Source organism: Borrelia nietonii YOR, assembly GCF_023035795.1.
GTDB classification, from domain to species: domain Bacteria; phylum Spirochaetota; class Spirochaetia; order Borreliales; family Borreliaceae; genus Borrelia; species Borrelia hermsii.
Genome location: NZ_CP073148.1, coordinates 115,343 through 230,685, shown reverse-complemented (window position 1 = coordinate 230,685; position 115,343 = coordinate 115,343). Strand labels below are relative to the sequence as shown.

The following is a 115,343-nucleotide window of genomic DNA, read 5'->3' as shown; positions in this document are numbered from 1 at the left end:
TTAGGTATTTTAATTTTGTATTTAAAGAATTTGTTTTCTTCTTCTGCTAAAATTGATTGAATTACTATTTCATCTTTTTCATTGTAGAGTGTGTCAATGTCATTAAAGCTTATCTTTTTTGTTTTTTTTGTACACCCTATAAAGGTTACCAGTAATGATATTAAAATAAAAATTTTTTGAGCTGTTGATGATTTTACCATAAAGACAATTTTTCTCCGTATATTAAGTTTATACTATTATTAGTATCAAATATTATATAATATTTTTTATATTAATTAATATAATTTATTTTTCATTTTGTTTAACTTTAATTATTTTTAGTTAAATCGATTTTGGGAGTTCTGTGATGCTTGATTTGAAGTTTATAAGAGATAATTTAGAGCTTATTCAGAAAAATATTAAAGATAGAGGATTGAAATTAAATCTTGATTTGTTAATTTCGTTTGATGATGAGCGCAGAAAACTTATTACTAAGATAGGCGAGTTGAATGCGGCAAGGAATGAAAACGCTAATGCTATGAAAGAAAAAATGGATGATTATCGTAGGAATTATTTAATAGAGACTGGCAAGGCTTTAAAGTCTGAAATAGCAGTTTTAGAAGAGAAATTGAATTATATAGTATCTAAACTTTTAATTGAACATAAGCAAATTCCAAACATTTCTGCTCCTGATGTTCCTGTTGGTGAGGGTGAAGATGGAAATGTTGTGTTAAAGTTATCAGGAAATATTCCAAAATTTGATTTTAAACCAAAGGATCACTTAGCCATTGGAATTGATTTGGATCTTTTTGATTTTGAAAGGGCACGTGAGGTTAGCGGTAATAAGTTTTATTATCTTAAAAATGAAGCTGTCTTCTTAGAGCTTGCATTGATTAATTTTGCTTTAAATAAACTTAAACTCAAGGGTTTTGATTTATTTGTAACACCTGATGTTGCAAGGGAATTTATAGTTGATGGGATTGGATTTAATCCGCGTGGCACTGAGAGTAATATTTATAAGATTGAAGATACAGATAAATATCTTGTGGGTACAGCTGAGATTACTCTTGGTGGATATTATTATAATACTATATTGGATCTTAAGTCCCCACTAAGAATGGCAGGACTTTCTCATTGTTTTCGTAAAGAGGCTGGAGCAGCTGGGCAATTTTCTAAGGGACTTTATAGAGTGCATCAGTTTAGTAAGGTTGAAATGTTTTGTCTTTGTAAAAGTGAAGACTCTGAGCGTATTCACAATGAGTTTTTAGCATTAGAAGAAGAGATTTTTACCGAACTTGAGATCCCGTATAGGGTTTTAAATGTTTGCTCTTTTGATCTTGGTGCACCAGCTTATAAGAAATATGATATTGAAGCTTGGATGCCGGGTAGGGGGGATAATGGCGAGTATGGGGAGGTTACTTCAACCTCAAATTGTACAGATTATCAGTCAAGACGCCTTAAGATTAGATATAAGGATGATGGCCAGAGTAAGTTTGTACATATGATAAATGGAACAGCAATAGCTTCAACAAGAACTATTATTGCCATACTTGAAAACTTCCAGGATGAAAGAGGCGGGGTTAGAATACCTAAGAGTTTGGTTAAATATACAGGTTTTGATTATATATCCCCTAAAAATTAGATTTTAAAGTATCTTCTCTTAAGTGTTCAATTGCACTTAAGAGTATTTCGTGATTTTTAAGATTTTTAGGAAAAGGTGCACTTAAAACTTGTCTAAATTTGCGGGCATTTTCTTTAGCAAATACTATGCTCATTATGTGTTTTAATATAGTGCTAATTGAAAGGTGTTCATTGTACTCTTTGATATATTCTACCATTTTTAATAATGTTTCTTCTCTTGTTGGAATTTTTTCCTTTTCTTCTAGGAATTCTCTTGAAATTTTTGCAATTAAATATGGATCCTTTGCTACAGCTCTTCCAATCATGACAGAATCTACATAAGATAGATGTGTTTTTATGTGATCGCTACTATTAATTCCTCCATTTACTTCAATAAATATATTTTTATGCTCTTGCTTCAATCGATATACAAAATCATGTCTAAGTTTTGGGATATTTTGATTATCTTTAGGAGAGTATCCATTTAATATGGCTAATCGTGCATGAACAGTAAAATTTTTTATTTCATATTCCATAATTTTTTCTACGAATTGTTGAAGTTCTGTGTAGTTCTCTTCATGATATTCTCTTTTGTTATTTCTTATACCTATTCTGTGTTTGATTGAGACAGGTTTATTTGTGTTTTTTTTCATGGCTTTCAAGATCTTGCCTACTTGAGTTGGGGTTTGCATTAGACAGGCTCCATAGTTTGCGTTTTGGACTTTAGATGATGGGCAGCCAACGTTAAGATTATATTCATCAAAATTAAATTTATTTTCAAGAATTTCTATAGCTTTTGCAGCATCATTCTCACAGCTTGTTGCTATTTGAATTGCAATTGGAGAATCAGTGGGAGTTTGTTTTACAACTTTATTTAAATTACCCATGATAATTGATTTTGCAGAAATCATTGGAGTGTATAAAGTGACTTTTTTTGATAATAATCTTATCATATATCTAAAGTGTTCATCGGTAATTGCTACCATTGGTGCTACCGATATTTTTCGGTTTATTAACATAGCATAATATGCTAAAATAAATTGTTTAATTTGACAATATTATAATTTTTTTAAAAAATTTATAAAAACCGGGAGGTAAGGATTTATTTTGGTAAAAAGGTTATTAATTTTATTATCGTCTTTAGTTTTTGTGGTAGCATCAGTTATCATATCTAGTGGCATAAAGAATATTGGAATTAAAAATGGAAATTATGTTACTGTTAAGGGCTTGAGTGAAAAAGAGGTGCTCTCAACTTCTGCAAGTTGGAATTTGCAGTATGAGTTGGGTGGAAATACTGTAGATGAGATTAATAAGTTAAATAATGCAAATTTTTTGACGATAAAGAATTTTTTTGTTAGCTATGGGTTTCATGAAGATGATATAACTATGAGAGGTATGGATTTTAATATTTCAAATCATCGTAATGCTCTTTATAAGTATAATGCGTATGTATCCTTAGGTGTTTATACTAAAGATGTTGATAAAATGGAGCAGGCAAGCAAAAACATTATTGAACTTTACAATAAAGGGGTACTCTTTAGTGGTAATGATGGACCAAGTTATTATTTTGACAAGATCAATGAGGTTAAACCTGAAATGCTAGCAGATTCTGTTAAAAATGCATTGTGGGCAGCTTTGGAGTTTGCACAAAATTCAGGTGCTGTTTTAGGAAAAATTAAGACTGCAAATCAAGGATACTTTGAGTTTCTTCCATCTGATAGAAGTTCAGGAAGGCATGAACGTTATTCAAAGAAGATATTAAGGGTAGTTACAACAGTTTCTTATTATTTAGATTAAATTTATTGAAAGGAATAGTGATGCAATTTTTGTGTTCTAATACAGAGAGTGATTTGAAGGAAAAGTTTTTTGATTTTTTTTTAAACAATATTAGTCAAGATGATTTTACTAGTATTGGGGTTTGCGGTGGCCGCAATATTATTTCTTTTCTCAATGTTTTTGATGAGCAGAATTATCCTCTTAAGAAATCCCATTTTTTTTTGGTAGATGAGCGTTGTGTTGAATTAAATAGTGATTATAGTAATTTTAGACTTTTAAGTGAAGGATTTTTTTCTAAAATGGTGGAAAAGAATTTAATCTGTGGTTCTAATTTGCATCCATTTATTTACAGTGGGTTTGATGAGGCGTCATCTATTTATAATTATAATGTTGAATTCAGTTCTAGGTTCACAAGATTAGATCTAAGCATTGTGTCTGTTGGTGAGGATGGGCATGTTGCTTCTCTTTTTCCTTCGAAAAAACTTTTGTTTTCTGAAATGGAAGGATATCAATATGAGTATGATTCACCAAAGCTACCAAGTAAGCGAATTAGCTTAACCCCTAAATCTTTACTTGCTTCTAAGGCTTCTGTTTTGCTCTTTATTGGCCCTGAAAAAAAAGGTGCTTTAGAAAATTTTTTAAATTCAGGAGTTTCTTTAAGGGAATGTCCAGCTAAAATTTTTAAAGATCACCCGCATTTATTAGTTCTTACAAATATTGAGGGGGTCTATGCAGGATCCTAGGCTTTCCAAGTATCAGAGTGCAAAAAATTTGGGAATTAAGGATTTTAAAGATATTGAAAAAGACAAGTTGAATGATGAGTTGTCCGATTCTGAGATACAAGGCTCTCTGCTTAAGTCTTGGGTCAATCTGGTTAAGAGGGGAGGGAGGGGGATTTCTAGTAAATCAAGTTCTACTAATAGAGGAGTTGAGAAGCCGGGGTTTATTCGCAAAGAGAGTAAGGTATCAAAGATAGCAAAGTATTTTTTAGCTATTGGTCTTGAAAAATCAGCAGAAATTATGGCTGAGCTTGATGATGCTGATATAATTGCGATTACTAGAGAAATTACTAAAATTAAGTATATTACTCCTGATGATAAAAAACGCATTATTCAAGAATTTGAAGAATTAGTAAGAAATGAAAAAAAATATTTAAAAATTGATGATAAGTTTACTTATGAGTTATTGAATAAATCTTTAAGTAAGGCAAAGGCGAAAGAGATTTATAAAAAAGTTACAGGAAATGATCCATTTTTGCCTTTTGATTACTTGTCTGGTATTGAGAATGAGCAACTTTGGGCTTTAATTCGAAATGAAAATGTTCAAACACTTTTGGTAATATATAATTATTTAACAAAAATCCAGAAAAAATATGTTTTTTCTATGTTGGAAAAAGATATTAAGAAACAGTTTATTAAAGAGCTTGCTAAGCCAAGACAGATAAATATGGATATGGTTGAGGTTATTTCTGATAGACTTAAGAGCAGATTTGAGATGCAGGGTAAATTTAAGACAGAAAAACTTGATGGTTCTAAGATACTAGTTGATATTTTAAGCTACATGGATTCTGAGGATGAAAAAAATCTTTTGAATAATATTGATATGAAAGCTTTAAATCCCGTTAAAGATAGTGAGATTAAAGAAAAAATATTTGATATTAATGTAATACTTAGAATTACAGATAATGACATGCATAATATTTTAAGGGAATTTACAGATAACGATATTGCGATTATTATTAAAGATAAAAGCAATGAAATTAGAGATAAGATTCTTTTCAATGTTTCAAGAAGACGTAAAGATCTTATCTTAGAAGAAGAGTCTTTTTTGAAAAAGTTAAGAAAGAGAGATATAAAGGCAAGAACTACATCCTTTGTTAATTATATTAAAGAGTTGACACTAAAGGGTGAGTTAATGATATATAGAAAGAATGAGGAGTTTGTTTAGTGAAACTTGATGAACTACGTAAAAAGTATATAGAATTTTTTAAAAGTAAGGGACATTGTGAAATTGCAGGCAAATCTTTAATTCCTGATAATGATTCTACAGTCCTTTTTAATACAGCTGGCATGCAACCCCTTGTACCTTATCTTCTTGGAGAAATGCATCCATCTGGAGATATGTTAGTTGATGTTCAGAAATGTTTAAGAACAGGAGATATTGATGAAGTGGGGGATCTGAGTCATTTAACTTTTTTTGAAATGCTTGGCAATTGGTCTCTTGGTGCTTATTTTAAAGAACTTTCTGTAAAATATAGTTTTGAGTTTTTAACTTCACCTAATTACTTAAATATTTCGAAAGATAAACTTTATGTTAGTGTTTTTGCAGGTGATGAGAGTATTCCTAGGGATGCAGAGACTGCTAATGTTTGGGAAAGTCTTGGAATTCCTAAAGATAGAATATTTTATCTCTCAAGAGAGCATAATTTTTGGGGACCTGTTGGGAATACAGGACCTTGTGGGCCAGATACTGAAATATTTGTGGATACGGGTAAGGAGAAATGCTCAAGTAAATGTGATATTACCTGTTATTGTGGTAAATATTTTGAGATTTGGAATAATGTTTTTATGCAATATAAAAGGGATGAGAATGGAAATTATGAGGAACTAAAGCGAAAATGTGTGGATACAGGCATGGGCATTGAGAGAACAATTACATTTTTACAAGGAAAATCTTCAGTTTATGACACGGATGCATTTAAACCAATAATTGATAAGATCGAAAAAATTTCTGGTAAGATTTATGGACAGAATTTAGAGGATGATAGATCTATTCGGATAATTGCTGATCATGTTAAAGCCAGTTGTTTTATTTTAGCTGATAATTTTGCAGTCCTTCCTTCTAATATAGGGCAAGGTTATGTTTTAAGAAGAATAATTAGGAGAGCTATTAGATATGCCAAAAAACTTGGGATGGAATCTTATGTTTTAGCAGATCTTGTTGATTCTGTTGAAGAGATTTATAAATCTTTTTATAAGGAATTAACAGAAAAGAAAGATTTTATTAAGGCCGAGTTAAATGTAGAGGAAGAGAAATTTTTTAAAACTTTGCGGCATGGTGAGCAAGAATTTATTAAATTAATTCAGCAATTATCATCAAAATCAATTCCTGGTGATATTTCTTTTAAACTTTATGATACTTATGGTTTTCCTTATGAAATAACGGAAGAACTTGCAACTGAATATGGATTTAGTATAGATAAAGCTGGATTTGAAGAGCATTTTAAAAAGCATCAAGAGGTTTCTAAGAAGGGGGGTGATAAGGTCTTTAAAGGAGGTCTTGCAGATTGTACGTATGAGACTACTAAGTTGCATACAGCCACTCATTTGCTTCATAAGGCACTTCAATTAATCTTAGGTGAGCATGTAAGACAGAAGGGTAGTAATATTACTGCTGAGAGACTAAGATTTGATTTTAGTCATCCTTATAAAATGACGGATGATGAGATAAAACAAGTTGAAGATATGGTTAATTTACAGATAAAAAATAAGTTATCTGTAAAACGATCTGTAATGAATCTGGATGATGCTTTGGCTAAGGGTGCAATGGCTTTATTTGGTGAGAAATATGAAGATATTGTAAGTGTGTATGAAATAGATGGTTTTTCAATTGAAGTTTGTGGTGGTCCCCATGTTAAGAATACTGGTGAGCTTGGTACTTTTAAGATACAAAAGGAACAAGCCTCATCCTCAGGTGTAAGAAGAATAAGGGCCATTTTGATTGATTAATACTTAAGGATATTTTTAAGAGTGTTGGAGGATACTTTATGTTTAAACATTTATGCGATTATTTATTGACTCTACATCCTATTTTTTTAGGATTTTTAGGTTCTACTTTTACTTGGTTTACTACAGCCTTTGGGGCAGCTGCAGTTTTTTGTTTCAGAAGAGTAAACAATAAAATAATGGATGCTATGCTTGGATTTTCAGCAGGAATTATGATTGCTGCTAGTTTTTTTTCACTTATTAAACCAGCAATAGAGATGGCAGAAGGACTTGGTTATATTGCATGGATACCGGCAGTTTTTGGTTTTCTTGTAGGAGCATTTTTTATATACATAGTAGATGTATTTGTGCCAGATCTTGATAAACTGGCATTTATTGATGAAGATTTAACAAGACATGGAAAGAAGGACTTTTTGCTTTTTACAGCTGTTACGTTGCATAATTTTCCGGAAGGACTTGCTGTTGGTGTTGCTTTTGGTGCTATAGCTTCTTCTCCTGACCTTCATACTTTAGTTGGAGCTATGATTCTTACATTAGGAATTGGTATTCAAAATATGCCAGAAGGTGCAGCTATTTCTTTGCCTTTAAGACGAGGTAATGTTCCTTTATGGAAGTGTTTTAATTATGGTCAGATGTCAGGTTTAGTAGAAATTGTTGGAGGATTGTTAGGAGCTTATGCAGTTTATACTTTTACTAGAATTTTACCATTTGCTTTATCTTTTTCTGCAGGAGCAATGATTTATGTTTCAATTGAGCAGTTAATACCTGAAGCTAAAAGGAAAGATATTGACAATAAGATTCCAACCATATTTGGAGTTATTGGGTTTGCTTTAATGATGTTTCTTGATGTTTCTTTGGGTTAATTATTCAAAATTATCCAAATTTACCAGTGATGTATTCTTCGGTCTTAGTATTCTTAGGATTGAAGAATAACTCATCTGTTTGGCTTTCTTCTTCAATTTGGCCGTTTAGAAAGAATGCAGTTCTGTCAGATATTCGGCCGGCTTGTTGCATATTATGAGTTACAATTATGATTGTATAACTTTCTTTTAAATTTATTATTAATTCTTCAATTTTGCCCGTTGAGATTGGATCAAGAGCAGAAGTAGGTTCATCCATTAATATTACATTTGGTTCAATCGCAAGAGTTCTTGCAATACAAAGTCTTTGTTGTTGTCCTCCTGAAAGACTTAAGGCATTTCTATTAAGTTTATCTTTTACTTCATTCCATAGTGCAGATTTTATTAGGGATTTTTCAACTATTTCATCAAGTTTTTTTTTGTCTTTAATTCCGTGGATTTTAGGCCCGTAACTTATATTGTCATAAACTGACATTAAGAATGGGTTAGGGGTTTGAAAAACCATTCCAATTTTTCTTCTAAGTTCCAGAACATCAAAGTTATTTGAATAAATACTTTTACCTTCATATATAACTTTTCCTTCTATTTTAACGCCTTCCACAAGATCATTCATTCTGTTAAGTGTTCTAAGGAATGTTGATTTTCCACAACCTGATGGACCTATTAAGGCTGTGATGCTATTTCTTAGTATTGATATATTAATATTATTTAATGCTTTAAAATCTGTATAAAATAAGTTTAGATTTTCTGTTTTAATAATTGCTTTGTCTTGATTCATTTATTTGATCCTATATAGTCTATTGATTAGAAATTTTGATGTTAAATTTATTAAAAGTATCATCATTGTAAGTATTGATGCTGTTGCAAAACCTTTGTCTAAATACCCTTCTTGAAATAATAATAGTAGATGTACAGTTAAACTTCTTGAAGGTTCATTTAAAGCACTTGCAAGACCTAAATTTGTTCCCATTGTAAAAAGGAGTACGGCGGTTTCTCCAAGGGCACGTCCTATTGCAAGCACTATTCCTGTCAATATACCTGGGCTAGAAGCGGGTAGTAGGATTTTAATTATAGTTTCTGTTTTATTGGCGCCAAGAGCAAAAGAAGCGTATTTATATGATTTAGGAATTGATTTTAGTGTTTCCTCGGTTGTTTTAACAATCATTGGTAATATCATTAAAGAACTTGTTATTGCTCCTGAGAGTATTCCCATGCCAAAAATTGGAACAAAAAAGATAAGTCCAAAGAGTCCAAAAATAATAGCAGGAATTGATGATAAGATATCAACACTCATAGATACTGTTTTATAGAGTACTTTATTTGAAGTATATTCTGCAAGCATTATTCCTGTACCAATGCCTGTTGAAATTGAGATTATTGCTGTTAATAGTATGACGTAGAATGTGTTTAAGATTAAATAAGAAATACCTCCATATTTTCCAGAATTTCTTGGAGTAGATAATATAAAGTTTAAGTTTAAAGGCATGCTTTTTTTCATATAATATAATTTGAGAAAGGGTGCATCACTTTTATAGAAAGAATGCCAAGGTACAACCGCAATTGTGCCTTCATTTTCTTCTACTGCTTTTATTGCATTTTGATCATAACTTGAGTATTTTATGATGTTCAATTTGATATTTTTAGATATTAAGTCATTCCAATCTGTCTTTTCTATGAGTAACTTTTTAATCTGATTAAGGCTTAGTATGTCAATAATTTCATTTTCACTTTTTTGTAGTGTTTTTTTGCCCACTAAAATAGACATAGATCTGATTTTTAGGGATTTAATCTCTGGATATTTTTTAAAATCTAATTTTTCAAGATCTTCTTTTGTTAAGTAACCAATAGTACCTGTTGTTTTATTGACAGTTTTTATCATCTCTTCATTAGATTCTATAATCTTTACATACCTGTTGTTAAATTTATTGTCATTAGTAAAAGTTTGTAGTATGACTGTACTTGCCAGGTTTGATTGTGAACTTGCAAGTGGAACTATGTCAATACTTTGATCTGATATGCTTCCCCAATGTGAAATTTTATTGTTGTATATATTATAGATATCTTGAGTAGTAATTTCTTCTGCTTTTATGCTTTTATTAATAATAAAGGCAATCTTAATGATTTTATTATTTAATGTGAATGGTAGAAAATGTTTTGTTTCATCTAAAAATAGTGTTTGTTTTTTACTGGTAAAAAATAGTGAATTGTATACTATATAAGATATTAAAAAAAATAATAGTGTTATTAAAGAATAAGCAATGAACTTGATTATGCAGAATGAAATTTTATTGAACAATTTATTTATTTGAATTGTATTCACTTGATTTTTAGCCTTTTAGATGAGGATAAAATAAAATGTTTAATTGAATTTATTATTATTACTAATAATAACAAGATCAAGGCTGTAGAGAATAAAGCTTCTTTGTGAGTTCCAGATGCGTATCCCATGTCTATTGCGATGTTTACTGTTAGTGTTCTAATAGGTGAGAATATATTCTTTATAAATAAAGGTGAGCCCCCACCAACCATTAAAACCGCTATTGTCTCGCCAATAGCTCTTCCAATTGCTAGTATTACTCCTGCTAAAATACCTTTTCCAGCTGAAGGGATCATTACTTTATATATTGTTTGCCAGTCTGTTGCAGCTAGTGCAAGAGATGCTAGTTTATATGATTTTGGAACAGATTTAAGTGATGTGTATGAGACGCTAATTATTGTTGGGAGTATCATTATGCTTAAAACTATTACTGAGGTTATTAGATTATGTCCTAAGTTATCTTCTCTTCTAAAAGTGTTCTTTACAAGTGTGGCTATAAATGTACTTCCAAAAAATCCATATACTACGCTTGGGATTCCTGCGAGGAGTTCTATTATGGTTTGTAATGTTTTCTGGTAAATGCCTTTGGTTTTCTCAGACAGGTAAATTGCAAATCCAAGTCCAATTGGTAATGCGATTAGAACAGAGAAAAATGTTGTTAAAGCTGAGTTTATAATGAAAGATAAAATTCCGTAAGATTTTTGTAACTTACTAGTAGGATTCCAGTTTGTACTAAATAGGAAATTAAAGATTTTAATTCTATTATGAAGAAAAGGTGCTAGTCCATTTTTGATTATAAATAAGATTAATAATAATATTGTCAAAGTACTAATTGTTGTGGATATAAAAATAAAACAGTTGAAAGCCAATTTAACAGTATTTCTTTTTGTCTTTAGAGTTAATTTCATCCTTTAAAAGAGTTCCCCTATAGAAATCGAACTTTGCTAAGTTTATATTTAAATTAACTTATTAGTCAAGTTTGTCACGATTTTAGTTATTTTCAGTTGTATGAACTTTTATGAACCCTTGTTCTTCAACAATATCTTGTCCAGTTGGACTTAGCATAAAATTGATAAAATCAAGTGTGTTCTGATTCTCAGAAATACTACTTGTGATTGCTATTAGCCTTCTCTTTATATTATATTTATCCTTTATTATTGTTTCTTTTGTAGGATATATGCTGTTTATTGAGAGTGTATGTAGACCTTTTTCTATTGCACCTCTTGCATATCCAAAACTAATGTAACCAATCGAGTGAGGTGTGAGACTTATCTTTTCAATTACTTCACCATTGGATTTTACCACAATACTATCCTGTCTGAATTGAGTCTCCTCGGGATTTTTTAATATTTTTTCAAGGACTAGTTCTGTAATAGATGAGTAAGAGCCTGATGATGAATCTCGGTTTATGAAGTTAATTTTAGCATCAGGTCCGCCGACTTGTTTCCAATTTCTAATACTTCCGTTAAGTATTTTTACTAAATCTTCTTCTGCAATATTTGTGATCTTGACGTCAGGACTTGTAATGAATATTAAAGCGTCATAAGCAATGACCGTGATTTTTGCTCCCTGAGCTATTTCTTCCTCAGTTGCGTCTCTTGAAGAAATTGCCATTTTATAAATACCATCAAATAATCCTTTAATGCCAACGCTGCTGCCTTGGGCATCATAAGTTACTTTAATTTGATCATTTATTTTTTGATATCGTAGGATCATCTCGTCCATAATAGAGGTTGTTGAAGTAGATCCACCAATTGCAATGACATTTTCTTTGCCTTTGTTTGTACAGTTGCTAAATAAAAAAGCTAGTGAAATAGCAAAGAGTATTTTGATAGCTTGCATTAAATTAACTCCTTTTATAACTATATATAATATCATTAATCTTAGATAAGTCAATGAATAGTAAATATTTTGATTTTTTGATATAAGTTATTATGCACATTAAAAATTTGAGGTATTAGATGGGTATAATTAAATCGGGAGAGATTGAAAAAGGTTCTTTTTTGCTTTTTAAAGGCATGCCACATATTGTTCTTGAGCGAGAATTTTCAAAAATGGGTAGGGGTGGTTCCATTGTAAGATTGAAGCTTAAAAATCTTAAAAATAAGTCTGTTGTTAAGGAGACTTTAAAGGGTGCTGATACAGTAGAAGAAATTGAAGTGTTAGAAGTTAGTTCTCAGTATCTTTATAGGGATAGTGATAATCTTATTTTTATGGATTTAGAAACTTATGATCAATTTAATGTTAACTTAAGAGAGGTTCCAAACATTGAGGATAAGGTTCTATTTTTTCAAGAGGCTGGGATTTATTCTCTTGTTAAATGGGATAATGAAGTTATTGACCTTAAATTGCCCCCAAAAGTTGCATTTGAAGTTGTAGATGCTGAGATTGCTGTTAAAGGTGATACTGTAACTAATGCGATGAAGAATGTTACACTGCATACAGGCTTAGTAGTAAAAGTACCCCTTTTTATTAATGTTGGAGATAAAATTTTAGTTAATTCTGAAACTAAAGAATATGTTGAGAGAGTTAAAGAATAACATATTGTTATTATTTTTTATTGTTTTCTGTTCTTGTGAGATGAACTATCCTGATATAAGGGAAATTGATTATGTAATTAATTATTATTTCACTAAGAATAAGCTTGATTATTTTATGACTTTTGATTTTGCAATTAAAGTTTTAAATCCTAGTGATGTGATCAAATTTGTTATTGAGAATATGGATAGTAAGGAATTTATTGAGGTAGTTAGGGATAAATATACTTCTTCTTTCATAGGTTCTGTGCTTGGGGTAGATGTTCTTTATTGTAAGGATTTAAGGTTTAATTTTGCTGATAAGATTTTTGATGATTTTGTGGCACAAGTTCATCTTGTTGATTCTGGAATGAGGGTATATAGTAAAGATATTGTCATAAATTTAAGCTTGTCCGAAGAAGAATTGACTTTAATTCATGATTATATGTATATATCGAAAGATATGGTTAAGTTAAATGAGATTAGTGGTAATAATTTATATTTAATTAAGACTTCTAAAGATGAAATTAATTTTTTATATTCAATTGCTAAGATCGAAGACTTAAAAAATATTCAGCTGGATGATGATAATTTGGATGCTTATATAGGATTTTATCATCTGGGTAAGAATTCTAATTTATTTTTTAAATTAAAATAGTTTGGGCCCACCAGGACTTGAACCTGGGACCACCCGATTATGAGTCGGGTGCTCTAACCAACTGAGCTATAGGCCCCATAGTAAAGACAAACTAAAAGGTCTTAAGAGTGATTAAACACATTTGATGCCCCTTAAAGCTTGAAATACCTTAGATCATTATATTGATTTTTTATTGATTGTCAAGTTCATCGATTTCGTTTTGTATGGTTTCTATTTTTGAATTTAGTTCGTTTAATTTGGTCTCGATTGATTCTTTATTTTTTATGAGTTGTTGCATTTTTGCTCGCACTTTTGCTATTTCTTCTATTTTTATTGCTTTTATTAGATCTTCGTTCAATTTGGATATTTGTTGATTTATATTTTTAATTGTTTCTAACAATGAATTAATTGTTCCGGTTTTATTTAATCCCTTTTCTGTCTTTGACATTTCAACAAATTCTTCGGCAATTTTTTTTAAAATTAATTCTTTATTTGTTTGAGCAATATTAATAGCGCGTTCTATTTTATTCTTAATATTAATGTTGTCTTTTATATTTTTATGTTTTATTGCATTATGTATTTTTACAATTTCTGCTTGAATTTCATTCATTAACTTGTATTCTTCAATAATTTCTTTGCTTAACTCTTTATTTCCTACAAATTCATCAACTAAATTTTCTAAATTTTCTGAGAATAAATGTTCTTTCAATATTTTTTTCTCGAATTCTTTTGCTATTTTTTTTATGTTTATTTTATTTATGATATTTTTTAGTATTAGTTTGGTGTTTATAATAAGCTTTTTGAAGAAATTGATTTTTTCATTGAATTTTATTATTTCTGTAATTTTGTATTTATGTTTTTGAAGTGCCGATTTGGTAAAATTCATTTTGTATTCTAAAATTGCTGAGAGATTATTCGGATATTTGTTTATTATTATTTCAGTAATTTTTTTAAGTTTTGTTTCGTATGCTTTTAGGATATGTTTTTTGCTTTCTTTGTAGTCTTTTCCCTTTTTATATAGTTCTCTTAGTTTATTCTCATCATCTTCTGCTTTGTTTAAATTTACTTTAAGTTGAGATATTTCTTTTTCAATTAGCTTTAAAGATGTATAAGATTCTAATTTTTTAAGCTCTATTACGTTACTGTTTTTAAGCGCCTTTCCAAGTTCAATTAATTTTTTATCTCTTTGTGGTATTAGTTTTTTAATTTTCGATTTAAGAGTTTTGATCATTATCGGCTTCCATGTTTATTTTATTTTCTGTTAACATTTTTTTCAAGCTCAAATTTAGAGATTTTATGGTAAATTTTTCTTCCATGTGGACAATGTTTTAGTTTGAGGTTGAAAAATTCATTTATTAAAAATTGACTAAATTCAGAACTTATTGTATCATTGCGCTTAATAGCTTGTCTACATGCAATAGTTGCATATAAGTCGGCTTCCAGAGAATCAATTGTTTTGCTTTTTCTTGTCTTTAGAAATTGAATGATAACACTTTCATACTTATTACAGATATTGGGAATTGATTCGAGTTGATAAGTTTGCTCCTTTATTTTGTTAACTGTAATATCTATTTTTTTATATTCTTCCAATTCGGTTGCTAGTATTTTATCTGTATCTTCACAGTCTACTTGAAACTCAATTGGTACTAGAAGTTTTTGAATAATTTTTTCTGATTTTATTAGGATTTGATATATAATTTTCTCGTGAAGTGCATGTTGATCTATGAAATAAACTTCATTATCGCTTTCTACTATTAAAAATTCCGCAAATAGTTGTCCCATATATCTAAATTCATGTTTTTCTATTGGTTTTTGGAAATCATTTAGCATTGTAGAAGTTTTTAGAAAAATGTTTTGGATGTAGTTTTTAAATGATGCTTTGTCTTTTTGCATTGGGGTTTGACTTTCAAATTTTACCTTGTCTTCTATTATGTTTGTTATTTTATTGTTTTGAGGTTTGTCTAGAGTCAATGATTCGTTTTGTGTGATTTCATAAGCTTGAAAATCTGAGTTTGTTGGATCATCCTCAGTGTGTAATAGATGAGCATCATTTGTTAGTTGTCTTTTGATTATTATGTTATGGTAGTCTTGTAAAATCTCTTTTTGTTCTCTGTCAAAGAATTCATTAATATTGCTTGCAATTTGTTTAGGAAGAAATGGTAAATTAAAAAATCTTACTTCTTTTTTTTGAGGATGTATATTAAAATCGATATGTTTGGGATCTATTTCTAAGAATAGATAACATATTGGGAAATTTTTATTAGTGAGTATTTTGTTATGTCCATCAATTATTGCTTCGGATAGATTTTTTTCCTCAACAGGTCTTCTATTGGCAAAGATTTTTATGTTTCGTTTGTCTTTCCTTGAGAAATTGGGTGGAGCAAAAAAGATTTTCATTTGTATATTTTCATATTCCGCTTCTATTTTTCCAAATTTATTGTTATCTATTATTTCCCCATATACACTTTGAACCCTATCTATTAAGCTTTCTTTAAAGTAAACTTTTCTCAATTCATTGTTTATATTTAATTTAAAGTCAATACCAGGATGAGTAACAGCTTTTTCTTCAAAAACTTTTAAACACATTTTTGTCTCGATAGAGTCTTTTTTTAAGAATCTTTTCCTTGCTGGAAAATTGTGAAATAAATTTGTAACATCTACTATTGTTCCATTTATTGCGGATTGTTTTTTAAAATACTTTTCAGTTCCATTTTCAACTTCAATTTGGTAGCTGTCTTCTCCCGTAGTTGAACTTGTTATTGTGAGATTTGAACAAATGGCAATGCTTGAGAGAGCTTCTCCTCTAAAGCCTAATGTTTGGATTTTTTCAAGGTCTTGTTCTTCATTTATTTTTGAAGTAGTGTGGGGTAGGTAGCATATCTTTAAGTCTTCTCTGCTTATTCCGCTACCATTATCTGTTATTAGTATTCTTCGAATACCACCTTCTTCAATAAAAACTTCGATTTTATCTGCCCCAGAATCTATTGCATTGTCAAGTAATTCTCTTAAAATAGAACAAGGCCTGTCTATGGCTTCTCCTGCTGCTATTTTTTGTACTAGACTTTTGTCTAAAAATTTTATTTTATTCATTTGCCTATTATTTTCATTATTGTTTGATTTTGTTTGTAATTAGGGAATTTGTTAATTACTTCTTTAAGTATTTTGTCATTTCCATTATCATTATATTCTATTGTACCTAATGCATGTAGAGCTTCTGGGTTATTTGGATTTATTTTGATATATTCTTTTAATTTTTCCATGGCCCTTTTATTATCTTTAAGAGCAAGAAAGGTAGTTGCAAGATTATATTTTGCTTCAAGACTTGAGAGAGCTTCTGCTTTTTGAAAAATTTTTATTGCTTTTTGATAGTTTTTTTGGTTTTTATAAAGTATTCCAAGATTGTTTAATGCTAGTAAATGATTTTTATTGCTAATTTTTTCAAGGATTTCAATTGCTTTTACTTCATTGCCTGATTTTTCATATGATCTTGCTAAATTGATATGAGCCGTAATATTATCAGGGTTTTTTAAAATTACAGCATTGTAGAGTGGTATTGCTTCATTATAATTTTCTTTAGTTAGATAAATGGATGCCTTTAAATATAGATATTCGGGTTTTTTTGGATTTATGACAAGAGCTTGATTGATGGTTTTTAGTGACTCATTAAGATTATTATTTTCAAATTTTGCTATTGCTAGATTATAAAACATAATATCGTTTTTTTCTTTTATTGAAGCACTTGCCTTGTCTAGGTATTTTTCACTGTTTTTAAAATCCCCAATATGATTTGCCATAATTCCTGCTTTTAAAGCGTAATGGGGATTTTTTGTAATTTCATAAGCTTTTTTGAAACTTAAGAAAGCGTTTTGTTTATCATTATTTTGTTCTTCTGCTATTCCTTTTTTGTAGTAGGCATTATCATAATTTTTGTCAATTATAATTGCTTTTTTGAAAGCTTCAATTGCTTGTTTTGGTGTATTTGATAATATTAAGCTTGTTCCTTTATTTGTATATGCTTTTTTGTGTTTTGGATTTAGTGATATTGTTTTATCAAATGCTTTTATTGCTTCTTCATATTTTTTAAGTTTAAATTTCATTATTCCAACTTTGTAGTGATCTTCTGCGTTATTTGTAATACTTGCAATTTTTTCATAAATTTCTTCAGCCTTTTTGAAGTCTTTCTGTTCTTCATTTGCTGATGCTAGCATTTTAAGAGATTGTAAATCTGTTGACTCTTGCTTAGAATGGTTTGCATATGTTTTAGGTTCTTCTTCCATTTTTATTTGATTATCTATTGACTGATCTTTTATGGGGGAAATTTTTTCTTTGGGGTGTTCTTGTTTTAAAAGCTCCTTTTTGAAAGGAGCTTTTTCTGTGCCAGCTGAATTTGGTTCGATATCTTGTTTTATTAATTTAATTAAGAGATTAGCTGCTTCTTGGTTTTTTAGTTTATCAATTAAGTCATTAACTTTATTGAATTTATGACTCAATCCTTTTTTAATAAGCTCATTAAGCCTTTCTTTCGCAAAAGAGGGATTGCCAGTATTAATGTTATCTAATATTTCGTAGAGTACTTTTTTTGTTACATAGCTATAAGGTCTCTCTATTTTTTCGATTATTTGATTTTTAGGAGAATTTTTTGTGTTTGTGCTTTCTATTTTAGTTTTTGGTTTTAAAGTAGGAGGGATTTTGTTAACTTTGTCAATTTGGTTTTTTTTATTTTCTTTAAAGTCTGTATTCTTTTCTATAAGTTTATCTTCGTTTTGTTTGTGTATTTTTATGATTTTGTTTGGAGTGTTTAACTGGGTGGTTTTGGTTTGATTTAGTTCTTTATTGAGATTTTCTTTTAGTTTTTTTAAGTTAAATAGATTTTTTTTATTCTCAATAGATTTATTGCTGTTTAGGTTTGATTCTTGTTGTTTTACTCTTTTACTTGTGTTGTTGTTTAGGTTTTCAGGTACTGTATTTTGATTGAATTCTAGAATGTCTTCGTTTTTAATTCCAATATCATCTTTTCTATCAGCATAATTTTCTATTTTTGTAGTGTCTTTGATATATCGATTATTAAAAGCAATTTCGGAATTTTCATTGTTAATAGGTATGAATTGTTCTTTTCCTTGTATTTTATCTAGTATTTGATTGGCAGCATCTCTTTGTAAATCTTTTGATTCAAAAGGACTGTTGTTTGCAAGTTCTGAGAGAGCATTCTCAAGCATTGCAATATCTGTGTTTTGTGGATATTTGTCTTTTAGAATTTTTGTTATTGAGTGTGCTTTTTTGTAATTTCTGTCCATAATACTATTTTTTACTTCGTTTAGCATTATTTCTTGATTGTTTTTATTTAGTCGTTCTTTATATACGTAATAACCAAGGCCTCCAAATGAAGCGATAAGTAATACTATCAAAATTATTAGTATGGGTAAATTTTTTCTTTTATTCATCTATATTTAACTCCTCTTGCCAATTAATTTTGTCTAATTCAATTAAAGAATTTGTTTTTAAATTATCTTTAAATTTGCCTTTGTCTGCAGGTTCTTTTTTATTTTCTTGTGATTTTTGGTTTTCAGGTTTGTTTTTGTCTGCAGGTTCTTTTTTATTTTCTTGTGATTTTTGGTTTTCAGGTTTGCCTTTGTCTGCAGGTTCTTTTTTATTTTCTTGTGATTTTTGGTTTTCAGGTTTGCCTTTGTCTGCAGGTTCTTTTTTATTTTCTTGTGATTTTTGGTTTTCAGGTTTGTTTTTGTCTGCAGGTTCTTTTTTATTTTCTTGTGATTTTTGGTTTTCAGGTTTGTTTTTGTCTGCAGGTTCTTTTTTATTTTCTTGTGATTTTTGGTTTTCAGGTTTGCCTTTGTCTGCAGGTTCTTTTTTATTTTCTTGTGATTTTTGGTTTTCAGGTTTGTTTTTGTCTGCAGGTTCTTTTTTATTTTCTTGTGATTTTTGGTTTTCAGGTTTGCCTTTGTCTGCAGGTTCTTTTTTATTTTCTTGTGATTTTTGGTTTTCAGGTTTGTTTTTGTCTGCAGGTTCTTTTTTATTTTCTTGTGATTTTTGGTTTTCAGGTTTGCCTTTGTCTGCAGGTTCTTTTTTATTTTCTTGTGATTTTTGGTTTTCAGGTTTGCCTTTGTCTGCAGGTTCTTTTTTATTTTCTTGTGATTTTTGGTTTTCAGGTTTGCCTTTGTCTGCAGGTTCTTTTTTATTTTCTTGTGATTTTTGGTTTTCAGGTTTGCCTTTGTCTGCAGGTTCTTTTTTATTTTCTTGTGATTTTTGGTTTTCAGGTTTGCCTTTGTCTGCAGGTTCTTTTTTATTTTCTTGTGATTCTTTGTTTTTATGATCTTGTTGCTGTCCTATGGTAATGTGTTCACTTCTATTCTTGAGACTTTTGTCAAGTTTTTCAAGAGCGGCCTTTTTATTTCTTAAAAGATCGATCATGTGGAGAATAGAATTTTTTTTTTCACTTTCATATCTTAGTGTAATAAATTGCGAATAATCATGGATTGCCATGCTGTATGAATCCCATGCATTTTTATAATCTTTTTCCTTAAAATTAATTTTTCCTTGTTCAACATAAGAATTTGCTCTGTTAAGAAGTGCTTTGTCATAATTGGGCATATTTTTAACTGAATTGGAATAATATTTGATCGCTAGATTATAATAACCCTCACCTCGTTTAAACATTATGTTTCCCAATTCAAAATATAACTTGTAATCAATGTCTCCTCCTATTGCAATTCCATCAAGCAGAGCTCCTTCTGCTTCTGTTAGTTGATTATTTTCTCTATAAGCTATTGCTAAAAAATAGTATCCGTTTTGTACTTTTGGGTATTTCTGAATAGCCTCACTGAGGATTTTTATTGCTTGTGGATAATTTTTATTTTTTATCTCTTCTTGTCCAATTTTAATTAATCTTTGAGAGTATACTAAATTTGCATTAAGCAGTAAAATAAGCAAGATGATCAAATTTTTAAGCAATAATAAGCATTTCTTCATATCTTTTATAAGTACTATTTTATTACTTTCAAGCAAATATTTCTATATTTCATAGTGTCTTAAAATCAAATTTATTTTGTTCTTTAGTGAAAAGTGTAATGAATTTTATTATTTCTTCTTTTTGTTTGGGTGAGATTGTTTGTTCTTCTTTGAGTGCATCTGGTTTGTAATAACAAATAATATAACATATGGCAGGTAGTAGTTTTTCAGTTTTAAATTCTTCTAATTTAAATAGCAGTTCTAGTTTAATATTTTTATGTAATATCTTAAATACTCTTGTTCTTAAAATTAATGATTGGATGAAAATGTATGATTTACGATAATTTAACCTGTTAGAACTTGTTTTTTGAATTTTTATTATTTCTTGAGGTATTGTGATTTTATCTTCATCAAGGTGTATCATTATTTCTGATATGAATTCAAAATGTTTTTTATCAATATTTGGATAAAAGGATAGAAAATATACCAATATTTGATTTTGAATTCCAAAATTTTTGCTCTTAAAAAAGTTTTTTATATCTTTTGAGAATTTTGTTTTAGTATCTTTATCTGCATAGATGTAAAATGCAATCCATCCGTATGTATCTATTTTTGTTGTATTGTCTTTTATGTAATTTATTATGTTTTGTAAAAATATTTTTTTTATGTATTTATTTTGAAATATTTTTGAACTTTCATATGGGTTGAAATTCATCTTTTCAAAAGATGCAAAGAAATCCTCTGCTTTAAATTTTGCTCTGATCATATTTTCTATATTTGCATTTAGGTTTAGCAGTTTATGTGTTTCAATATATTCAATTGCAAAGATAAAATCTTTCCATTCATTTGGTACTTTGTCTTTAAAAAACCATTCTAGGTATTGTTTTATTGCGGTTTTCTCAAGTGAAAATAAATAAGTTTTTAAAGTATTTTGAAAATCGTTTGGGGTATATTTTGTAAATTCACTGAAAAAGTAATTAAAATTAGAATTTTTATTTGATCCTTTGTAAAAGATTTCATTAAGACTTAAAGTTTTGATTGTTTGTAGGTATTTTAAAATCTCGTCATACTTTAAGGTTAAAACTTCGTCTATTATGTATCTGTAGTTTTTTGTTAAAATTTTATTGAAAAGTGATTTGGATAGACACCCTACTGGCCAGTAGATTAAAATAAGTAATTTTTTTAGTTTGATTACTCTACTTTGTTTTTTTCTTAAGCTTGATTTAAATAATCTTTGAAATGATTGATTGTATTTTATTATGCATCTAATTTTTTCCTTGTTCCTATGTTTTACAGCTATTAATATATCTATTGTTGGTTCTAGATTTGTTATTTTTAAGTTACTAGAGAAATTTAATATTAATTGTTTATATAATTCTTTTTTTTCTTGTGTGTATTTGTTGTTATTTTGCATTTCAATTATTTTTAGAAAGTTGGTGGAGTTTAATTTGTATGTTATTCCAGGTCTCTTACTAATAAGATTTGTTTCTTTCTTTATTTGTAATAAATTTTTTCCTCTAATTATTTCTAGAAGCCAGTTCTTTATTTTTTGATTCTGTGTTTCCTCATAATAATATTCTTCAAGTGTGATATTTATTTTATTTTTTTTAAGTTCATAATCTTGACTTATTTTGATAAGGTGTTTAATTGCTTCTTCGTTGAGTTTGTAGAGTTTTGATAAAATGCTGTATCTTAAAATTTTTTCTTCTATGTTTATATTTATGTATTTTTTTAATATGCTAAGAGCATCATAAAACCCTTGGCATTTTGTTGATATTTTCATTTAGTTCCTTAGTGAGTCTTTGATGATTTGTAGTAATTGATCATTGCGTTTTGCAATTTTGATTATTGCTTCTAAATAACCCCCAATATCACCTATATCAAGTCTTTCCCCTTCTATTTCTTTGTATAATACTTTGTTCTCAGACATGAGTTTTTTTAAAGCATAAATATGATGATATTCCCCTTTTTGATGAAGTTTAAACCCTTCTTCTAAAAATTTGAAAAATTCATGGGTATATAAGAATCTTCCAATAGATGCTTTATTGCTTGGTTCTTTTCCAATTTCTGGTTTTTCTACTATGTCTTTGACATGAATATTGTCTTTATTTAATTCTATTACTCCGTATCTGTTGATATCTTTGGGATTTTCAATGACAGATAATATGTTTTTCCCAGTTTTTTTATGCAATTCTATTAGTTGTGCTGTTAAGGGTGGGGATCCAACATGCAAATCATCAGGGTATGCAACTATTACACTTTCAGTTCCTATCCAGGGTTTCACCTGCAGTAAAGCATGACCTGTGCCCATCATTTCATTTTGCCTTATAAAGCTAATATTAATGTCTTTAAGTTTAATTTTTTTTAGCAAATCTTCTCTATATTTTTTAGTAAATTCAGTCTCAAGTTCAATTTCTCTATCAAAGTAATTATCCAAAGCCCCCTTTCTTCTTGAGGTTATTATTAGTATTTCTTTGATTCCAGAACTAGTAAATTCTTCAATAATGTAATCGATTGCTGGTTTGTTTAAAATTGGTAGCATTTCCTTTGGAATAGTTTTTGTAATGGGTAAGAATCTTGTTCCATACCCTGCAGCTAAGATAATACCTTTCATGTTTTGTCTCTCTTAAACAAGATTATATCAAAATTTGAATTATAAATATTTAATTTTTTTGAAAAATGATTTAAAATTTGTCCTTATGCATATAAGTGCAGGTAAGTATAAGGGATGGAAAGTTGCTTTTCCTAAAATAGGTGGTGTGCGTCCTGTGATGGCTATTGTTAGGGAAGCATTTTTTTCTATTATTTTTAATCAGATTGTAGGATCAAGTTTTCTTGATGTGTTTGCAGGTACGGGGATAATGTCTCTTGAGGCTCTAAGTAGGGGAGCTAGTCTTGCTCATCTTGTTGATTATAATAAATCTTCTAAGAATGTTTTGATTAAGAATTTTGAGGTGGTAAGTGAACCTTATAAGTTTTGTTTTAAAAAGGCTGAATTGTTTCTTAAAAAAAGTGATCTGTATTATGACCTTATTTATCTTGATCCGCCTTTTGGTTATTCTTTTAAAGAAAATTTACTTAAGATAATCTCAGCGAATGAAAGTTTAAATAAAGATGCAAAAATTATTATTCATTATCCTTCAAGGGAAAATTTGGACAGCAGTATTTTAAGGCTTTCTAAATATGATTCTAGAAAATATGGGGGCTCAAGACTTGATTTTTTTAAAGTTAGTCCCTATGTATAGGATTATTAATCTTGCATAGAAATTAAGAGTTGAAATTCATCACTTTTAAGTTCTTCAATGTTGTGTCTTAATTCAAATTTATCAGTGTTTTTAAAAGGACTCTTCTTAATGTCCCCATTTTGTCCCTTTATGATGATTTCTCTAGATTCAAGGTTTAGTAGTATATCTCCAATTTTGTAGGATCTGTCCTTTTGTTTTATGATGGACACAATAGGCAAAATACCTGTTGTGTACTTTATAACGACTGCTTTAAATAGAGGTTCCTCGTAATCCTTTGTATATGCATTTACTATTGTTCCATAATCAAATGGTGCAAGTATTTTTAAAAAATTTTTTAGCATTTCTATGTCAAATTTTTTGTTTTTTAAATATTCTTCTGGTTTGTCCTTTTCCCAATAGTATTTTTCACTGTTTTTAATTAAAAATTCAATGGCTTCTAGGGGATTAACGGATTCTTTGATTATTATTGGATTAACCATTTCATCATAAACATCTATTATACAAAAAATTCTAATGAGTTCATGGGTAAATTTTTTTGTTGTTGTCTCTGAACGATTTTTGATGTTAAGATAGCTTTTTTGTCCATTTATTATCATTTTTGTAATAGCAGAAATATCCTCTCTTAATCTGAATAGATTTTTAGAAACATTAATACTTTTCTCTAAAATCTCTATTTTAGACATATATTGTTCTTTTGTGTCTTTGTTTTTAAGACTAATCTTTTCTCTTAATTTTTGTAATATTGTGGTATGCATGAGTCCAATTGGGTGTAATAATACTCCAAGTGCAGCTTGTAGTATTATGTCATTATCGTAGAAGAATTCTGTGAATTCTGTGTAGTTCGATTTGTCAATGAAAAATTTTAATGTTGATCGTGGAGCATCTTTTGCTGCCCTTTCTTTATTTAACTGGGCAATAGTTATTAAAAAGTAGATCGTAGTATCAATTGCATGTAGTAATATAGAGTCGCCTTCTGTTTTGACTTGTTCCCTGAAAAATTCATAATCTCTTCTGATTGAGTGTAGATATAGTTTTTGTATTGTTTTTGTGTTATCAAGATTGTCTTTGTCTATAATTTTTTGGAAATCAAAATAATCATATATTTTGAGTAATATTTTTTGAATAGATATTATTTTGTGTTTTGGTAAAATCTTGAAACTGCCCTCAATTATTTCCTTGAAGTAAATAGGATCAGGTTCTCTTTCCATTAGCGTATTTAAATTAATTAATGTTTTCCTTCCAGTTATTGTAAACATTTTATCTTTTTCTGAAAATGGTTTATATATATCTCTTAAGGCTTCTATTAGTTCTTCTTTGAAAGAATCTATTTCATTGTTTAAAAGTTCTTCATTAACTGTATTTATTAGCTTTTCATGTGGAATATTTTCGTGATTATTTATTACTGGGATATGTGAAACATTACCTTTATTTAAGAGCTCGATTATTTTTTCATTTACTCTTGTACTGAGCTTAGCTAAATTTCCAATCTTTGAAAAAATTATGTCCTTTTCTGTTAAATCTTCTACTTTTTTTATTTCTTTGAGAATCATTAGGAGTCCTCTTAACACTTTAAGTATTGTTGTCTAAGATAATTGGATTTGTGAGACAAAGATTTTGTCCCATGCTTTACCAATTGAGATGCAGCTATACTTATTATATAATTTTTATATAGCCTCTTAACAGCTGAGACTTAAAGTTTATCTTTTCTCTTTTTAATTTTGGCTGCATTGTTATAGACAAAACTTTTTAACTTATATTGCCACCGAGGAGAATCGAACTCCTGACACAAGGATTTTCAGTCCTATGCTCTACCAACTGAGCTACAGTGGCTAGGTTTTCTTTTTAAGATCGTAATTTTTATTAACAAAAGTAATTCTTTCATAAACAAGGGTTTTTGTCAATAAAAATTGATTCAATTTTTGTAATTTTTCACTAAAGTTTAGTATTGGTGAAATTATTATTTTAAGTATTTATTAGAATGGGCTCAACAATATTAATTAAATATTGACCCATTCTTTGTAATTTACTTTTTGCTCATTTTAATGTGTTATTCTTTAAATATTTATTCATTTAATATTCTGTTTTAAATGAATTTTTCATATTAATTTTTTTATTTTTTATTATGTAAGTATTTAAAGAAATCCATATCTGTTGAAAATATTTTTCGTTTGTCTTTAAGAGTTGCCTTGTAACTCTCTAGTGCTTGCCAAAATTTGTAAAATTCAACATTTTTACTATAAGCACTTGCATAAATTTTTGCAGCCTCATGGTCTCCTTCAGCTTTAATTTTGGCTGCTTCAGCTTTTGCTTCACTTAATAACTTTAGCTTTTCTTTCTCAATGCTACCAAGAATTTCCGTTTTCTCAGCAATTCCTGTACTTCTTTGTTCTTCTGCAACTTGTTGCCTTTCTGAAATCATTCTATTATGTACAGAGTCGATTAAACTTGGATCATAGCCTATTTTTCTAATAAGAACATCGACAATTTCAATTCCATTGTCTTTTGTATTTTGATTGGAAACCTCGATTATTTCATTTTCAATTATTTTACGACCCTTTGTGATCTTGTAAGTTGTATTATCTGTAACGTCTTGTGGTGTTAAAATTCCATCAGATAGACGTTGAATTGGATCATTTGAACTTCTAATAATTTCAAGTAAAGGATACTTGGCAATAACACCTCTAACTGCAGGTTCAATAGCTGCATTGATTATTGTGGAGGCTCGGTTCATTGTTTTGATCGCTGTATAGAATTGATTAATATCTACAATTCTCCACCTAGCAGTTGTATCTATCCAAATTAATTGTTTTTCTTCTCCTCCTGTTGGAATTCTTTGAGGTTCTCCATCCCATCTAAGTATATTTTTGGGAAATATTTGTACATTTTCAATAAATGGGATTTTATATTTAAGTCCTGCCGTGTTTTCAGTTCTTTCAATTTTACCAAGTCTTGTAGTAATTGAAATTTCATTTTCTTTTAAAATATAGAGTGGTTGCATTATAGCTAACGATATTAATCCAAATGTTAATGTAAAAGCTAAGATCTTAGCTATAGAGAATAAAAATCTTAGTATGTATTTCATCTTACTTAACCTCCTTGAATGGAAGGAAATTATTTAAATTTTTGTCAATTATTTCAATGTTGTCTCTGCTCTCAAGAATTTCCCTCATTGTTTCGTTATAGATTCTCTCTATTGTAATTTCTGGATTTTGGATGTATGCATTTAGAATTGCATTAAAGATAGTAGTATCAGCTAGTGCATTATTTATTCTGCTTTCTTTATATCCCTTAGCTTCTTCTATTACTTTAAGTGCTTCTCCTCTAATTTTTGGGATAATTTGATTAAATTCTTTCCTTCCCTCATTAACAAATTTATTTTTATCTTGAATTGCAATATTAACATCTTCAAATGCCTCATAAACTTTTCCCCTTGGTGGCATAGCATTTCTGATTTGTACTTGCACAATATCAATTCCTAAATCATATGTTTTTATAATTTCATTCATAGAGGCTTTTACTCCTTCTGTAACACCAACCCTATTATCATTAATTATCTCAAAAATAGTATTGTCTCCAATTAATCTGTTCATTGATGATTTTGCAATATCTATTATGGTTTTTTCTGGATCTTCTACTTTAAATATGAAAGAATATGGATCACTGATTTTATATTGTACTAGCCATTCAACTTTAATTATATTCAAGTCACCAGTAATAATTATTCCTTCATTTTCATCCAAATTAGCTTCTATGTTATTGTTTGCATTAAACCCAAATTTAACTTCTTGTACGATCTTTACTGGTACAATTGCTTTTTCTTCAATTAATGGAATTTTTATATGTATTCCCGGCTCAAGTATTCTATTTAACTTGCCAAGACGCAGGACAATGGCTTCCTCAGATGGACCAACCACAAAAATATTTGCAATTGTTATTATCAATATTATTACTAGTATAATTAAAATTATCATGTATTCATATGTTTTATTGAAAAATTTTAAGATGTTATTTAACATTTTCCCTCCTTTTTGTTATTTATTTCCAAAAAATCATATATTTTTATTTTTAAGTCCTTTATATTTTAATTTTTCTTAAAGTGTATTTTGTGTTTAAGTTGGACTTTAAGTAATATAAGATCATGTTCCAAGTATTTTTATTCATTTTTATTCCTTTTCAAATTTTTTAAATGTTATTTTTTTGATTTTGTGGTTCTGTATTTCCTCTATTAAATATTCCCCATGTTCTGTATTAACCTGTTCTCCGCCCGTGGGTATTTTATCAAGTAAATCCATGATGTATCCTCCAATTGTGTTTATGTAATCTTTGTGTTGAATTTTTATACCAACTGTTTCCTCAATCTCATCAAATGTGGTCTCGCCTGATATTAGGTAGATGTTTTCATCTTTTTTAGTAATAAGTTGTTTTTTTTCTTCGAAATCATATTCATCAAATATTGCGCCAAAGATCTTCTCTACTATATCTTCTATTGTAAGTATTCCTGAAAATCCTCCATATTCGTCAATAACAATGGCCATTATTTTTTGTTTTTGTCTCATGATATCTAGTATATCTTTTATCCTCTTGTTTTGCTGTACAAAAACAGCAGGTTTTACAAATTTAATAATGTTTTTTTCAAGTTTTTTTTTACTTATTTCAATTAGGTCTTTAGTTATTAAAATTCCTATTATTTGTTCTCTATTTTGACCTTTATATACGGGAATTCTCGAATATCCTTCTTTTTTAATTAATTTAATTTTGTCTTTTAATTTTGATGTGCTTGATAGTGAGAATACTTCCGTTCGGTGTGTCATAACCTCAGAGGCTCTGACTTCTCCTATGTTTAACATTTTTTGCATGAATATTCTGTCGTCATTTTCTAATATCCCCAATTTTTCGGCTAAAAATAACATGTTTTTTATGCTATCTTTAGTCATTTTTTGATTTGATTTTATTTTGCATAGGCTTAGTAAAATTTTAACTATTCCATTAATTACGTATATTGCTGGTGTGAATATGATTGTTAATATCTTGAGTAAGATTGAGGTTGATAAAACTATGCTCTCGTTATTTAAAATTGCAACCTGTTTAGGGAATATTTCTGAGAATATAAGCACTATTATTGTTATGATTCCAGTTGATAATGCTAGTGCATTGTTTCCATATTTGTCTAGAACAAATTTTGTTGTAAGGGCACTTGCTGCTATATTTGCAATATTATTTCCAATGAGAATTGTTGTTACGAGTTTTGATGGATCTTGGGCTAAGTTGTATACCATTGTTCCTAGTTTGCCTTTTTTCTTTATGTCTTGAAGTTGGATTAGGCTTAATGATGTGTAGGCTGTCTCTGATGCTGAGAAAATTGCCGATAGCATTATAAATGTTAATATGATTATTAATTCTAACATAATTATTATTTTAGTTTATCTTTAAATCATTTTCTTTAATTTTGTTTGTCTTTGTAAAAAAAATTATGCTGGCTTTTATTTAAGGCTTACAAGGCGCCGACCGGAATCGAACCGGCGAATCAAAGTTTTGCAGACTTTTCCCTTAGCCACTTGGGTACAGCGCCACGCTAAACATTAGTTAGTTTATTAAAAAATATTTAAATTGTAAACAGTCCCTTTTAATCTTTTGTGGTTTAAGTATTTTCTTTTTACATTTTTCTATAAAAATAAGTTTTATTTTTGTAGAATTTATGAGTATGAATAGAAAAATGCTTAATAATGTTTTATCTAAGTTAGATAAGAATATGGTAAAAGAGGTTAGAGGATCTTGTGAGGTAGAAATATTGGGCCTTACGTATGATTCAAGATGTGTTTTATCGCGTTTTGTATTTTTTGCTCTTCCAGGGCTTCATTTTGATGGTCAAAAATTTATTGAGTCAGCAATTCAACAGGGTAGCAATGTTATTGTTCATACTAATGATATTGATTCTTATGAACCCAATGTAACATACATTAAAATTGATTCTTGTAATATAAAAAGATTTATGTCGAATTTCTCTCATATTTTTTATGATGAGCCTTCAAAAAAGCTGAAAATTATTGGCGTTACAGGAACTGATGGCAAGAGTTCTGTTTGTTTTTATATCTATACCCTATTAAAATCTATGGGTGTTAAGGTTGGTTTTATCTCAACGGTATTCTTTGAAGATGGAAGTGGAACTTTAGTTAAAAATCCTTATAGACAGTCAACCCCAGAGTCAACAGAAATTCATTTAGTTTTAAGTAAAATGGTAGAGAATAATGTTGAATATGCTATTGTTGAATCGACTTCGCATGGTCTTGATGCTAGGACGTCAAGACTTATTGATATTTCGTACTCTGTTGCTGTTTTAACTAATATTAGCCATGAACATCTTGAATTTCATGGTACGATGCAGCATTATTTGAATGCTAAACTTAATCTTTTCTCTTCTGCAGATGCTAATGGTGGTTTTGGTATTATCAATATGGATGATAGTAATTTTTCTGTTTTTTTAGATGCTATTAATAGGGCTTATACATATAGTTTAGAGAACAAAAATGCTGATTTTTTTGTAAGTAAGATTAATGAACAAATGGGTTTTATTGAGTTTGAGTTTTATCACAAAAACATTAAATATGATGCTAGGGTTAATTTGACCGGTAGTTTTAATGTTGAAAATGTTATGGCGGCTTTAATTGTTGTTAGTCAAGTTATGAATATTCATATTTCAGAACTTATTGATAAGCTTGTAAATATTGAGGGTCTTTGTGGACGGATGCAAGGTGTTGATTTTGGACAAGATTTTTCTTTAATTATTGATTATGCGCACACACCCGGGGCTTTTCTTAAAGTTTTTCCTATGTTTAAGAGACTTGCAAAGAATAGATTAATTTCGGTTTTTGGTTCTGCTGGGGAGAGGGATACTTTTAAGAGAAAGGTGCAAGGAGAAATTGCTGATAGGTATTCAGATATAATAATACTTTGTGATGAAGACCCAAGAAGTGAGGATGGTATGCAAATAATTAGAGACATTGCGGAAGGAATTTCAGGAAAAACTTTAAATAAAGATTTATTTTTCATTCCTGATCGGAGAAGAGCAATTGAAAAGGCAGTAGATATTGCATATGCTGGCGATTTGGTAGTTACTCTTGGCAAGGGTCATGAAAGCTCAATAATATATAAGGATCGCAGTATTTTTTGGGATGAGCAAGCTGTCATTAAAGATATTATTTTAAATCCGAGAAATAGGGGTTGATTTGATGAGGAAAAATCTTATGTTAATATTTGGGGGAGTTTCTTTTGAGCATGAAATTTCTCTTAGGTCTGCTTATGGGATTTATTCAGCTCTTATGAAGCTTGATAAATATAATGTGTATCCAAGTTTTATTGATAAAATTACTGGGATTTGGTATTTATTAGATTCCGTTCCTGATGTTCCTGAATTAATTAAAAGAGATAATTCTGCCATTATTAGTTTAATTCCTGGTTGTGGGATATTTGTAAATGATAAGGCTCTTGAAATTGATGTTGTGTTTCCTATTGTTCATGGGAGAACAGGTGAGGATGGTGCTATTCAGGGATTTTTAAAAATGATGGATATTCCTTGTGTTGGTGCTGGTATTTTAGGGAGTGCTATTTCTATTAATAAGTACTTCTGTAAGCTTTTACTTAAAAGTTTTGATATTCCTTTAGTACCCTTTATTGGGTTTAGAAAATATGATTATTTTTTAGATAAAGAAGGAATCAAAAAAGACATAAAACAGAGTTTAAATTACCCTGTAATTGTTAAGCCGGCTATGTTGGGTTCTTCAATTGGAATAAGTATTGCATATAATGATACTCAGATTGAAAAATGTATTGAAGATGCTTTTACGTATGATTTAACAGTTGTTGTAGAGAAGTTTATGAAGGTAAGGGAGATTGAATGTTCTGTTATTGGAAATGAGCAGATTAAAATATTTACTCCTGGTGAAATTGTTGTACAGGATTTTGTATTTTATGACTATGATGCTAAGTATTCTACAGTTCCTGGAAATTCAGTTGTCTTTAATATTCCTGCTCGTCTTGACATGAAATATTTGTTAGACATTAAAGAATATGCATTCTTAACTTATAAATGTTTGGAACTTAGGGGCATGGCAAGGATTGATTTTTTGATCGAAAAAGATACTGATTTAATTTATGTTAATGAAATAAATACAATCCCAGGATTTACAGATATTTCTATGTTTTCTAAGATGTGTGAACATGATGGACTTGATTATGAGTCTTTGGTTGATAAATTGGTAAGTTTGGCTTTTCAAAGTTATGCAAAGAGAAAGGAGAGAATTGATTTTAAACGGTTGGAGAACTAATTTAGCTTAAAATTTTTTAAATTTTCAATTTCCTTATCATTTTGGAGTTTAAAAAAGGGATCTTGATCATATTTTGCAGATTTTGGAAGTATTCCGGAATACTTTATTGCGTATGAATAATCTATGTTAATATTCTTAATTTCTTTTTTGGTTTTCTGATCATATATTTTTACGTGGTGTTCATTAATATCAAAGTAAGCAAAAGCATCATATTGAATTTTCTCTTGAGATTTAATCGTAAAAGTTATGTTTATTGTGTTTGATTTAATATTATTTACTGTAAATATTATATTGTTGGATGCTATTTTATATGGTGTGTTGCTTTGATATATGATAAGTTCGGATGCATTTTTTAGGAATAGATGAATGTGTTTTGCAATCTTATTCGTGGCAATTTTAATTTCATAGATAGTTCTCTCAGCAGCATCTATTTTTTGAAAAGATAAATCTATTAAGTCTTTTTGTATTTTAATTTCCTTTTTTGCATGTTTTTTATTTTTGTCTAAGTTTAAATTAAAATCTTTAGTTGAAATTTCAATTGTATTTCTATTGTCTTGTAGGTATTCTACGCTAATTTTGTTAGTTTTTTCTGGAAAGCTTATTATTTGATCTATTTTTATTGTTGAAATTTTTTCTATGTCGTGTGATATTATGGTAATGGCGATTATTAAAAAAAGAATGATAGATTCAATCTTTTCAGATTTGTTAAGTTCTTGTCTTATTGTTGCAGTTTTGTGTTTTAAATGTTCTACAATGTTGGTAAGTATTGCTGAGAAGAGTGAGATTGATATGAAATAACTTAGTGCAATCGGTCTTGATATCATTAAGGTTGTTTGTATTGATGTTATTAGCATAAGATTTGTTATCCACATAAGCATTATTACTATCTTTTTTAAAATTTTTCCTTTATTAGGAATAATGAATATTAATATGTTTTTTAAGATTATGGTTAAAATAAATTCTATTTTGATATATAACACTATAATAAGCTCAATTATGGAGATTGATATTGCTAAATATTTGAGTTCTTTAAGGGTTAAATGTATTTTAAAGTTATATGTGAAGTAAGATATAAGATTGAAGTTAAATAAGGTTAGAAAAAAATTTACTAGATATATTGGATTTATAATGTTATAGTCTATGAAATTTTCATATGCTTTTAGCATTTTATTTGTAAGTAAAGTAGAAATATATGTGCTTAGGAATAATATGAAAAATAGTTTTATGATTTTATGATAATTTTCTTTTGTTTTTCTAAATATGATACTAGTTTTTTTAAACCTTGTGATGAATATTAAGATAGTGAAATTGTAAATAGCATATATTATTATGATAAGTGTATTTTCATTTATTATCCATTTTTTAAACAGGGTATTTATAATAATATAGTGCAGTGCATTTTCGTTTTGGATATTTTTTTGAGATTTGATTGCCTCTTCAATTGATTTGTAAATGTCACAAAGATTATTATGATTTATATGTGTTAAGAATGGTTGTTTTTTATTGTTGCTTATTATTAAAATTGGAATTTCTTCCTTTAAATACAAGTTATATATTTCATTGATATTCTTATCATTTATTTTTGATACGTTAAAGTTTACTTTATTGTTTTCAAATGCTTTAATAAAATTTTCTAAAAAGCTTAGATTTGTTTTTGAGTTTATTATGTTTGATTGATTTTTAAAGTCTATTAAATTATTTTTTTTCTCTTCATTTAACATTAAATATATTGTATTTGTATCTTTTTCAAGAGTATTGTTATTTAATAATAACCTGCTGCTTATTGTTGATATTTGTTTGTGCGAATCGTCTTCTATAAAATAAATGTTTAGGCTGTTCTTGAGCCCTTTGTTTTTTAAGTTATTTATTAATGTAATTGCAATGGCAATTGCCAGATTATTTTTTAAATTGTATTGTATTTCGATTGGGATAATAATATTATAATTAGTTTTTTCTCTGCCTTTTATCTTTGCGTGAATTGTTTTTTGTGAGTATCCAATAAATCCAATTTCTTGGAGTGAGTGTTCTTTGTATTGAATCTGATTGTCTAGAAAGTATTGCTTTATGTAATTATAAATATTGCCTATTCGTTTTGTTTGTTCTAAGGAGTCATTTAATTCATTGATTTTTGTAATATGTTTTCTTATTTGTTTGCTACATTGTTCTCTCTCGTCAGCTTTTATTATTTTATGTGGAATTAATGTGTGTATTAAGATTAAGAGTAATATCTTAATTATCATAATTTTTTATGTCTTCTTCTACTTGCATTATTTGGAGTACATTGGGATTTTCTTTAAGTGAAGTGAGAATCATTGATATATTTTTTTCATTTGATGAGATGATTATGTTGATTATTCCATGTCCATTTCCACAGTCTTCTATTTTCTCACTAATAAGTCTTACGTCAAAGATTGTAAAAAGGTTATCTAGATAATTAAAAAGACCTTTGAAATTTTTTAGGAATATTATAATATGATATACTTTCCTTGTTGGTGTTGCTTCCCATTCTACTTCTACCAGATGGCTTTTTTTCTGATGTATTATTTCTTTACAATGTTCTTTGTGAACTACTATTGTGTCTTTTTGTATTATTCCGATGATATCTTCACCTGTTAATGGATTACACTCAGAAGCTATTGTAATACTTTTTAGTTTGTCTTTTGTTAAAGATTTGAACAGACTGAAGAGTCTTTTTTGTTCTTTATTCTCTCCAATAAGATATGCAATTATGTTATTATCTACAAATATTGTATTATCATTTTTATTAAGCCAAGATCGAATTTTTGAGCGTGCTTTTTTTGTTCTGACGCTATTGAGCCAAATTACATCAGGTTTTGCTTCTGGAGAGGTAAATATTTCAACAATTTGTTCATTTTTTAATGGTTTAGTTAGTGAGCTAATTTTACCATTGATTTTTGCATAAAGTGCTTGGTCCCCAATATCTGTATGTATTGTGTATGCAAAGTCAATTGAATTTGAGCCAAATGGAAGTTCTACTATTTCTCCTTCTGGTGTATAGACATATATAAATGTGTTTAAGAGTTCTTTGTGTATGTCATGCATTGAATATTGATTTTTGTTAACCGATTCTTGTTGCCATTTTTTGATTCGGTTGATAAATGATATATCATCTGCTTTTAATTCAACTTGTTCTTTGTAAAGCCAGTGAGCAGCAACACCATATTTAGCAATTCTATCCATTTCTTCTGTTCTGATTTGTATTTCAATTAATTGATTATCTTCAGGTATTCTGACGGTAGTATGTAGAGATTGATATTTATTCTCTTTAGGGATTGCTATGTAGTCTTTTAGTCTGCCAGGTATTGGTTTCCAAACCTTATGTACGATTTCTAGTATTTCATAGCATTCTTTTTGTTTTTTACAAATTATTCTGATTCCCAGAGTATCAAATATTTGAGCAATATTATTATTTCTTGTTTTCATTTTTCTAAATATTGAGTAGAAATGTTTGGAACGTACTGTGATTGCGACATCGATTCCAATTTTTTTAAGTTCTTTTTCTATAATTAATTTTCCTTTATATAATTTTTTTTCTCTCTCTATTTTTGTTGCGGATAGAAAATTTTTGATTTCTTTATATTCTTTTGGATAAAGATATTTTAATGATAAATCTTCAAGATATATTTTAAGGGATGAAATACCAAGTCTTTCTGCAATTGGTACGTAAGTGGCGAGACAGTCTCTTGCAATTCTTTCCCTTCTGTTTTTAGGTAAGTGAGAAAGTGTTGCCATATTATGTAATTTGTCTGCAAGTTTTATGATTATTATTCTAATATCATGAGTCATTGCAAAAAACATTTTTGAAATGGTATTTGCTTCTTTGATTGCTCTTGTTTTATTGTGTAGGTCATGAATTTTAGTTACACCATCAATTAGACTTAAAACTTCTTGATCAAATTCTTTAATTATTTCTTCCTTTTTAACACTCGTATCTTCAAGAACATCGTGCAGTAAACCAGCTATTATTGTTTTAAAGTCTAATTGAAATTTTATGAGAAATAATGAAACCATTATTGGATGGATTACATATGGCTCTTTACTCTCTCTATATTGCCCATAGTGTAATTGTTCTGATATTTCAAGAGCTTTAAATATTAGTTTTTTTTGAATCTCGTCTTGATAAGTATTATTGACAATTTTTCTAAAGATATTTTTTAGTTTATCAATATCATTGATTTTAAGTAAGTATGCAATTTCATAGACTTGTATCATGCTTTATCCTTAAGACCAATGCCCTTTCTCTGCTTTCAATGTCATATATGGTTTTCAAATGTTCAAAACCTTCCTGGATTGCAAACTTTTTTAGAGATTTTGTTTGCCATGGAGCCATTTCTATTATTAAGAGTCCATTTTTGGTGAGCTTGTATTTTGCCTGTTTTATTATTTTCTTTGGAATTTTAAGCCCATCTCTTCCAAATCCTAAAAGAGCTATTCTTGGTTCTTTTGCTAATTTTTCCTTTATTTTTAGTTCATCTTTATTTAAATAAGGGGGATTAGCAATTATTAGTTCAAACTCTTTATCTATGTATTTTAACAGATCTGAATGTTGTATTTCTATATAATTTTCTAATTTTAGTCTTTGTGTGTTTTTTAATGATACTCTCAAGGCTTTAGTCGAAATATCTGATAGTGTTACTTTGCGTTTAAGATAATGTGCAATTGTTAAGCCAATACACCCACTCCCGCAACATAAATCTAAGATTTTATTTAAGTTGTGCTTTTTAATTTGAATTAAAGCTTCTTCTACTAAGCATTCTGTATCTGCTCTAGGAATTAGTACATGTTTGTTTATGTAAAACTTGATTCCCATGAATTCCTTTGTTCCAAGTATGTAGTTTATGGGCGTGCCTGATTTTATGCTGTTTATTTGATGCAGTAATTGATATTCTTCTTGTTTTGTTAAATTTTTATTTATATTTGCAAGAATTAATTCTTTTCGATTCTTTAAGATTTTTTCAAGTAGTAATAGAATCTCAAGAGTATTTAAATTATGTTGTTTTGAACTTTTTATTGCTTCGTTTATTGTCATTAGAATAAATTAAATTGGATTATCTTTTAGTGCTTGTTCTTGAAATTTTAGAGCTAGTGTGTCGAGAAGAGAATCAAGTTCTCCTTGCATAATTTCTTCTAGTTTATAAAGACTAATGTTTGCTCTATGGTCTGTTACTCTGTTTTGTGGAAAATTATATGTTCTAATTCTTTCAGACCTATCACCTGAGCCTACTTGTTGCTTTCTGTCATTTGAGCGTTGTTCTTGTTTTTTGAGGTCTTCAAATTCATAAAGTCTGGCTCTTAATATTTTCATAGCCTGATCTTTATTTTTATGCTGACTTCTTTCATTTTGACATTGTGCCACGATCCCTGTAGGCAAATGTGTAATTCTAACAGCAGAGTCTGTTGTGTTTACATGTTGGCCCCCAGCACCAGAGGATCTGTAAACATCTATTCTTAAATCTTTTTCATTAATTTCAATATCGGTATCTTCAATTTCAGGAAGTACAGCAACGGTCGCTGCTGAGGTTTGAAGTCTTCCATTGGATTCTGTTATAGGAACTCTTTGAACTCTGTGTACCCCGCTTTCATGTTTTAGTTTTTTAAATACATCTTTACCCTTTATTTCAAAACTTACTTCTTTAAATCCACCAAGCTCCGTTTCATTAAAGTTAATGAGCTCTGTTTTCCATTTTTTTTTCTCAGAATATTTTGTATACATTTCATAAAGATTATGTGCAAAAAGCGCAGCTTCTTCTCCTCCTGTTCCAGCTCTAATTTCAATAATGATATTTTTACTGTCATTTTCATCTTGGTGTAATAGCAGTATTTTGATCATATGTTCAACTTCATCTTTTTTGAGGTTTAAATGTGTTAATTCTTGTTTTACGAGTTCTTTCATTTCTAAGTTTTCTTCTTCGGACAAAATTTTTAAATTCTCATTGATTTGGCTTAATATGTTTTCATATTCATCTTTTTTTTCTTTAATTTTTTCTAGATAGTTATATTCTTTTACTGCTTTTGCATATTCTTTTTGGTTTTTCACTAAATTTATGTCTTGTAATTTTGCTTCAAGTATTTTTATTTTGCTTTCAATGGGACTTAATTTTTCTAAAAACATCTTAATTTTCTCCTAGTAAAGTAGTAATATTTTATCCTACTTTTGATTTTTTTTGTTATAATTGCCCATGAATTTATCTACTAGGCTTTATATGCAATGCAAATAAATAAGTTTAAGTATGCAAAATTAAGTATATTTTTTTAATTTTTTATATAATATGTTTATTGAGATTGGATGTTAAAGATTTATTAATATCTTGATATGTTTATATATGAATATGACTTATATGTTTTTTAAATAGCATATATGAAGTGAATGTTATGTCTTTAATAAACCAGTTTAGAAGGGGTATTTATGTTAGACAAGAAACTTTTATGTGATTTTGGGGATATCTCACAAATTTCTGATAATGAGCTTCTTGATGTTACTGAAAAATCCAAAAGGGGATATCAGTTGATAAAAGAAGAGAGACTTTCTGAAGCAGAAGAATTGTTCGATGATATCTTACAAAAGGATGATGATAATAATTATGCTCTTGTTGGACTTGGAGACATTGAAAGGAAGAAGCGAAACTTTGATAAAGCTATAATTTATTATCAAAGATGTCTTGCTAAACATTCAAATAATAATTATGCGCTTTTTGGTTTGGGAGATTGTTATAGGAGTTTAGGTGATTATAAGAAGGCCACAGATGTATGGGAAGAATATTTAAAATATGATTCTGAAAATATTACGGTTCTTACAAGAGTTGCTTCTTCTTATAGAAAATTAAAAAATTTTCAAAAATCTAGGCAATCGTACTTAAGAGTATTAGAGCTTGTGCCTGATAATGATTATGCTCTTGTTGGTATTGGACATTTGTATTATGACTTTAAGGAATATAAAGAAGCGTTGAAATATTGGCTTAAGATGTATGAAATAAATCAGGTTAAGATTGATGTTCGTGTTTTAACTTCGATTGGGAATTGTTATAGGAAATTAAAGGAATTTAGTAAGGGAATTTATTTTTTTAAAAGAGCTTTGGAAATCTCACCAAATAATTTTTATGCTATTTTTGGACTTGCTGATTGCTATAGAGGAAATAAAGAGTATCATGAAGCCTTAAAATATTGGCTTACAATAATAGATCGGGATCCAAAGAATAATTTGGTTTTAACAAGAGTGGGGGATACGTATCGATACTTGAAAGAGTATGATAATGCACAAATTTATTATAAAAAAGCCCTTGATGTGGATTTCGATATGTTTGCCATACTTGGTCTTGCGCTTCTTCAAAAAGAACAGGGGCAGTATGAAGAGGCATTGTCAGCTATTAAAAATCTAATAAAAACCAATCCTAAAAATTCAATATTGTATGTAAATGCTGCTGAGTGTTATGAGGCATTAGGGCAGATTGGAGATGCTGTAGATATTTTGTCAAGTTTCTTGCAACTCGGAATGAAGAATGTTACCATTATTGACTACATTAATAACCTTAAAAAGAAGATGGATACATGAAGCTTGATTTTGAAAGATCTATTTTTTTGCAAAAGTTAATAGATACTCATGTTCATTTTAATGAACTTAATAAGAATTCTATCGATATTCATTATCTGATTGATGAATGTTTTAGAAATGGATTTGCTTATTTTCTTGATGTTGGATTGCATCCTAGTGATTTTTATGAGAGAAAACATCTCTTAGATACTTATCCTAATATTGCACTAACAGTTGGGATTCATCCTTTAAATAAGGCTTTAAGCGATGATTTTGCATTGATTGAAGAGATTTTAGCAAAGGAAAACGTTGTTGCTGTTGGTGAGATTGGCCTTGATTACCTTAAGGCAGGGAATAAGAGTTGCCAGATTGAAGCTTTAAGTATTCAATTAGATTTGGCTAGTAAATATAAAAAACCTGTTATTTTGCATGTCAGAGAGGCTTATGATGATATTTACAATATCATTAAATCTTCCAATTTCGTAAGTAGAGGAATATTACATTGCTATTCTGGTACCTATGAGTATGCTAAAAAATTTATTGATTTTGGATTTAAGATATCTTTTGCAGGTAATTTAACTTTTAAAAATTCAGAGCCTTTAAGGGAAGTTTTAAAAAAATTAAATATTAAAGATATCTTAATTGAAACAGACAGTCCATTTTTAGCTCCAGTTCCTTTAAGAGGTAAGATTAATGCCCCACTTTTTTTAGGATATACATGTCTTGAGATAGCAAAAATTAAAAATTGTGATGTAGATAGTGTTGTAAATGCGCTTTATGATAACTTTAAGGATTTATTTAAAGATTTGATTTGATAATTTTTTATTAGTAATTAATGTTTTTGTTTGTTAATTGTTACTTGTTAATTTACATAAATATATGTTGGTTTATGATCAGATTTATGATGTTTTGTTATAAATGTTGAATTCGTATTGAAAATTTTTATTAATGTTTTTTGTTATTTCGATTAAATCAAGTTCATTAATGCTGATTATGTATTTTGCATTAATTTCTTTGAAATCTCTTTTATTATTTCCAATCAATATAAATTCTATTTTTTTAAAAAAGGCTGATTCTGCTAATTTTTTTAAAAAAACGCGATTATTCTTCATTGAAAATAGAAGTACACTTGTTATTTTGGGAGTAATCAAATTTTTTAAGTACTGAATGTTTTTGTCATCTATTATAGTAATGTTTATATTTTGCTCTTTTGCACTTTTCTTCAAGTGTTCCGAATCTTCTTGATTTAGTGTGTTGTCTTTCATTATTAATGAGGTTGTTAAGTCTATTGATGGGTCATTGAATATAAAATCAATTGCTTTTTTTAATGAAAACTTTACTCCAGAGAGATAGAAGGTTTTTTTTTTAATTGTATTAACATTAATTATATCATTAAATATGTCATTACTTGATTTATGTGTTAGGAGTATTTTTTTTACATTATTTAGTTTGTCTTTAATAATTTCAATATCTTTTTCATTGATAAAGAGTGTTTCCTCTTGTATGAATGGAGTATTTTTAATTTTGAAAAAATATTCTGTTACATCGGAAAAAATTATGATATAACTAAAATCTTTATCTGTGATTTTACTGTTTTTACAACTAAAACATAAGGTAAAAATCATTACAATAATAAAAGTCTTTATTGTATGTGGCATTATTTTATATTTCCAATGGCTTTCTTATTCAAGATTATGATTCCTAGTAATATTATTGATGTTATTAGAGCATAGATTTGTGCGTTAATTAAAATTAATACTTTTAAAAGTGTGATGATTGCTTCTAAGATTAAGATAGGAACAAAAATCAATTGATACCCATTTATGTTTTGTGTTATATGAAGGCGTATTCCTTTTTCGCATATCATTGCTGTAAATATTAATTCTAATATATGTAAAAGCGGTATTTTGATATATTCATATGTGCCAAAAACTTTACTATTTGTTATGATGAGTGCTAAATTTTTTGAAAGTAGTAATCCAAATGCAAAGTATATTAAAAATATTGGATTTTTTTTAAGCAATGAGTTTGGATTGAATGTAAAAAAAAATGTGAATATAAATAATGGGAAGACATAGTAATAGATTTGTTCTTTAATGAATATTGAATATGCTAAATTGAATTTTGTTTGATAGCTTATGAGCAGGTTCTTATATAATATGAATTCTTCTGTTAGATATAGTAAGGAAAAAATGGTCATTGCAAGTAATATTGATGTTGAATTGATATAATTTTGTCTGATTGGCTTTAATTGAGGATGTTTTATTAGCATGTATATTTTAAAAACTAAAGGTAGGCTTGCTAGTAAAAATATATTCATAATAAATAAATTTTACTTTTAAATTATTCATTAATCAATGAAATTTTTACTTTTTAGAGTTTTGAGGAATTCTTTTTCTTATTGTGTTTAAGAGATATGTCTTTGAATTTACTTTTTAGAGAAGGTATATTAAAATTAGTTATTGATTAATGCTGTTTGAGGAGTGAGTATTTTTAAATGATAAATAGAAGTGCCGGTAAGGATAGGGATAGGTCAAGATCAGGTGATAAAGAGTTGCGAATTAATCATAAGATTAAGGCCCGTGAGGTAAGGGTTATTTTTGATGATGGGACTCAATCTGTTTTGCCAATTGAAGATGCTATGAGATGTGCTAGAGATGCTGAGCTTGATTTGGTTGAAGTTTCTCCAAATGTATTGCCCCCTGTTTGCAAGATAATTGATTATGGAAAATATAAATTTCATCAGGGAAAGCGTCAAAAAGAACAACGAAAAAATCAAAAAATAATTAAACTTAAAGAAGTTAGGATGCAGCCCAAAATAGATACTCATGATCTTGATTTTAAGTATAGAAATATTTTAGGGTTCCTTGAAGAAGGCAATAAGGTAAAAGTTACTATAAGATTTAGGGGACGTGAACTTGCTCATACTCATTTAGGCTATGGAATTTTAGAGAGTATTCTTGAAAGGATAGGTGATGCTAATTATATTTTAGAGTCGCCAGCTAAGATGGAAGGTAAGACAATGTTTTTAATTATTGCGCCTAAATCTAAGAAGTAAGTAATAAGGAGATGTGAATGTCAAAAATGAAAACATGTAAAAGTGCAAGAAAAAGGTATACTTTTACTTCAAAAGGTAAAGTTAAATATAAGAAGCAAAATTTGAGACATATTTTAACAAAAAAGTCTTCAAAAAGAAGAAGGAAGTTGGGTAAATCAGGTTTAGTTTCAAGTTCTGAAACTAAGAGAATCAAGACCTTATTGCCTTATGCTTAAAATATTGATTCTAAGGAGATTATATGGCTAGAGTTAAGAATGGGATAGTTCACGTTGCAAGACGAAAGAGGATCTTAAAGAAAACCAGGGGGTTTTGGGGTACTAAGAAAAGTAACTATAAAAAAGCTAAAGATACTCTTCGTAAAGGCATGATGTATGCTACAAGAGATAGAAAGGCTCGTAAGAGAGATTTTAGAAGTTTGTGGATTGTAAGGATTTCTGCTGCTTTAACGGGTATGGGCATCACTTATTCAAGATTTTTTGAAGGTTTGAAAAAGTCTAATATTAGACTTAATAGAAAAATTTTATCTAATTTAGCAATTGAAGATATTGAAACTTTTAAAAAAATTGTTTATGAAATAAAAAATTAAAAACTTCCTGAGAAGTTTAATTATAGGGATTAGAGTTATTTTTTGCGACATCTCACTAAATTTGGGGATTTAAATATTTTTTTAACGGATAGTTGCATAGGCGAACTAAAAGTTAAGAATGAAAGTCCCATCTTTGAAAATAGCGCTAAATGAAAATATTCCTATGTTGGCTTCTTGGGATTTATTTAAAGGGATACTGTTGTGAAATTTATTTCTCTTAATAATATTAGAAAGCAAGATAGTCATATATATTATAGGAGCGTATATTTTGCTGACGCTTTTTATGAATATAAGGGTTCTATCGAGACTAAGCAAGTGAAATTTACAATAGAAGTAACTCCTTTGGGTGAAAAACATATCACTATTGATTTTTTAGATCCTTTAAATTATCCTGTTCTTAGTTTAATGATTGCAATCAAGAGACATGTCATTGATCTCGATATCAAAGGTGAGCTTCCTTGACATTATCTTTTAAAACAGAAGATGAAATGATAGATTTTTCTAAATCTTTTTTTAATCCTTTACCTATTGGCAAGATATTTGGTCTTTGTGGTGATATGGGTGCTGGAAAAACAACCTTTTTAAAAGGTTTGGCTTTAAATCTTGGCATTTCTTATTTTACAAGTCCAACTTATAACATTATTAATGTCTATGAGTTTGTGGATTTTAAATTTTATCATATTGATTTGTATCGTTTAAATATTTTAGATGAATTTGAACTTATTGGTGGAATGGAGCTTCTCTTAGATATGTCATCCATAATAGCTATTGAGTGGCCAGAGATTATTATTGATGTTTTGCCAAAGAATAGATTGATGTTTTTAAAATTTAAAATAAAAGATACTAGTAGGATTGTAGAATTTAGCGATGAATACTCTTGCAATTGAATATTCATATAAAACTTTGTTGATTCATTTTGAAATTAATGGTGAGGTTTTTTCTATAGTTAAGAGTAAAGATGAGATTAATTATGCTATTAGTGTTCCAAAATTATTTAATGATCTTGTATTAGAAAGAGGTATTGATCTTAATAATATTGATTTACTTATTAATTCTTCTGGTCCTGGTTCTTTTACAGGTTTGAGAATTAGTTTAAGTTTTATTAAGGGACTCTCTTTAGGTCTTTCAATTCCTTTTGTTAATGTACCTACTTTTGATGTTTTTGCAAAATTAGTTAACCCAAGATCAAATACATTGACTTTAAGCTTTACAGCGGGTAAGTATTTTCTTGGATGTTATAGGAATGGTAAATTATGTAGCAAAATTTTTTGTTTTTCTGAATTAGAATTATTTAAGTATTTAAATAGTCTTGACTTAAAATTTGTTATTGTGGGTAATGGTATTGAATTTATTTATGAAAAACTTAAAAATAAATTCAAGATTATCAGTGATATGGGTTCTTTTGGTACTGTTTTAACAGAGCTTGGTAAGTTTAAGTATTTAAAAAGCAGGCAGGGTGATGATATTTTATCAGGACCCTTTTATGTAAGACTTAGTGATGCTGAGATTAATTCTTATTTATTAAAATAATCAAATAAATTTTTAATTTTATGTATGTTATTTTTGTCTTGTAAGATTGATTTTTTATTTTCTTCTTTGATGATATCATAAATTTCAGATCTAAGTATTTTAATATTTTCAGGAGCTTTTATAGCTATTTTAACACTGTCTTTTTTTATTTCTAATATTGAAATTTCAATGTTAGAGTCTATTTTGATGCTTTCGTTTGCTTTTCTTGATAATACTAGCATATTTATTCCTTAAAGACTCTATATCTAAGATAATGCTCTTCATTGGTAGATATGGCTTGTTTGCCAATTAATTTCTTTTTGTTTAATATGATTGGAGCTTTTAAATTAGCCGTTATTTCTTTATAGGTTTTTACATGCATATTTATTATACATAGTATGACTTTTTCATCTTCATTTTCTGCTTGAATATCTAACCAATCTTTTTCCTCTATATTTGGCAAATATTTTTCTAAAAAATTAAAGGGTGATGTTACTAAAAAATTTATTTCTCCGTTTATTGATTGCATGATAGAGAAAGGTCTGTATTCAGAATCTTTAATGATAAATTCTTTAATCTCTTCAAATCCCAGTATTCCTTCAGGAAAATTAAATTTTATACTAAATTCATTTTTCATTTTATTTTAGAAAATCTAACAATGTTGTTTGCATTATTCTTGCAGAAACCCCTAGAGATACCTGATAAGCTAAACTTGTCATGTTAAGATCTGTTATTGCTTTTGTTACATCAAGATCCGTATATTTAACCATATCATCTTTCATATCCATTATTTCTTTACTGATCCTCTCATAACTTAGATCAAGTCTGTTCTCTTTAGTTCCAAGATCAGCTAATGTTGCAGAAATTTTATTTAAACTTTCATCAATTTCTGCCAAACTTCTACTTCCAATAAGTTCCTCTCTATTTTCCTCTAGATTATCTCTTAGATCAATTAAACTATCAAAAATTGTTCTACTTCTAACTTCAGTATTGTTTGCAATATTGTAAGGGGGTTCTTTAGTATCATTATTTTGAGTCAGAATACCTAGATCTTGTAGTACTGTTGAACCCTCTTCTGTTATCCATATTTGATGGGGTGTCGTTGTTTTTATGGCTATTGAATTTAAAACACGATCAAGAGTAGCTTCAACAGGAGCATTTGATTCATTGATCTTAGCAATAATGTCAGCAGCTGTATCCCCTGCTGTTAATGCTATTTCAATATTATCAATATAGATTTTTGTGTTTTCTTTGACAATAAATTCATTAACATTTTTTGATGATGTTATGTAGTGATGTTGTGAAAAAAATATTTCGCTTCCAGGATAGCTGGTTGGGATATAAATTCCATTATATATTTCGGTTGTTTGTTTCGCTTGATTTCCATTGTAGTCTACTCTTATTATTTGAGTTTCTGCTCTATTTTGAGTTAGTCTGTTTATTCTGTTTTCTCTAGTTACTTTGAATGCTTCAGCATTGATTTTAGTTCCTGCAAATATGCTGTATCCGTTTGCCCCTTTTACATTTGCTATTGCAAGGACATCTTCAAGTATTGCATTTATTTCTTTTGCTATCATTTTTTTATCACCAGCTCCGTATGTACCGTTTGCTCCTTGGACAGTTATTTCTTTTGCACGAGTTAAAATATTTGTCAGGGATTGCAAATACCCTTCCATATATCTTAATTTTCCTTTTGCACTGTTGATATTCTTGGCATAGGTGTTAAGCTTAAATATATCACTGTCTAATCTTATTGCATGAGTGACGCCTGTTGGGTCATCTCGCAAGCTTGTAATTCTTTTGCCACCTTGGTATAGACTTTCCAAAAGTCTTGTTATTTTTACTTCTTTATCTGTTGAAGATGCTTTTAAATTATCATATGTTAAAGGATGACTTACTCTGTTTATCATATATTATACTCCCATTTTATTTATGATTGTATCTATTAATTCTGCAGAAACGGTGATGAATTTACTTGCGGCAATAAATGATTGTTGAAATTCTATCATGTTTGCTAGTTCTTCATCTTTATTTACACCAGATATTGATAGTCTTAAATCAGTTAAACTTTTAAGTATTTGTTCTTGACTATTTTTTGTAACTTCTGCTATTTGTCCTTTTATTGCAATATTGGAAGTTGTGTTTGCGAAGTAGTCGTTTAGTGTTACGTTCTTTCCAATCATGATTTGTGAGTTTACAAAAGCCGCAATACGTAATGCCGCCCCATTATCTCCAATAGGCGTATTGTTTGTTGGAGTTCTAATTCCTGATGCAATTTTTGATGGATCTTCTGAAATTTCTTTAGATACTTTAGTCCATGCGGCTGGATTTTTTAGAGGAGATATTGAGTAGCTAACTGTATTTGTTAGCTGGTTAGTAGTATTAACGTCTTGGTAGTTATAAGCACCCCCAGCCCCCGATGCATTTAAAATACCTGTGTAAGTTGTTAAAAATAATCCAGAATCCTCAATGTATCTAATTCTAAAGATAGCACTATCTCTCTCTTCTTCTTTAATTGCCTTAATTTCAAGTTTTCCTTTTGCATTAATTCTTGCAGTGACTTGTGAGTTGGAGTTATTTATTTTATTTATGACATCTTGAACGGTATCTGTTGTAAGGTAGGGTATTTCTATGAAATCATTTTTATTGATTGCTTGAAATCTTAGTGTTCCTGAAAATCCTAGTTTTGCTTCTGGGAAAATTTCATTTGTACTGTTTATTTTGAATATATGAACAGAATCAAACTGACCATTCCCATTGCTGTCATATCGTCCACGCTCATCGGTTAGCTTGTATTCTTGATCGAAGAAAATTCTTCCACTTTTTTGATCAAGACCGTGTCCTGATATATGAACTTCATTTACAAGCTCTGTGATATTAATTGCCATGTTATCTATTTCATTAATCTCGTTTTTAATTTCGTTGTCCCTTACATTAATAATAGCTCCTAGTTTTCCCGTATTAATATTAGCAGGTTCTCCATTATTCCATAAAACATTCCATTTGGTTCTTGTAGGCCCATTGGCTGCTTCCAATATGAATTCATTTGCGATTGTTCCTTGAATGAGATGTTTACCTTCTGTGTGAATTAAAAATTCATTGGGATCGCGCTTATTTTCTATGGAGATACTAATTAAATTGCTTAGTTTATCAACTATTAAATCTCGTTCATCCATTAAATCATTTGGCTGATCTTTCATGGCTATTGCTTTTGCAATTTGCCTATTGAGATCACTGATATTCCTAAGATAGTTATTTATCTCTTCAGTTGTAATTTTTACCTCGTCATTTGCCATTGTGTATATTCGATTAAGAGAGTGGAATCTGCTTTTTACTGCTTCTGCAAAAGATTGTCCGCGTTCTAGAATAATATTTCTTTCAGCCAATCCTTGAGGCTGTCTTGATAAATCCTGCCAGCTATCCCAAAAATCATTTAATCTTTTTCTGATTGATTGTTCTTCCGGTTCATTATATATATTCTCAAGCAGAGAAATAAATTTATCTTTCAAATTCCAATAGCCAAGGCGGTGTGATTCTTCAGCTATTCTTATGTCAAGCAAATCATCTCTTATTCGCTCTATGGATTGCACCATCATTCCTTGGCCCAGTTGACCGGTTTTGTTTGCTCTATTTAATTGAGGAGCATAAATTGGCATTTCAGTTTTCATTATAACTCTCTGTCTTGAATACCCAGGTTTTGAGGCGTTAGTTAGATTATGACCAATTGTATTCATAGCATCTTTGTGTGCAAATAAACTTTTCTTTCCAATTTCTATTCCTGAGAATGTTGAATCCATTTTAAACTCCTTGAGTAATTAAAGTTTTTTGTTTATTAAAACGGATGCTTCATTTAAGTTCCCGCTTTTTGGCCCATAAGGGTTTTTATAAGTGATATTTTCTACACTTTCTTGAGCATCTTTAAAAATTAGATCTAAAATATCAAGTGATGTTTCCGCGTAGCTTGATATTAAGTAATTTAAGTTTTGAATATTCAGTACCCCTATTCTTAATCGATGAAAATAATTATATATCTCTTTTTTATAGACCGAACACAGTTTTTCTATAGCCATATAAGTTGATTTAAATTTTTCATGATCTGTAAATTCTCTCCAAATTTCATCTCTCTTTTCCTCTATATCTTTAAATTTGTGAAGATAAATGTTTGTTTTATTTATTGTTTCTTTAAACATCGTTTCATTTTTTTCATCAAGATATTTTTTTATATTGAGGTACATATCATATATTTTTTCTACTAAAAGAACTTCTTCTTGTAGAGTATTTTTCAATTCAGTTTCTAATTCGGTTTTCATCTTTATAGAACAAATTATAAGTGAAATTTATAATATTTACAAATTAGTTATTTATCTTATGTATTGTGTTATGTGTTGTGTTTTTGAATTTTTCCTTTTATTGTTAGTCTTTGCCATTTATGCTATGTTATAATTTTTACAGTCTATGAGCAAGCTTTTTCAAAGAGAAGATGATATTGTTGCACTTGCTACACCTTTTTTTAGTAGTGCTTTGTGTGTGATTCGTAGTAGTGGAGTTTCTTCAATTGAGAAATTTTCTAAGATATTCTCAGATCCTAAGCGATTGCTTGAGGCACCTGGTCATACGATTCATTATGGGTATATAATAGATAAAGAAACTTGTGAAAAATTAGATGAAGTTGTTGTTTGCCTTTATAGAGCTCCCAAAAGTTTTACAGGCCAAGATTCAATAGAGGTTATGGCTCATGGCTCTCTTATTGGTATAAAGAGGATTATAGATTTCTTTTTGAAAGTGGGATTTAGAATGGCTGAGCCTGGTGAGTTTACTCTCCGTTCTTTTTTGGCTGGAAAACTTGATCTAACTAAAGCAGAGGCAGTAAATGAGTTAATTTCTGCTAAAACCAATAAAACCCATGCTCTTGCTGTTAATAACCTTTCAGGTTCTTTGTTTGCTAAGATTGATTTGATCAAAAAAAATATTTTAAATTTTCTCTCAGCGCTTAGTGTTCATCTTGATTATGAAACCGATGAATATGAGGTTGTTATTCCTTTTGATGCTATTTCAAAAAGTGGAGATGAACTTAAGAGGTTGATTGATTCTTATGATACTGCAAGGAAGTTAGATCATGGAATTACATTAGTGTTGGCAGGTTCTGTTAATGTTGGTAAATCTTCTCTTTTTAATTTGTTACTGAAAGAAGATAGGGCTATTGTTTCTTCTTATGCTGGTACTACAAGGGATTACATTCAAGCAAGTTTTGAACTTGATGGTATTTTATTTAACGTTTTTGATACAGCAGGACTTAGGGAGACTAGTGATTTTGTTGAGCAGTTGGGTATAGTTAGGAGTAATTCTTTAATTAAGGAAGCATCTTTAGTTCTTTATGTTATTGACTTAAGTGCAAGATTAACAAATGACGATTTAAAATTTATTGATTCTTATATGGGACATTCTAAAGTGCTTTTTGTTTTAAATAAGATGGATTTAGAACAAGATAGCCAGACAGTTGATTTTTTTAATTCAGGTAATATAAATTCATCAAATTTAGTCAAGATTAGCACCAAGACTTTATTTGGCATAGATTCTCTTTATGATAAGATAAGGTCATTGACATGTTTTGATTATATTGATATTAATGCTTATGATGTTATCGTATCATCAAGTCGTCAGGCAGAACTTTTAAAGAAGGCTTATACTTTAATTATTGAGTTGTTAGATAAAATAGAACAAGATATAAGCTATGATATGTTGGCATTTGATGTTTATGAGGTGATTAATCTTTTGGGCGAAATAACAGGTGAGGTTACTAGTGAGGATGTGCTTAACGATATGTTTAAGAATTTTTGTTTAGGAAAATAGATATGGATTTTGATGCTATTGTGATTGGAGGAGGACATGCTGGTATTGAGGCATCTCTAGCTCTTGCAAGATTAAATTTTAAGACTCTTTTGATTACTCAGAATTTAGATACAATTGGTAAACTTTCTTGTAATCCGGCTATTGGTGGACTTGCTAAGGGAAATATGGTGCGTGAAATTGATGCTCTTGGTGGAGAAATGGGATGCCTTATTGACTTTAGTATGATTCAATTTAGGATTTTAAATAAAAGTCGAGGACCTGCTGTTCAGGCACCGCGTGCTCAGGCTGATAAATTAGTATATCAAGTTAAGGCAAAAGAAACATTGGAGAGACAAGATAATCTTGATCTTTTTCAAGATACCGTTAGTGATTTTTTGCTTAATTCTATGAGAAATAAAATTGAAGGTGTTATTACAGAGAGAGGTAATAAATTTACATCTCGTGTTGTAGTTCTTACAACCGGAACTTTTCTTAGAGGTAAAATATTTATTGGTGAATATAGAGCTTGTATGGGGAGAATTTCTGAGCCTGCTGCTTGTGGTCTTGAAAAGATTTTGCTTAAGCTTGGATTTGATATGGGCAGACTTAAGACAGGTACTCCTGCAAGGGTTCACAGGAAGAGTATAAATTTTGCAAAAACAGAAATTCAATTTGGAGATTCTGATATTATTCCTTTTTCCTTTTCAAATACTAAGATAGATAAAGCCCAACTTTCTTGTTATATCACTTATACTAATAAGAAAACCCATAAGATAGTTAGTGATAATATGCATCTCTCTCCGCTTTATTCTGGTGAAATTGTTGGAAATGGCCCAAGATATTGTCCTTCAATTGAAGATAAGATAGTGAAATTCAAAGATAAAGATAAACATCAAATATTTATTGAACCTGAAGGATTAAGTACTGAGGAGATGTATCTTAATGGGTTAAGTTCATCTTTACCTGAGGATATTCAAAAAATATTGATTAATAGTATTGATGGACTTGAGAATGCAGTTATTACAAGACCTGGATATGCTGTTGAGTATGATTATATCAATCCTATTGAGTTATATGCAAGTCTTGAAACTAAAAGGGTTAAGGGACTTTTTGTTGCAGGACAAACTAATGGATCATCAGGATATGAGGAAGCTGCAGCTCAAGGGTTAATGGCTGGAATTAATGCAGCACTTAAGCTGCAAGGAAAAGATCCAATGATCCTTCCAAGAACTAGTTCTTATATTGGGGTTTTAATTGACGACCTTGTTACTAAGGGAACTAAGGAGCCTTATAGAATGTTTACCTCAAGGGCTGAACATAGACTTAATTTGCGACACGATACTAGTGATAAGAGGTTGATTAGGTGGGGATATGAGGTTGGACTTGTTAGTGAGGAAAAATATTCTAGATATTTTTGCAAGGAGAAGCAAGTAGAAGAAATTAAGGAACTTTTACGGCAGAGGCGCCTTAAGGAAAAGGAAGCTAGTACCTTACAGTTAAAGAAACATATAAATAAAGATTTTTATCATATTATAAAGGATCCGTATGTTAATTTAAGTGATCTTCTTAATATAGATCCTAAGTTGAATGCTTCAAAAGTGATTCTTGAACAGGTTGAGTTAGATATTAAGTATGAAGGTTATATTAATAGACAAAGAGATTTGATTAGGAAAATGAATAATCTTGAGCTTATTAAATTGCCCCTTGATTTTAATTATGAAATTGAAGGTTTATCTAGAGAGGCTAAGGAAAAATTTGTTAGAATTCAGCCAGCTAATCTTGCCCAGGCAAGTAGGATTTCTGGTGTTAGAAATACGGATATTCAAGTTTTACTTATATATTTTTCAAATCCTAAAAATAAGGTAGTGCTTGATTTGGCTTTATGATCAATTATTTTGAACTTTCTTTAAAAAATTTGGGAGTGCCCTTTACTTCAGAAAGTATTGATAAGTTAAAATTTTATATAAAGAGGGTTTTATTATTTGGTAGTAGGTTTAATTTGGTATCAAAGAATGATTTGAACTTTGATGCAGTTCTTTTACATGCTCTAGATTCTGTGGTTGGATTGCCTATTATTAAAGATAATAATCCACATCAAGTACTTGATGTGGGTAGTGGAGCAGGATTTCCAGGGATTATCTTGGCTATTTTTGATAATTCGAGGAAATATGTTCTTCTGGAACGTAGCAATAAAAAGGTCACTTTTTTAAGGATGATGGGTTTAGAACTTGGATTAGAGAATGTAGAGGTTTTAGAACGTGATGTTGCTGATGAGAAAGATAAATATGAATTTATTACAATCAGGGCTTTTAGGGATATAAGAGAATATGCAAGTATTTTGAGATTAATTTTAAAAGATGGGGGTTTGATTATGGCTTATAAGGGGAGATTTGATAAGATTAAGTTTGAAATTAGTCATATTGAAAGCTTGTTTAGCAAAATAGAAATAAAAGAATCAGCAATCAGTGACGCTAAAGAGAGGAATTTTCTCTTGCTTTATAAATAGTGATTTTATTTTTTTCGTTTTATCTTTTATATTATATTTTTGATGAGAAATTTAGTACGATAGGAGTGGTATGAAAAGTAGTTTTCAAATAGATTCTGAAGTAGAGAATGCATTAAGTTTAATAAATAAATTTAGAAGAGAAGTTGCAAGTAGGATTCTTGGTCAAAGAGAAATGATAGATGCTATTTTGATGGGAATTTTAACTGAAGGACATGTCTTGCTTGAAGGTGTACCAGGACTTGCCAAAACATTGACGATTCAAACGGTTTCAGATGTTCTTGATCTTGGATTTAAGAGAGTGCAATTTACCCCAGATCTTTTGCCTTCTGATCTTACGGGTAACATGGTATATAAGAGTACGACAGGAACTTTTAAGGTTAGAAAGGGGCCTGTATTTTCAAATATTATTTTAGCAGATGAAATTAATAGAGCGCCTGCAAAGGTTCAATCAGCACTTCTTGAGGCAATGAGTGAGCGTCAGGTGACTCTTGGTGATGAGACGCATAAGCTTCCCGATCCATTCTTTGTTCTTGCGACACAAAATCCAATTGAACAAGAGGGGACTTATAATTTGCCAGAAGCTCAACTTGATAGATTTTTGTTGAAAGTGAATGTGAAATATCCTTCTATTCAAGATGAAATTAAGCTTCTTAAAATATTTTCAGTTGATGGCGGGCTTGAGAATATTAAGGTTGCAAAGGTAATGAATGCTTATTCTTTAGCAGATCTCAAGCGTATAGTTGGTAAAGTTAAGGTAGATGATAAGATAATGCTTTATATTGTTACTTTAATAGCAGCTTCTCGTGAAAATGACAAAAAAACTTATCCATTTGCTAAATATATTGAGTTTGGAGCATCTCCTAGGGCATCACTTAGTTTGCTCAAATGTGCTCGTGTTAATGCTCTTTATGAGGGCCGATTGTTTGTTCTTCCTGAAGATGTTAAGGCTGTGGCTTATAATGTGTTAAGGCATAGAATTACTCCATCTTATGAGGCAGAGGTTGAAGAGATGAATACCGATGATATTATTAAGATACTTCTCTCAGCTGTTGCACTTCCTTAAGGGTTTAAATTTAATATGCAATATAGTGATGAATCAAATGCGAGCACTAAAACTAAAATAAAAGCTTTAAAATTTTTCTCCAGAAAAATGCTCTTGGAGCTTAATTTTGGTGGATATCGTTCTATTTTTAAGGGGCTTGGCCTTGAATTTCATGAGTTTAGACCGTATGAAGAGACGGATGATGCTAGATTAATTGATTGGAACGTTAGTTCAAAGACGGATAGCATATTTTCAAAGGTTTTTAAGGAAGATAAGGGAATGAATCTTCATCTGCTCGTTGATAATTCTCTTTCAATGAGTCTGGGAAGCTTGGTTAATAAAAAAGAAATTCAGGATTTGTTAGTTTCTATTTTTGCTCATATGGCATTTTTTAATAATGATAAGATAGGTATAACTTTTTTTTCAAGTGAGACGGATAAGTTTATTTCATCTAGAAAGGGACATTCGCATTTAGGACGAATTTTAAATGAGACAATAAATAGGCAGCTTAAAAGAGGGAGTAATTTAACTTATGTATTTAAAAATACAGCCGAATATTATAAGAAAAGATCTTTAATTATCATTATTTCAGATTTTAAGGCCAATGATTATTTTAAATCTTTAACTGTTCTTAGTAAACGTCATAATATTATTGCAATAAGACTTACAGATTTTTTTGATGAAAATCTTCCTCAATATGGAGTTTTAACCTATGAAGATATTGAAACCCGTGAGGATTTTTTGGCTTCAGGATTTAGTAAAACGATATTGAATAGTTATAAAAATTATTGGACACTAGATAAAATAAAATGGAGAAAAGAATGTATAAAGAGAGGTATTAATTTTATAGAAATTAGTACAAAAGATGATGTTTTTAGGAAATTAAAAGCTCTTTTAAAAAAGGAGAATAGTATTTGAGGAATACAATTGTCTTTGTTGTGTCTTTTTTGTCTTTTAATTTATTCTCTTATGAGCTCAAAAATGAGATATTTATTCCAACTCGTTATTATGTGGGAGATACTGTTGAGCTTAAATTTTCGTTAATTCTTGGCGAGAATGAGAAATTTGTTCCTGCGAAGTTTGAAGAAATTAAGAATGAGTTTGTTGAGGTTAATTCACTTCTCTACAGACCTGAGAGCGGGGAGATAATAATATATTTTGTTTCATTTTATGTCGGAAGCAATACTCTTCCACACATTTATGTTGGAGATATTGTAAGTGATGATAAATCTTTTAAATTAATTCTTAATAACATAAAAATAAATACTAGTAAGTTAATTGCAGATGATGATTCTCTTAAGATTCAAGATATAGAGGGAGTGCTTTTTCTTCCAGGAACAAGTACGTATTTTGTTATTTTTATTTTAGCTCTTATATTAGTTCCTTATTTTTTTATTAAATTTTTAAAGCTTATAAAGCAGTTATTAGTGTTTTTAATGATAAAGCATAATTTGAGAAAGCCTTATAGAATTTTTCAGAAACAATTGATTATTTTATCTAATTATATTAAGAGTGATGAAGAACAGGTTGTCTTTTATAATTTATTAAATTCGTCTTTAAGAGTTTATTTATCTAAAAAAACAGGTTTTGATTTTAATGCAATTACTACGACAGAAATTTCTGAAATTTTGCAAAATCTTAACGTTCCTTATGAAATTCGTTCAACTTTTGTTAATATGCTTAGACTTTCTGATTTTAGCAAGTTTAGTGGGATTAATTTATCAGGTGGAAATCTGTCGCTTGTTTTAGATGATTTAAGGAAAGCGGCTTTTAATTTTGAAGAATTTAATAGAGGTGATAATGTTAACATTCAATGAGCCTTTATATTTATTTTTACTTGTAATTCTTCCAGTAATAATTTATTTTAGCCATTTTTTTAAGCGTAGAGGAGGAAAAGTTAAATTTCCAATATCTATTTATGGAAACTTTGGTTCTATAAAATTAAGGGATTATGGATTGAATTTATTATATTTCGTAACTTATACTTTCTTCTATTTAGCAATAACAGTTATGATCTTAACCTTGGCAGGTCCTTCTATTTCGAAGAAAAAAATGACTTATCTTAGTAGCGGAGCTGATATTGTTATTGTGTTGGATATATCTCCTAGCATGGGTGCTATTGAATTTTCATCTAAAAATAGACTTGAATTTGCAAAAGAATTGATTAAATATTTTGCTTATCAAAGAGAAAATGACAATATTGGTTTAGTAGCTTTTGCAAAAGAGGCTTCCTTAATAGTTCCACTTACAATTGATAGAGATTTTTTTTCTAGGAAGTTAGATGACATTTACATTATGGATCTTGGCAATGGTTCTGCTTTGGGACTTGGGGTTTCTATTGCTCTCTCTCATTTAAAGCATTCTGAAGCACCTAAGAGATCGGTTATTGTTTTAACAGATGGTGTAGTTAATTCAGATGAAGTTTATAAGGATCAGGTAATAAATCTTGCTCAAGGATTAAATGTTAAAATTTATTCTATTGGAATTGGTAGCAGTGAAGAGCTTAGTGTTGGGTTTAAATTAAGGTCTGGCAAGTTTTATCAAGGTACTTTAAGAGAGGTTTATGATTCTAGTATGCTTCTTGAGATTGCAAGTAAGACAGGAGGGCTTTTTTATTCTGTAAATGATGATTTTTCATTTAAACTTGCAATCCAGGATTTTTCGAAAAAGGAAAATGTGGAGAGAAAGGTTAAAATTACGGTTGATAATGATGATGTTTACAATGAATTTCTATTAATAATATTTTGTTTGTTAATCCTTTATTTTATTTTTTCTAAAGTCTTTTTAAAAGAGGTGTTATGAGTATAGGCAATTATTATGCTTTTTACTTGTTTATAATTTTATTTTTAGTTCTTTTTGTGTATATCTATAATTTTAGAAAAGCACTCTCATTTTTTAAGACTTTAAGTCTTATGTATGTTAATAATGCTTATATTAAAAATTATTATATAAAGAAAATTCTTATGATTTTCTTTTTTATATTGAGTTTGGGTTCTTTAATTGTTGCTATTTTGGATCTTTCTTGGGGGCAAAAAGCTACTGAGGATGAGAGAGCAAATCTAAGGATATCTTTTGTTTTTGATATTTCTCGTAGTATGTTAACCTTTGATGAGGGCAAGTCGATTAACAGACTTGAGAGTGCTAAGAATTTTATTAGTTTAATTTTAAATAATTTTGAGAATGCTGAGTGCTCGCTTACTATTTTTAAAGGTAAGTCTTTGTTAGTGTTGCCATTTTCTAAGGATAAAGCTAGTTTGCATAAGGTATTAAATTATATTGAGCCTGGATTAATAAGTTCTCCCGGCAGTTTTTTAGGTGAGGGAGTTTTTAGTGCCATACAGAGGATAAAAGATGATTCTTATTATAATTTTTTGATAATTTTGACGGATGGAGATGAATGGGGCGAGAATAATTATTATAGTTTTCCTAAGTTAGTTGATGCACTTAATGTTACAAGCTTTGTAATTGGAATTGGAAGTAATAATCCATCTCCTTTGCTTGATAATAATTTAAGCGTTAAAGATAAAGACGGCAATATAGTAAAATCCATGCTTAATGAGGATAATTTGCAGCTTCTAACGTCTTCTCTTAAGGGTTCTTATTATAATTTATATTTGAAGGGGACTAATTATGTTATTAATGAGATAAGGAATGATATGATGAAAAAAAGTTCAAGTGATATCTTGCTTATTGGTATTTTAAGATATAAGATTTTTTTAGCCATTTCTTTTTTATTTATAGTATTGTATGTATTTGTTAAGGTTATCAAATGGGACGAAACTTTTTAATTTGTTTGTTAATGAGTTTGATATTTGCGTTTTGTTTATCTTGTTCTAATATTAGGGCTATGTCTCTTATGGCCATTGGTAATTATGAGTATATTCGAGGCGATTATCAGGGTGCGATTTCCACTTATTATAATCTTGTAGATGATAAGCATGGTGCTGCGTGGGGTTATTATAATCTTGGAATTGTATATTATTCTTTAGGAGAGTATGAAAGTTCTCTTCGGATGTTTTCGTATGCAAAAAGAGATAATGATTTTTTTTTGAATTTTAATATAAACTATAATGAGGGAATAATATACTATAATCAAGGACTTTATCGGAAAGCAGAGACGGCATTTAAAGAAGCTTTAAGGATCAATCCTGTAAGTTATAATGCTAAATATAATCTTGAACTTGCAATAATTAAGAGAAGAACCATTCCAGATGATTTAAATAATTTAAGTGTTAATAGAAGTCAAAGTTTTATTGAGAATAATGAAAATTTTTTAAGGTATATTGAAGGTCTTGAGAGGGTTTTATGGTTAACGAGTGCAGAAGAAAAAACTGTATCTTCACGAGAAGATTGGTAATATTTTCAGTTTTATTTTTTATAAATTTTAAAATTTATTCTTTGTCTGGTACCGATTATTTGGTATCAACTAAGGTGCTTCAAGGTTCTAAGGTTGTTCACGTTATTAGATTAAATCTACCTCAAGATATTGATGAAGAGTCATTAAAGTTTAAAATAAGTAAAGATATAAATGAAAACACCGAGATAGCCTCAATATCTAAGGTGCCAGATGGAGATAATTTAGTTACAGAAATAAAGATTGAATATGATTTTGATAAACCGGGATTTGTTAAGATTCCTTCATTAAAAGTGGCTTATCGTGATGAAGTTTATTTAAGTTCAGAGTTTGAAGTGGTTATTTTAAGAAAAGATGAATTTCAGTCCTTTGGTTTGCCAGTTAAATTATATTGGGATTTTGATAGAGAAGAAATTTATGAGTATCAGAGTGTTGGATTTGTTTTGCGTTCCAATTGGCTTGTGAATAACAGTTTGAAGTCTATTGCCAGTTCTTTTAACGCTGTTAAAGATGCAATGATTGATAGGACTCCTATATTTGAAAATATTAAGTATAGAACTTTTAATAGTAAAGAAATATTGGATGTACCCCTTTATAATTTTATCTTAACTCCTCTTAGGGGCTCAAAGGGAGTTGTTATTCCCAGTGTTTCTTTTAATATAGGTGAAAATATTGCCCGTATGAGTCCTGGGATTTCTTTAAAAGTTAAACCAATACCTGATGAGGTTAAATCTTTAGCCGTTGGAACTTTTAAAATTGACTATGAATTTCCCAATTCAACTTTAATTAATCAAGATATTTTTACTATTTTAATAAAAATTACAGGACAAGGAAATCTACCACATATTCGTTTCCCAGAAATTGAGACTTATAACTCTAAAGTTATTTATAATAAAAAAAATTATAATTTCAAACCTTCAAAATATGGGTATAAGGGTAGCATATCTAAGATATATACTCTTAAGCCAGATCATAAGGGTAGTTTATTCTTAAATATTGGTGATTTTTCTTATTTAGATCCTGATGATGGGAAGGTCTATAAACTTGATGGTAAACGACTGAAATATGAATATTCCGGAGAATTTAAAAAGAGTAATGATTCTCCTCAAGAGTTATTCTCAGATTTGAGTTTGCTTTCGTACCATGATATTTTAAAATATAAGAACAAAACTTTTTTATTCTTTGTGCCTGCTTATTACTTAATTTTGATACCGGGAATTTTATTCTCTTTAGCTATTTTTATTAAATATAAAAAATTCTTTATTGCATCAGGTTGTGGGCTTGTTATTTTAATATTAACCCTTGCTGTTAGTCTTAATGCTATAAACGATGGTTCTTTGTCAGAAGATAATATAAATGATTTAATTGAGGATTATAAGTCAAGCAATTATGATGATGCTCTTAATAAAGTTGATAATATTCTTAAAAAGAATCCAAGTTACTCAGGATTGTGGTTAAATAGAGCTCTTATTTTAAGTAAAATGGATAGATATTTTGATGCAATTTATTCGGCTTATAAATCGTTTTTTGCATCACCAAGTAATGATACCTTTTACAAGGTGATTGATTTTATTGAGGCTAAGAATGGAATTAATGAAAATATTCGAAACAATAGTTTCACTTTGTCTAATATTTTCTTTATTATTAGTTTAATTTTAATAAATGTTTTAGTAGTTATTATTTCTTATAAATTTTATGCAAAAAATTTAAAGAAAATTGTTTTATTCTTACTTTTATCTGTAACGTGTTTTACGTTGTTTCAAACATATTATTTTTATGTTGATCAGCAATCTGAAATTGGAATTATTAGAGGGGATCTGGTTTCTCTTTATAAAGTTCCTGATAATTTTTCAAGAAGTTGGCGATTTTTAAAAGGAAATATAAGTGTTTATGTACTTAATAGAAAAGATGACTTTGTTCTTATTCAAACAAGTCATGGACTTCAGGGATGGGTTCATAAAAACTTTATTGTCTCTGTTAAAGATAATTTGATATAAAGTAAAGTCAATCTTTTAATTGATTTAAATTAACTTTATATAAGTATTTATTTCTCTCTATATACTATTCTTCCTTTTGTAAGATCATAAGGTGATAACTCAACTTTCACTTTATCTCCAGGAACTATTTTTATAAAATGTTTCCTCATTTTTCCAGATAGGTGAGCTAAAACTAAATGCCCATTTTTAAGTTCTACTCTAAACATTGTGTTAGGTAGAGATTCTTTAACAATACCTTCAGTTTCAATAGCTTCTTCTTTAGTGTTCAAAATGCCTCCTTGTTATTTGTGTAACAGAATAAATTGTACACAATTAGGACTATCATTGCAATTATTTTTTACTAGAAATTAATGTACTAGTTTACATTACATGGGATTGTTTATATAATTACACGGAGTTTTTTAAAAATTGTAATTTATTATAGGGAGGTAATATCATGCAGAAAAGTAATTTTGAGCATGAATTTATTGAAAAGATGCGGAATTTTCTTTTAGAATCAAAAAAAGAAATCCTAAATTCTATAAGATCTGTTGAAGATAGTAAGAGAGAGATCATTAATAATGATATGCATTTAAAGGATATAATTGATATTGCATTTGACAATATGGATGGCAATAATCTTGAAGCTTTAAGTTCAGTCGAGAAAAAAAAGCTTCATTTAATAAATCAGGCACTTTATCGAATTTCCCAAAATACTTATGGTAATTGTTTGGCTTGTGATAAGAATATTGCAAGAGAGAGACTTGAAGCTATTCCTTATGCGTTTTTGTGTATAAGTTGTCAAACCAAAAAGGAAAAGAAGAGCAGACGATCAGTTTAATATTTAATTGTTTAGAATTGTAATTTCTACTCTCCGATTTTTTGATGCTAAAGGAGATGAGCTTGCATACTTAGGTTTTTTAGCACCCCATCCTTTAAAAAATATTTGGTTTTTGTTCTTTACTTTCATTTTTAATAAGTAGTTTCCAATTGAATGAGCTCTTTTTTCAGATAGTTCTTGCATTGCTTGTTCTGTTCCAAACTTTGCTGTATGTCCTTCTATTAGAATATTGTTATTCTTAAACTTTTCTAATAAATTGGCTATGTGTTTTAGCTTGTTATATTCTTTTTTAATGATTTGAAAAGAATCAGGGTAGAATTCAATATCTAAGCTTAATTTGATACCATTTTCATTTTTCTCTATGTTAATAGAGTTTATTTGTTTTGTGCTAATATATTCTTTCACGTCATTCTCTATTGTGTTGTCATTTGGCAACTCAATAGAGATTATTTTTCCAGATGAGTTTCCAATCATTTTGATATTATTGTTGCCATTTTTTATTTGAAATACATATGTATCGTTATATTTATATGTGTTGCCTGATTGTGAATCAAAATAGATTATTTGATTGACCTTTTGAGAGAATAATATGTTTTTTACATTATATTTAGACTCATAATTTGAGTGAATTATGTCGTAATATTTATCGTCTATTTTTTCTTTGCCTTTATACACATAATTTACATCAAATTTTGTAATAAAATCTTTTATTTCTTTTGAAATCTCAGAGGCTTGGATATATTCTTCGGCTGGATATGTCCAAGTTTCATTTATGCTTATGGGTGTTTTTGGGAATCTTGGAATGCCTCTAACAGAAGGTCTTTTTTGATCATTATTGATCTTATATTCGCCTTGTTTATTTATACTGAAGTTCCCTTCAAATTCTTCTTTAAGTAAGTAAACGTCGCTCTCATTATCTCTTTTTAACACTCTAAAGTAAGATTTAATATCTGCAAAGTCATATTTGACATCTTTTACTTCGCTTGATACTTGGATATTAGTCTTGGTTTTTGAATTAAGTATTTCATTGAGGTAGATTTCTTGATTATCTGTAGTTTCTATTCTGAATTTAGATCCTTTAGTGTATTTAAATTCTAATATTTCAGCTGAAAATACTAGAGTGTTTGTTAAATACAATAATATGACAGCTTTAACATTCATTTAACGAATTATATCATAATTGAGATAATATTTTTTATGAAATATTTCGTTAAATCTTTTTAATAATGCTTTGGGAGTTTTATATTTTAGTTATAATGATTGTATATGTATAGTTATTTTAAGAAATTAATTAAATAGTCAATTGTTTTGAGGTATAAAAAATGAAAAGAAAAAGTGGAATTTTGCTAAATATTAGTTCTCTGCCATCTAAGTATGGTATTGGTGATTTAGGAAAGGGAGCATATAAATTTATAGATTTTCTTGTAGCTTCATCGCAAAGTTATTGGCAAATATTGCCTTATTCGCCTTCTGATTTTATAGGATTTCCTTATTCAAGTTATTCTGCATTTGCTGGTAATATCAATTATATTGATTTAAGTGCTATTGATAGGTTTATTGATGTAAGCTTAAGCACTCTTGAGTGCTTGGAAGATAGATATGTTGATTATGATAAGTTAAAAGCTAAGGAAGTTGTTTTAAAAAATGCTGCTTTAAATTTTTTGCGTAGAGCAACAGTTGATGAGATGCATGCATTTGAGAAATTTAAAAAATCTGCTGCTTATTGGCTTTTAGATTTTGCAAGTTTTATTGCTTTTAAAGAGTATTACTCTAAGTTTCAATCCCCACAAACTTTTAATCTTTTATTTAGTAAAGAAATTTTAAAAAGAGATACCAAGTCTTTAACGAAGCTTAGAGAAACTCTTGAGGTTGAGATAGAGATCCAGCAAGTTTTACAATATTTCTTTTTTTCACAATTTAAAGCTTTAAAAAGATATGCTAATACTGCTGGGATTAAAATAGTAGGTGATATTCCTATTTTTGTGTCTTATGATTCTGCTGATGTTTGGGCACATCAAAAGTATTTTAAGTTAAAGTTTGATGCAAGTAAAGATAAGGTAACGGGTGTGCCTTCTGGTTGCTTGTCTAGGAAAGAATATCTTTGGGGCAATGCAGCTTATAATTGGAAGGCTTTAAGAAAAGATAACTATGCATGGTGGGTTAATCGTATTGATTTTCTACGTAAATATGTGGATATTGTTAGAATCGACTATTTTAGAGGATTTGTATCAACTTGGGAGGTTGCTGCAGAGGAATCTTCGGCATTGAGTGGACGATGGGTGAAGTGTCCCGGGAAAGATTTTTTTAAACATGTTCTAAATGAGATTAATGATTTAGAAATTTGGGTTGAAGACCTTGTAAGAGATCGTGGAGATACATTTAGGTTAAGGGATTATTTTGGTTTTCCTGGAACGAGAATTATGCAATTTGCATTTGATTTTGATTCTAATAATCTATATCTTCCCCATAATTATATAAGAAATTGTGTTGTCTATACAGGTAGCCATGAGAATAATACTATTCGTGAATTTGTTAGTTCTATTGATAATAAGCATAAAAAATATATTTTTGATTATTTCAATACTAGTGAAGATACTTTTGTTTGGGATATGATAAGAGGTGCAATGGCTAGTGTTGCAAATAGTGTAATAATTCCAATGAAAGATTATCTTGATTTGATAGCTGATTTTAGGATGAATATGTCTGATACAATGCTTGACAATTTTAGGATACTGAGTAGTGATTTGAGTGTTGATTTAAGCAAAAAGATAAGTAACATTACAAAACTTTATGGAAGAACTTAATAGTAAGTTCAATAATTTGTTAAAATAATATTTGTTTTTAATAAATTATTTTCAAATTTATTTTAAAAAGGTTGGATGTTATTTATATGAAGCTTAATGCATGTATAATGTTTTTGTATATAATTTGCTTGTTATTTTCTTATTTTTTTTTGTGTTTTCATTTGCATTCATCAGAAGAGACTAGGTATTTTAAAAAAGGTGATTTATTTTTTATTCATAAAGGTGCTTTATATAAGAAGCATAATAATACTATATTTAAGGTTGAGCCTAAAGGATTAGAGACCAGGTGGGTATATCCTTTTGCAAAACCTGTGCCTAAGAGAATAACTTCTGTTTATGAGGAGTTTTATTCCCCAAATTCTCTTTTAACGACTGGTGATTCTGTTTATGTTTCTCATAATTATTTTAAAAGTTTTATAAAATTAGTTGGCAATGAAAAATTTAATAAAAATTCTTACATTACATCAAGTGCATTATCCCGAGGAGAGTATAAGCATATTGCTATTGGCACTTCTAATAGTGGGCTTTATTTAAGTGTTAATGATAATTTAAATTTTAAAAGTCTAAATTCTTTCATTTCTAAAACATATCTGGGTGCTGGTTATTATGATATGATTAGTGCAATAGAGTTTTCAAAAAACAATGCAAATGAGTTGTATTGTTCTTATGGAATTTATGGAGATATTATTTTAATTAATACGGTTCTAGGGGTTGTGAAGCAGTTAGATTTTCCCTTTAAAAAACAGATAGTGCGTATTATTGACTTGTCGGATGCAAAGATGGAAAAGCTTTTAGTTAGAACTTATGATAATCATTTTTATTCCTATGTTAATGGTAAATGGACTTTTGATGGTCATTTTTCTGTTTATGGGGAAGATTCTTTTAAAAAGTCAAAAAGGATGAATCTTGCTTCTAATAAGGGTTCAATTTATTTAACGGCTTATACTCTCCGGAACAAAACAGCTATTGATGAGAGATTTGAATTTATAAAGAGATTAGGCATGAATGCTGTTATTATTGATTTTAAAGATGATAGTGGTATTTTAACCTATTCAAGTAAATTGGCTTTGCCAAACAAGATAAAGGCTGTTAAAAATTTGATAGATGTTCCTTATATCTTAAATAAAGCAAAGGAACTTGGAATATATGTTATTGCTCGAGTTGTTGTGTTTAAAGATTCGAAGCTCTATTTTTATAATAATTGTGAATATGCTCTTTGGAATAAAAAGACCAATCAGCCTTGGGCAAACATTGTAAAAGTTAAGCATGGTGGTTTTTTTAAATCTCTTCAAAAGGAACATTGGGTAGACCTCTTCTCTCAAGACACGTGGGATTATAATTTATCTATTGCAAAGGAAATTCAGTCTCTTGGCGTTAATGAGATTCAGTTTGATTATATTAGATTTCCAACGGATGGGCCTGTATCTCTTATAACCTCAAGATTTAATAAATATAAGATGCGAGCAATTGATGCTCTTGAATCTTTTTTAATTATGGCTAGGGAAAATATTTCTATTCCTATTTCTATTGATATTTACGGAAATAATGGATGGTTTATTACGAATAGTATTGGTCAAAATATTTCTATGATTGCAGATTATGTTGATGTTATCTCTCCAATGTTTTATCCTTCTCATTATACTAATGATTTTTTGAAGCATGAGTTATACTATACTACCAGGGCTTATAAAATTTATCGGGAGGGGAGTAACAGAGCTTCTGTATTCTCTTCGGGTAATGTTATAATTAGGCCTTATGTTCAAGCTTTTTTGCTTGGGCCGGAACGTCGTGTAAGTGAAAAAGTTTATTTAGAGTATTTTTCCCATCAATTAAGAGGGGTTAAGGAGTCTTTAGGTAATGGCTTTAGTTTGTGGAATGCATCTAATATTTACTATATGGTTAAGAGTAATTTAAGCGAGTTTTTAGGTTTTTCTTAATTTTTATGAAAGGAGATTTTTTTGGAATATATCCATTTTTTTTATGTAATACTAGGAATATTTTTATTGTATCTTGGTGGGAATTATCTTTTAAAGAGTTCTGTTAATATTGCTGCTTATTTTCAAGTCCCTAATCTTTTAATCGGGGTTGTAATAGTATCTTTATCAACAAGTGCTCCAGAGCTTTTTACAAGTTTGATAGCATCTCTTAAGGGTAAGAATGAAATTATTGTTTCTAATATTATTGGTAGTAATATCATTAATATGTTACTTGCGCTTCCTTTAACAGGGCTTTTTTTAAAGATTGAAACTGATTATAAAAGGCTTAAATTTTCTTTTATAATTTTATTTTTATTGATGTCTCTTCTTTTATTGCTTTCTTTTGATTTTGGTACTTTGTCTTTTTTTAAGGTACCTTATTATAGAACCAGTGCATTGTTGATTTTAATTGTATTTTTATCTTATTTATTTTTATTTTACAGAGAAGAGAAAAAATGTAATTCTATTACAAAAGATATAGAGAATCTTAATTGTGATTATGGGTTTAAGTTTTTATTTTTAAATACCTTGCTTTTATTGTTAAGTATATGTTTTTTATATTTAGGCTCAAAGTTATTAATAGATAGTTCAATATACGTTGCACACAATATTTTTAATATTAGTGAAAAGGTTATTGGAATTGTTTTTGTAGCTTTTGGAACCAGCATTCCAGAGATTGTTGTTTCTCTTTTTGCAGTAATTAAAAAGGAGTCAGAAATCGCTCTTGGCAATATCATTGGAAGTAATATATTTAATATTGGATTTATTTTGTCTAGTAATAGTTTTGTAAATCCAGTACTTATGAGTGATATTTATCTTGCTGACTTTAGTATTATGTTTGCCGTATCTTTAATCTTGTTATTAATAGTGAGGTTTAGAGGATTTTTTAGCAGAGGGCCTTCTATTCTTTTTTTATTTTTATATATCTTATATAATTCATTTTTGTTTGATGTTTTTTAATTCCATTAAATTTGTCAATATGCTATTATTATGTTATGTTATCATTGTTTTGCATATGAGGAGATTAGAAGTATAAGATGAAAAAGTTACCCGAAATTTTCTATCTAAATGATAAGGAATTGGATATTTTGATTTCTCAGATAGGGATTTCTTCAGATGCTCAGAAAATGATTTTAAGAATTATTTTGGAGCATAAGCAAAATGTCATAAATTATGCTAATTTTATCGAAGATTATTCTGTTAAAATTCGTTCTCTTAAAGGAGAACTAGATTTATTATTTCGCAAGCTTTATGAGGTTAGGCGGGGGATTATTGTTAATCAGTCGACATCGAATGGAGAATTGGTGCCTTATAAAATCATAATAACAAATGAGAATAGTTATGATTTTTATTATTATGCTATAGATGATTTGTTTTTAAAGCATTATGTGGGAATAGAGCTTTTTAGTACTTTGCTTACAACTAGAAATATAGATAAGAGTTTGTTGGCTTTTGAGAAAGAATTCGTTACTCTTTCAAATTCAGACGTTAATCTTAAATATTTTCAAGATAATTATTCATTGAAGAAGATATTTGTGTTAAATTCATTGATAATTCCTTCAGGACAAGCCTTATATTTTGTTGAATTTATGAAAAGAATTTTATTCGGAATTGCTTCTAACAGAATAGTTAAAGATGTTTTTATGAGAGCTAAAAATTTAAAGCTTAGTGAGTATGATCGAATTTTGGATGAGGGCATCAGTGGTGTTGGGGTTGCTTATAATCTTCTTTTAGGGATTTTAGAAAATAAAGATGAGATCTTAAGTAAGAAAGGTGTTAATATTTCTAAACATTATTTTACTTTTTTAGAAATATTAAATCTTTATATTGTTAATGAGAAGAGCTTAGAAGAAGCTAGAAATCTAGAAAGCATTAAAATTGATGAAACTTTGAAATCAATTGAAAAAGCAATAGAGTTTAAACCGGGATTTATTAATATAGAAGAATTTAAAAATATTCTTCAAGAGCATTCTGGAGGATTATCTGACCCTGAGCATTTTTTAAAGATGGCTAATGAATACTTTTTTGAATCCAATATTAATACTTCATTACCCAAAATATTTAGTATTAAACATGGTATATATTTATATAAGCCTTGTGCTTATTCTATGTTTTTAAAAGAATTCGATCAAATTTTAGTTGATATTAGGGATAGGTTAAAAAATGAATTTACAAAAATGTTGAGTAACGGTAAGAATTCTTCTACTATTCTGACGGAGGAAGGTCTTGAGAAAACGTTGATTGAATTCATTGCTAATTATGATATAAATGATTATTGCTTAAAAAATAAGGTTGTATTTCTTGATTTTATTGTTTCGCATTATAGACGGGTTTCTAAAACGCAAAATATCCAGACTCATCTTAAGGATATAATAAAAACTGAAGCTGCAAAGTATTTTAAGAATAGTAATACATTTTTACCACTTTATAGGATTTATAAAGTGGATTTGTCAAAGATTTTAAATTCTGCTTATAGGGATCTACCTTTGTTAAAGAGACTTTTATTATTCTTAACAGGGAAGCAGCAAAGTTATAAAGAGGCTTTATCTAGATTAAATTCTAAAGCTATGGTTAAAAATAATGCTGGGCTTTTTGATCCAGGCGAGAGAGTAAAAAGACAGCTAGATAAAAGACGAAAACAAAGGGAAGAGTTAAGAGAACAAATTAGGAATTCCTATGCTAAAAAGGGCAAGGGAACCCCTAAAGGACAGCCCTTAAGTCGAACTTATACTAAAAGCGAGCAAGATGAAGCTTGGATGAAATTTGAAGATAAACTCAATAAAAAATAAATTTTAAAATAAATCTTTAGGTCTTCTTGCTGTATTTTTTGAGGCTTGGCATTCAGCATAGTGTTTTATTTTGCCATTTTCAAATTTAGATTTCATTATAATTTTTCCGCCCCACTTGCTTAGTAGCTCTTTAGAACCACTTCTTTGGGCATTTTTCGAAATTTTTGCCATCTTAAACTCCTGTACTAACTTATTGTATAATAAATCTATCAAAATAAGATTGATTGATCAAGGAATGGTTATGTTTTTGGTGATGTTGTTTGTGGCTTATGCTCTTTTTTCAGAAGAAATTTACTATAGGTTTGCTGATTATGATATTAATTATAGGGTAATTGGGAAATATGAGATCAGTAAGGAAGATGCTGAGGAAGAATGTGGATATAAATTCACTTATGATGGTGGTAAGCTTATATTTGTTGATTATATTGGCAAACTTAATATTTTAATGCCTTCTTTTTTTGGTGTAAGTCAGATTAAAATAGAACATTCTGAGGATATAGAGAGAAGATTATTTCTAAATGGAGGTTTTGCTGCTAAAAATTCAAAAGATGTTTATGTTGAACAAATAGAATACTTTCCAAATGGCAGACCTAAGAGTATTTTTAATTATAATAAATCTAATGAGATTATAAGGGATAAGTATGGAGTTGCTTATTACCATTTTATTTATAATGATGATAGTAGTTTTTATGTTTATAGGTTTAGTGAGGTTGGTTTTCAAATTAAAGATTTAAATGATGTTTATTATACTAAAGTTATTTATAATGATTCTGATCGTACAAAAACAGTTTTATATTACGATAATAATAATTATAACATAAAGGCTAAGAATGGAATATATGGTTTTAGATTGACTTATGATAGTACACATAATATTGTAAAAGAAGAATATTTAGAGCAAGTATTTTCTTTGTATGCAAACCCTTTTTCTGTTGCAATAAAGACATATCGTTATGATTTTGATGGTAAGCTTATTGAAGTTTTAAATTATGATATTAAGAATAACTTGACCCCTGATGAGAATAATGTAGCAATATATAGATATGAATATAATTTAAAAGAAAAGGATTATTTTTATAAGGAGTATAATTATGATGCTAACAATAATTTAATTGTTAGTCAAAATGGTTATGCGATGAGAAAAACCATTTTTTATCTACAAAATAATGAAAAAAGGATAATAAACTATAGTAATAAAATAAATAAGAATTATAATAGTGATATTCCTGCTAGTTATGAAGAAAAATGTGAGATAATGGATGATTTTAAAGGTATTGCGGTTTATAGTTATAAGTATGATAATAAGTTTTATTTAATTGAAAGCCTTTTCTTCGATAAAAATTTTAATTTAATTAGTGATTCTAATGGGGTTATGATTTATAGATATGCTTATAATGAAGATGGACTTCTTAAGTCCCAAGAGCATTATGGAGATTTTGATAATCCGATAGATGATGCTGCAGGTGTTTTTAGATATAGGTTTGCATATGATGTTAATGGCAATGTGATCTTGAAGAGTAATTATTCTAAGAGTGGGGTTTTGGTTGCGGATCGGAGTGCTGTTTTTGAGTATACTTATGAGTATGATAAACAAAATAGATTGATTAGTCAGAAAAATTTTGGTAGTCTAGGACAGTTACAAGATGATATTCATGGTGTTAGTATGTATAAATATGAGTACAATAAGTTTGGCAAGCTTTCAAAAAAGACACATCATGGTCCAGATTTAAGACTGAGGGATAATATTGGGGGTATTTCGGTTTATAAATGGATTTATGATAGTAAAGGTAATTTAGTTGATTTTCAAAAATTTAATTCTTTAGGTAATTTAATATAAATATTTTTTCTTCTCGTATTTTCCAATGGAGCAAAGTATTTCGTATGTGCTCATGCCAGATTCCTTGCTAAGTATATTTAAGCTTAATCTTTCAGAAATGATTTCTACTTTTTCTCCTATAGTGATTTTTAGATCTTTAGGTATTTCTATAATTGAAATATTCATACATATTTTTCCTCTAACGAAGCATTTTCTATTTCTTATTATGCAATAAAAATTGTTAGATGTATTTTGTGGAATTCCATCAAAATATCCAACTGGTATAAGTCCGATTTGCATATCTTCTTTTGCGGTGAAAAGACCAGAGTATGATATTTGTTCTCCCTTTTTTATATTTTTAAGAAATATGATTTTTGAATATAAGTTTAGTACGGGTTTAAGTTGTAAATTGTTGTTTGAGATGTTTGGATTTGGATGATATCCATATAAAATAAGTCCTGGTCTTACCATGTTAAATTTTTCGCTTATTTTGTAGTTTGCTATATGTTCTGAGTTGGAAGCATGAATAAATTTTGGATTTATATTTTTGCTTTTAAGTTCATTTATGAAATAAATAAATTTTTCGATTTGTGTTTGGGTAATTTTTGTATTTTCTGTTGTTGGTAAATGTGTACAAATTCCTTCAAATGCTACTGATTTTGAATTTTGAATTTGGATTGCTAGATTAAGAGCATCTTCTATTTTAATACCATATCTGTTCATTCCAACATCAACTTTTAAATGAATCTTAATTTTTTTATTTTGTTTTCTACATTCTTGTTCTATTAGTGATAAGTATTGAGAATCAGCAACAAAAGGTGTGATATTGAATTTAACTAGATTTTTTATTGCATTTTTGTCTGTGTTAATGTAGAGCAGTATGTTTGCGTTTTTATCTATTTTTTTAAGCTTTAAAGCATCATCTATCCAAAAGAGACCAAAATAATTTACCCCTTTTTCTTTTAAGAATTTGAATGTTTGAATAAGTCCGTGTCCATAAGCATCGCCTTTGAGTGTGGCTACTAATTCTCTTTTTTGAATATGGTTTTTAATTGATATTAGATTGTGGTTTAGATTTTGAAGGTTTATGATAATTTCTTTATGTTTAGTCATTTTGTATATTATAGTACATAATGCACTATTGAGATTGACATTAAAAAAATCTTGTTTTATTAGATTTTACATTACCAATCTTATTTTTTAAAATTGTAATTGGAATTGCATACTGTAAGTTAGATTTTAAAGAAAAGGTACTTTTGGTACAAGAAAATGAATTATTCCAATAATTAATGCTAGAATTCCTATTAATTTTTTATTGCTTTCAATGAAAGATTTAAATTTTCCATATTCTTTGTTGTTTTGAAGGTTTATGGGTATTTTTTGGCTTAAGAAAAAGATAAAACCAATAAAAAATAAACTGATAGTAGGAAGTAAATTTCCAATTATTGGCAGATCATAAGGTATGATTATTTCAAAGATGCTAGTTACTAAAAATATTGTGCCAAAAATGCTTCTTACATTTTTGTTATTATTAACTAGATTTACAAATTCTTCAAAGATGATCAAGCATTTAAATCGTTCTCCCAAAATTGGAAATGCTAGTACTATTCCTCCCAAGATATTAAGTAAAACAGACATAAAATATATTTGTAACATTTTTTACCCTCCAAAATTTAATCTTTTACTAAAATATGCCTTATCGCCTCTTTGATTTATTAGCACTATATTTAATAAACCCTCATTCCTATATGCAACATTAGTATATAATGTATAGTGAATCTTGTCTATGTAAATTATATTATTTTCAATAAGTTTATTATCTAAATATACTTCTATATTGGCTTTTCCTAAGGCTTTTATGTCATGACTTTTAATATTGATTTTGATATATAGATTTTTATTCTTTATTTTATGTTCTATTGTGATAGTAGGATTGTATTTGCTTTCTAATTTTTGTAATTTGGGAATTAATATAACTTTAATAATAATTAGAATTATGACAAAGATTATTCCAAGGATTAGATTTTTTTTGAGTCGTTGTTTATGCTTATTTTGTATTTTCTCTTTGCAATTCTTATTTTCCATAAATGCTAACTTTTGAGTTGTTTCATAATTTAAGTAAATTATTTAAATTCCACCAATAAACGCTGACCCCACTTTTTTCTCCATAAAGTATGCTAAGTATTCCATCTTTAGATAGGCTTTCAGCAAGAAATTTAAGGTTTGGTGGTTCAATTAAAACCATTTGTTCTTTTATCTTGCCCTTATTATCCAGTTTCCATATTAAAGTGTTAGATAGGTTTTTCATGTTAGTAGATGCTATTATTTTATCTTTTTGAATTCCAATGATATTGATGAAACTTTCTTGTTGATCATCTAATAGATTTTGAGGTAGTGTAATTTTATTTTTTATTTCAAATTCTTTATTTTTGTTTAGGCTCATTGTATAGAAATATTGATTCTTGATCTTAACCCCAAGGTCATTAATGTTTTCATTGGTTCTGATGTTTTCATAGTGGGTTGTCTTTGCATAGATGATTTTTTTGTTTACTTCAAAAAATACTTTGTCTATTGATATGTTATATTTTTTTCTCTCTTCTTCTGGTATTTGTAATATGTTTGTATTAACATAAATCTTATAGAGAGGTGAGAGATCTTTATCGTAAGAGTATATTATATATCCTTCATGATATATAGTTATTATTGCTATGTTATTTCCGTCGTCAATATTGATATCGTAAACTTGTGGGAATGGTGTTCCATTTTGTCCTTCTTGACCTAGTATTTCTACAGATGAATCTTTATTTAAAATAAGTATTCGTGTAGAGTATGCTATGTTTTCTTTCTCATCGAATTTGGACTTCTTATGATCTATCTTATCTGATATTACAATAAAGTCTTTTGATGGATAAATTGCCTGAATATTTTCAAAATCTATTTTTTTAATTTTAAGGTCAAAATTTGTTTTGAATATGCCATTTTGGTAAGTTTGAATTAATTTCCCATAAGAATTAAAAATCATTAGCTTATTTGCTTTTGTCTCTACAATATATACAAGTCCGTTGTATGTTTTAATGTCAAAGCTTGAATTGGTAAATTTGTTTATAAGCGGTGTTATTTCTCCAGGTAATGTTCCGAATGGTATTTTGAATTGTTGCTCCCCAAGTTCATTTAAAGTTTTGATATTACATGATATAATCATAAAAAATAAAATTAAATGAATTTTATAAAACTTTTTCATGTTTTAGATGTTATTATTTTAAATGGTTGAAAGTCAATTATTTTAGGAGAATTGAGACCTGATATGTTAAGATCGATATTTGAAGCAACTATTGGTTCAAAAAGTAAGAGGGATCTAAAAAATTATCTTCCTATTTTGAGGAATATTAATAAGCTTGAATCTTGGGCATTGTCTTTGTCAGACGAAGATTTTGCTAGGGAAACAGAAAAGTTTAAAGATGAACTTAAGGAAGGTAAAACTTTAGAAGATATTTTAGAGAGAGCATTTGCACTCTCGCGAGAAGCTGCTAGAAGACGACTTAAAGAGAGGCCTTATGATGTTCAACTTATTGCTGGGCTTGCGCTCCATCAGGGTAAAATAATCGAGATGAAGACCGGGGAAGGTAAAACTTTATCTTCAGTGCAGGCTGCTTACCTTAATAGTTTAACAGGCGATGGTGTTATTATCGTTACAGTTAATGATTATCTTGCAGAGCGTGATTCAAATTGGATGAAGCCGGTTTTTGAGCTTTTAGGAGTTAGTGTTGGTGTTGTACTATCTAATATGGATTCTGCTAAAAGGAAGATGGAATACGATAAGGATATTACTTATGTTACAAATAATGAGCTTGGATTTGATTATTTAAGAGATAACATGTGTTTTGATTTATCTCAAAAATCTTTGAATAATTTTAATTATTGTATTATCGATGAGATTGATTCGATTTTGATTGATGAAGCTAGAACCCCTTTAATTATTTCAGGTTCTACTGAAGGAGATACTAGTGCTTATCTTGAGGTTAATTCCCTTGTTTCACTTTTAAAGGAATGTTCTAAGGATCCAAAAACCGGGGATTATCCTTTAGAGATTGATGAGCTTGATGGGGATTATACGATTGATGAAAAGAGCAAGAGAGTATCTTTTACGGCAAATGGTTTAAATAATCTTGAGCAAATTTTGGTTTCAAAAGGCATAATTAAGGGTTCTATGTATGTTGATACTAATTTTAATTATGTTCATTATATGACCCAAGCATTGAAAGCGCATTTACTTTTTTTAAAGGACAGGGAATATATTGTTGGGGATTCTGGAGTTGAAATTGTTGATGAGTTTACAGGTCGTATTTTAAAAGGACGCAGATATTCTGATGGATTGCATCAGGCTATTGAGGCTAAGGAAGGTGTTAGAGTTGCAAGTGAGAATAAAACTATGGCGACAATTACATTTCAGAATTTATTTAGAATGTTTAATAAAATTTCCGGCATGACTGGTACGGCTGATACAGAAGCAAAAGAATTTCATAGGATATATAATCTTGATGTTGTAGTTGTTCCGACTAATAAATTGGTAGCACGAGTAGATGAGGATGATATTATTTATTACACCGAAGAATTTAAGTTTAAAGCAATTACAGATGAAGTTTATGAGGCTTATAAGAGAGGGCAACCAGTTCTTGTGGGGACTGTTTCTATTGAAAAATCTGAAGTATTGTCAAATATGTTTAAAAATAAAGGTATTAGACATGAAGTTCTAAACGCAAAGAATCATTTTCGTGAAGCGTTAATTATTGCTGAAGCAGGAGCAAAACATTCTGTTACAATTGCAACTAATATGGCTGGACGTGGTACTGACATTAAGCTTGGGGGTAATCTTGAGCACCGGGTTCGTAAAAAGTTTGGAACGGGTATGAGTCTTGAAGGGTTTCAAAAAGCTATGCAAACTGAGAGAGAGCATTATCTTAAAGATTATGAGGAAGTAAAGGCTCTTGGGGGACTTTATGTTATTGGTAGTGAGCGTCATGAGTCAAGAAGAATAGATAATCAGCTTAGAGGACGAGGTGGGAGACAGGGGGATCCTGGTCGATCAAGGTTTTATGTATCACTTGAAGATGATTTAATGCGTCTTTTTGCAGGTGATAACTTGAGAGCTTTAATGGGAAAGCTTGGGATGGCAACAGGTGAACCTATTGTGCATTCTTTATTAACAAAATCCTTAGTTAATGCGCAAAAGCGTGTGGAGGATAGAAATTTTGAGATTAGAAAGCATCTCTTAGAATATGATGATGTTATAACAAAGCATAGGGAGTTTATTTATTCTCAAAGGGATTCAATTCTTAATGATAATAATATTAAGGAACGTATTCTTCTCTCTTTAAGAGAATATCTTGATTTTTTATTTGATCAAATTAAGGGCGAAGTAGTTACAAGTTCTGTACTAAGTGAGATAAATTCAGTTTTTGCTTATATGATGGATAGTATTGGTTCTGTTGAAACCATGAGTATTTTGGATTTGAAAGATAAGTTAATGGAAATTGCAAAGTCTAATCTTGATGCAAAGGAAGAATTAATTGGAGCTGAACTTTTAAATGAATTTTTAAAACATGAGTATTTAAGAAATATTGACTTTAAGTTTCAAGACCATCTTGCAAATCTTGATTCTTTAAGAGAGTCGGTTTACCTTAGATCTTATGCTAATAAAAATCCAATTACTGAATATAAGGAAGAAGGTTTTGCAATCTTTGGTGAGCTTGTTAAAGATATTAAAGTTGAAACTTTAAGGCGAACTTTGCAGATGAGGGTAGGTATTGATTCTAGTGGTTATAAAGATAAAAAACCTAGAAATGTTCGTGCTATGCATAAGGAGTTCTCAGGCATTACTTCTGCGGAAAGAGGAAATGCAGCAGAAATTCAAATAGTTAGAACTACTCCCAAGATTGGAAGGAATGAGCCCTGTTATTGTGGCAGTGAAAAGAAATATAAAAATTGTCATGGAAAAACCTAAAAGGAGGAGCTTGTGTTTAAGTTGCCAGAACTTGATTATGCTTATGATGCTTTAGATCCGTATATTGATGCTAAGACAATGGAAATTCACCATACTAAACATCATAATGCATATACTGCGAATTTAAATTCTGTTCTTGAGAAGACAGAAATAAATTATTCTAAAGATATTGAGAGTATATTAAAAAATATTCAAAGGTTTCCCAAGGAATTTCAGACAGCTATCAGAAATAATGCTGGTGGATATTCTAATCATATTTTGTATTTTAGGATTCTAAAGCCTGGGAATAAAAATAATATTTTAGAAAATTTTGAAGAGCATGTAAATTCTACTTTTGGTAGTCTTGATAATCTTAAGATGGTATTAAAAGATTCAGCTATGAGTATTTTTGGAAGTGGTTGGGCTTGGCTAGTTCTTCATGCAAATAGAGAATTGCAAGTAATATCAAGGCCAAATCAGGACAGTCCTTTAATGGAGGACTATAAACCTATTTTAGGTATTGATGTTTGGGAACATGCTTATTATCTTAAATATCAGAATAGAAGGGTTGAATATATTGATGCGTTCTTTAAGGCTTTAAATTGGGAAGAAGTTTCAAGAGTTTATAATGAAATCATAGAATAATATGATTTTTAATCATTGCATGAACTAAGCTTAAAGATGTTTTTCTTGTGTTTAATTTATATTGTATTTACTGCTTTAGGAAATTATAATAATGTTTATATATCGTTATTATAATTTCCTTTTTCAATATCATTGAAATATTTTACTGTTCCGACTTTTAGTTCATATGTTGCAGCTTCATCTGATACTATAATTGCATTTTTATGTAACTGCAGCGTGCTAATTGTCCACATGTGATTCACTCCTTTTTCAATAGCGTGTCTTAATGCTCTTGCTTTATTGTGTCCATTTACTATAATCATCACTTCTTTTGAATCCATAATTGTTCCTACTCCTACTGTTAAGGCACTTTTGGGAACTTTATTGATATCATTTTCAAAAAATCTTGAATTTGCAATAATTGTGTCTTGAGTTAGAGTTTTAATTCTTGTCCTTGATTTCAGTGATGACCCAGGTTCATTAAAGGCAATATGACCATCAGGTCCAATTCCCCCCACAAAGAGCATGATGCCACCGTAAGATTTAATTTTATTCTCGTATTCTGCGCATTCATTTGTAAGATTAGTAGCATTGCCGTTTAACATGTGTACATTTTCTTTTTTGATATCTATATGTGAGAAAAAATTGTTCCACATAAATGAGTGATAGCTTTCAGGATGATTTTTATCTAAGCCTACGTATTCATCCATGTTAAATGTGACTACATTCTCAAATGAGATTTTTCCAATTTTATTCATTTCGATTAAATTTTTATACATTCCAATTGGTGAGCTGCCTGTTGGGAGTCCTAAGATGAATGGGTTTTCTTTTGTTGGTGAGAATTCTTTTATTCTCATAGCTACATGATTAGCACCCCATTTTGAAATGTCATCATAGTTAGCTCTAATGATTAATCTCATTTATTTCCCCCTTATATTTATAAATAAATAAAATCAAAGTCTATTAAAAATTATTTTTGATTCTATCATTGTTAATTTTAAATTTAAATCTTTATCAAGGACATTTATATTTGCATCATAACCGTGACATATGGATCCTTTTTTTTCAAGATTAATTATTCTTACTGGATTGTATGAACTTGCTTGAATGGCATCGCTTAAACTATATCCAAATTCTACTAGATTTTTAATGCCTTGTATCATTGTGATAGCCGAGCCTGCTATTGTATCGTTTTCTACAATATGAAATAATCCGTCGTTTTTAAGGTATACCTCTTCTCCATTAGCTATTAATTTTCCAGAGGGTTGTAGTGTTGGGGTTAATCCATCAGTTATAAGCACTAATTTGCTTATGTCTTTAAGTTTTCTAAGCATTAAAACAAGTTTTGGATGAATATGACGCCCATCAGCAATAAGTTCACAAGATACATCTCCATGAATTAAAACCGCTCCTATTGCATTTGGATTTCTGTGATCAAGTTTTGACATTGCATTGAAAAAATGAGTTGTGTGAAGTATACCTACTTGGAAACCCTCAATCATGTTTTCATATTTTGCATTGGTATGACCTGCTTGAAGTGTGATATTATTTTCCATGCAAAACATCGCAAGCTCTCTCATACCTTTAAGTTCAGGTGCAACTGTCATTGTTGCAATGTTTGTTCTTTTTCTTCCAAAAGAATCTGTAAAAGTACCCCCTGCTGCATCTATGAATTTTTTCATGATCTCAATGCTTGGTTTTTGAAGATAAGAGGTAGGATGTGCACCTTTTTTTTCAGGAGAGAAAAATGGCCCTTCAAGATGAAGTCCTAAAATTTTTGCGCCTTTTTCTTTGCCTATTGCTTCGGTGCATGCTTTGATTGTTGCGATCATTTCTTCGATTGGACGTGGGTAAAGTGTTGGTAGAAAACCTACTACGCCGTACTCTGCTAAATGTTGTGACATTTTAATTATTGAGTTTGTTGAGCATTGATCAGTTCCATAGCCGTGAAATCCATGTATGTGATTATCATAAAGACCAGGTGTTATATAGTTACCCTTAACATCAATCATTTCATAGTTTTGTAGGTCAATTTTTGCAAGTCTATCGGCTGTTACGATATCAAAAATTTTACTGTCTTTAATAAGTACAGCTGAATTATCTATTTTATCATTTCCTGTCAGCACAGATTTTGAATTAAACAAGCAGAAATTTGGCATATTTACTCTCCTACAAAATTAAATTTTACTATAAGCAAATATCTTTTTAAAGATACTTGATTTTTATATGTATTTTTAATGGATGTTTGTTGTTAATTTTGCGGTAGATATGGTTTTATGTGTAAGAATTTATATATTTTTATGTTAAACTTTCTAGTTAAGAGGTGTTGTAATGTCTTCTGGATTTTTTGTTCCAGGTGTGGATAGTAAATATAATACTAAAGAAATCCGTGAGTCGATGCTAAAGCCTGATAAGGCCAAAATAGATTCATCTGTCAAAAAGCTTGAAGGCTTAGAGCAAGAGAAACGTGCTTGGCAAATGATTAATAAAAAAATCTCTACTCTAAATTCACTTGCAAGGCAAATTACATCTATTAATAGCCCTTTTAATTACATGTCAGGTAATTCTAATAATGATGATGTTCTCTCTGTATCTGCTCGTTATGGAGCTAAAAATGAAACTTATAAAATTGATATTAATCAAGTAGCAGGTTCCGATATTTTTTTGTCTGCGAATTTTAAACAAAAGGAGATTAGTATTCCTGCAGGAGACTATGTATTTTTAGTTGGGAATAAAGAGATTAAGATTAGGAATAATGGAGATATTGAGTCTCTTGTAAAGGATATTAATAATCGAGGCAAGGGGTTTTTGTCTGCTAAAATTGTAAAGAGTGATAGTGCTGGAAATAGTAGATTGATTTTGAGGTCTTTAAAGGAGGGTGCGGATAATAAACTTATTATGAAAGATAATGCTTTAAAGCTTGCTAAACAGATAGGTATTTTAAGTGAGCTTACAACAAATTTTAGTCCGAATTTAACAGAAATTATTGATAGCCAGCAAAATAGTGGTAATAGGATTTCTCTTGATAAGGATGATCTTGTGTTAGAACCTCTCTCAGAGATTGCAATAAGTATTCCAGAGGATATTGAGATTAGTAATAGAAGTAAAATTAAATTTGAAATTAAATATTATGATACAGATGATAAGGGTATTTTAAACGAAATTGTTTTTAATCCTGGAGAGGCTACATTTGAGGGTGCTAAGGTTGAAGGTGAGGATAGCATAATTAATCTTGGGACTGATCATAAGCTTCCTTTGAAAGAAAAAAAGTATATTCAGATGAATATGATTAAAATTCACAGTGGTACGAATTCCTTGGAATTGCCACCAATAAATGTTACGAGTGATTTTGAGAAAGTTGAGGTTGAAGTTGGTTCACTTTTGGATTTAAAAGAGATCAATATCGAAAATAAAGTTAATAATAAGGTTTTTGTTATTCGTAACATTGAGATTTTTGATCCAAAGAATAGAGATGGTTACTTGCCAATAAATGCCAAGAGCTTTGCAGAAAATGCAAAGGTGAGGTTTGATGGAGTTGATGTTGAGCGTGATTCGAATATTATTAATGATTTAATTCCTAATGTTACATTGAATTTAAAACAAGTATCAGATGATACTGTTGTTGTTAGAGTTGAGCCTGATTATGAGGGGATTAAAAAACTTTTATTGGATTTTTTGATAGCTTATAATGAGGTTCTTGCTGAGATTAATATTGTAAGTTTAAATGAGGGTAGTTTGGAAGGTCAAAAATCAGATCTCCTGGAAGAATGGTCCTATTTAAGTGAAGAAGAAAAAGAAGAAGCTTTTAAAAATTTAGGGATACTTAGATCTGAGCTTTCATTACAAAATCTTAAATCAAGATTAGAATCAATCATGTTTAATTCTTATAGAACGAATGATCCTAATTTTTCAATTATTAATCAAATAGGGGTATTTACTAATTCTATCTCGTCATCAGGAGGGCTTTCGCGTTATTTGAAACTTGATGAGAAGAAATTTAGTGAAATAATACAAAGCAATATTAGTGCAGTCAAGGAACTTTTTGCAGTTGATTTTAATGATGACCGGATTTATGATGATGGACTTGCTAAGATGATTGGCGACTATCTATCTCTTTTGATAAGTGCTGGGGGATTTATTTATAATAAGATCAGAAGTTATGATCTAAGAATTCCAAATCAGAAAAATGTGGTTGAAGATTATAGAAAGAAGTATGAGGAAAGGGAGAGTAAGGTTGAAGGAGAGCTTAATACTTTGGATTTTACTGTAAAGCGGATGAAGGAACAAGAGGAAATCCTTAAATCTTTGAATCTACAGCGGCAAAACAGGTAACAAATTTAATTTAAATTAATACGTGTATTTATTTTTTTCTTGTTTTTGTGATATCCTTTTAAAAAGACAAATGGATTTGTCTAAATATTAAAAATTATATTAATTTATCACGGAGGAAATGATATATGATCATAAATCATAATACGTCAGCTATAAATGCTTCAAGAAATAATAGCATTAATGCTACTAATCTTAGCAAAACTCAAGAAAAACTTTCTAGTGGGCATAGAATTAATCGTGCATCTGATGATGCTGCTGGTATGGGTGTTGCTGGAAAAATTAATGCTCAAATTAGAGGGTTGTCCCAGGCTTCTAGAAATACTTCAAAGGCTATAAATTTTATTCAAACAACAGAAGGAAATTTAAATGAAGTAGAGAAAGTATTAGTAAGAATGAAAGAACTTGCTGTTCAATCTGGTAATGGTACATATTCAGATGCAGACAGAGGTTCTATTCAAATTGAAATTGAGCAACTTACAGATGAAATCAACAGAATTGCTGATCAGGCTCAATACAACCAAATGCATATGTTGTCCAACAAGTCAGCTGCTCAAAATGTAAAAACAGCTGAAGAGCTTGGAATGCAACCTGCAAAAATTAACACACCAGCATCACTAGCTGGATCACAAGCTTCATGGACATTGAGAGTACATGTGGGAGCAAATCAGGATGAGGCAATTGCTGTTAATATTTATGCATCTAATGTTGCAAATCTTTTTGCAGGTGAAGGTGCTCAGGCTGCTCCAGAGCAAGAGATAGGACAGCAAGAGGAAGGTCAAGCAGCTCCAGCTCCAGCAGCAGCTCCAGCTCAAGGTGGGGTTAATTCTCCAATTAATGTTACAACCGCTGTTGATGCTAATATGTCACTTGCAAAGATAGAGGGTGCTATTAGGATGGTAAGTGATCAAAGAGCAAATCTTGGTGCTTTCCAAAACAGACTTGAGTCTATTAAGGATAGCACAGAATATGCTATTGAAAACTTAAAAGCATCATATGCTCAAATTAAAGATGCAACAATGACAGATGAAGTTGTAGCATCAACAACTCACAGTATTTTGACACAATCTGCAATGGCTATGATTGCACAAGCAAATCAAGTACCTCAATATGTATTATCATTGCTTAGATAAATTGAATTTTTCAATAAGGGTCTTTTAATAGACCCTTATTTTTATTTGTGTCAATCAAAATTCTGATATTTTAGTATAATTAATATTGGTCTATGTAGAATTATAATGTTTTCGCATTGGAGTTTACTTTGTACAAGGTTAGTGTTAAAGTCAGGAACCTTTATAAAACATTTTCTTATAATAAAAATAAAAAACAAATAGTTAAGGCTATAAAAAGTTATGAGAGTGGTAAAGATAGGGCTGACATTTACAAGGAATCTTCTGTTTTTATTGCAAATGCAAATATCAGTCTTGATGTTTATGAAAATGAAATTTTAGTTATTATGGGTATGTCAGGTTGTGGCAAATCTACTTTTGTTAGATGTTTGAATGGTATACACAAAATCGATTCTGGGTCTATTTTGGTGGATAATATTGAAATGAATGATATTAATCAAAAAGATCTCTCTGCTTTAAGGAAAGATAAATTTGCCATGGTTTTTCAGAATTTTGGACTTTTTCCACATATGAATGTTTTAAGGAATGTGACTTATGGACTTGAGGTTAAGAATGTCCCTAAAAAAATTAGGCTTCAAAAAGCTATTGATATTTTAAAACTTGTGGGTCTTGAAGATTATAAATATAAATATATAAATGAGCTTTCAGGTGGAATGAAACAGAGAGTAGGTATAGCGCGAGCTTTAGTAGTAAATCCCGATATACTTTTAATGGATGAGGCTTTTTCAGCTCTTGATCCTTTAATTAGAGGCGAAATGCAATGTGAGCTTTTAAGGTTGGTAGATAAATTAAAAAAGACAGTTGTATTTATTACTCATGATTTAATTGAAGCTTTCAAATTGGGTAATAGAATTGCTTTTATGAAAGATGGCGAGATTGTGCAGGTGGGTAGGCCCTTAGAAATATTAAGGGATCCTAGAACAGATTTTATAGCTAATTTTATTAAGAATCTTCCTGTTTTAAATATTTTAAAAATTAAGGATATTATTAAAATGGATTTTACTCTTAGTGGTGATTCTGATAAATTTAATGTTATTCTTGAAAAAGAGAATGAAAGTTTTAGTTTGTATAATGTATCTATTAACAAAAAGTATAGTAATCTTGTTTCTTTAAATTTAGGTTTAGATGATGAGATTAAAAGTGTTGTTAAGTATTTAAATAAATTGGACTATTTGCTTGTGAAAGGAGAACAAGGTGATGTTATTGGATACATTGATTTAGGAGAGATTGCTGGCTTATTGGCGAGATAGTGATTTATGAGTAGAGATTTTATAGTTGCTAATATAGATAAGGCTTTTGATTTTTTAGTTGACAATTTTTCAAATTCTAATGGTATAGGGTTTGCAAGAATTGTAATTTTTTTTTATGATAATTTGAAAAAATTGTTTCTTTTAATTAATCCTGTTTTTTTTATTATCATAATTTGTGTTTTAAGCTTTTTATTTTTAAAGAAAAGATTAGCACTTTTGATTATGTTAGGATTTTGCTTTATTTTGTATTTTAATCTTTGGGAAGTTTCAATGGATACGATATCAATTATTTTTGTGTCTGTATTCTTTTCGGTAATTTGGGGAATTTTAATAGGTATTCTAGGTGGATATTATTTAAAATTTTATGTATTTTTAAAACCATTGCTTGATTTGATGCAAGCAATGCCTCCGTTTATTTATTTAATACCAGCTATACCTTTTTTTGGTATGGGTACATCTTCAGCTATTTTTGCTACAATAATTTTTGCGATGCCTCCGGTTATTAGATATACAAGACTTGGGATTATTCAAGTTCCAGGTGAGGTCATTGAGGCTGCTAAGTCTTTTGGAAGTAGTAATATTCGTATTCTTTTCCAGATCCAGTTGCCATTAGCTCTTCAAAGCATAATAGAGGGAATTAATCAGTCAATAATGATGGCAATATCTATGATAGTAATAGCGGCAATGGTTGGTTCGTCAGGGCTTGGCAGGACTGTAATATATTCTGTTGAAAGATTACATTTTGGTGAAGGCTTAATATCTGGATTAGCTGTTGTGGTAATAGCTATTATTTTAGATAGAATCATGCAGGCTATTTTTATTAAATTTAGTTATTTAAATACTGATAATTATGGAGGAAAAAAAGAAAATAAGTTCAAAAGATTTTTGGAAATGTATAATAAATAATATTTGATATATTTTATTTTTGTGTGGTAGTAGGAGAATTGATTTATGAAAGGTTTATTGATATCTGTTTTTATAAGTTTTATTTTAACTTTATTTTCTTGTAATAAGGATGATAATTCTAGAGATAGTGGTGACTTCCAAAGGCTAAGATCAGTTAAGATTGCATATGTTAATTGGATAGGAGAAACAGTTGCTACTAATATTATGAAAGTTGTTTTTGAGAGAATAGGATATAATGTAGAAATATTGCCTGTTACAGCATCTATAATGTATCAGTATTTAGCATCAGGACAAGTTGATGGTATGGTATCTGCATGGGTTCCTACGGCTGATAAATTTTATTATGAAAAATTTAAAGATAAGTTTATTGATCTTGGTGCTAATTATGAGGGCACATTACAAGGATTTGTGGTGCCAAGTTATGTTACAATTTCAAGTATTGCTGAACTTAAGGGTAGAGGAGCTAAGTTTAAAAATAGAATAGTAGGCATAGATGCTGGAGCGGGTACGCAACTTTCTGTAGAAGAAACTCTCAAGCGTTATGGATTAGATAAAGAATATGAACTCATCTCTTCAAGTGAAAGCGTAATGCTTGCAAGTTTAGAATCTGCCATTAAGAGGCATGAGTGGATCTTAGTTCCTTTATGGAAGCCCCATTGGGCATTTGTCAAATATGATATTAAATTTTTAGATGATTCCTTGTTGTCAATGGGAGGGCCTGAGAATATTCATTCTCTTGTTAGGATTGGGCTTAAAGAGGCTGATCCTGATGCTTATTATTTGTTTGATAATTTTTATTGGGGTGATGACTTGTTATTACCTTTAATAGAAAAAAATTATAAGGAGCCTGGACAGGAATATATAACCGCTGTTGAATTTGTTGATACTCATAAAGAGTATGTCAAAAATTGGGTTCCGGATAAATATAAAGATTTATTTAATTAATCTTTGTCTAAATTCTTTTAATGAGTTTAGTATAGGTTTTTTGGTTGGTAGTGATTCAAAGCCCCCTTTAAATAGTGCATTGCATCTGAGTAGTCTTAATGTAATTAAAATAAGAGCTGTTATGATATTATATTTTTTTAGGCATTTTAGTGCGTAATTTGAGCAGCTAGGTTCATATATGCAGTTAAAACCAATGATTTTGGAAAAAGTTTTTTGATATATTTTGATGAGTAAGATAAATATCAAGTTGAGCATTATAAAAAGCTTTTTTAAAATCTGCATGTGTATAATAATATGATGTTATTATCATTGTTGTTAAGTTATTATTTATGAATAATAGTTATGCTATTATTCATAGGAGTGAATATCAAACGCTTAGTATTAATTTTTCTTTTATCGTTTTCTTCTTATGCAGAAATTATTAAGATATCCGCTGAGGATGCTGTTTGCATGGCTTTAAAAAACAGTTTGGAGGCTAAGAATGCTGAATATGAAGAAAAGATAAAAAAATTATATAAAGATAATTCTTGGAATGTTTTTATACCAAATTTAGGGTTTGCTTCAAATTTTTCAAGGCAAAACTTTTTTATGTCTAGTCTGGAAGGAAGGGAGCATTGGAACTTAGATTTTGGGGTTTCTGCTGATCTCTCAATATCCCCATCTGTTGTTAATAAAATTAGACTTACTGTTTTTAATTATGAGGATGCTAAAATAGCCAGAGAAAAGACCATTAAAAGTATTAGGTTAAATGTTCTTAAAATGTATAACGAGCTTTTAGCTTTTAAGAGTATTTTAGAAGTTTTGAGAAGTCAGCTTGAGAATGGCAAACTTAAGTTTGAGCAAGTGAGCGTTGCTTATCGTAATGGTCTTATTTCTGAAATAGATTATATTGATGCTAAATTTAAGTATAGTAAACTTCAACCTGATTTAGATGAACAAATCATTAAGTTTGAAGAGACAGAAGAAAAATTTAAATTGTTATTAGGACTGGATGTCTTGCAAGATTTTGAGACTATAGGGGAATTGTCAGATGAAATATTAGATATTTCACTTTTTGATGAAGCCATAGATATTAACGCACATCTAGAGGTAAAAGGGTTAAATAATGCTGCTAAAGTTATGCAAGCTACTCTTGATAGTCTTTGGCTAGATGCTTTCTTGCCAAGATTTTCGTTTTCAGTTTCTTATAACCCTGGAAGTATTGCTTTTAGTAATGGTCCAGGTGGTTCATTTAAGCAAGGGTTGGGGGTTTCTTTGGGATTGACTTATAGTTTGACTGAGATTTTACCATTTTCAAAAAGTTTTACAGGGATATGGGATCAAGATTATCAATTAAAAATGTTAAAACATCAAATTGAAAATAAGATTCGTGAATTTAAATCTAATATTATTCAGAAACGTAAAGGTGTAAGACTATATAAATCCATTTTAGATAATTCCAAGATGAATTTGGAGATGTCTAAGAGGAATTATCAGGTGGCTTTCGATGCCTTTAATGCAGGTACCATAGATCTTGTAAAATTAAATGACATTGAAGTTTCCTATAAGCAGAGTGATTTGCAATTTATAAAAGATAAACTAAATTATGCTAATGTAATACTTGAATATAAAGATTTAATAAATGAGTTGGATTAATAAGGATATTTTATGAATTTGAATCTTAATATGAGAGGTCATTTTAAATATTATTTATTGCTTCTAGTTTTATTATTTGCCTCCTCATGTAATGAGGATACTGATAGTGAAGTTCAAGGAAATATTAATACGAATAATGATACTTCCAATAATACTATTAATGAGCCTTATAGATTTCCAGTTATTGCTATGAAAGTTCAAAAGGGGATTTTGAGTAATTACATTCCTTTAAATGGTGATATAGATATCAAAGTTAAAGCCGAAGTATTTCCAGATATCGCAGGTAAAATAATATCTTTTAATATAAAGCTTGGAACTTATGTAAAAAAGGGACAAATCATTGCAACACTTGATCCTTCAAAACCAGGTTTTACTTATTTAAAAAGTCCAGTAAGAGCCCCAATTTCTGGATATGTTTTAGCTGTTAGTTGCAAAATTGGAGACACAGTTGGATCCCAAACAAGTATTGCTTTAATAGGCAAAATGGATGTAATGCGGATTAAAACTTATGTTTCTGAGAAATATATCTTAGATGTTAAGGTTGGCAATGATGCAATTATCGAGCTTGAGTCTTATCCTAATGAAAGGTTTAAAGCTAAGATTTCAGAAGTATCACCCGTTTTAGATTTTAAGAGCCGTGCCGCTGCAGTATATCTTGAACCTGTAGGGGATAACTCAAATAAAATGGTTGTTGGTATGTTTGCTAAGATCAAACTTATTACTAAGCATTTAGAAAATGTGGTCAAAATTCCAAGTTATGCTTTTATTGAACGAGAAGGTAAGCTTTGCGTATTTAGATTAAATGCAGATACAAAAACAGTTGAAAGGGTTTTTCCTTTAATAGATTTTGAGATAGATAATATTATGTCTATTCAAGATGGTATTAATGAAGGTGATTTAATTGTGATTGAAGGTATTTCTTCTCTTTCTGATGGAGCTTATGTAGATATAGTGGATATTCGAGATGGACTTGATGTTGAAAACAATGTTTAATTTTTGAGGTTAAATATGTTAGTAAAAAAGATTATTGGCAAACCAATAACAATGTTAATATTGTTTTCATTATTGATTATGCTTAGTATTTATACTTTTTCAAGATTGAAGATAGAGTTGATGCCTAGCATTGAAGAGAATGATATTACTGTTTCTACGCAGTATGCAGGACGTTCCGCAAAAGAAGTGGAAGAAAAGGTAACAAGTATTCTAGAAGGCAGTTTATCCTTAGTAAAAAACATAAAGACAATAGCTAGTAAGTCTTTTAAGGGGAATAGCACTATTGATCTTCGGTTTTATCATGGCACTAATTTAGATTTGGCTTTAAATGAAATAAGAGATGCACTCGAGCTTTCAAAAAATCTTCTACCACAAGAAGCAAGCTTACCTAGGATTTATAGAGGAAGGTCAGGCAATGCGTCAGTATTATCGTTTGTTATGTACGCAGATAGACCTATTTTAGAACTTAAGAAGTATGTAAATAATATTATTAAGCCCAAGTTGGAAAGACTTAATGGGGTTGGACGTGTGCAGGTCATTGGAGGTGGGGATAAGCATATTTTAATTGAGGTATCCCAAAATAGGTTGGAGGCATATGAACTTACTCTCTCAGAGATAGTTCCATTTATTTCTTCTCAAAATGTTGAATTTTCGGTTGGTAACATATTAGATAACGATTTGGAATACCATGTACAAGTATCAGGAGAATTTCATTCAATTAAAGATTTAGAAGACGTGGTTATTGCTTACAAGAAACCAAGTACTTATTCTTTAGATAACAATTCGCTGATTCAGGTCAGATTGAGAGATATTGCAAGTGTTAGGAGTGCTTTTCAAGATTTACAAGGTTATGCATATTATAATGATAAGCCGTCCATTGTGATATCTGTGCAAAAACAGAGTGATGCAAATTCCGTTATTGTTGCAGATGCAGTAAGTGCAGAGATTGAAAAAATTAAGCCCGCACTTCCAAAAGATATATCTTTAGATATTGCTTATAATAATGCTGAACACATTAAAAAGGCTATTTCTTCTGTTGCTGATTCAGCTTATTTGGGAGCAATTCTTGCATTATGTATTATTTTATTCTTTTTAAGAAGTTTTAGAGCTACAGTTATTATTGGCATTACAATACCATTAGCTATAGTTCTTACCTTTTGTTTAATGTATTTTGCAGATATTTCGCTAAACATTATGAGTCTCTCAGGGCTTGCTTTGAGCGTTGGTATGCTTGTTGATTGTTCTATTGTTGTAATAGAGAATATATATAAGTATAGGCAAAAGGGCGTCAAACTTATATCATCTGCCATTCTTGGAACACAGGAAATGCTGATGCCAATTCTGGCTGCTACATTGACATCGATTTGTGTATTTGCTCCTATGCTTATTTTTAAGGCTGAATTAGACATTATTGGTGATTATGTTAGAGATTTTGCTTTTACTATTGTTATATCTTTAGCAGCTTCTTTGTTTGTTGCAGTTTTTTTAGTACCTGTGCTTTCAAGTTATTATGTTGGGCTTTATACTACTTTTCAAAAACCCATCAAAAATAAACTCATTAAAAGAATTGATAATTTTTTATATGGGATTTATTCTGTTGGAGAGCAATTTTATGTTAAATTGCTAAATTATGTTTTAATTCGTAAGCTAGCTTTTTTGCTTGTTGTTATGTTTAGTTTTATTTTAAGTTTAATTTTATTTCCTTTTTTAAATGTATCTTTATTTCCCTATGAGCATTCTTCCTTAATTTATTTTAATTTTAATTTTCCCCATAAAACAAGTTTGGAAAATTCAAAGTTTTACTCAGATAAAATTTTAGAAATTTTAAAAAGTGAAATTAAGGTTTATAAGAGTATCGTTTCTCAAATAAATTCAAGTGGTTTTGCGTTTGAAGTTACATTGCCTTTCAAGGAAGAAGCTGATGGAGAATTTGTTGGGGATGAAGAAGATATTAGGTATAGAGTTTATAAGCGTGTTGAGAGTCTTTATCCTAATTTCAATTCTAATGCTTTCTCAGAAGGGAATTCTTTTGGTCCTCCTATTGAGATTAAGATTACTGCTTCTGATTTTGAGTATGCAAGAGAATATGGAGAATTGTTAATTAGTCTTTTAAAGAAAAAATTTCCCAATCTTGTTAATCCTAGACTTAATATACAAGAGGAGCTGCAAATTGATATAGAAATAGATAGGGAAAAGGCCTATTCTTATGGGATTAATATGGAAACTCTCTCAAGAGAGATTAGGGCTAATATTGATGGAATTTCGGCAGGGAAATACATTGAAAATGGGGTAAGTTATGATATTTTGCTTAGGATTAATAGAAGTAATATTGCTAGCCTTAAAGATTTAGATAAAATATTTATTGTAAATGCATTTGGCGTTAAAATTCCCCTCTCTTCAATAGTTAAGCTTAAAAAAACAAAAGGAATTAGCGAGATTCCCAGAGAAGATCAGTCCTTAGTAGTTAAGCTTACAGCAGGTATTGCTCCGGGTGAAAATTTAGCTTTAGTTACAGCAAATGTAGTGGATTTTGTAACTAATAAGGTTCCCCGGAAGGATGGCGTATTGGTTAAGTTTGAAGGAGAATACAGTGAATTTACAAGCAGTATGCAGCAATTTATGGTGATAATTTTTATGGCTATCTTGCTTGTATTTGGAGTAATGGCAGCACAATTTGAATCTCTCTTAAAGCCATTTATTATTCTCTTTACAATACCATTAACCTTAATAGGTGTTTTGCCGTTTTATTTTATATCGGGAGAAAAGATTTCTGTTTTTACTGCTGTTGGCATGCTTATGCTTGTTGGTGTTGTTGTTAATACGGGTATTGTACTAGTGGATTACATTAATTTATTACTTAAGAGGGGATTTAATCTTAAAGATGCAGTACTTGAGGCAGGTCGTTCTAGGTTTAGACCAATTTTAATGTCTGCTTTAACATCAATAATTGGGCTCTTTCCCCTTGCATTCTCAGGTTCAGGTGGTAATAGCCTTATAAAGCCAATTGCTTTTACCTTTATTGGTGGAATGGTTGCTAGTACATTTTTGACTTTGCTTTTTATTCCTATAATTTTTGAAATTTTTTATAAGCTTTCTATAAAAGATTTTATACTTTTTAAGCCATGGAGTTCTGTTGATAAGATTGATGTTAAGGGCGGAAGTGAAAATCTTTCAAATAAAAATGCAAATAACATCGATATTTTTAAGAGTAATACTAAGGGGAATTCTAAAGCTGATGCTAATTCGGATGATGTTTTTATTGATGAGGATTAAGGTTAATGAGGAAGGTATATGTATAGAGCAGAAATAATTTCTAATATATCTTTAGAACTTGATATTCATGAACATATAAATAGAATAGAGGAAGATTTGGGTGAATATATATATTATTCTAAGATACGTAATGTTCAAGGAAAAGGAAGAAAGGGCGAGAAGCAAGGTAATGAAATTTGGCCTGAAGAGAATTTTATTCTTGTGATTTATACTGATAAGTTAGTTGTTATAGAAAAGTTAAGAAATGCTGTTGGGATTTTAGAACAAGAATATCCTACTGAAGGAATTAGGTTTTTTGTTATAGGAAGCTAGATCTTTATTTATTTTTAGTTATGTGTATTTTGCTTTATAAAACTTCATCTTTATAAATGATGATTATTACCAATTTAAATAGTTAGAGAATTCTTAGGTTCATGACATTAAGTACAAAAGTATTACTTATTGGCTAATTGATGGTTAGGTTAATATAATTGAATTATGATTTTATTCTTTAAAATGTTATACTTTATGTAGAGTATCGTTATTTTATAGGTGTATAGTAGGATCATATGTCAATAGTAAAAACCTTTTTTGAGATTGCTGAAAAGTGTGGCGATGGGGCTGCACAAATATATAGATATAATAAAAATTATCTTAGGGTTACTTATGAAGATTTAAAGAATAATGTTTTAAAATTTGCAGCATTTTTAAAAAAGATAGGCTTGGGATATCAGGATAAGGTATTTATTTGTTCTGAGAATAGAATTGAATGGAGTGTTATAGATTTTGCTATTTTGGCTTTAGGTGCTGTAGATGTTCCAAAGGGAGCTGATGTTACTCTTTTTGAAGCTGAAGTAATTATTAATAATATTTTTCCTAATATAATAATAGTGGAAAATTTAAATTTGCTTGATTTAGTCGTTCAAGTTAACTTTGAAATTAAACCTGTAGTTGTTATTATTGATGATTTAGATGAAAGGGATAAATTACGGTTTAGTAATTTTCAAATTTATACTTATAAAGAGTGTATTTCAATTGGAGATAAGTCAAGACGGGATGAAGAGATTATTGAAACTTTCAATAATATTAATCCTGATGATATGGCAACAATAATATATACTTCTGGTACTACAGGAAATCCTAAAGGAGTGATGCTTTCTCATGCTAATTTTCTTTATCAGGTGTCTAGTTTTAGTCGCATGATTAGTACTAGTGAGGGGCAAATATTTATGTGTATTTTGCCAATTTGGCATTCATTTCAGAGATCATTCTCTTATAATATTTTTCTTAAAGGTATGACTTGTTTATTTTCAAGTATTGTTCCAAGAAACATGCTTGATGATATTAAAAATATTAATCCTCATTATATTGCAGCCGTTCCTAGGCTTTGGATTGCAATAAAGCAAAATATTTTTAAAGAAGTTGCCAAGAAACCGTTCTTAGCAAGATTGTTATTTAAGCTTTTCACTAAAGCAGCATGTCTTAATGATATTTGTTATAGAATAATTTCAGGATTATATCCTGATAATGGATTTGATTTATTAATGCCTATTAAGAAAATTTTAGGTATTTTGGGTTTAGTGATTTTATTTCCTCTTAAAATTTTGGGAGATTTAATTGTCTTTAAAAAGATAAAGAAGGTTTTAGGTGATAATTTTGTTGTTGGGATTACTGGTGGGGGTAGCATGTCTTTATCTGTTGTTAGGTTTTTCAATTCAATTGGAATTGAGCTTGCTAATGCTTATGGATTAACAGAAGCATCCCCTGGTGTTGCGTCTGATGAGCATGGGAAGATAATGCTTGGTACTTGCGGTAAAATATTGCCTGGAACTGTTGCTGAGATTAGGGATGAGAATGGTAATAAGCTTAAAAAACCAGGCAAGGGAGTCCTATTTGTTAAAGGTCCTCAAGTTATGCTTGGATATTATCAAGATGAAGATGCTACAAGGCAAGTTATTGGAGCTGATAGGTTTTTGAATACGGGTGATATTGTTAAGTTGTCAAAGGATAATGTTGTTCAGATCATAGGGCGCGAAAAAGATACTATTGTTTTAAATAATGGGGAAAATATTGAGCCTGCTCCAATTGAAATTAAGCTTGAAGAATCTTTATTAATTGAAAAAGCTGTTGTTGTGGGTCAGGATCAAAAGTTTTTGGGTGCATTGATTCTTCCTAATTTTGAAGAGATAAATAAATATCTAGAAAACATGGGACAAAAAATTTTTGATGCTCATAATAGGCAGCAAATTATTGCAAATAATATTGTTCTTAAAGCTATTAATGATGAGATAAAAAAACTTATTAATAGATCCAATGGATTTAAGCCTTTTGAACAGATATTAAGATTTGTTCTTTTAGAAAAACCATTTGAAGTAGGCAAAGAGATGTCTATTAAGATGGATGTTAAACGTAATTATATTTTAAATCTTTATAAAAATGAGATAAAGAATTTATTTTCCTAAATTATTTTAAAGTTATTTCAAGTTCGTCTATATCTTTTAATTTTGTATTGGGTGGTTGGGATTGTTTATATACAAAACCATTTCCTTTTATCTTTATTTTTGTGTTTGTATATTTGTTTAAAATTTTCATTAAATCCCTTTTTGAAAGTCCTGTAAGGTTTGGCAGAGTTTCTGTTGTGTCGTATTTTATTGTGGGTTTTGGTATGCTAATTTTTGAGGAAATTTTAATTTCATTGTATTCATTTCTATTATTTCGATTTTCAATCAATTCTATTATTTCTTTTGCCATTGGTGCAGCAATTCTTGTTCCATATATTATCTTTTTAGGATATCTGTATATGACATATATAATATATTTTGGATTTTCTGTGGGATATATTACTAGTATTGAGGACGTGTAATCTTCTTCTGAATATTTGCCTGTGGTTTTATCAATAACTTGGGAAGTTCCACTTTTTGCTGAAATGCTTAAGTTTTTCATCTTAAGTTTTGGTATTCCTCCTTTATTTACAACTTCTCTCATCATTTTTAAAACTTCTTTTGCTGTACGACTAGATATTACTTTTTTAATTTCTTCTTTTTGAAATTCTTGAATTGTATTTTCCATTTCATTGCTTATTCTTTTTATGATTTTGGGTTTTAACATAACCCCTTCATTACTTAAGACGCTAGCAGCTTGTAATATTTGAATGGCAGATACTCCTATTTCTTGTCCAAATCCGATTGTGGCTTTGCTTCGCCCCGACCATTTTGAATGATGGGTTAGTAGCCCTTTTGTTTCTCCGGGGAAAGGAAATCCAACTCTTTTTCCAAAACCAAAGGCTATTAGTTTATTATAGAAATATTCATTACTTATTTTGTCTGTAATGTGAGCTATTCCTACATTTGATGAATAGATTAGAATCCCACTAGGATCGATATAGTCATAAGGAGGATTTAAAGTTTTAATTGTAACTATTTCACCCGATTTGAATTTTTTTTGGTATATACCGTTATCTAAAAATTTTTCATTTAATTTTAATAATCCACTGTCTAATAGAATAGCTACTGTAAAAATTTTATTAATACTTCCAGGTTCATAAGTTAAGGAGGTGGCAAAATTGTTCCATATTTCTTTAGGATATTTTGAATAGTAATTGGCATCATATTGTGGGAGTTGGAGCATTGATAAAATTTCCCCATTCTTAGCATCCATTACTATGGCCAGCATGTTTTCAGGCTTATTTTCGTTAAAGTATTTTTTAGCTATTTGATTTATGCTTTTTTGAAGATCTATGTCTATTGTTAAGTATATGTTGTTTGTACTTAGTTTTTCATTTATAGATTTTTGTTTTGTAAGATCTTCATTTAATATGGTGTTTAGAGAAAGTTCAATTCCTGCAAGCCCAATGTTGTCAGTGCCTACAAATCCCGTAATATTGCTTGTCAGTTCTTTAAATGGATAGATCCTTGTGTAGTCTGGATAAAGTATGATGTCTTTTAATCTTCCTTCTGATTGAATTCTTTTAATTAGTTCAGATTCTTCTCTTGTTACTTTTCTTTTTATATATATGAATCCTTTTTTTGAAGACAGTTTTTTTTTAAGTATTTGAGGATCAATTTTCAGTATTGCACCAAGAGTTTCTGATGTATTTACAATATTTTTTATTTTATTTGGATCCGTTCCTATCGAATGTGATTTTGAAGAGAAGGCTATTATTTTACCATTTCTATCATAAATGTTGCCTCTTTTTGAAATGTGATTTATATTTTGAGAGAAATATTGTATGTCTTTTGAGGACATTAGCATAAAATATTTATAAATGGTTAGTAGTGTTATTGTAAGGAAAATTATGAGGACGATATTTAGTCTTAAGCTGCTAGCAAAATTTTTATGCATTAAGTATTTAGATACTCCTTATATTATAATGAATATTTGACAGTTAAGGATTTTAGTATTAATGTTTGATTAATTTTTTCTCATATTTATAATATTATATTATGAAAAGATTAAATTTGAAATTAATAGGGGTTAAATATAGTGGATATTAGAACTTTAAAAGGTTTTAGAGATTATTTGCCAAAGGAAGCGTTAATTCGTACTCATATTATAAAACAAATATATAGTGTTCTTGTTTCATATAATTTTGATTTAATAGATACTCCTATTCTTGAGTATTCTGAATTTCTTTTAAGAAAAGGTGGGAATGAGGTAGAAAAACAAATTTATCGGTTTAAGGATAACGGAGATAGAGATGTTTCAATGCGTTTTGATTTAACGGTTCCTTTTGCAAGATTTATGGCTACTAATAGGTCTAAGATTCAATTTCCTTTTAGAAGATCTCAGATAGGAAAGGTATTTAGGGGTGAGAACACCCAGAGGGGTAGATATAGGGAATTTATCCAATTTGATTTTGATATAGTTGGTGAGGATACTTTTCGTAGTGATGCTGAAATTTTATCTATTGTTTATTGTGGGCTTGAAGAGATTTTTTTAAATTTCATAGAAGGTATTAATAGAAAGTTTGTTATTCATTTCTCTCATATTGGGATACTTAATGCTTATATTGATAAGTTGGGATTAGAAGATAAAGCTACTTTTATTTTAAGAAATATAGATAAATTAGATAAAATGGGGATTGAGAGTGTGAGAGAAAATTTGCTTTCACAACTAGGTGAAGAACATGTTGATTTAATATTGGAGTTTATAAGTTTAGAAGGAACTTTTTGGGATAAGCTTAAGACCTTGAAAGGTATTTTAGAACATAATGATGCTGTTAAGAGGATTGAAGATATTTTTGTACATCTTAGTGCATTAGGGATTCAAGATGCTTTTAATTTTAATCTTAAGATAGTTCGTGGGCTTGATTATTATACCGGGCTTGTATTTGAGGCTGAGATGATGGGCATTAATATGGGAAGCATTTGTAGTGGTGGGAGATATGATAATTTGTTGTCTTTATTTTCTAACTCTTTGCAAAAGGTTTCAGGAGTTGGAGGATCTTTTGGTATCGATAGGATTCAAGATATAATTGAAATTGAAAAATTTAATTATATTAAGTTATTTGTGGTTAAAGCCAGCTCGAGAGTATTAATTGTTAATATAGATGATAGTTTACAAGATTATTATTATAAGCTTGCAGATAAGTTTAGAAGACATGATTATTCCAAGATAAATAATATTGCTTGTGAAGTATATCCAAAGAGTAAAGATGGTAAAAATATTAAGGTGCAAATAGAATATGCTCTTGATAAGGCTATAAGATTTTTAATTTTTGTGGGCCAAGAGGAATATAGGGCAAATAAGTTGAAGGTGAGAGACTTGACTAAAAAGGAAGAGTTGTTATTGTCTTTTGATGAGGCTATTAAATTTATTAAGGGAAATGACAAATTTTTGTGTACACCTTTTTAATTTAAATGATCTTTTTAAAAAGATATTTTTGATTTGAAGGTATTTGAGTTTTAGTGATTTTGTATTCTTAAAAGTATTAGTAGGTATATTAACCTTTTTGTTTTTCTATTTTACGGATTGTGATTGCATTTAGAGTCAATGTGTTTGTGTTGTAGTTATAGTCTATTTGTCCGAGTATTTCAACACAATCTTTAAAATTGATATCAATATCAAAAGTTGTTTTTGTTGTTATTATGCCTTCAAGAGTGTTCTTGTTATATCCTACATAAAAGTCAAAGTAAGTTATATTATCTTTTTTTTCAATATTGTTTGTAATTCCTTCCCATTTGACATATATGTTTGAGTAAATTAATGGGTTTTTTTTAATTTCTTTTAAAACTAAATAATCGTCAAATGTAATAAAATCTGGTCTTGAGATAAAACTTGCAAGATTTTTAGCTTTAAGTTTAATTGATTCTGATGCGTTTGAATTTAATATCTTATTTATTTCGATTCTTGCAAAATTATCTTTGCCTTTTTTTAGATGAGTTTTTATTTTTTGAAATGAATTTTTGATTTCAGTTTCAGTGAGTATGAATACAAATTGTCCCTCATGGTTTTCAATCTTTTCTTTCTCATTTATTTTAATATCGTCAATGTATGCTGCTATATTGTTAATAGCCTTTTTTTCTTTTGCCTTAAAGTCATTTGGTGTCAGTGTAGTTGTTTCTTTGGAATGTATAAATAAGAATATTGATATCAGTGAGAATGCAAAGCCTGCTACTGTTAGTAATATCCTTATTAATTTAGATAAATTTTGTCCTGTTTTTACTTTGATTTCTGGAAATAGTTTGGCATATATTTTGTTTTTATTCATAAATAGTGCTCCTTGAATAGGATTTTTTCGAATAGTTTCTAAAGAAAGTTCTGATCGTTTTATTTCTTGATTTTCTTCTATCATTTTAAGCCATATCTGTATGGCCTTGTCTTCTTTACCTTGAGCTGCTAGTAGTATTGCGATTGATTGTTTGACATCTGGTTCTGTTGGATTTAAAGTGTAAGCTTTCTTTAGATATGTTTGAGCATTTCCTAGATTTCCCATTCTAAGATAAGACATTCCTAGAATATAATGATAAAAATAATAATTTTTATAAAAGAAAATTTCCTTTTCTAAAAGTTTTACTACATCTGAATATTTGTGAGAGTTATAATAGCGAATAGATTTATTAATAAGTTTATTAGGTTCCATTTCCATAAGTTGAAGTTACCCTCATGATATTAGTTTTAATGTTTGATATATAAATATTATCTTAAAAAAATAATAAATAGAATATCGTTTTTTGTTTTAAAAAAAGTTGGTTTGACTAAAAATTTATTAATGTTATAATTATATAAGCTCGTTTGGGATTTATACATATTTTAAAGTGGTAGGAATGTGTCATCAGAAAAAATCGCGGAATTAATTAAGGATATTTACTTAAGTTTCAAAAAAGGTGATTTTAAGACAGCTTTAATGAAATCAGAAGAAGCACATTCTCTTGATTTTGATAATGTTGAGATTTTAACGGCTTTAAAAAGTTCTGTATATTGGAATGGTCAGGTAGAAAGTCTTGATCGGATAGATAAGGACTATGAGAAGGCTGAATTTTTAATAAGAGAATGGAATAATTTTGCTAGAAGATATTTAAAAAAGATGAATTCTGATTTTATTCAAGGTCGTAACTCAATTAAGTATTTTATATTTCAGTTATGCTTAGACATATATAAAAATATATATAAATTACAACCAGAAAATTTAGATCTTTTAATAAAGATTGCTAAGTCTTACAAGGGAATGGGTAATTATGAGAGAGCCATAGCTGTTTTTTTGCAGATATTAGGAGATGCAAAAGACAATGCAGATGTAGTTGCTGAACTTGCTGATTCTTATGCCCTTATTGATGAAATTAAGGAGGCTAAGGTATTATTTAGGGAGGCTTTCTTTATTAATCCTCAAAAGATAGATATAGATGCGCTTGAATCTGAGATGATACTTAAATTGATAGAAGCTATTAAGAGTGATAGGAATATTTCCGATACTCTTATTAAGGAATGGATACCTGTTTATGGGGCGCTAAACGGTGTTTTTAATATAAAAAGAGAATTAAGACCTATTGAGCTTGGTCATTTAAAGCAGTCTGTTTATAGTTTGCGTAATGAGCTTAAGGAAAAGTCTTATAGATCAATAAATGAGAGCATATTGCTTCCAAGGCTTATTAATAAATATTTTTGGCTTATTGATCATTATGTAAGGATAAAAGAAGATCGTGTGCGAATTGATGAAATTTTATCTTATATTAAGGAAATAGATATAGGAATATATCAGCAATATGTCAATTAGGTTGGTTTTAATAAAATTGATATTAGGAGAGTTGAATGTCTAATATTACTATAGAAAGATTAGATAATATCTTGCAAGAGGATAAATGGACAAGGATAGTTGTTAATAATTATTCTCTTGCCAAGATAAAGGAATTGGATGAGTTAATAGATAGTATAATTTCTGAAAATTTAACGGAAGAAGCTTTAGATATTTGTGGTAAGCATTTAAAGGACGTCAAGAAGAGTATTGCTGGTCTTTATATTTCAGGCATGCTTATATATAGTAGAAGGCCGCTTAATGATATGAGTTTGCTTACAGTTGTAGACTTATTTTCCCAAAATTTGAAGTGGTCTCTTGTTGAACATATATGTAACAAGATGCTTTTAACTTCTGAGAATAAGCATGCGCTTTATACGCTTGCAAAGATATATGCACAAAATAATGAGAATGATAAATTGCCAGATATTTGGATGCGCATTGTTGAAGCTGATGTTGATGATACTGTATTTGTAAGACAGCTTGCTACTCATTATGAGAATATTGATTTGCAAAAATCAATATATTTTTTTAGAAAGGCTATTTACCGTTTTATTGATAAAAAACAAATGTCAGGCATTAGAGAAATATGGTCTAAGTTGATCAAATATGTCTCTGATGATTTTGATTCTTTTCTTCTCATACTTCAAAAAGTTGAGAAAGAACTTGGGTTTAAAAAAGTTGTGGTTCTTTATGAAGATCTATATGGGCATTATTCTGTAAGTGGAAATATTGATGAGACAATAGAAATTTTGAAGGGCATTTTAAAGCTTGACAATAAAAATCAGAAAGCAAGAGAGAATTTGGTTATATTTTTAAGGGAAAAATATAAGGATATTAAAAATATTGAAGAATATCTTGAGAAGTCTGATATTGAAAACTTGGATAAAAATTTTGTTGATGTTTATTCTGATTTTGAAAAATATTTATTTTTTGCTAAGGGTAATTTTGTATATCATCAAACCTGGTTTGTAGGAATAGTTAAGGACGTAAATGAACAAGGCATTGTAGTTGATTTTGTCTCTAAACGAGGACATTTTATTAGTTTTGATATGGCTATATCTGCTTTATCTCCTCTTGAAAAAGAAGATATTCGAGTTTTAAAGGCAATTAAGCCAAAAGAGGAGCTTGTAGAGAATCTAAAGAGAGATATTGAGTGGGCCTTAAGGATAATTATTAAAAGCTATAAGTCAATTGATCTTAAGGGAATAAAAAGGGAACTTGTTCCAAGTTTAATGACCCAGAGTGTGTGGAATGCGTGGAGTGTAAAAGCTAAGCAAATTTTAAAAGATAATCCTCATTTTGTTATGGCGTCTGGAAAAGCCGATTGTTATATATATAATGAGAGGGCTTCTAACTTTAATGAAAAAGTTTATGATAAATTTAAAATAGAAAAGGATTTTTATAAAAGATATGAAATTTTTATGCACTATTGTAGTACTTCTGGTGGTGTTGTAAAGGATTTTCATGTTGAAGAGGAAATGCTTAATTATTTTTTGATTTATGTTAATAATTTTACAAAGGTTGATCATTATGTTATAAGTTCTTATGTAATACTTAAATCTTTAAAAAACTCTGAGAGTGGGGTTGCTTTTAAGATTAATATTGAAAAAGATATTAATTTAGAAGTTCTCTTGAGGGAATATTCCAAGAATATAGTTGATCTTTTTGATTCAATCTTGAATGCAGAGATTAAAAAGGAGTTGGTATCCTTAATCAAGGAAGAGTTAGTTGATTGGGTTGCTTATTATAAGCAGCTTTTTCCTTATTATGTTAATAAGAAATTGATAGACTCTCTTTATAAGGAAGATATAAAAGAAACAGCACAGCTTTTTAATTATGTCATAAAGAATTATAAGGTTTATAAAGATGCTTATATTTGGATTTTAAAGCATTATGTTTCTTATTCGCTTAATTTAGATTATTCCGATTCAGAGTTATTGGTAAATTTGATCAAGATTTTAACAGACAGTGTTGTTAAGATTAATAATAAAAATAATTCTGTTGCTAATAAGAGAATTTATAAAATGGTAATTAATCTTTTAATTAAGGATAAATACTTAAGTATTATTTTAAATAATGTTATGGATGAGGAGCTTGCCAAAAGGATATATATGACTTGTTTTTATATAAGAGATTTCCCCCCAAAGGATCTCTTACATATTAAAACTGCAATAAGAACTGTGTTTGGTGCTATTGAATTTGAAGATGAAAAACTGCAATTTTCAGGGGATAAAGTTGAAATAGGATTTTTGACTATTTTAAGTTCTCTTAGCAAGAAGCAAAAGGAATTACAGTACTTAAAAGATGTAGAGATACCTGAGAATTCTAAAGAAATTGGTAAGGCCCGTGAGCTTGGTGATTTAAAAGAAAATGCAGAATATCATTCTGCAAAGGAGAGACAGCAGTTTTTAACAAAGAGATTAAATTCTCTTATGTTAGAAATAGATGTTGCAAAAGTTGTTGATACTAAAGAACTTCAAAGCTCTGTTGTTGGATTTGGAACAAAAGTTACTATGATTAATAAAGATACAGGAAGGGAAGAGTTTTATTTAATATTTGGACCTTGGGAGTCAAACCCTGATGAAGGTATTATATCTTATAAATCTCCTTTTGGAGAAAATTTGTTAGATGCAAAAGAAGGCGACAATCTTGATTTTATAATAAATGATACTCGTTTCCAATATCATGTTAAAAAGATAGAACCTGCCAGAATTAATTAGAAGAGGTAAGATGTCAAAATTAAAAGATAATCCAGATAATTCTTTAAATGACAGATTAAGTAGAGAAAAGGCCATTGAGCTTGCTAGAGTTCAAATAGAAAGGGATTTTGGTAGAGGTAGTCTTATTAAGATGGGGGAATCTCCTGTAGGTAAGGGTATAGAGAGCATATCTAGCGGTTCTATTTTGCTTGATGAGGCAATTGGTGTTGGGGGATATCCAAGGGGAAGAATAATAGAAATTTTTGGTCCTGAATCTTCTGGTAAGACTACTTTGACTCTTCAAGCAATTGCTGAGGTTCAAAAAAATAGTGGAATAGCAGCTTTTATTGATGCTGAACATGCTCTTGATCCTGCTTATGCAAAAGCTTTGGGTGTTAATATTGATGAACTTTGGATTAGTCAGCCTGATACAGGAGAACAAGCTCTTGAGATTGCTGAATATTTAATTAGAAGTGGTGGGGTTGATTTAATTGTTGTTGATTCTGTTGCAGCTTTGACACCGCAGGCAGAGATTGATGGAGAGATGGGCGATTTGCAGATTGGACTTCAAGCAAGATTAATGAGTAAGGCTTTAAGAAAGATTACAGGCATACTCTCAAAATCTAATACTTGTATTATGTTTATTAATCAACTAAGAATGAAAATTGGTGTAATGTTTGGTAATCCAGAGACTACTACTGGAGGAAATGCTTTAAAATTTTATTCTTCTCTTCGTCTTGAAGTTAGGAAGATTGATCAGGTAACGGGGAGTTCTGCGGATGATATTGTTGGTAATAAAGTAAGAATTAAGGTTGTAAAAAATAAAGTAGCACCTCCTTTTCGTAAAGTAGAACTTGTGATTTATTTTGGAAAAGGCATTTCGCGTGAAGCTAGTATACTGGAGGCTTCGATTAAGTATAATTTAATACAAAAAACAGGTTCTTGGTATTCTATGGGGGATGATAAGTTGGGACAAGGTAGAGAGCATGCTATTAGTTATTTAGTTAACGAAAAAGCACTGACTGATGAACTTGAGAGTAAACTTAGAAAAATAATTTTTGAGGATCCCAATCAAGATTTTCTTGAAGTTGATATACTTGATGCTAAGAAAGATAAAGAATAAAATGGTAGGTTTAGATGATTATTTGATTGTTTGTAATGATTTTCAAGGTAGAATAGAAATTTTCTTTGATTATATAAGAAATAAAAGAGAGATTCTAAAGACTTTTAATTTAAATAAAATAATAGAAGATTTTTTGATATTTTCTGAGAGTATTGAAATAGATGTTAAAGATTTAATTAAGTTTTATTCTTTTTCAACCAGTTTGCTTTATTTAAAGACACAAATTCTTTATCCAGTAGAATTAAAGGATAAAAAATTAGTTGAAAGGGAGATAGTGCAGAAATTAATAAATTACAGTGAAAAATATGCAGAGGTCAGGGCCACAGCTTCTAATTTAAAAGACGGGGTATGCTTAAATGTACCTAAATCTTCTTTTTTTAAAGAAAATGGTACCTTTTTAGAAAGTGCGGATAATATTCAGGATTGTAATGCCGAGATTAATAAGGTTAAGAGTAAAGTCAGGGTAGCAAGGGTAGAGAGAAAGCATAATGATATTCCGCGTAATACTAAATTAAGGTCTAATATTATTTTAGGCACATATGATTCTAAAATTTCGGATAAAAAAACAAAAATTATTGCACTTTTAACTAAGGAGGATAATTTAGTTTTTGAATTTTTATTGGATTTTGATGATAAATTTTACTTTTTTGATAAATTTTGTTATTTTTTAATCGTTCTTGAATATAAAATGGCAAATATTATAGATTTAGTTTATACAAATGATAAGTTGGTTTTAATGAAAGGGAAAAATATTGACGAGTCTAGACAGTAGAGGGCTTAGGGTTCATGTTTTTTTGGCAAAGAAAGGTATGGGATCTAGGAGATTTTGTGAAGAGCTTATAAGAAAAAATTTTGTCAAGATAAATGGTACTCTTGCAAAGCTTGGAGATAAAGTGTTCTTAGGTGATAGAGTGGAGTATAAAAAACAAGTATTTGTCTTTAGGGATTTGAAAATCGCAAGTAAGATTTATATAGCCCTTCATAAACCTAAGAATTATTTGTGTTCCAATTTTGATCCAGAGGGGAGAAAATTGGCAATATCTTTAGTCCAGCCTTTATTTAAAGAACGTTTGTTCTCAATTGGTAGACTTGATTTTAAAAGTTCTGGACTTTTGCTTTTTACTAATGATGGTCAGTTTGCAAATAGTATTGTTCATCCAAGGAGTGAGGTTGAAAAGGAGTATATTGTTGAGTCAAAAAAGGCTGTTAATGAGGATTTGCTTATTAATTTTAAACATGGAATAAAAATAGAAAGGGAAATATTTAAGTTGAAATCTTATGAAATGCTTGGCAATACTTCTGTTAAGTTAGTTTTAACGGAAGGTAAAAATAGGGAGATTCGAAAAGTCTTTTTAAGTAAGAATATCTTTTTAAAGAAAGTTCACAGAATTAGAATAGGTAATATTAAATTGGATAATTTAAAAGAAGGACAAATTAAAGTTTTGTCTTTAGATAAGATTAATAGATTAAAGACGCAGCTTTTGGGGGGATATTAATGATAATAGCAATTGATGGTCCTTCAGCTTCAGGAAAAAGCTCGGTTGCGAAAGCGTTAGGGAACAGATTAGGTTTTAAGTTTATTAGTTCCGGTTATTTTTATAGAATAATAACTTTGCTTGCTCAAAAGTTTACTCTAAACGAGTATGATTTGCTTAGTGAGAGTAAAATTTTAGAACTTGTATTACAAAATGATATAAAATTTAATGGTGTTGATTTTTTGCTTAATGGTGTAAATGTTACGAGTCATATTTTAAATGAAAGAATAGATCTTCAAGTTTCTCTTTATTCTTCTTATGTGGGTGTTAGGAATATTGTGAATAAAAAATTAAGAGAAGTAGTTAAATTAAAGGATGATAATTATATAATAGAGGGTAGGGATATTACTACTGTAGTATTTCCAGAAGCTAAGGTTAAGATATATCTTGATGCTTCTGTTAAAGTTCGAGCTTTAAGACGATATAATCAAAGGAATGGTGATATTACTTTAAATGAATTAGAGCAAGCACTAGAGAGGCGAGATGAAATTGATCAAAATAAAGAGTATGGTAAATTGAAATTGGCTAAAGAAGTTTTTTATATTGATACAAGCTATAAATGCCTAGATGATGTATGTGATATTATCATAAAAACGTTTAATTTGAAAAAAAAGTGATAGAGAGGTGAGGATGGAAAATCAAGAAGATTTACAAGAAAATTATCTGAAGGTTCTTGAGAAAGTAGAACTTGGTAGTAGTGTTTCTGGTGTTGTTATAAATATCATGAAAGATTATGTGCTTGTAGATATTGGTTATAAGTCTGAAGGTTTTATTAAAATCGATGAATTTGAAACCATTCCAAATGTTGGAGATAAACTTGATGCAATAGTTACGAGAGTAGGGGGAGAATTGGGATTAGTTCTTAGTGTTGCAAAGCTTGATTCTCTTAATTTGCAAGATAAGATTGATGAGTATATTGCAAATAGAAAGGTGCTTAAAGGCAAGATTTTAGTTGAACTTTCAAGTGGCTATAAAGTCCAAATTAATGAAAATGTTACCGGATTTATGCCATCTTATTTGAGCTCTAAAATTAAAGATGAAAAATTAAAAAGAGGCTTGGTAGTTGAGTTTTATGTTATTCAGGCAGATAAAACCGATGGTCTTAGGCTTATTCTTGATAGACGGACTTTGGAGAGAGAGCGAGAGCTTTTGAAAAGAAAAGAGCTTGTTAATTCTTATAGTGAGGGAGATATAGTTGATGGTGTTGTTGAAAGAATTACAGATTATGGTGCTATTATAAAGGTTAAGAATCTTGTTTTAGGAGTATTGCATAAAAGGAATATTGCATTTAATCGTGTCGAAAATATTGAAGATTTTATTCGTGTTGGTGATAAATTAAGATTGCAAATCATTAAATTAAGTGTAAATACAGGAAAGATGGAATTATCCCTTAAAGCTTTAAAGGCAAATCCTTGGGATTCTGTTGAATCTAGGTATAAGGTTGAAAGTATTGTAAAGGGCAAGGTTGTGAAAATATTACCCTTTGGTGCTGTGGTTGAACTTGATAGTGAGATATCAGGATTTCTTCATATAAGTAATTTTTCTTGGGTAAGGGTGATCAAAAGTCCCCAAGAATTAGTTAAGGTTGGGCAAATTGTAGAGGTTAAGATTTTAGAGATAGATAAGGAAAATCAAAAAATATCTTTAGGTATTAAGCAGGTTAATGAGAATCCATGGAATAGTTTAGCTCAAAGGTGTGATGTTGGTAAGGTTGTTCAGGGTGTTATTAAGAATATCACAAAGACAGGTGCTTTTGTGAGCATTGAAGAAGGCATAGATGCATATATTAGTAAATTTGATATTTCTTGGGTTGATGAGATTAATCCTGAGGAATACTTTAAATTGGGAAGTTCAATTAGTGGGAAAGTAATTGAATTTGATGCAAAGAGGCAAAACATTAGATTGGGAATTAAACAATTAGAAGAAAATCCTTGGGATGATTTCTCTAAAAGCTATAAGAAAGGTGATACTCTTGAAGTTGAAGTTGTGGAGAAGAAATAGAAGGGAGTTCAGGTAAGAGTTTATGGTAAAATAATGGGATTTATTAGTAAAATCCAACTTGGAGATACAAAAGAATCCAGCTTAGATACTTTTGAAAATTTAAATGTTGGGGACAAACTTAAAGTTATGATTACTAATATTGATTTTAAAAATAAGTTGGTTTTGCTTTCTTATAGGGCGTATAAGGAACAAAAATCAAGCGAAGAAATTTCTTCTTATTTGTTTAAGGAGGATGATGAAGAGTCTTATAAGCCCTTTGCAAATCTGTTAAAGAGGAATGCTGATGCTTAAGAATAGATTTTTTATAGGTATTCTTGCAGTTATTGTTTTTGTAGGAATTATCATTTGTTTTTATGATTCTATGGATATAGATCATGTTAAAGCAGGAGGGGAAGTAGTAGAAAATCTTGAGAGAGATTTGAATCTTTATTTAAGAGCAAAGAATGCTGAAGAAAAACTTAAATTGGAGCCTAAAATAGAGGAAGCTATAAATAAGAGAGATGATGTTGCACCTGAATTTCTCCCACGGTTTTATCTTGCAAGATCTACTTATTCTCAAATTAAGGGTTTATATAAAGAAGCCCTTGAGGATTTAGATATTGTTATTGGTTCAAAATGGATTGAAAGGGAACTTGCCTATATGAATAAAGCTGTGGTTTATGAAAAAATGGGCCAAGTTGAGGATGCTTTATTGATATATGATAATGTGATTGAGCAGACTAAATTAGATTTTATTAAAATTAGAGCATTGCTTGGTAAAGCAGTATTAATTGAAGCTAGAGATAAAAAATTGGCTATTGAAATATACTCTAAGATTGCTGATTTTTCTTATGAAAATAACTTATATGTTAATGTTGCTAAAAATAAGCTTTTGCAGCTTAGGTAATTTGGTTTATTTTTTGTTTTGGTATGAAAAAGTTTTATAATACTATATTTATAGTTATTTCTTTATTGATATTTGGTTGTGGTATTGAAGATACCGTCATAATCGATTCTCCTTTGGTAGTTGATAGTAGAGCTTCCAGAGATACTCTTGCTTTTAAATTGCCTTCAGGCTATTTTAATAAGCACAATAATTCTAAAATTAGGGGTTTTGATATATATTATAAATTCTATCCAGAGGGTTCAAATTATCATTTTGGGAGTTTTACAAAGAGTGTTCAAAGAGATTTTGATGCTTTAAAGAGTGTTTTTAATAATGTTAATGAGTTTAATAGGAGAGGATTTTATAAAATAAATTTGGACGGTGATCGCTCATCAGGGAGACCGACTTTGAAATTGGACAAAAGTTGGATTCAAGGCAAATTTCCTTTATATATTGAATTTAATTTTGAAAATTTAAGAAAGAGTACTCCTGGCTCAGCTTTTATTAGTATAAGGAGAGGTCAAAATTCTTCAGCGCCTCTTATTAGAAGTATTAACACTATATATAGATCCTATGTTGTTAATGGTTTGTATAGTGAATTTTCTGAAGCTCTTAAAAGAGCTAAAGTCGCAGATAGTGCTAAGAGACCATTTGATCTCAAGCATATTAGTGACAATTTTTTTATAAAAGATGTTTCTCCTAAGTATAATTTGGTGATTTTTGTTATGGCAGCAGGTAATGCTATTGAAGATGAGTTGTATAGTGTCATTGTGAATATAGGGAGTTTACATAGTTTTGAGTTATCGAATTAATTGAAGGTGAGGTATGGTAACATTTTTTTTTCATTTAATTTTAACTAATATTATTACCTCTTTTGTGATAAGTTTTATTATTGTCTTTTTTGGTATATTAAGATTTGGATTTTTGCTAGTTTATTTTATAAGTTTTTTAGGAAGTGTTTTATTTTTATTTTTTATACCTCTTTTTTATTCCGATTATTATAATAGACAAGTAGATGTTTTATTTTATTTGTTTCCAGTTATTGGTTCAATAGTTTTAATATCTTTATTAAGATTTTCTGAGAGGAGTAAGAATGATTTATAAGGAGAATTTTGAGATTGCACTTGTATCAAGTTCTCTTGCTAGGGCCGAGTTTTTAGAGGCTTTAAAAATTAATTTTTTATCTCTTAGTGTTGATATTGATGAGGACTTAATTATGAGAACAGGTGAGACTGGTGTTACGGAGAGGATAGCTGTTCTTAAACTTACTAGTGCTATAGAGAAATATGGTAAGGATAAATGTTTAATTACTGTTGATACTCTGTTAAAGAATGATTCGGTTTATGTTGGCAAGGTAAGAGATGAAAAGGAAGCTTTTAGTAAGATAATGGGATATAGTAATAGGCTTATTGAAGTTGAGACTAGTTTTTGTATATTTATTCCAACAAAAGAGAAAATAGTTAAAGCTTGTGAAATGTCATTCATTAAATTTAGAGAATTAACCCCAGATATTGTTTATCATTATATTGAACTTGGACATTGGAAAAATAAAGCTGGAGGTATAAGTCTTAAAAATGGTGTTGCAGATATCTTGATTGAATATATTAATGGTAGTTATTCAAATATAATAGGCTTACCAATTGGTTTATTTTATGATATTCTTATTAGAGAAAACGTAATTTCCGCTATGTAATTAGTGAGTAAAAGCGAGGGATTTAGGAGGTTATTTTGGCAGTTATTACTATGAAAAGCCTTTTAGAGGCTGGTGTTCATTTTGGACATCAGGTAAAGAGGCTTGATCCAAGAATGAAAAGATTTATCTTTTCAGAGAGAAATGAAATACATATTTTGGATTTGCAGAAAACTTTGCAAGGTATTAAAGATTCTTATGAGCTTGTTCAAAGTGTTATAAAGAGTGGTAAGAAAGTCTTATTTGTTGGTACTAAAAAGCAGGCAAGCGAAATAATTGAACAGGAAGCTAGAAGAAGTGATATGCCTTATGTCAACAATAGATGGCTTGGTGGAATGCTTTCAAACTTTAATACTATTAAGAAATCAGTTCAAAAATTAAAGAAATTAGAAAAAATGGAAGTTGATGGAACTTTTGAAATGATTAGCAAAAAGGAAGTTTCTCAACTCAATCGTGAGAAGTTGAAATTATCTAAAAATTTGACGGGAATTAAGGATATGGAAGAACTTCCAGGTGCTGTTTTCATTATTGATCCTAAAAGAGAGCAAATAGTGATTAATGAGGCCAGAAAGCTTGGTATTCCTATCATTTCAGTCGTTGATACGAATTGTAATCCGGATGTAATTGACTGTCCAATTCCTGGTAATGATGATGCAATTCGTTCTGTTGCTTTATTTACTAAGATAATATCTGATGCTATCTTGGAGAGTGATAAAGAAGTTGGGATTCAAATAGTTGAAAATTTGAATGAAGAAGACTTAATGAGCGAAATTGAAGTTAAGAACGAGAAAAAAGAATTATAGGATATAAGGAGAGTAATGTGAGTATTAGTCCTCAAGAGGTAAAAAAGCTCAGAGACGCGACTGGAGCTGGATTTGGTGATTGTAAGAAGGCATTAGATGCTGTTGGTGGTGATTTTGAATTGGCTAAGAAAAAACTTAGAGAAATGGGTATTGCATCTGCTGATAAAAGGAGTGGTAGAGATGCTAAGGAGGGGCGAGTATTTTCTTATATAAATAAAGAGAGGGTGGGCCTTTTGCTTATTTCATGTGAGACAGATTTTGTTGCTATGAATGGTGATTTTGTAACTTTTGGGAATTCTTTAATAAAACAGTTAGTTGAGAGTGGCAAAGATTCTTTAGATGAGCAGCAAGAACTTGAAATTAAAAATTTAGCAGCTACAATTAAAGAAAATATTCATGTAAGTAAGATTTGTATTTCAAATATTGCATCTAATGAACTTGTAAAAAATTATCTTCATGGAGAGCAATCTAAGATAGGTGTGTTTATTAAATTAAAGGTAGATGATGTTTTAAAAATTGGAGATGAGAGTTTAAATAGTCTTGCAATGGATTTGGCTTTGCATGTGGCGGCTTTTGCTCCGCTTTATTTAAGTGTTGGTGATGTTTGTCCTAATTATATTAAAGAGCAGGAAGAAGTGTTTATGAAGCAGATGGAAGCTAGTGGAAAGCCTGAGAATGTAATTAAAGGGATAGTATCTGGAAAACTTAAAAAATATTTGGGAGAGATTACTCTCTTAGAACAAGGATTTGTAAAGGATGATAAACTTACTGTTAAAGAAAAGGTTGAAGAGATTTCCAAATCAATTTTAACCAAGATAGAAATAATAGATTTTAAATATTTTAGTGTTGGATAATAACTTATTCCTTTTAATTTTTAAGGAGGCTTGAATGGAGGAATATAAGGCTTTATTGGACGAAAAGATGGGTAGAGTTCTTTTATCTCTTGATAGTGAATATAAATCTTTAAGAACGGGTAGGATAAGTAGTGCTCTTTTTGATAAGGTATTAGTTGATTATTATGGAGAAAAAACCCCCTTAACTAGGGTTGCCAATATTAGTATTCCCGAGGCAAGACTTATTGTAATTCAACCTTGGGATAAAAGTTTGTTATCTAAAATAGAGCAAGCTATACTAAGTTCAGATTTGTCTATGAATCCTTCAAGTGATGGGTCAGTCCTTAGGATTAAAGTTCCTGTATTAACTGTGGAGAGACGTAAGGAAATAGTAAAACAGGCAAAAAAGATTGCCGAGGAATATAAGGTTGCGGCTAGAAATGTAAGGCAGGAATTAAATAATAAGGCCAAGAAGCAAGAGAAAGATTCTCAGATTACTGAAGATGATTTGCGGCGGATTTTAGATGATATTCAAAGAGATACCAATTCTTATATCAAGAAAATAGATGAGATTTTTGATTTAAAAACAAAAGAGATAATGGAATTTTAAGTTTATGAGTAGTAATTCTCTTCCAATGCATGTTGGGATCATCATGGATGGAAATAGAAGATGGGCTTTAAAAAGAGGTCTGTCATTTTTTGAAGGACACAAAGAAGGTCTAAAGAGAGCCAAGGAGATAGTTAAACATTCTCTTAAATTAGGCATAAAATATTTATCTCTTTATGTTTTCTCTACAGAAAATTGGAATAGGACAAAATCGGAAATAGAATACTTAATGTTTTTGATTGCCGATTATTTAAGTGCTGAGTTTGAGTTTTATAGTACAAACAATATAAAAATACTAGTATCAGGAGATATTGAAGCTTTAAGTGAGAAAGTAAGGAAGTCAATCATTGATGCTATTGAGTTTACGAGAAATTTTGATGGGCTTATGTTGAATTTAGCCATTAATTATGGCGGTCGAAATGAAATAGTTAGAGCTACTAAGAAAATTTTGGGAAGTGGTTTACAGTTTGAGACTTTAGATGAGATTGTATTTTCCAAGTTTTTGGATAATCCGGAACTTTGTGATCTTGAGCTTTTAATCCGTACTGGGGGAAATATGAGAATAAGTAATTTTCTTTTATGGAGAGTTGCTTATTGTGAATTTGTTTTTTCAAATGCCTTATGGCCAGAATATTCTATTTCTCATTATGATAGAGACTTGGAATGTTTTAAGAATAGGAAGAGAAATTTTGGGAGATAAAAGTTTATTTAATCTTAAGTCTAAAAAATTAACATTTATTGCACGACTTGGGACATTTTTATTTTTTGTTCCTTTAGTTTTATTTTTAATATTTTTAGAGTATGAAAATTATTTATTAATTAATATTTTAATTTTTATGTTTAGTGGAATTGCTGCAAAGGAAGTTAATGATTTGCTTAAGGTTAAGTCTTCTTCTATTTCTAGTATTTTATCTTTCTTTTTAGGAGTATCTCCTCCAATCTTGACATATCTACATTACAATATTTTTGATTTAGGTATAAATATAATATTTTATTTGGGTATAACTTTAGTTTTTAGTAATTGGATTGTTAATTTAGTTTTCATTAAAGAAAATGAAATTGTTAATTTTTTATCACAAGCAACTTCAATAATTTTTATACTTGTATATCCGGGGTTTTTAATTTCATTTGTTGTTGCTATTACTACTTTGCCAAGAGCACCTATTCTTTTGTTAATACTTTTCTCTATGGTTAGTGGTAATGATACTTTTGCTTATCTTGTTGGATATTTCTTGGGGAAAAATAGTTATAGGCCTACAATTATTAGCCCCAATAAAACGATAATGGGATTTTTAAGTGGTATATTATTCTCTGTTATTGTTGCAATGGTTGTAGTATTTTTAGGGTTGATCAATTTAACTTATGGAGAAGCTATGATTTTTGGTGTTTTAATAGGATTCTTTACTATTATTGGTGATTTATTTGAATCTGGACTTAAGCGTAGTGCAGGGGTTAAAGATTCCGGCAATATTATTCCTGGTAGAGGTGGTGCTCTTGATTCAATTGATTCCTATCTTTTAACAGGGCCTATATTTTATTTATATTTGTCGTAATTTTTTGGGAGTAATTAATGTATATTTTTCTTAGTATTTTAGCTTTTACTTTTATAATATTCATTCATGAATTAGGTCATTTGTTATTTGCAAAACTTTTTAAAGTTAAGGTTGAAGTTTTTTCTATAGGGATAGGACCTAGTCTTTTTAAAATTAAAATAAAAGAAACAGAGTATAGATTTTCTCCTATTTTTTTGGGGGGATATTGTAAGCTTAAAGGATCTGAGCACTTAGAAAACGAGTTTAGATTAAATAAACAGCTTGAAGCTGATAAAGATTCTATTTTTGGTATTTCTCATTTCAAAAAAATATTAATATATTTTGCAGGACCTCTTTTTAATTTAATTTTTGCATTCATTATTTTTGTCGCAATAGAAATGATAGGTATAGTTTATCCTGATTATTCTAGTAAAATAGTCGTTATTAATAATAGTGCTTTAAGTAAATTTAAAAATGGGGATGTTATTTTAAGCGTTAATAATAATGATATAAAATATTATTCTGATTTAAATAAATTTGTTTCCTTAAAAGATTCCAGAATGACGTTCACGGTTTTAAGAAATGGTGCTCGTATTAGTTTTGAAGAGCATACAAGTTTGGATAAGCTTATAAAAGAAATTGGTCCTTGGGTAGATCTAATTATTGCTAAAGTTAAAACAAATTCTTCAGCTGAAGTTGCCGGTCTTAAGCCTAATGATAAGATAATTGGTATTAATGATGTGGTTTTAAATAATAATGAGGATTTAAATAATGTAACGGCTAAGCTTGATGTTAATGTAGTAGATATTAGGTATGAGAGGAATGGAGAAATTTTAACTTCAAAGTTGGTGTTTCAAGATACTAATAAAAGTTTAGGAATTCATTTATTGCCCGGTTTGGATCGAGTGGTTAAAGCAGATAATTTGGGAATTGCTTTGAAAAATTCTTTTAATAAAGTCTTAAATATTTTAGGTAATATTCTTAAGTCTATTATTTCGTTATTTACTAATTTTAAGAATAATTCTAAAAATATTGTAGGGCCTGTTGGTATGATGAGTATTGTTATTGGTTCTTTTTCTTTTGGAATCTTATATTGGCTTAATACTATTGCTATTTTTAGTTTACTTATTGCTGGTATGAATTTATTTTTTGTTATAATTCCGATATTTGATGGAGGTCAAATTCTTATTAGTTTAATTGAGCTCTTGCGTGGGAAGCGATTTAATGCAAAATACATTTATTATTTTTATATCGTTGGTATTTTGTTGATGTTAAGTCTTTTTGTATTAGGGTTTTTAAATGATTTACGTAATTTAATCTAATTATTTAGCTTGTTCAAGCAGAAGCTGTTTAATCTTTAATTAATTCTTTAATTAATAGGAAGTACATATTTTAACATAAACCAAAAGTGAGCAAAAGATGCGAGTAAGATTAAAATGTGAAAAAGATCATGCATTCTCATGTTTGCTATTGGATTAAGTTTTTTACTTGTTGAGTATACTATTCCTCCTAGTGTATAAAGAATACCCCCTAGGCCTAGCCATACAAATCCTTTTGTAGGGAGGATTTCATAAATGAGTTTAATTCCAAATATAATACTCCATCCCATAAGTATGAATATGCATCCGTTAATCCACCCGGGACTGTTTATGTATATTGACTTAAAAATAATTCCTAGAATAGCAAATCCCCAAACGGCTATAAGGATTATTTTTCCATAAACATTCGGCATAAGAATTAAACATGGTGGAGTGTATGTTCCTGCTATTAATATGAATATTGAGATA

103 protein-coding genes, 3 tRNA genes and 3 pseudogenes (2 of these 109 running past the window's edge) are annotated in these 115,343 nt (G+C 29.3%); 65 read left to right on the top strand and 44 right to left on the bottom strand.

Annotated elements, in window-relative coordinates:
- A protein-coding gene (locus bhYOR_RS01105) for a polysaccharide deacetylase family protein (RefSeq protein WP_025399567.1) crosses the window boundary here: on the bottom strand, positions 1-200 show its 5' portion. It extends 517 nt beyond the left edge of the window; the window shows 200 of its 717 coding nt (coding positions 1-200); its start codon is at positions 198-200; the stop codon falls past the left edge of the window.
- A gap of 146 nt (positions 201-346) precedes the next feature.
- Here bhYOR_RS01105 and serS point away from each other — a divergent pair, with 146 nt between their 5' ends.
- Complete coding sequence (serS, locus tag bhYOR_RS01100; RefSeq protein ID WP_025399566.1) at positions 347-1,621, top strand: serine--tRNA ligase; 1,275 nt, start codon at positions 347-349, stop codon at positions 1,619-1,621.
- Here serS and dusA read toward each other — a convergent pair.
- Complete coding sequence (gene dusA / locus bhYOR_RS01095) at positions 1,611-2,618, bottom strand: tRNA dihydrouridine(20/20a) synthase DusA (protein WP_025399565.1); 1,008 nt, start codon at positions 2,616-2,618, stop codon at positions 1,611-1,613. The genes serS and dusA overlap by 11 nt on opposite strands.
- 85 nt (positions 2,619-2,703) lie before the next feature.
- Between dusA and bhYOR_RS01090 the strand changes: the two genes are divergently transcribed.
- Genes bhYOR_RS01090 through bhYOR_RS01070 form a run of 5 tightly spaced genes read left to right on the top strand, consistent with a single transcriptional unit; the run spans position 2,704 to position 7,963 of the window.
- Positions 2,704-3,396, top strand: a complete 693-nt coding sequence (locus tag bhYOR_RS01090; RefSeq protein ID WP_025399564.1) for an SIMPL domain-containing protein — start codon at positions 2,704-2,706, stop codon at positions 3,394-3,396.
- Positions 3,397-3,416: 20 nt separating this feature from the next.
- A complete protein-coding gene (locus tag bhYOR_RS01085) occupies positions 3,417-4,118 on the top strand; it encodes a 6-phosphogluconolactonase (protein WP_025399563.1) in 702 nt (233 codons plus the stop codon).
- Positions 4,105-5,322 carry a flagellar motor switch protein FliG gene (locus bhYOR_RS01080; RefSeq protein WP_025399562.1) on the top strand — a complete coding sequence of 406 codons (1,218 nt, stop codon included), beginning with the start codon at positions 4,105-4,107 and terminating at the stop codon, positions 5,320-5,322. Before bhYOR_RS01085 ends, bhYOR_RS01080 begins: the two co-directional genes overlap by 14 nt.
- Entirely contained in the window at positions 5,322-7,103 is a 1,782-nt protein-coding gene (locus bhYOR_RS01075) for an alanine--tRNA ligase (RefSeq protein WP_025433993.1), read from the top strand. Before bhYOR_RS01080 ends, bhYOR_RS01075 begins: the two co-directional genes overlap by 1 nt.
- 38 nt (positions 7,104-7,141) lie before the next feature.
- Positions 7,142-7,963, top strand: a complete 822-nt coding sequence (locus tag bhYOR_RS01070; protein ID WP_025399560.1) for a ZIP family metal transporter — start codon at positions 7,142-7,144, stop codon at positions 7,961-7,963.
- 10 nt (positions 7,964-7,973) lie between these two features.
- Here the strand turns inward: bhYOR_RS01070 and pstB are convergent, their stop codons facing one another.
- The 4 genes from pstB to bhYOR_RS01050 form a co-directional block, all read right to left on the bottom strand.
- Entirely contained in the window at positions 7,974-8,738 is a 765-nt protein-coding gene (gene pstB, locus bhYOR_RS01065; RefSeq protein WP_025399559.1) for a phosphate ABC transporter ATP-binding protein PstB, read from the bottom strand.
- Positions 8,739-10,280 (bottom strand): phosphate ABC transporter permease PstA, encoded by a 1,542-nt coding sequence (pstA, locus tag bhYOR_RS01060; RefSeq protein WP_025433992.1) that lies wholly within the window; start codon positions 10,278-10,280, stop codon positions 8,739-8,741.
- Positions 10,277-11,185 (bottom strand): phosphate ABC transporter permease subunit PstC, encoded by a 909-nt coding sequence (gene pstC, locus bhYOR_RS01055; RefSeq protein ID WP_025433991.1) that lies wholly within the window; start codon positions 11,183-11,185, stop codon positions 10,277-10,279. The genes pstA and pstC overlap by 4 nt, the downstream gene beginning before the upstream one ends.
- Positions 11,186-11,267: 82 nt before the next feature.
- Entirely contained in the window at positions 11,268-12,119 is an 852-nt protein-coding gene (locus tag bhYOR_RS01050) for a substrate-binding domain-containing protein (protein ID WP_172641842.1), read from the bottom strand.
- Positions 12,120-12,238: 119 nt separating this feature from the next.
- Here bhYOR_RS01050 and efp point away from each other — a divergent pair, with 119 nt between their 5' ends.
- Complete coding sequence (gene efp, locus bhYOR_RS01045; RefSeq protein ID WP_025399555.1) at positions 12,239-12,817, top strand: elongation factor P; 579 nt, start codon at positions 12,239-12,241, stop codon at positions 12,815-12,817.
- A complete protein-coding gene (locus bhYOR_RS01040) occupies positions 12,795-13,451 on the top strand; it encodes a hypothetical protein (RefSeq protein WP_025433990.1) in 657 nt (218 codons plus the stop codon). Before efp ends, bhYOR_RS01040 begins: the two co-directional genes overlap by 23 nt.
- 2 nt (positions 13,452-13,453) lie before the next feature.
- Here the strand turns inward: bhYOR_RS01040 and bhYOR_RS01035 are convergent.
- The 8 genes and pseudogenes from bhYOR_RS01035 to bhYOR_RS01005 all read right to left on the bottom strand — a co-directional run bounded on the left by bhYOR_RS01035 (position 13,454) and on the right by bhYOR_RS01005 (position 23,004).
- A tRNA-Ile gene (locus tag bhYOR_RS01035) sits at positions 13,454-13,527 on the bottom strand.
- A 93-nt stretch (positions 13,528-13,620) separates the two neighbouring features.
- Entirely contained in the window at positions 13,621-14,661 is a 1,041-nt protein-coding gene (locus tag bhYOR_RS01030) for a GumC domain-containing protein (RefSeq protein ID WP_025399553.1), read from the bottom strand.
- Positions 14,662-14,681: 20 nt separating this feature from the next.
- Complete coding sequence (gene mutL / locus bhYOR_RS01025) at positions 14,682-16,520, bottom strand: DNA mismatch repair endonuclease MutL (protein WP_025399552.1); 1,839 nt, start codon at positions 16,518-16,520, stop codon at positions 14,682-14,684.
- A complete protein-coding gene (locus tag bhYOR_RS01020) occupies positions 16,517-18,871 on the bottom strand; it encodes a tetratricopeptide repeat protein (RefSeq protein ID WP_025433989.1) in 2,355 nt (784 codons plus the stop codon). The genes mutL and bhYOR_RS01020 overlap by 4 nt, the downstream gene beginning before the upstream one ends.
- Positions 18,864-18,953: pseudogene (locus bhYOR_RS08455) on the bottom strand (tetratricopeptide repeat protein); the annotation flags it as partial. The gene bhYOR_RS01020 and the pseudogene bhYOR_RS08455, both read right to left, overlap by 8 nt.
- A 765-nt stretch (positions 18,954-19,718) precedes the next feature.
- Positions 19,719-20,411, bottom strand: a pseudogene (locus bhYOR_RS08345) (tetratricopeptide repeat protein); the annotation flags it as partial.
- Between the two features lie 49 nt (positions 20,412-20,460).
- A complete protein-coding gene (locus bhYOR_RS01010; RefSeq protein ID WP_025399549.1) occupies positions 20,461-22,173 on the bottom strand; it encodes a BB_0208 family protein in 1,713 nt (570 codons plus the stop codon).
- The gene (locus bhYOR_RS01005) at positions 22,174-23,004 is read right to left on the bottom strand and encodes a UTP--glucose-1-phosphate uridylyltransferase (protein WP_025399548.1); all 831 of its coding nucleotides are present in this window, start codon (positions 23,002-23,004) and stop codon (positions 22,174-22,176) included.
- Positions 23,005-23,056: 52 nt separating this feature from the next.
- Here bhYOR_RS01005 and rsmD point away from each other — a divergent pair, with 52 nt between their 5' ends.
- On the top strand, positions 23,057-23,635 hold the full coding sequence (gene rsmD / locus bhYOR_RS01000; protein ID WP_025399547.1) for a 16S rRNA (guanine(966)-N(2))-methyltransferase RsmD: 579 nt from the start codon (positions 23,057-23,059) through the stop codon (positions 23,633-23,635).
- A 5-nt stretch (positions 23,636-23,640) separates the two neighbouring features.
- Here the strand turns inward: rsmD and bhYOR_RS00995 are convergent, their stop codons facing one another.
- From bhYOR_RS00995 to bhYOR_RS00970, 6 genes are all read right to left on the bottom strand, one after another.
- Positions 23,641-25,185 (bottom strand): hypothetical protein, encoded by a 1,545-nt coding sequence (locus bhYOR_RS00995; protein ID WP_247088159.1) that lies wholly within the window; start codon positions 25,183-25,185, stop codon positions 23,641-23,643.
- A gap of 207 nt (positions 25,186-25,392) precedes the next feature.
- Positions 25,393-25,465, bottom strand: a tRNA-Phe gene (locus tag bhYOR_RS00990).
- Between the two features lie 280 nt (positions 25,466-25,745).
- The gene (hflC, locus tag bhYOR_RS00985) at positions 25,746-26,717 is read right to left on the bottom strand and encodes a protease modulator HflC (protein WP_025399545.1); all 972 of its coding nucleotides are present in this window, start codon (positions 26,715-26,717) and stop codon (positions 25,746-25,748) included.
- 1 nt (position 26,718) lies between these two features.
- Positions 26,719-27,651 (bottom strand): FtsH protease activity modulator HflK, encoded by a 933-nt coding sequence (hflK, locus tag bhYOR_RS00980; RefSeq protein WP_025399544.1) that lies wholly within the window; start codon positions 27,649-27,651, stop codon positions 26,719-26,721.
- A gap of 147 nt (positions 27,652-27,798) precedes the next feature.
- Positions 27,799-29,040: a hemolysin family protein gene (locus tag bhYOR_RS00975; RefSeq protein ID WP_025399543.1), complete on the bottom strand. Its 1,242-nt coding sequence runs from the start codon at positions 29,038-29,040 to the stop codon at positions 27,799-27,801.
- A gap of 91 nt (positions 29,041-29,131) precedes the next feature.
- Positions 29,132-29,204, bottom strand: a tRNA-Cys gene (locus tag bhYOR_RS00970).
- Positions 29,205-29,336: 132 nt separating this feature from the next.
- On the opposite strand from bhYOR_RS00970, the gene bhYOR_RS00965 reads away from it, so the two are divergent.
- Both bhYOR_RS00965 and bhYOR_RS00960 read left to right on the top strand, forming a co-directional pair.
- Positions 29,337-30,857 (top strand): UDP-N-acetylmuramoyl-L-alanyl-D-glutamate--2,6-diaminopimelate ligase, encoded by a 1,521-nt coding sequence (locus tag bhYOR_RS00965; protein WP_025399542.1) that lies wholly within the window; start codon positions 29,337-29,339, stop codon positions 30,855-30,857.
- Position 30,858: 1 nt separating this feature from the next.
- Positions 30,859-31,956: a D-alanine--D-alanine ligase gene (locus tag bhYOR_RS00960; protein WP_086936061.1), complete on the top strand. Its 1,098-nt coding sequence runs from the start codon at positions 30,859-30,861 to the stop codon at positions 31,954-31,956.
- On the opposite strand, the gene bhYOR_RS00955 is transcribed toward bhYOR_RS00960, so the two are convergent.
- The 4 genes from bhYOR_RS00955 to prfA are packed head-to-tail and all read right to left on the bottom strand — an operon-like array spanning position 31,953 to position 38,089.
- Positions 31,953-34,196, bottom strand: a complete 2,244-nt coding sequence (locus tag bhYOR_RS00955; protein ID WP_025399540.1) for a ligand-binding sensor domain-containing protein — start codon at positions 34,194-34,196, stop codon at positions 31,953-31,955. The genes bhYOR_RS00960 and bhYOR_RS00955 overlap by 4 nt on opposite strands.
- Positions 34,186-36,189, bottom strand: coding sequence for a RelA/SpoT family protein (locus bhYOR_RS00950; RefSeq protein ID WP_025399539.1), 2,004 nt, complete (start codon positions 36,187-36,189; stop codon positions 34,186-34,188). The genes bhYOR_RS00955 and bhYOR_RS00950 overlap by 11 nt, the downstream gene beginning before the upstream one ends.
- Positions 36,173-37,006, bottom strand: coding sequence for a peptide chain release factor N(5)-glutamine methyltransferase (gene prmC, locus bhYOR_RS00945; RefSeq protein WP_025399538.1), 834 nt, complete (start codon positions 37,004-37,006; stop codon positions 36,173-36,175). The genes bhYOR_RS00950 and prmC overlap by 17 nt, the downstream gene beginning before the upstream one ends.
- Positions 37,007-37,015: 9 nt before the next feature.
- The gene (prfA, locus tag bhYOR_RS00940; RefSeq protein ID WP_025399537.1) at positions 37,016-38,089 is read right to left on the bottom strand and encodes a peptide chain release factor 1; all 1,074 of its coding nucleotides are present in this window, start codon (positions 38,087-38,089) and stop codon (positions 37,016-37,018) included.
- A 294-nt stretch (positions 38,090-38,383) separates the two neighbouring features.
- Between prfA and bhYOR_RS00935 the strand changes: the two genes are divergently transcribed.
- Together bhYOR_RS00935 and bhYOR_RS00930 are read left to right on the top strand one after the other, a co-directional pair.
- A complete protein-coding gene (locus bhYOR_RS00935) occupies positions 38,384-39,526 on the top strand; it encodes a tetratricopeptide repeat protein (protein ID WP_025399536.1) in 1,143 nt (380 codons plus the stop codon).
- Positions 39,523-40,320 carry a TatD family hydrolase gene (locus bhYOR_RS00930; RefSeq protein WP_025399535.1) on the top strand — a complete coding sequence of 266 codons (798 nt, stop codon included), beginning with the start codon at positions 39,523-39,525 and terminating at the stop codon, positions 40,318-40,320. Before bhYOR_RS00935 ends, bhYOR_RS00930 begins: the two co-directional genes overlap by 4 nt.
- 84 nt (positions 40,321-40,404) lie before the next feature.
- Here bhYOR_RS00930 and bhYOR_RS00925 read toward each other — a convergent pair whose 3' ends face one another.
- Positions 40,405-41,163 (bottom strand): hypothetical protein, encoded by a 759-nt coding sequence (locus bhYOR_RS00925; RefSeq protein ID WP_025399534.1) that lies wholly within the window; start codon positions 41,161-41,163, stop codon positions 40,405-40,407.
- Positions 41,163-41,825 (bottom strand): hypothetical protein, encoded by a 663-nt coding sequence (locus bhYOR_RS00920; protein ID WP_086936060.1) that lies wholly within the window; start codon positions 41,823-41,825, stop codon positions 41,163-41,165. The genes bhYOR_RS00925 and bhYOR_RS00920 overlap by 1 nt, the downstream gene beginning before the upstream one ends.
- Before the next feature lie 177 nt (positions 41,826-42,002).
- Here bhYOR_RS00920 and infC point away from each other — a divergent pair, with 177 nt between their 5' ends.
- The 6 genes from infC (at position 42,003) to tsaB (ending at position 44,679) form a co-directional block, all read left to right on the top strand.
- Positions 42,003-42,563, top strand: a complete 561-nt coding sequence (infC, locus tag bhYOR_RS00915) for a translation initiation factor IF-3 (RefSeq protein ID WP_025399533.1) — start codon at positions 42,003-42,005, stop codon at positions 42,561-42,563.
- A 17-nt stretch (positions 42,564-42,580) separates the two neighbouring features.
- Positions 42,581-42,778 (top strand): 50S ribosomal protein L35, encoded by a 198-nt coding sequence (gene rpmI / locus bhYOR_RS00910; protein WP_025399532.1) that lies wholly within the window; start codon positions 42,581-42,583, stop codon positions 42,776-42,778.
- A gap of 23 nt (positions 42,779-42,801) precedes the next feature.
- Positions 42,802-43,149: a 50S ribosomal protein L20 gene (rplT, locus tag bhYOR_RS00905; RefSeq protein ID WP_025399531.1), complete on the top strand. Its 348-nt coding sequence runs from the start codon at positions 42,802-42,804 to the stop codon at positions 43,147-43,149.
- Positions 43,150-43,350: 201 nt separating this feature from the next.
- On the top strand, positions 43,351-43,611 hold the full coding sequence (locus tag bhYOR_RS00900) for a hypothetical protein (protein ID WP_025399530.1): 261 nt from the start codon (positions 43,351-43,353) through the stop codon (positions 43,609-43,611).
- Positions 43,608-44,036: a tRNA (adenosine(37)-N6)-threonylcarbamoyltransferase complex ATPase subunit type 1 TsaE gene (tsaE, locus tag bhYOR_RS00895; RefSeq protein ID WP_025399529.1), complete on the top strand. Its 429-nt coding sequence runs from the start codon at positions 43,608-43,610 to the stop codon at positions 44,034-44,036. The genes bhYOR_RS00900 and tsaE overlap by 4 nt, the downstream gene beginning before the upstream one ends.
- Positions 44,017-44,679, top strand: a complete 663-nt coding sequence (gene tsaB / locus bhYOR_RS00890; RefSeq protein WP_025433982.1) for a tRNA (adenosine(37)-N6)-threonylcarbamoyltransferase complex dimerization subunit type 1 TsaB — start codon at positions 44,017-44,019, stop codon at positions 44,677-44,679. The genes tsaE and tsaB overlap by 20 nt, the downstream gene beginning before the upstream one ends.
- Here tsaB and csrA read toward each other — a convergent pair.
- The 5 genes from csrA to bhYOR_RS00865 are packed head-to-tail and all read right to left on the bottom strand — an operon-like array spanning position 44,664 to position 48,968.
- Positions 44,664-44,900, bottom strand: a complete 237-nt coding sequence (gene csrA / locus bhYOR_RS00885) for a carbon storage regulator CsrA (protein ID WP_012421958.1) — start codon at positions 44,898-44,900, stop codon at positions 44,664-44,666. The genes tsaB and csrA overlap by 16 nt on opposite strands.
- Positions 44,901-44,902: 2 nt before the next feature.
- Complete coding sequence (fliW, locus tag bhYOR_RS00880; protein WP_025399527.1) at positions 44,903-45,295, bottom strand: flagellar assembly protein FliW; 393 nt, start codon at positions 45,293-45,295, stop codon at positions 44,903-44,905.
- Between the two features lies 1 nt (position 45,296).
- A complete protein-coding gene (locus bhYOR_RS00875) occupies positions 45,297-46,568 on the bottom strand; it encodes a flagellar hook-associated protein 3 (RefSeq protein ID WP_025433981.1) in 1,272 nt (423 codons plus the stop codon).
- Positions 46,569-46,571: 3 nt separating this feature from the next.
- Complete coding sequence (gene flgK, locus bhYOR_RS00870) at positions 46,572-48,455, bottom strand: flagellar hook-associated protein FlgK (RefSeq protein WP_025399525.1); 1,884 nt, start codon at positions 48,453-48,455, stop codon at positions 46,572-46,574.
- A gap of 18 nt (positions 48,456-48,473) precedes the next feature.
- The gene (locus bhYOR_RS00865) at positions 48,474-48,968 is read right to left on the bottom strand and encodes a hypothetical protein (protein WP_025399524.1); all 495 of its coding nucleotides are present in this window, start codon (positions 48,966-48,968) and stop codon (positions 48,474-48,476) included.
- Positions 48,969-49,113: 145 nt separating this feature from the next.
- Here bhYOR_RS00865 and mnmE point away from each other — a divergent pair, with 145 nt between their 5' ends.
- The 10 genes from mnmE to bhYOR_RS00815 all read left to right on the top strand — a co-directional run bounded on the left by mnmE (position 49,114) and on the right by bhYOR_RS00815 (position 60,386).
- Positions 49,114-50,508, top strand: a complete 1,395-nt coding sequence (mnmE, locus tag bhYOR_RS00860; protein ID WP_025399523.1) for a tRNA uridine-5-carboxymethylaminomethyl(34) synthesis GTPase MnmE — start codon at positions 49,114-49,116, stop codon at positions 50,506-50,508.
- Positions 50,509-50,510: 2 nt separating this feature from the next.
- Positions 50,511-52,373, top strand: coding sequence for a tRNA uridine-5-carboxymethylaminomethyl(34) synthesis enzyme MnmG (mnmG, locus tag bhYOR_RS00855; protein WP_025433980.1), 1,863 nt, complete (start codon positions 50,511-50,513; stop codon positions 52,371-52,373).
- Positions 52,370-52,993, top strand: coding sequence for a 16S rRNA (guanine(527)-N(7))-methyltransferase RsmG (gene rsmG, locus bhYOR_RS00850; protein WP_025399521.1), 624 nt, complete (start codon positions 52,370-52,372; stop codon positions 52,991-52,993). Before mnmG ends, rsmG begins: the two co-directional genes overlap by 4 nt.
- 70 nt (positions 52,994-53,063) lie before the next feature.
- Positions 53,064-54,056: an AAA family ATPase gene (locus bhYOR_RS00845; RefSeq protein WP_012421950.1), complete on the top strand. Its 993-nt coding sequence runs from the start codon at positions 53,064-53,066 to the stop codon at positions 54,054-54,056.
- A gap of 15 nt (positions 54,057-54,071) precedes the next feature.
- On the top strand, positions 54,072-54,953 hold the full coding sequence (locus bhYOR_RS00840) for a DUF58 domain-containing protein (RefSeq protein WP_025399520.1): 882 nt from the start codon (positions 54,072-54,074) through the stop codon (positions 54,951-54,953).
- A complete protein-coding gene (locus bhYOR_RS00835; RefSeq protein WP_025433979.1) occupies positions 54,950-55,852 on the top strand; it encodes a hypothetical protein in 903 nt (300 codons plus the stop codon). The genes bhYOR_RS00840 and bhYOR_RS00835 overlap by 4 nt, the downstream gene beginning before the upstream one ends.
- Entirely contained in the window at positions 55,836-56,837 is a 1,002-nt protein-coding gene (locus tag bhYOR_RS00830) for a vWA domain-containing protein (protein WP_025399518.1), read from the top strand. The genes bhYOR_RS00835 and bhYOR_RS00830 overlap by 17 nt, the downstream gene beginning before the upstream one ends.
- Positions 56,834-57,823: a vWA domain-containing protein gene (locus tag bhYOR_RS00825; RefSeq protein WP_025399517.1), complete on the top strand. Its 990-nt coding sequence runs from the start codon at positions 56,834-56,836 to the stop codon at positions 57,821-57,823. Before bhYOR_RS00830 ends, bhYOR_RS00825 begins: the two co-directional genes overlap by 4 nt.
- Complete coding sequence (locus bhYOR_RS00820; RefSeq protein WP_025399516.1) at positions 57,805-58,392, top strand: tetratricopeptide repeat protein; 588 nt, start codon at positions 57,805-57,807, stop codon at positions 58,390-58,392. Before bhYOR_RS00825 ends, bhYOR_RS00820 begins: the two co-directional genes overlap by 19 nt.
- The gene (locus bhYOR_RS00815) at positions 58,386-60,386 is read left to right on the top strand and encodes an SH3 domain-containing protein (protein WP_025399515.1); all 2,001 of its coding nucleotides are present in this window, start codon (positions 58,386-58,388) and stop codon (positions 60,384-60,386) included. Before bhYOR_RS00820 ends, bhYOR_RS00815 begins: the two co-directional genes overlap by 7 nt.
- Before the next feature lie 47 nt (positions 60,387-60,433).
- Here bhYOR_RS00815 and infA read toward each other — a convergent pair whose 3' ends face one another.
- Positions 60,434-60,655 carry a translation initiation factor IF-1 gene (gene infA, locus bhYOR_RS00810; RefSeq protein ID WP_012537936.1) on the bottom strand — a complete coding sequence of 74 codons (222 nt, stop codon included), beginning with the start codon at positions 60,653-60,655 and terminating at the stop codon, positions 60,434-60,436.
- Between the two features lie 167 nt (positions 60,656-60,822).
- Here infA and bhYOR_RS00805 point away from each other — a divergent pair, with 167 nt between their 5' ends.
- Positions 60,823-61,206, top strand: coding sequence for a TraR/DksA family transcriptional regulator (locus bhYOR_RS00805; RefSeq protein WP_025399514.1), 384 nt, complete (start codon positions 60,823-60,825; stop codon positions 61,204-61,206).
- Between the two features lie 3 nt (positions 61,207-61,209).
- Here bhYOR_RS00805 and bhYOR_RS00800 read toward each other — a convergent pair whose 3' ends face one another.
- Positions 61,210-62,367 carry an OmpA family protein gene (locus bhYOR_RS00800; RefSeq protein WP_025433978.1) on the bottom strand — a complete coding sequence of 386 codons (1,158 nt, stop codon included), beginning with the start codon at positions 62,365-62,367 and terminating at the stop codon, positions 61,210-61,212.
- A 161-nt stretch (positions 62,368-62,528) separates the two neighbouring features.
- On the opposite strand from bhYOR_RS00800, the gene malQ reads away from it, so the two are divergent.
- The 4 genes from malQ (at position 62,529) to bhYOR_RS00780 (ending at position 68,775) form a co-directional block, all read left to right on the top strand.
- A complete protein-coding gene (gene malQ, locus bhYOR_RS00795) occupies positions 62,529-64,010 on the top strand; it encodes a 4-alpha-glucanotransferase (RefSeq protein ID WP_025399512.1) in 1,482 nt (493 codons plus the stop codon).
- Positions 64,011-64,096: 86 nt separating this feature from the next.
- Entirely contained in the window at positions 64,097-65,947 is a 1,851-nt protein-coding gene (locus tag bhYOR_RS00790; RefSeq protein WP_038446142.1) for a putative glycoside hydrolase, read from the top strand.
- Positions 65,948-65,968: 21 nt separating this feature from the next.
- Positions 65,969-66,946 carry a calcium/sodium antiporter gene (locus tag bhYOR_RS00785; RefSeq protein ID WP_025399510.1) on the top strand — a complete coding sequence of 326 codons (978 nt, stop codon included), beginning with the start codon at positions 65,969-65,971 and terminating at the stop codon, positions 66,944-66,946.
- 77 nt (positions 66,947-67,023) lie between these two features.
- Positions 67,024-68,775 carry a hypothetical protein gene (locus bhYOR_RS00780; RefSeq protein ID WP_025399509.1) on the top strand — a complete coding sequence of 584 codons (1,752 nt, stop codon included), beginning with the start codon at positions 67,024-67,026 and terminating at the stop codon, positions 68,773-68,775.
- A gap of 3 nt (positions 68,776-68,778) precedes the next feature.
- On the opposite strand, the gene bhYOR_RS00775 is transcribed toward bhYOR_RS00780, so the two are convergent.
- Positions 68,779-68,946, bottom strand: coding sequence for a hypothetical protein (locus tag bhYOR_RS00775; protein ID WP_086936058.1), 168 nt, complete (start codon positions 68,944-68,946; stop codon positions 68,779-68,781).
- A gap of 70 nt (positions 68,947-69,016) precedes the next feature.
- On the opposite strand from bhYOR_RS00775, the gene bhYOR_RS00770 reads away from it, so the two are divergent.
- Positions 69,017-70,612: an RHS repeat domain-containing protein gene (locus tag bhYOR_RS00770; RefSeq protein WP_025399508.1), complete on the top strand. Its 1,596-nt coding sequence runs from the start codon at positions 69,017-69,019 to the stop codon at positions 70,610-70,612.
- Here bhYOR_RS00770 and alr read toward each other — a convergent pair.
- From alr to bhYOR_RS00750, 4 genes are all read right to left on the bottom strand, one after another.
- On the bottom strand, positions 70,604-71,704 hold the full coding sequence (gene alr, locus bhYOR_RS00765; protein WP_025399507.1) for an alanine racemase: 1,101 nt from the start codon (positions 71,702-71,704) through the stop codon (positions 70,604-70,606). The two genes, bhYOR_RS00770 and alr, sit on opposite strands and share 9 nt — an antisense overlap.
- 126 nt (positions 71,705-71,830) lie before the next feature.
- The gene (locus bhYOR_RS00760) at positions 71,831-72,247 is read right to left on the bottom strand and encodes a hypothetical protein (RefSeq protein WP_025399506.1); all 417 of its coding nucleotides are present in this window, start codon (positions 72,245-72,247) and stop codon (positions 71,831-71,833) included.
- Between the two features lie 3 nt (positions 72,248-72,250).
- A complete protein-coding gene (locus tag bhYOR_RS00755) occupies positions 72,251-72,676 on the bottom strand; it encodes a hypothetical protein (protein WP_025399505.1) in 426 nt (141 codons plus the stop codon).
- Positions 72,677-72,698: 22 nt separating this feature from the next.
- Entirely contained in the window at positions 72,699-73,832 is a 1,134-nt protein-coding gene (locus bhYOR_RS00750) for an LIC_12708 family protein (RefSeq protein WP_025399504.1), read from the bottom strand.
- A 63-nt stretch (positions 73,833-73,895) separates the two neighbouring features.
- Between bhYOR_RS00750 and secA the strand changes: the two genes are divergently transcribed.
- Entirely contained in the window at positions 73,896-76,592 is a 2,697-nt protein-coding gene (secA, locus tag bhYOR_RS00745) for a preprotein translocase subunit SecA (RefSeq protein WP_025433976.1), read from the top strand.
- A 12-nt stretch (positions 76,593-76,604) separates the two neighbouring features.
- On the top strand, positions 76,605-77,216 hold the full coding sequence (locus bhYOR_RS00740; RefSeq protein WP_025433975.1) for a superoxide dismutase: 612 nt from the start codon (positions 76,605-76,607) through the stop codon (positions 77,214-77,216).
- Positions 77,217-77,311: 95 nt separating this feature from the next.
- Here bhYOR_RS00740 and nagB read toward each other — a convergent pair whose 3' ends face one another.
- Both nagB and nagA read right to left on the bottom strand, forming a co-directional pair.
- Positions 77,312-78,115: a glucosamine-6-phosphate deaminase gene (nagB, locus tag bhYOR_RS00735; protein WP_025399501.1), complete on the bottom strand. Its 804-nt coding sequence runs from the start codon at positions 78,113-78,115 to the stop codon at positions 77,312-77,314.
- 33 nt (positions 78,116-78,148) lie between these two features.
- Positions 78,149-79,354, bottom strand: a complete 1,206-nt coding sequence (gene nagA, locus bhYOR_RS00730) for an N-acetylglucosamine-6-phosphate deacetylase (RefSeq protein WP_025399500.1) — start codon at positions 79,352-79,354, stop codon at positions 78,149-78,151.
- 172 nt (positions 79,355-79,526) lie between these two features.
- Between nagA and fliD the strand changes: the two genes are divergently transcribed.
- The 5 genes from fliD to bhYOR_RS00705 all read left to right on the top strand — a co-directional run bounded on the left by fliD (position 79,527) and on the right by bhYOR_RS00705 (position 85,755).
- Positions 79,527-81,527, top strand: coding sequence for a flagellar filament capping protein FliD (gene fliD / locus bhYOR_RS00725; RefSeq protein ID WP_025399499.1), 2,001 nt, complete (start codon positions 79,527-79,529; stop codon positions 81,525-81,527).
- A gap of 125 nt (positions 81,528-81,652) precedes the next feature.
- Positions 81,653-82,657 (top strand): flagellin N-terminal helical domain-containing protein, encoded by a 1,005-nt coding sequence (locus bhYOR_RS00720; protein WP_025399498.1) that lies wholly within the window; start codon positions 81,653-81,655, stop codon positions 82,655-82,657.
- Between the two features lie 128 nt (positions 82,658-82,785).
- Entirely contained in the window at positions 82,786-83,904 is a 1,119-nt protein-coding gene (locus bhYOR_RS00715; RefSeq protein WP_025399497.1) for a quaternary amine ABC transporter ATP-binding protein, read from the top strand.
- A gap of 6 nt (positions 83,905-83,910) precedes the next feature.
- Positions 83,911-84,810 carry an ABC transporter permease gene (locus bhYOR_RS00710; protein ID WP_025399496.1) on the top strand — a complete coding sequence of 300 codons (900 nt, stop codon included), beginning with the start codon at positions 83,911-83,913 and terminating at the stop codon, positions 84,808-84,810.
- 45 nt (positions 84,811-84,855) lie between these two features.
- The gene (locus bhYOR_RS00705; protein WP_025399495.1) at positions 84,856-85,755 is read left to right on the top strand and encodes a glycine betaine ABC transporter substrate-binding protein; all 900 of its coding nucleotides are present in this window, start codon (positions 84,856-84,858) and stop codon (positions 85,753-85,755) included.
- Here the strand turns inward: bhYOR_RS00705 and yidD are convergent.
- On the bottom strand, positions 85,744-86,010 hold the full coding sequence (yidD, locus tag bhYOR_RS00700) for a membrane protein insertion efficiency factor YidD (RefSeq protein ID WP_241763736.1): 267 nt from the start codon (positions 86,008-86,010) through the stop codon (positions 85,744-85,746). The genes bhYOR_RS00705 and yidD overlap by 12 nt on opposite strands.
- Positions 86,011-86,097: 87 nt before the next feature.
- Between yidD and bhYOR_RS00695 the strand changes: the two genes are divergently transcribed.
- From bhYOR_RS00695 to bhYOR_RS00675, 5 genes are all read left to right on the top strand, one after another.
- Positions 86,098-87,390 carry a TolC family protein gene (locus bhYOR_RS00695; RefSeq protein ID WP_051480131.1) on the top strand — a complete coding sequence of 431 codons (1,293 nt, stop codon included), beginning with the start codon at positions 86,098-86,100 and terminating at the stop codon, positions 87,388-87,390.
- A 12-nt stretch (positions 87,391-87,402) separates the two neighbouring features.
- Positions 87,403-88,383: an efflux RND transporter periplasmic adaptor subunit gene (locus bhYOR_RS00690; RefSeq protein WP_025433973.1), complete on the top strand. Its 981-nt coding sequence runs from the start codon at positions 87,403-87,405 to the stop codon at positions 88,381-88,383.
- 15 nt (positions 88,384-88,398) lie between these two features.
- Positions 88,399-91,656: an efflux RND transporter permease subunit gene (locus tag bhYOR_RS00685; protein ID WP_025433972.1), complete on the top strand. Its 3,258-nt coding sequence runs from the start codon at positions 88,399-88,401 to the stop codon at positions 91,654-91,656.
- An 18-nt stretch (positions 91,657-91,674) separates the two neighbouring features.
- Positions 91,675-91,968 carry a PG0541 family transporter-associated protein gene (locus bhYOR_RS00680; protein WP_025399491.1) on the top strand — a complete coding sequence of 98 codons (294 nt, stop codon included), beginning with the start codon at positions 91,675-91,677 and terminating at the stop codon, positions 91,966-91,968.
- 236 nt (positions 91,969-92,204) lie between these two features.
- Positions 92,205-94,097, top strand: a complete 1,893-nt coding sequence (locus bhYOR_RS00675; RefSeq protein ID WP_025399490.1) for an AMP-binding protein — start codon at positions 92,205-92,207, stop codon at positions 94,095-94,097.
- A 1-nt stretch (position 94,098) separates the two neighbouring features.
- On the opposite strand, the gene bhYOR_RS00670 is transcribed toward bhYOR_RS00675, so the two are convergent.
- A complete protein-coding gene (locus tag bhYOR_RS00670; protein WP_025399489.1) occupies positions 94,099-95,976 on the bottom strand; it encodes a penicillin-binding protein in 1,878 nt (625 codons plus the stop codon).
- A gap of 141 nt (positions 95,977-96,117) precedes the next feature.
- Here bhYOR_RS00670 and hisS point away from each other — a divergent pair, with 141 nt between their 5' ends.
- Positions 96,118-97,488: a histidine--tRNA ligase gene (gene hisS / locus bhYOR_RS00665; RefSeq protein ID WP_025399488.1), complete on the top strand. Its 1,371-nt coding sequence runs from the start codon at positions 96,118-96,120 to the stop codon at positions 97,486-97,488.
- 88 nt (positions 97,489-97,576) lie between these two features.
- Here the strand turns inward: hisS and bhYOR_RS00660 are convergent, their stop codons facing one another.
- Positions 97,577-98,716, bottom strand: a complete 1,140-nt coding sequence (locus bhYOR_RS00660; protein ID WP_025399487.1) for a tetratricopeptide repeat protein — start codon at positions 98,714-98,716, stop codon at positions 97,577-97,579.
- Between the two features lie 186 nt (positions 98,717-98,902).
- On the opposite strand from bhYOR_RS00660, the gene bhYOR_RS00655 reads away from it, so the two are divergent.
- The 17 genes and pseudogenes from bhYOR_RS00655 to rseP all read left to right on the top strand — a co-directional run bounded on the left by bhYOR_RS00655 (position 98,903) and on the right by rseP (position 114,878).
- Complete coding sequence (locus bhYOR_RS00655) at positions 98,903-99,847, top strand: tetratricopeptide repeat protein (RefSeq protein WP_025399486.1); 945 nt, start codon at positions 98,903-98,905, stop codon at positions 99,845-99,847.
- Positions 99,848-99,882: 35 nt separating this feature from the next.
- Positions 99,883-102,588, top strand: coding sequence for a transcription elongation factor GreA (gene greA / locus bhYOR_RS00650; RefSeq protein WP_025399485.1), 2,706 nt, complete (start codon positions 99,883-99,885; stop codon positions 102,586-102,588).
- Positions 102,589-102,598: 10 nt separating this feature from the next.
- Entirely contained in the window at positions 102,599-103,690 is a 1,092-nt protein-coding gene (recA, locus tag bhYOR_RS00645) for a recombinase RecA (protein ID WP_025433971.1), read from the top strand.
- On the top strand, positions 103,668-104,462 hold the full coding sequence (locus bhYOR_RS00640; RefSeq protein ID WP_025399483.1) for a hypothetical protein: 795 nt from the start codon (positions 103,668-103,670) through the stop codon (positions 104,460-104,462). Before recA ends, bhYOR_RS00640 begins: the two co-directional genes overlap by 23 nt.
- A gap of 37 nt (positions 104,463-104,499) precedes the next feature.
- Complete coding sequence (locus bhYOR_RS00635) at positions 104,500-105,186, top strand: pseudouridine synthase (protein WP_407933125.1); 687 nt, start codon at positions 104,500-104,502, stop codon at positions 105,184-105,186.
- Positions 105,186-105,842 carry a (d)CMP kinase gene (gene cmk / locus bhYOR_RS00630; protein WP_025399482.1) on the top strand — a complete coding sequence of 219 codons (657 nt, stop codon included), beginning with the start codon at positions 105,186-105,188 and terminating at the stop codon, positions 105,840-105,842. Before bhYOR_RS00635 ends, cmk begins: the two co-directional genes overlap by 1 nt.
- A gap of 13 nt (positions 105,843-105,855) precedes the next feature.
- Positions 105,856-107,517 (top strand): annotated as a pseudogene (locus bhYOR_RS00625) (30S ribosomal protein S1).
- Positions 107,510-108,112, top strand: coding sequence for a tetratricopeptide repeat protein (locus bhYOR_RS00620; RefSeq protein WP_025433968.1), 603 nt, complete (start codon positions 107,510-107,512; stop codon positions 108,110-108,112). Before bhYOR_RS00625 ends, bhYOR_RS00620 begins: the two are co-directional and overlap by 8 nt.
- A 23-nt stretch (positions 108,113-108,135) precedes the next feature.
- On the top strand, positions 108,136-108,903 hold the full coding sequence (locus bhYOR_RS00615) for a hypothetical protein (RefSeq protein ID WP_172641840.1): 768 nt from the start codon (positions 108,136-108,138) through the stop codon (positions 108,901-108,903).
- Between the two features lie 13 nt (positions 108,904-108,916).
- Positions 108,917-109,195, top strand: a complete 279-nt coding sequence (locus bhYOR_RS08290) for a hypothetical protein (RefSeq protein WP_025399478.1) — start codon at positions 108,917-108,919, stop codon at positions 109,193-109,195.
- On the top strand, positions 109,185-109,784 hold the full coding sequence (locus tag bhYOR_RS00610; RefSeq protein WP_025433966.1) for a Maf family protein: 600 nt from the start codon (positions 109,185-109,187) through the stop codon (positions 109,782-109,784). Before bhYOR_RS08290 ends, bhYOR_RS00610 begins: the two co-directional genes overlap by 11 nt.
- A gap of 35 nt (positions 109,785-109,819) precedes the next feature.
- Positions 109,820-110,584 (top strand): 30S ribosomal protein S2, encoded by a 765-nt coding sequence (gene rpsB, locus bhYOR_RS00605; protein WP_025399476.1) that lies wholly within the window; start codon positions 109,820-109,822, stop codon positions 110,582-110,584.
- 17 nt (positions 110,585-110,601) lie between these two features.
- Positions 110,602-111,438: a translation elongation factor Ts gene (gene tsf, locus bhYOR_RS00600; protein ID WP_025399475.1), complete on the top strand. Its 837-nt coding sequence runs from the start codon at positions 110,602-110,604 to the stop codon at positions 111,436-111,438.
- Positions 111,439-111,472: 34 nt separating this feature from the next.
- Entirely contained in the window at positions 111,473-112,027 is a 555-nt protein-coding gene (frr, locus tag bhYOR_RS00595; RefSeq protein WP_025433965.1) for a ribosome recycling factor, read from the top strand.
- Between the two features lie 4 nt (positions 112,028-112,031).
- The gene (gene uppS / locus bhYOR_RS00590; protein ID WP_025399473.1) at positions 112,032-112,724 is read left to right on the top strand and encodes a polyprenyl diphosphate synthase; all 693 of its coding nucleotides are present in this window, start codon (positions 112,032-112,034) and stop codon (positions 112,722-112,724) included.
- Positions 112,672-113,577: a phosphatidate cytidylyltransferase gene (locus bhYOR_RS00585; protein ID WP_241763735.1), complete on the top strand. Its 906-nt coding sequence runs from the start codon at positions 112,672-112,674 to the stop codon at positions 113,575-113,577. Before uppS ends, bhYOR_RS00585 begins: the two co-directional genes overlap by 53 nt.
- A gap of 17 nt (positions 113,578-113,594) precedes the next feature.
- Positions 113,595-114,878, top strand: coding sequence for an RIP metalloprotease RseP (rseP, locus tag bhYOR_RS00580; protein ID WP_025433964.1), 1,284 nt, complete (start codon positions 113,595-113,597; stop codon positions 114,876-114,878).
- A 47-nt stretch (positions 114,879-114,925) separates the two neighbouring features.
- On the opposite strand, the gene trhA is transcribed toward rseP, so the two are convergent.
- Positions 114,926-115,343, bottom strand: the 3' portion of a protein-coding gene (trhA, locus tag bhYOR_RS00575) for a PAQR family membrane homeostasis protein TrhA (RefSeq protein WP_025399470.1). The gene runs 272 nt beyond the window's last position; 418 of the gene's 690 nt are visible here — the last part of the coding sequence; the start codon falls outside the window, past its right edge — the gene reads right to left on this strand; the stop codon is at positions 114,926-114,928.

What these genes read in the sequence shown, in the direction of transcription:
- bhYOR_RS00610 (WP_025433966.1), top strand. Translation starts at nt 109,185, where the DNA reads ATGATTTATAAGGAGAATTTTGAGATTGCACTTGTATCAAGTTCTCTT.
- bhYOR_RS01080 (WP_025399562.1), top strand. Translation starts at nt 4,105, where the DNA reads ATGCAGGATCCTAGGCTTTCCAAGTATCAGAGTGCAAAAAATTTGGGA.
- bhYOR_RS00770 (WP_025399508.1), top strand. Translation starts at nt 69,017, where the DNA reads ATGTTTTTGGTGATGTTGTTTGTGGCTTATGCTCTTTTTTCAGAAGAA.
- bhYOR_RS00805 (WP_025399514.1), top strand. Translation starts at nt 60,823, where the DNA reads ATGCAGAAAAGTAATTTTGAGCATGAATTTATTGAAAAGATGCGGAAT.
- bhYOR_RS01070 (WP_025399560.1), top strand. Translation starts at nt 7,142, where the DNA reads ATGTTTAAACATTTATGCGATTATTTATTGACTCTACATCCTATTTTT.
- bhYOR_RS00750 (WP_025399504.1), bottom strand. Translation starts at nt 73,832, where the DNA reads ATGAAAAAGTTTTATAAAATTCATTTAATTTTATTTTTTATGATTATA.
- csrA (WP_012421958.1), bottom strand. Translation starts at nt 44,900, where the DNA reads ATGCTAGTATTATCAAGAAAAGCAAACGAAAGCATCAAAATAGACTCT.
- recA (WP_025433971.1), top strand. Translation starts at nt 102,599, where the DNA reads ATGTCAAAATTAAAAGATAATCCAGATAATTCTTTAAATGACAGATTA.
- bhYOR_RS00935 (WP_025399536.1), top strand. Translation starts at nt 38,384, where the DNA reads ATGTTAGACAAGAAACTTTTATGTGATTTTGGGGATATCTCACAAATT.
- bhYOR_RS01020 (WP_025433989.1), bottom strand. Translation starts at nt 18,871, where the DNA reads ATGAATAAAAGAAAAAATTTACCCATACTAATAATTTTGATAGTATTA.
- mutL (WP_025399552.1), bottom strand. Translation starts at nt 16,520, where the DNA reads ATGAATAAAATAAAATTTTTAGACAAAAGTCTAGTACAAAAAATAGCA.
- rseP (WP_025433964.1), top strand. Translation starts at nt 113,595, where the DNA reads ATGTATATTTTTCTTAGTATTTTAGCTTTTACTTTTATAATATTCATT.
- dusA (WP_025399565.1), bottom strand. Translation starts at nt 2,618, where the DNA reads ATGTTAATAAACCGAAAAATATCGGTAGCACCAATGGTAGCAATTACC.
- bhYOR_RS00695 (WP_051480131.1), top strand. Translation starts at nt 86,098, where the DNA reads ATGCTATTATTCATAGGAGTGAATATCAAACGCTTAGTATTAATTTTT.
- bhYOR_RS00965 (WP_025399542.1), top strand. Translation starts at nt 29,337, where the DNA reads ATGAATAGAAAAATGCTTAATAATGTTTTATCTAAGTTAGATAAGAAT.
- bhYOR_RS00690 (WP_025433973.1), top strand. Translation starts at nt 87,403, where the DNA reads ATGAATTTGAATCTTAATATGAGAGGTCATTTTAAATATTATTTATTG.
- rsmG (WP_025399521.1), top strand. Translation starts at nt 52,370, where the DNA reads ATGATCAATTATTTTGAACTTTCTTTAAAAAATTTGGGAGTGCCCTTT.
- hflC (WP_025399545.1), bottom strand. Translation starts at nt 26,717, where the DNA reads ATGAAATACATACTAAGATTTTTATTCTCTATAGCTAAGATCTTAGCT.
- bhYOR_RS01005 (WP_025399548.1), bottom strand. Translation starts at nt 23,004, where the DNA reads ATGAAAGGTATTATCTTAGCTGCAGGGTATGGAACAAGATTCTTACCC.
- bhYOR_RS00620 (WP_025433968.1), top strand. Translation starts at nt 107,510, where the DNA reads ATGCTTAAGAATAGATTTTTTATAGGTATTCTTGCAGTTATTGTTTTT.
- bhYOR_RS00820 (WP_025399516.1), top strand. Translation starts at nt 57,805, where the DNA reads ATGGGACGAAACTTTTTAATTTGTTTGTTAATGAGTTTGATATTTGCG.
- bhYOR_RS00585 (WP_241763735.1), top strand. Translation starts at nt 112,672, where the DNA reads ATGATAGAGACTTGGAATGTTTTAAGAATAGGAAGAGAAATTTTGGGA.
- hflK (WP_025399544.1), bottom strand. Translation starts at nt 27,651, where the DNA reads ATGTTAAATAACATCTTAAAATTTTTCAATAAAACATATGAATACATG.
- bhYOR_RS01010 (WP_025399549.1), bottom strand. Translation starts at nt 22,173, where the DNA reads ATGAAAATATCAACAAAATGCCAAGGGTTTTATGATGCTCTTAGCATA.
- bhYOR_RS00675 (WP_025399490.1), top strand. Translation starts at nt 92,205, where the DNA reads ATGTCAATAGTAAAAACCTTTTTTGAGATTGCTGAAAAGTGTGGCGAT.
- greA (WP_025399485.1), top strand. Translation starts at nt 99,883, where the DNA reads ATGTCTAATATTACTATAGAAAGATTAGATAATATCTTGCAAGAGGAT.
- flgK (WP_025399525.1), bottom strand. Translation starts at nt 48,455, where the DNA reads ATGGATTCAACATTCTCAGGAATAGAAATTGGAAAGAAAAGTTTATTT.
- bhYOR_RS00760 (WP_025399506.1), bottom strand. Translation starts at nt 72,247, where the DNA reads ATGTTACAAATATATTTTATGTCTGTTTTACTTAATATCTTGGGAGGA.
- bhYOR_RS00925 (WP_025399534.1), bottom strand. Translation starts at nt 41,163, where the DNA reads ATGCCACATACAATAAAGACTTTTATTATTGTAATGATTTTTACCTTA.
- bhYOR_RS00930 (WP_025399535.1), top strand. Translation starts at nt 39,523, where the DNA reads ATGAAGCTTGATTTTGAAAGATCTATTTTTTTGCAAAAGTTAATAGAT.
- bhYOR_RS00840 (WP_025399520.1), top strand. Translation starts at nt 54,072, where the DNA reads ATGCAATATAGTGATGAATCAAATGCGAGCACTAAAACTAAAATAAAA.
- bhYOR_RS00685 (WP_025433972.1), top strand. Translation starts at nt 88,399, where the DNA reads ATGTTAGTAAAAAAGATTATTGGCAAACCAATAACAATGTTAATATTG.
- rpmI (WP_025399532.1), top strand. Translation starts at nt 42,581, where the DNA reads ATGTCAAAAATGAAAACATGTAAAAGTGCAAGAAAAAGGTATACTTTT.
- bhYOR_RS00830 (WP_025399518.1), top strand. Translation starts at nt 55,836, where the DNA reads ATGTTAACATTCAATGAGCCTTTATATTTATTTTTACTTGTAATTCTT.
- bhYOR_RS00975 (WP_025399543.1), bottom strand. Translation starts at nt 29,040, where the DNA reads ATGTTAGAATTAATAATCATATTAACATTTATAATGCTATCGGCAATT.
- prfA (WP_025399537.1), bottom strand. Translation starts at nt 38,089, where the DNA reads ATGTTTTTAGAAAAATTAAGTCCCATTGAAAGCAAAATAAAAATACTT.
- bhYOR_RS00920 (WP_086936060.1), bottom strand. Translation starts at nt 41,825, where the DNA reads ATGAATATATTTTTACTAGCAAGCCTACCTTTAGTTTTTAAAATATAC.
- bhYOR_RS00710 (WP_025399496.1), top strand. Translation starts at nt 83,911, where the DNA reads ATGAGTAGAGATTTTATAGTTGCTAATATAGATAAGGCTTTTGATTTT.
- mnmE (WP_025399523.1), top strand. Translation starts at nt 49,114, where the DNA reads ATGAGCAAGCTTTTTCAAAGAGAAGATGATATTGTTGCACTTGCTACA.
- malQ (WP_025399512.1), top strand. Translation starts at nt 62,529, where the DNA reads ATGAAAAGAAAAAGTGGAATTTTGCTAAATATTAGTTCTCTGCCATCT.
- bhYOR_RS00615 (WP_172641840.1), top strand. Translation starts at nt 108,136, where the DNA reads ATGAAAAAGTTTTATAATACTATATTTATAGTTATTTCTTTATTGATA.
- bhYOR_RS01030 (WP_025399553.1), bottom strand. Translation starts at nt 14,661, where the DNA reads ATGATCAAAACTCTTAAATCGAAAATTAAAAAACTAATACCACAAAGA.
- frr (WP_025433965.1), top strand. Translation starts at nt 111,473, where the DNA reads ATGGAGGAATATAAGGCTTTATTGGACGAAAAGATGGGTAGAGTTCTT.
- bhYOR_RS00825 (WP_025399517.1), top strand. Translation starts at nt 56,834, where the DNA reads ATGAGTATAGGCAATTATTATGCTTTTTACTTGTTTATAATTTTATTT.
- bhYOR_RS00640 (WP_025399483.1), top strand. Translation starts at nt 103,668, where the DNA reads ATGCTAAGAAAGATAAAGAATAAAATGGTAGGTTTAGATGATTATTTG.
- rplT (WP_025399531.1), top strand. Translation starts at nt 42,802, where the DNA reads ATGGCTAGAGTTAAGAATGGGATAGTTCACGTTGCAAGACGAAAGAGG.
- fliW (WP_025399527.1), bottom strand. Translation starts at nt 45,295, where the DNA reads ATGAAAAATGAATTTAGTATAAAATTTAATTTTCCTGAAGGAATACTG.
- alr (WP_025399507.1), bottom strand. Translation starts at nt 71,704, where the DNA reads ATGACTAAACATAAAGAAATTATCATAAACCTTCAAAATCTAAACCAC.
- bhYOR_RS00995 (WP_247088159.1), bottom strand. Translation starts at nt 25,185, where the DNA reads ATGATTCTCAAAGAAATAAAAAAAGTAGAAGATTTAACAGAAAAGGAC.
- secA (WP_025433976.1), top strand. Translation starts at nt 73,896, where the DNA reads ATGTTAAGATCGATATTTGAAGCAACTATTGGTTCAAAAAGTAAGAGG.
- pstB (WP_025399559.1), bottom strand. Translation starts at nt 8,738, where the DNA reads ATGAATCAAGACAAAGCAATTATTAAAACAGAAAATCTAAACTTATTT.
- bhYOR_RS00790 (WP_038446142.1), top strand. Translation starts at nt 64,097, where the DNA reads ATGAAGCTTAATGCATGTATAATGTTTTTGTATATAATTTGCTTGTTA.
- bhYOR_RS00680 (WP_025399491.1), top strand. Translation starts at nt 91,675, where the DNA reads ATGTATAGAGCAGAAATAATTTCTAATATATCTTTAGAACTTGATATT.
- bhYOR_RS00635 (WP_407933125.1), top strand. Translation starts at nt 104,500, where the DNA reads ATGGGATCTAGGAGATTTTGTGAAGAGCTTATAAGAAAAAATTTTGTC.
- bhYOR_RS00950 (WP_025399539.1), bottom strand. Translation starts at nt 36,189, where the DNA reads ATGATACAAGTCTATGAAATTGCATACTTACTTAAAATCAATGATATT.
- bhYOR_RS00755 (WP_025399505.1), bottom strand. Translation starts at nt 72,676, where the DNA reads ATGGAAAATAAGAATTGCAAAGAGAAAATACAAAATAAGCATAAACAA.
- nagA (WP_025399500.1), bottom strand. Translation starts at nt 79,354, where the DNA reads ATGCCAAATTTCTGCTTGTTTAATTCAAAATCTGTGCTGACAGGAAAT.
- yidD (WP_241763736.1), bottom strand. Translation starts at nt 86,010, where the DNA reads ATGCTCAACTTGATATTTATCTTACTCATCAAAATATATCAAAAAACT.
- bhYOR_RS01085 (WP_025399563.1), top strand. Translation starts at nt 3,417, where the DNA reads ATGCAATTTTTGTGTTCTAATACAGAGAGTGATTTGAAGGAAAAGTTT.
- fliD (WP_025399499.1), top strand. Translation starts at nt 79,527, where the DNA reads ATGTCTTCTGGATTTTTTGTTCCAGGTGTGGATAGTAAATATAATACT.
- bhYOR_RS00660 (WP_025399487.1), bottom strand. Translation starts at nt 98,716, where the DNA reads ATGGAACCTAATAAACTTATTAATAAATCTATTCGCTATTATAACTCT.
- bhYOR_RS00775 (WP_086936058.1), bottom strand. Translation starts at nt 68,946, where the DNA reads ATGGCAAAAATTTCGAAAAATGCCCAAAGAAGTGGTTCTAAAGAGCTA.
- bhYOR_RS00865 (WP_025399524.1), bottom strand. Translation starts at nt 48,968, where the DNA reads ATGAAAACCGAATTAGAAACTGAATTGAAAAATACTCTACAAGAAGAA.
- bhYOR_RS00720 (WP_025399498.1), top strand. Translation starts at nt 81,653, where the DNA reads ATGATCATAAATCATAATACGTCAGCTATAAATGCTTCAAGAAATAAT.
- bhYOR_RS01050 (WP_172641842.1), bottom strand. Translation starts at nt 12,119, where the DNA reads ATGCAAGCTATCAAAATACTCTTTGCTATTTCACTAGCTTTTTTATTT.
- mnmG (WP_025433980.1), top strand. Translation starts at nt 50,511, where the DNA reads ATGGATTTTGATGCTATTGTGATTGGAGGAGGACATGCTGGTATTGAG.
- bhYOR_RS00780 (WP_025399509.1), top strand. Translation starts at nt 67,024, where the DNA reads ATGAAAAAGTTACCCGAAATTTTCTATCTAAATGATAAGGAATTGGAT.
- bhYOR_RS00955 (WP_025399540.1), bottom strand. Translation starts at nt 34,196, where the DNA reads ATGATAATTAAGATATTACTCTTAATCTTAATACACACATTAATTCCA.
- bhYOR_RS00800 (WP_025433978.1), bottom strand. Translation starts at nt 62,367, where the DNA reads ATGAATGTTAAAGCTGTCATATTATTGTATTTAACAAACACTCTAGTA.
- bhYOR_RS00875 (WP_025433981.1), bottom strand. Translation starts at nt 46,568, where the DNA reads ATGATAAACAGAGTAAGTCATCCTTTAACATATGATAATTTAAAAGCA.
- bhYOR_RS00670 (WP_025399489.1), bottom strand. Translation starts at nt 95,976, where the DNA reads ATGCATAAAAATTTTGCTAGCAGCTTAAGACTAAATATCGTCCTCATA.
- uppS (WP_025399473.1), top strand. Translation starts at nt 112,032, where the DNA reads ATGAGTAGTAATTCTCTTCCAATGCATGTTGGGATCATCATGGATGGA.
- pstC (WP_025433991.1), bottom strand. Translation starts at nt 11,185, where the DNA reads ATGAAATTAACTCTAAAGACAAAAAGAAATACTGTTAAATTGGCTTTC.
- cmk (WP_025399482.1), top strand. Translation starts at nt 105,186, where the DNA reads ATGATAATAGCAATTGATGGTCCTTCAGCTTCAGGAAAAAGCTCGGTT.
- infC (WP_025399533.1), top strand. Translation starts at nt 42,003, where the DNA reads ATGATAAATAGAAGTGCCGGTAAGGATAGGGATAGGTCAAGATCAGGT.
- tsaB (WP_025433982.1), top strand. Translation starts at nt 44,017, where the DNA reads ATGAATACTCTTGCAATTGAATATTCATATAAAACTTTGTTGATTCAT.
- prmC (WP_025399538.1), bottom strand. Translation starts at nt 37,006, where the DNA reads ATGACAATAAACGAAGCAATAAAAAGTTCAAAACAACATAATTTAAAT.
- bhYOR_RS08290 (WP_025399478.1), top strand. Translation starts at nt 108,917, where the DNA reads ATGGTAACATTTTTTTTTCATTTAATTTTAACTAATATTATTACCTCT.
- bhYOR_RS00705 (WP_025399495.1), top strand. Translation starts at nt 84,856, where the DNA reads ATGAAAGGTTTATTGATATCTGTTTTTATAAGTTTTATTTTAACTTTA.
- nagB (WP_025399501.1), bottom strand. Translation starts at nt 78,115, where the DNA reads ATGAGATTAATCATTAGAGCTAACTATGATGACATTTCAAAATGGGGT.
- efp (WP_025399555.1), top strand. Translation starts at nt 12,239, where the DNA reads ATGGGTATAATTAAATCGGGAGAGATTGAAAAAGGTTCTTTTTTGCTT.
- serS (WP_025399566.1), top strand. Translation starts at nt 347, where the DNA reads ATGCTTGATTTGAAGTTTATAAGAGATAATTTAGAGCTTATTCAGAAA.
- bhYOR_RS01040 (WP_025433990.1), top strand. Translation starts at nt 12,795, where the DNA reads ATGTTGAGAGAGTTAAAGAATAACATATTGTTATTATTTTTTATTGTT.
- bhYOR_RS00845 (WP_012421950.1), top strand. Translation starts at nt 53,064, where the DNA reads ATGAAAAGTAGTTTTCAAATAGATTCTGAAGTAGAGAATGCATTAAGT.